Genomic DNA, 112,828 nt, shown 5'->3' with positions numbered 1-112,828 from the left:
CAGCCCCATCGTCTCGACACCCCAGCCATCGAGGCAGGCCTTGCGGCCGACGGCGACGAGGACCTTGTCGGCTTCGATGCGCTGCAGTGCGCCCTTGGCGTCCTCGTATTCGAGGAAGGTCTGGCCGCCCTCTTCGACAACGCCCCTGGCCTTGCAGGACAGGTTGACATCGACCTTGTGCTTCTTCAGCCACATGGTGATCGGACGGGTGATCTCCTTGTCATAGATCGGCAGGATCGCGGGAGCGGCTTCGATGAAAGTGACCTTCGAGCCGAGCTTGCGCATCGCAATGCCGAGCTCCAGCCCGATATAGCCGGCCCCGACAACGACGAGTTTTTCCGGCAGCTCGGTCAGATCGAGCGCCTGGGTCGAACCGATCACGGTGTCGCCAAACGGCAGGAAGGGCAGTTCCACCTCGACCGAGCCGGTGGCGATGACGACATTCTCGGCCTGGATCTCGATCTGGCTGCCATCGTCGCAATCGACGACGCAGGTCTTGGCACCGGTGAATTTGGCCCAGCCGGAGATGTGTTCGGCGCCGGCCGCCTTGAGCAATTGCGCGACGCCGCCGGTCAGCTTGGTGACGATGCCGTCCTTCCAGCCTTTCAGCTTGCCCATGTCGAGTGTGGGAGCCGAAGCGAGGGAAATCCCCAGAGCATCGCCGCCGGCGTGTTCGCCCATATCCTCGAACTTGCTCGCCGCATGGATGATGGCTTTCGACGGGATGCAGCCGCGATTGAGGCAGGTACCGCCGAGCCCGTCCCGGTCAACGATCACGACATCCAGGCCGAGCTGGCCGGCGCGGATCGCGGCGGGATAGCCGCCCGGGCCACCGCCGACAATGAGAAGCTGGCAATTGCGTTGTTTCATCGGAAGGGCTCCATCACGGCGGCACAAATCATGGGCGGGATTTAACCGCTCGCAGGTCAAAGGGAAAGGCCCGGCACTGAGGCCTCAGCGCTCACGCCCCAGCGGCACGCGCTCAACCAGCTTCACACCCTCGCCCTTGCGCCGCACAATCTGCACCGCGCTCACCAGACAGCGGATGCAAAGCTCCGCCTTGTTGAGTTCGCGCATGCGAGCCTGCGAGGCTGCGGCATCGCTGTCACGTCCGATGGTGATGTGGGGCACCGGCGCCGGCCCGGCGGGGCGCTCGGCGGCCAGTGTGCCGGAATAGAGCCGGCCCTGCAGCGCAGCCAGCGCCTCGCGGCCGGGGCCAGGGACCAGCCAGTCCATCACCTCGCCGCTGCCGTCATCACGCTGCGACACGGCGTGGTCCAGCACGATCTCGAACGGCTTGATGCCAAGCAGGCGCGCCTCGACCTCACGGGCAAACTCACCGGGACTCCAGCCGCTCACCGGCCCGACCAGGGTAAAGTGTGGCAGCAGCTGATCGGCCTGCTCCGCATCATGCTCACGGCGCCAGAGCTGGATCTGCTCATAATCGGTCAGCGCAAATTCCGGGCAGACCAGGGCGAGAAGGGTTTCGGTTGGCATGGGGCATCCCTGCAATGAGGACAGCTATGATTGACGCGCAGGCGCCGGGGCAGTCCGGGACCCGAACGGCGACGGCGCCGCGCCCGGTATACCGGTCCCTCATTGCTGTGTCCTGCGTTACTCCGGTGCCGGACATTCGACGCGCACGGCATCGAGCAGGAGTGAATTGACCCACTCGCCGGTTTCCGGATCGCGGACGCGGTTGATGCGGCCCCAATGATCGGGGCTGAATGTCTCGAAATACACATTCTGCTCGGGGATTTCGGGGTAGACCTGCCACAGCCACAGCAAGCCATCCTCGCGCACCTCCTGATAAAGCTCACGCACCCCGGGCGTGCCGGCATGCTGCCAGGCCGTCTTCCAGAGGCCGGCGTCCTCGTCATAGATGCGCACATTGATGCCGACGCCCGATTGCTCGCGATAGCCGAAGCCGGGATCGAACCACTCGTCGATAATGGCGCGGCCGCCCATGCCGTAATAGCCATTCCAGCGCCCATAATAAGGCGCTTCGCCCCACGCTTCCGCCTCGGCATCCCAGATCCGGAGCCCGACGTTGAAATCACCGATGATGAAGGCGAACTGGCTGAATTCCTCGGGCATGTCAGCGGCTGGCTGACCATAATCGCCGCATCGTGTCGTGCCCTCGCCCGTGACCTGGGCGGCAGATGGCGCCGCGATCACCGCCGCGGCCAGAAATGTGACAGTGAGATGTTTCATCGCTCATTTCCCCTTTGCTGGTTGCAGTATAACCGCGCTGCCGCCCCGGGCCTCAAACAATCGCGTGAACAGGCGACGCACCAAAATCTCCACGCGGCTCGCCGCTGGAGGTTTGAGTGGTTCCCCCCGTTTGGGAGGTGTGCGGGACGCGGCGAATGCCGTTTAGCGCAATAGTTAAGTGAGACATTCGAAACGTCCCGCACGTGGAGATTTGCTCGGACGCCTTACGGCCCCCGTCTCGAAACCGGAGTGGAGTAAACGGTCGAGCTTTGTGCCGCCTTCCTCTCCGGTGGCCACGCCGGGGCTTAAGGATGTCACCCCTCTGCCCGGACGAGCTCCACGCTCCCGATTGCCGCAAGTGACTGAGCTCACGCCTCCCGTGCAACCGGAACGCTGCAAGCATACGCGCAGCTGGACGGGGTGGGGATAAGTTTCACTCCGCAATCCGCCACAGATCGTCATTCCAGCGCAGGCTGGAACCCAGCTCATCGAGCACAAGCGGTTGATGCAGGGGCGCTATCTTGATCCACGACGGCGCGTGAATCTGGGTTCCAGCCTGCGCTGGAATGACGCTGATTTGGGCGTTTGGTGGGGGATAAGACGCCATCTGCCGACCGCCGCGCCCGTCATCCTCACCAGCTCCGACCGCTTCGCGGCCACCTCTTCCATCAAGGAAGAGGAGGGTGACTATCCCTGCCGCATCGCCTGTCTCCTCCTCTTCCTTGATGGAAGAGGTGCGCCGGACGTAGTCCGGGGCGGAGCTGGTGACAGCCTCGTGATTTCGGTCCGGAACTAACCCGCATCCACCTTCACAGCCGGCGGCAGCAGCAGCGCCCGCACCGTCTGCACCAGCACCACGATGCCAAACCCGCCGAAAATGATCGGCGGCAGATCATGCGCGGCGATGCCGAGGTCATTGCGGCAGAACATCAGTGCGAAAACGACGACGCCCCAGGCGGCGATGCCATTGCGCAGCATGGAAGCGAGGCGGGCAAGACGGGTGGTCATGGAGCAGTCCTTCAGAGCCTGCCCGCAATCAAGCCCCACAATGAGGGAGTCGGTCAAGCGGGCGGGTCGGCAGGTGATGTCAGTCGATCATGACGGCTTTCGGCCCAGATAGCGCAACCCGGCAATGATCAGCCCCACAAAGCTCAGACCGAACAGGCCCAGCGCCCATGGGAGTCCGTTCGGTGCGGCCCAGAAAAGAAGCAGGAGGAAACCCGCGACCAGCAGCAGGCAAAGCACGTGCGCCAATATGACCATGATCGCGGCCCGCTCGGCACGGACAAGATCCGGCGTGATGTGCGAGCGATGCCTGTCCGGCTCTTCCGGAATACTGATCGGTTTTCGTCTCATGAACTAGCATTAGCGCGATCTGCGCTTGCCGGCATCAGGGATTGTCCCGGGCTGTATCCCGCCAGGACCAATGGGGACACACCAAGGTGTGCCCCCGTCGCTCATCACATGAACAGCGTCGCCGGGTTCTCCAGCAGGCCCTTGACCCGCTGGATCAGCATGGCGGCGTCATAGCCATCGACGATGCGGTGGTCGAAGCAGGAGGAGAGATTCATCAGCTTGCGCGGGACGACCGAGCCTTCGGCATTATAGCGCGGCAGGGTCTGCATCTTGTTGACGCCGATGATCGCGACTTCCGGGGCATTGAGGATCGGCGTGGTGACCAGACCGCCAATCGCGCCGAGCGAGGTGATGGTGATGGTCGAACCCGAGAGCTCGTCCTTGGCCGCCTTGCCGGCCTTGGCGGCAGCGCCGAGGCGGGCCAGTTCGGCGGCGATCTGCCAGATGTCGAGCGCCTCGGCGTGCTTGATCACCGGCACCATCAGACCATTGGGCGTCGCCGCAGCGATACCGCAATGCACACCCTGGTATTTGGTCAGCAGCATCGCCTCGCCATCGAAATGGGCATTGGCCTGCGGCGTCTCCGGCAGGGCCTTGGTCAGGGCCATGACGAGGAAGGGAATGAAGGTCAACTTGGTCTGGTCGTCGCTCTTCTTCGCATTGAGATGGGCACGCAATTCTTCCAGCGCCGTGACATCAATCTCCTCGACATAGGCGATGGAGGGGATGGTGCGCTGGGCGTGCGACATATTCTCGGAAATGCGCCGGCGCAGGCCGATCAGCTTTTCCTCGGTGATGCCGGTGCGCGGAGACCGCAGGGCCGAGCCACCGCCGGAATGGGCAACGAGACGCCCGCCCGAGGCGATGAAATCATCGAGATCATCATGGGTGATGCGGCCAGCGGGGCCGGTGCCGGGCACGGCGGCGAGATCGATTTCCGCCTCCAGGGCGCGCTTGCGCACGGCCGGGCTGGCCAGGGGACGTTCACCGACCGGGCGCGAGGCGACGGCCGGTGCCGGCGTCGGCTTGGCGGTCTCGACCACGGGGGCGACGGCCGGTTCGGCTTCCTCGACCTTCGGCGCAGCGTCTTCGGCCGGAACGGCGCCATCGACGGCGATGAACATGATCTCGGTGCCGACCGCGACGACATCGCCCGGCGCGCCGACCAGCTTGGTGACGGTGCCATTGACGGCGCAGGGGATCTCGACGGTGGCCTTGTCGGTCATCACGTCGAGCACGTGCTGGTCCTCGGTGACGGTGTCGCCGACCTTCACATGCCATTCAACGATTTCGGCCTCGACAATACCTTCGCCGACATCGGGCATCTTGTAGCGGTATTCGCTCATGATCAGGCCTCCAGAACTTCGCGCATCGCGTTGATGAAACGCTGCGGACCGGGGAAATAGGACCATTCATGCGCGTGCGGATAGGGGGTGTCCCAACCGGTAACGCGCTTGATCGGCGCCTCGAGGGCGTAAAAACAGTCTTCCTGGATCTGGGCCGCCAGCTCGGCGCCAAAGCCGGAGGTGCGCGGCGCTTCCTGGGCGACGATGCAGCGGCCGGTCTTGTTGACCGAAGCGGCAATGGTCTCGATGTCATAGGGCACCAGGGTGCGCAGATCGATGATCTCGGCATCAATGCCCGACTGCTCCGCCGCCGCCAGCGCGACATGGACCAGCGTGCCATAGGTGACAATCGTCATCGCCGCGCCTTCGCGCACGACATCGGCCTTGCCGATCGGCAGGCTGTAATGCCCCTCGGGTACCTCGCCCTTGGGATGCTTGCCCCAGGCTTCCAGCGCCTTGCCGGCACCGCCATCGAAGGGGCCGTTATACAGGCGTTTCGGCTCGAAGAAGATGATCGGATCCGGGCTCTCTATTGCCGAGATCAACAGGCCCTTGGCGTCATAGGGATTGGACGGCATCACGACCTGGATGCCCGGGATCTGGGTGAAGAAGGCTTCCGGGCTCATCGAATGGGTCTGGCCGCCACGGATACCGCCGCCGCAAGGCGTGCGGATCACCACTGGCGCGGTGATGGTACCGGCGGTGCGGTAGCGCAGGCGCGACAATTCGGAGACGATCTGGTCAAGGCCGGGGAAGATATAGTCGGCGAACTGGATCTCGGCGACGGGCTTGAGGCCATTGGCCGCCATGCCGATCGCCATCGCGACGATCGCGGCCTCATTGATCGGTGCGTCGAAACAGCGATCGAGACCGTATTTCTCCTGCAGCCCGGCGGTGACGCGGAAGACGCCGCCGAAATAGCCGGCATCCTCACCGAAGGCGAGCACATTGGCGTCGCGTTCCATCATGGTGTCCATGGCCGAATTGAGGGCCTGGATCATGTTCATCTTGCTCATGACCTAAACTCCCAGATCGCGGCGCTGACGGCGCAGGCGCCAGTCGGGCTCGGCATAGACATCCTCGAACATGGACTGCACGGGCGAGAGCGGGCCGTCATGCAGCGTGCCGAAGCTTTCGGCCTCCTTGTAGGAGGCGATCACGAGCTGATCGAGTTCCTTCTCCAGCGCAACATGGCGTTCCTCATCCCACTCACCCAGGCCGATGAGGTGATTTTTCAGACGCTCGACCGGATCACCCAGTGGCCAGGAATCCCCCTCGCCCTTGGGCCGGTAGCCGGACGGGTCGTCGGAGGTGGAGTGCGCGTCGGCGCGATAGGTATAGCTCTCGATCACGGTGGCACCATGACCGGCGCGGGCGCGCTCGGCGGCCCATTTGGTGGCGGCATAGACGGCGAGGAAATCATTGCCATCGATGCGCAAGGACGCGAGGCCATAGCCGATGCCCTTGAGCGCGAAGGTCTGGCCCTCGCCGACGGCCATGCCCTGGAAGGTCGAGATCGCCCACTGATTGTTGACGACATTGAGAATGACCGGCGCCTTGTAGGTCGAGGCCAAGGTCAGCGCGCCGTGGAAATCGCCCTCGGCGGTGGAGCCATCACCGATCCAGCTGGCGGTAATACGGCTCTCGCCCTTGTACTGGCTGGCCATGGCATAGCCGACCGCCTGCGGGAATTGCGTCGCGAGATTGCCCGAGATCGAAAAGAAATTGCCTTCGGCCCAGCTGTAATGCACCGGCAATTGCCGGCCCTTGAGATTGTCGCGGCTGTTGGAGATGCAATGGCACATCATGTCGACGATATCGCGGCCACGGGCGAACAAAATCCCCTGCTGGCGATAGGACGGGAAGACCATGTCGGCCTTGTCGAGCGCCATGGCGGCAGCGACGGCGACCGCCTCCTCGCCCATGGATTTCATGTAGAAACTCATCTTGCCCTGGCGCTGCAGTTTCTGCATCCGCTCGTCATAGACGCGGGTCAGCACCATGTGGCGCAGGCCCTGGCGCAGCAGCTCCGGTTCGAGCTTGGGATCCCAGTCACCGACCGCCTGGTGGTTATGGTCAAGCACCCGCACCAGGCCGAGGGCCAGATCAACGGTTTCCTGCCCCGCAATCGAGGGATCGGGACGCCGGGCCGTGCCCGCCGGCGGGATCTCGATATGGGAGAAATCAGGCGTATCGCCGGGGCGCGCATGCGGCGCCGGGACATGAAATCGGGGATCGTTGTGTGCCATGAGCTCTCGCTGAAAACATCGGCATGACCTGCCTGGGAATACACGCGCATGACTGGATGCGTGCGTGGGCGTCTAACGCGGAAGCGCCTACCTTGTCTACTACTGGAACAAGGTGCCATTTCCGGGTTTGTTTTAGCTGAAATGTAGACTAATTTCCTCCAAATATTGAATTTGAGGGAAAAATGCTCGCCAACCTTGATCTGATTGACGTCCGCATTCTCGAAGCGCTGCAGGAAGACGCAGGCCGCTCGGTCGCCGACATCGCCGAAATCGTCGGACTGACCCCGTCGCCGTGCTGGCGCCGGATTCGCCGCCTCGAGACCGAAGGCATTATCAAGCGCCGCTCGGTGCAGCTGGACCGCCGCGCCCTCGGCCTGATGTTCACCGCCTATCTGGAAGTGAAAATCTCGCCGGCCCGCAAGGCCAATTACGTCAAGTTTGAAAAAGCCATCCAGAGCTTCCCGGAAGTCACCGAGGCCTGCATGATGACCGGCCCCTATGACTATCTGGTCAAGGTCGTGATGGCCGATATCGACGCCTATAACGAGTTCATCTCCGAGCGCATGATCCCGCTCGATATCGTCGGCGATTTCCGCACCTCGGTGCAGGTGCGCAATATCAAGGACGGCAAGGGCCTGCCGCTGGGGCATATCCAGGGCTGAGGCCTGCTTGGGGCGGCTCTAGCGCAATCGCTGCATGCCCGGCCCGAAATTCTCGCTCGGTCGGGCTTCAAACCCAAGTCCGGCGTAGAAGCCTTCGCGCCCCTTGGCACACATCAACATCACATGGGCATTCGGGAAATCGGCGTCGATGCGCACGAGCAGACGCTGCATCATCGCTTTCCCGAGGCCGCTGCCGCGTCGCTCAGGGGCGATGATCGCATCCTGGATATAAAGATAGAGCGGATCGCCGATCGCGCGAACAAAGCCGGCAATGCGGCCATCGCCGTCCACAGCCGTGATGGCGAGCAAGGAGGCATCGAGCGCCGGCCCGGCCAGCGCGGGCGAGAGCTCGCCCCAGCCACAATCGGCCCGCATGCGAATGAAATCAGCGACCGGCGGCGGGCGGTCCTCAAACCGGATTCCGTCCACCGCCTGGTCGCTGTCAGTCTTCAAGGCTAGAGCCGTTCAATCGCCACGGCAGTGGCTTCGCCGCCGCCGATGCAGAGCGAGGCGATGCCCTTGGTCTTGCCGTGCTTTTCGAGCGCGGCGATCAGGGTGACGATGACGCGGGCGCCGGAGGCCCCGATCGGGTGACCCAGGGCACAGGCGCCGCCATTGACGTTGACCTTGTCATGGCTGAGGCCGAGCTCTTTCATCGCGATCATCGGCACGACGGCGAAGGCCTCGTTGATTTCCCACAGATCGACATCCTCGATCGCCCAGCCGGCACGCTCGACGGCCTTGCGCATCGCAGGCACGGGCGCGGTGGTGAAATAGGCCGGCTCATGCGCATGGGCTGCCGTGGCAACAATGCGGGCGAGCGGTTTGAGGCCGCGGCGTTCCGCTTCCGACTTGCGCATCAGCACCAGGGCCGCAGCGCCATCGGAAATGCCCGAGGCATTGGCGGCGGTGACGGTGCCGTCCTTGCCGAAGGCGGGGCGCAGCGACGGGATCTTTTCCGGCATCGCCTTGCGCGGCAACTCGTCGGTATCGACCACGACATCGCCCTTGCGGGTCGTCATCGTCACCGGCGTGATCTCGCGCTTGAAATCACCATTCTTGGTCGCGCGCTGGGCGCGGGCCAGGGTTTCCAGCGCATAGGCATCCTGCTGTTCGCGCGTGAACTGGTGTTCCTGCGCGATCATGTCGGCATAGACGCCCATCGGCTTTTTCTCATAGGCATCCTCGAGCCCGTCCTGGGCCATGTGGTCCTTGAGCACGTCATGGCCGTATTTCATGCCGCCGCGATGGGTCGGCAGCAGATGCGGTGCATTGCTCATGGATTCCATACCACCTGCGACGATGATGTCGGCATCGCCGGCCAGCAGGGCCGAACGGCCCATGATCGCGGCCTGCATGCCCGAACCGCACATCTTGTTGAGCGTGGTGGCTTCGACGGATTTCGGCAGCCCGGCCTTGATGCCTGCCTGGCGCGCCGGGGCCTGGCCCTGGCCGGCACCGAGGACATTGCCCATGAAAATCTGGTCGACATCCTCACCGGCGACGCCGGCCTCTTCCATGGCGGCCTTGACCGCAATGGCACCGAGTTCATTGGCCGACAGCGTCGTCAGCTCGCCGAGCAGGCCACCCATCGGGGTGCGCGCCATACCGACAATGACGATTGGATCATCAACTGCACTCATCTGAAGTCTCCTCAGGGAAGGGATGGTGTGTAATTCTGGCGCGCATGATGAAAACATGCGGCACCGCGTCAAGTCTTTTCGCAGATGCAATATATTCGCTGCGAACACGGCCAGCCTGGCACGACTGGCGGGAAGCCCTGTACTTGCTCGCTGTTTTGACGATTTTCGCCACTGTGCTTGGCACGAGTGCCGGGCTCTTCACATTTGCACCCCGCCCTGATCATGGCGTCGTGTAGATGCGGCTGGCGCCTGTTTAGGCCGGCTCCCGGGCCGGTGATCGCTGCAGGAGCAGCCGCAGGCAGAAGGCCGTCTCGGCCAGGATCGTCACGCCATAGGCCGGGGCGAAGTCCGCCGACCATTCAGGCGCAAAGAAGCGCAGCCCGCTGCCGGTGAGATAGACCAGACCGGCCATCGCCAGCCCCAGGCCAAACAGCTTTCCGAACACACCCGAGCGCCAGACCAGCACGCCCATCATCACGCTGTTGACGCCGAAGAAGACCAGCCCGAGATCATAGCCATGGCCATGCAGGTCAAGGAAAACCAGCGCCAGCGCGGGCGCATCGGCGAGGCCATTGCTTGCCGACAGGATCAGCCACGCCGCCTGCAGCGCCATGAGATTGGCGGCAATCAGCACGGTCTGGATCAGCCGGAACACCATCGCCGAAAGCGCCAGCCCCGGTGCAACGGCCCGGAAGACCAGATAGAGCAGGATCGCCAGCGCCGCATCGCTGAGCGCCATGACAATGTCGGCCGCAATCGCCAGCCGGAACTGGCCCGGTGCCGCGAGGATCGCTGCCGCCGTGCCGCCGGCATCGGCAAGATCGACCAGCGGCCCGCGAAGCCCGAGCTCGGCGCCGAGACCGGCGATGATGATGACGAGATAAAACAGGCCGGCGAGCCGGGCCCGGCGCGCGAGATCAGGGGTCAGCGTCAGTTTGGCCATCCGGATTTCCTTTCGTGAGCCCGTATCAGGCCGCCCTAGCCGGCGCCGCGGCAGGGCGAGCTGGAACCGGGCGGTTCGCGCGCTGGCCCGCCCAGACCGAGCCCAGCACGACGACAGCGCCGATTAACTGCAACCAGGACAGGGATTGTCCCAGCACAACCCAGCCCAGGATCACCGCCATCACCGGGCTCATCATTCCGAGCATGGAGACCGCCGCGGGGTCAAGCCGGGCGATGCCGCGGAACCAGATCGCATAGGTCGCAGCCGCTCCGATCAGGCCCAGCCAGGCCAGGCCGGCGATATTGGGGAGTGTGAGCGTCGGCAGTGACGGCTCGAGGAACAGGGCCAGCGGCAGCAGGACCAGACCCCCGGCTGTCAATTGCCAGGCGGTGAAGCTGAGCGCCGAGACCCGCGGCTGCCATTTGCGGCTGAGCACAGTGCCGGCCGCCATCGAGGCGGCGCCGCCCAGGCCCGCTGCGACACCGACGGGATCGAGCGCCGCATCGGGGCCGATGAGCAGTAAGGCCACGCCAAGTATGCCGCCTGCCGCCGCGAGGACCGCCCCAGCCCTCACCGGCGTGCCCAGCCAGCCGCGTGCCATGACGATGACCATCATCGCCTGCAGCGTGCCCAATGTTGCGGCGACCCCGCCGGGCAGCCGGTAGGCGGCCACAAACAGCAGCACCCAGAACAGCGCGAAATTGAAACTGCCGAGCAGAAAGACACGGCCGAGCCAGGCGCGCGGCGGCAGGCTGCGCGTCAGGGCGAGCAGCAACAGCCCCGCCGGCAAGGCGCGCAGCGCTGCCACGGTCACCGGATAGCCTGCGGGCAAAAGCTCGGTCGTCACGAGGTAACTGCTGCCCCAGATCGCAGGGGCGAGGGCTGTCAAGAGAATGTCGGTGGTGCGGGACATGGGCAAATCTCCGGGTCAGGGGTTCAGCCGAGTGCCTGAAGCAGCTGCGCGGCCAGGTCCTCGCGTGGTCCGTTGGCCAGGCGCGCGCCTGTATCGCGGACGATGAGTGTCGGAACGGAGCGGACCTGCAATGAGCGGGCAAGCGCCCGGTCGGCCTCAACGGCGCGGGCGGTCGCCGGATCACCGAAGCTCCGGGCGAAGGTCGCGGCGTCGTGACCGCTATCGCGGGCAAGCTGGAGCACGGTTTCGGGGTCCGCGATATTGCGGGCCTCGGCGAGGTGGGCCAGCTGGAGCCGGCCGAACATGTCCCAATGGGCGCTCTGCCCGCCGAGCTGTTCGGCCGCCTTGCACGCCAGCGCGGCGGTCATCCCGTGGGGATAGTCGAAAGGTGCGGCCCGCATCGCTTCGATATCGACAAGCTCTGGCCGGTCGCTGGCCTGGCGGCAGGCCGACCAGTGACCGAGAATGGTCTCTCGCGCCTTGGCCGGCCGGCCCCAGCGCACCGCCATCTCGGCCCGGCTCGCCTGCAGGACGAAGGTGCGGTGCCGGATATCAAGGTCGAACTCGGCCGCAAGGCTGCGCATCCGCGACGAGATGTTGAAGCACCAGCAGCAGACCACATCGTGGAAGAAATCGAGCGTGAGGGACGCCGTCACGCCGCATCCTCCGTCAAATTGGCACCGGCGAGCCGCGCAGCGATCCGGGCCACATGCGCGCCCTGGAAGCGCGCGCCGGCGAGATCGGTCCGCGATGGCGCGCGTGATCCGTCGGCACCGGCGATGGTGCCGGCACCATAGGGCGCGCCACCGATGATCCCGTCCGCCGTGGTCTGGCCGGCGAACGTGTAGGGCATGCCCGCGATCAGCATGCCGAAATGCTGGAGCGGGATCTGTGTCGACAGCAGCGTCGCCTCGTGACCGCCGTGCTGCGAGCCGGTCGAGGCGAAGACCGCCGCGACCTTGCCGACCAGGGCGTTGCGCGCCCAGAGGCTGCCGGTCTGGTCGAAGAAGGACTTCATCTGACCCGCCATCATGCCGAACATGGTCGGGGTGCCGAAAATGATACCGTCATAGGTTTCGAGATCGGCAGGCGTAGCGAGCAGCGTGTCGTCGGCGATGAAGCCGGCCTTGCGCCGGATCTCCTCGGGCACCGTTTCGGGCACACGGCGCAAGTCGACATGGGTGCCCGGCACACTGCGGGCGCCATCAACCTCGGCCTGCGCGAGGGTGCGCACATGGCCATAACTGGAATAATAGAGGACAAGAATCCGGGTCATCGGAGTGAACCTTTTTGTTTCGGGGATCAGTCGATCGGAAGTGCGATGGGCCGCAGCGGCGCGGCATCGGCGCCGCGCAGCTTCAGCGAGCCTGCGATAAAGGCGAATTCGTAGAGACCCGCCTGGGCGAGGCCTTCGAGGTTGACGAGTTCGATGATCGGAACGCCCATCTGCGCCAGCAGATAGGTGTGAACGGGCACGTAATTGCCCTCAATCTCGGACGGGAATGCCTCGAAGCTCAGATTGTCGGCCCCGACGATCATGGCGCGCGACTCTTCAGCGAGAAACCGCGCGGCCTCGAGCCCGAGGCCCGGCGGGTTGTCCATGTACTGGCGGGCGTCTTCATAGAGCGCCATGCGCCCGGTGCGGATCAGCACGGCATCACCGGCCTGCAGCTCGACACCCTGGCGCGCCAGGGCACCCTCGAGATCTGCGCGGGTCACGCGGTAGCCAGCGGGCAGCATGTCGGCACCTTTGAAGGCGGCGACATCAACCATCACGCCCCGGGCCACGATTGGCGGGATGGTTTCGGCACCGGTCACGTGCCAGCCCGCATCGCCGAGATGCGCGTCGGCGCTGAAATGATTGTAGATCTCGCCATCGAGGCCGAAATGGTTCAGCGCGTCGATATGGGTTCCGGTGTGGGTGTACATCGAGACGGCCGAGCCGGTGTAGCTGACATGGCCATTGGCCGCCGCGCCCACCTGCAACGGGTCGTCATTCACCGTCCCGCGCGGCGTGTGGGTCATCCAGATCTGGTAGCGGGGATCGCCGGCGGCATGCCAGCCAGGCATGCCGATGAAATACTCCACCGACAGGTCGAAGACTGCGCCCCCGCTGATGCGGGACAGGATGGCGGCGCGCGATGTGTCCGTCATCAGATTGAGGGCGCCGAGCTCATCGTCCGGCCCCCAGGGGCTGGTGCCGACAGTGGCCGGAGTTTCGGCGATGGCGGCGGGAAGCGACAGGGCAAGGCCCAGAACAAGGGGCAAGAGGGATGGGGTCTGCATCGGGATCTCCCTGGCAGGTTTGACATGCCCGGGAGGATGCAGCGGCAGCGGATCGGCAATAAGCGGCCCGCTCTGACTTCATTCTTTACGCTGGTTGAATAATCTCAGGGATGCAGCGCCGCGCGCAGATGCTCGAGAAACGCCGTGACCCTGGCATCCATTCCAAGCCGCGAGGACGTCACCGCGAAGATCTCCGGCGCGGGCAGCTCCCAGTCCGGGAGTACGCGGACAAGCTCGCCGCGCGCCTCGGGCTCTTTCGACAGGAAGTCAGGCAGGGTGCCAATCCCCTGCCCCGCGATCAGAAGATCGCGCAGCACCAGGCTGTTGCCGACCCGCACCCGCGGATCAAGTTCGATGGCGCTGGTGCCCGGCGGGCCATTCAGCGTCCAGGCGGTAAGATGGTCAGCGAGCAGGAAACCGATCACCGCGTGCTGCGGGATGTCCTGCGGTGTCTCGGGAATCCCGGCCCGTTCCAGATAGGCCGGCGCCGCGAAAATCCTTTGCCGCACCGTGCCGATCTTGCGCGCGACGAGTGCCGAGTCCGGCATGACCGCCCGGATCCGGATCGAGACATCAAATCCGCCCTCGACCATATCAACCACCCGGTCATCGAGTGAGAGCGTGAGCCGAAGATCAGGACAGGCGTCGAGGAATGCCGGCAGGATGGGCGCGATCACCGTCTGTCCGAATGAATTGGAGGCGTTGACCTTGAGATGCCCCCGCACCGCGCCGGCGCCATCGCGAATACGCGTCTCGACCTTGCTCACAGCGTCGAGAATGCCGATCGTCTCGTCATAATAGAGCCGGCCGGCATCGGTCAGCGACATGGAACGGGTGGTGCGCGTCAGCAAGACACTGCCGAGGCTTTCCTCGAGCAGCTTGATTTCGCGGCTCAGAAGCGCGGGCGAAACGCCGAGATCCTCCGCCGCGCGGGCGAAACTGCCGCGCTCGACGATGCGGCGAAAGGCGTGCATGACGGAAAGCTTGTCCATCGCGGGCAGACACTCGGTCAGATTGATAGCCGATCCCGCCGGGGCAGGACTTCGACCGGGTAGCACAAATCCCGATGCTCCGCGAATGGGTTGGCCACAGCGCGAGTGACACCTACCCGATCAACCGGTGACCATTGCCGGGCTGGCGGGGTCAGGGATCGGGGGGCTCGTCGAACAGGTGCGCCAGAGCGCGATGACCTTCGACATAGCGCAGCACTAGAAGTACATCGCCCTGATACCGCGTCATGATGAGATAATTGCCCACAACGGTGCTGCGGATACCCGGCCCGAGCTCTTCGCGAGGGCGTCCGAGTTCAAAGGGCGAAGCCGCCATCGACCGTGTGCGGGCCAAGAGCTTTTCGAGAAAGCCCTGCGCGGTGGAAATGCTGCCTGTCTCAGTATGGATATATTCGGCAATATGATCGAGATCGTCGAGCGCCGGGCCTGTCAGCACCAGGCGGAACACTTCACTGCGCTCCGGATTTCAACTGCTCGAAGGTGGCGGCGAGGTGAGCTTCCGCCTCCTGGATCGTATAGCGTCGCTCATCATTGATTGCGGCCTGTAGGGAGGCCCGCAGCTCCGCCAGCTTGGCCTCGCGCTCCTCGACCAGGCGCAGACCCTCGCGCACGACCTCGCTTTGCGAGGTATAGCGGCCCTGCTTGACCTGTTCCTCGACGAACAACTCCCAGCGCTTTCCGATTGAGACATTCATGGGCACCTCCGATCAGTAGCAGTCTGGCGCATGATAACACAAATTGCGCTATTTTCGCTATTATCCGATCAGCCGATACCCGCCGCTCTTCGCCGCCGCTGTCGCACTCGTCTTCGCGATCCAGCCGCCGCCGAGCACGCGGCCATCATCCTCGGCCGAGTAGAAGACGCAGGCCTGGCCGGGCGCGACGCCTTCTTCGCCGCCGGGCAGGACGACACCGATTTCATCGCCATCGACCGAGAAGGCGGCATCGACGGGCGGGCGGGTCGAGCGGACCTTGACGCGCACAGGCACGCCGTCTGCCAGGGCCTCATCGCCGAGCCAGTTGATGTCCTTCAGCGTGATGCGGTCAACGGCGAGCGCTTCGCGCGGACCGACCACAACCTGCGCCGTGGCAGCATCCAGCCTGACCACATAGAGCGGATCGCCGATCGCGATCTTGAGGCCGCGGCGCTGGCCGACGGTGTAGTTGATCACACCGTCGTGCGTGCCCAGCACCGTGCCGTCGACATGGACGATCTCGCCCGGGCGCGAGACGCCGGGGCGCACCTTTTCGACGATATCGACATAGCGGCCCTGGGGCACGAAGCAGATGTCCTGGCTGTCCGGCTTGTCGGCGACGATCAGGCCGAAGGCCTCGGCGAGCTGGCGCGTCTGGTCCTTGTCGAGATGGCCGAGCGGGAAGCGCAGAAAATCGAGCTGCTCGTGCGTCGTCGCGAACAGGAAATAGGACTGGTCCTTGCCGGCATCCGCGGCGCGGCGCAATTGCGCGCCCTTCGGTCCGGCGACGCGCTGGATATAATGCCCCGTCGCCATGCAGACCGCACCGAGCTCGCGCGCCGTCGTCAGGAGGTCGGCGAATTTGACGGTCTGGTTGCAGCGCACGCAAGGGATCGGGGTGAAGCCGGCCAGATAGGTATCGGCAAACTCCTCGATCACCGCTTCGCGAAAGCGGCTCTCATAATCGAGCACGTAATGGGGAAAGCCGCATTCTTCGGCAACGCGCTTGGCGTCGTAGATATCCTGGCCGGCGCAGCAGGCGCCCTTCTTCTGGATCGCGGCGCCATGATCATAGAGCTGCAGCGTCACGCCGACGACATCATAGCCGGCCCGGTGCAGCACGGCGGCTGTGACGGAACTGTCGACCCCGCCCGACATCGCGACAACAACGCGATGATCGGCGGGATTGCCGCCAAGGGCGAGCGGATCGCCGGCGAGGCCAAAATCGGAAAGGAGTGCATCGGCGCGCGCCATCGCGCGGCCGGAATTGGTCGTCGTCATATTCGCCTCCAGCGGGGTCAAGGCCCGCAGCAAACGGTTGAAGTTGGGGAAGGCTTACCTCAAAAAGTTCAGCAGTGAAACCTGTGTCAGCGAGGCGAAGGTCTTTGCCGAGACATCAAGGGCGTTCTGGGCCGACTGAAACCGCGTCGCGGCCTCGGCCATGTCGACATCCTCGATATCGCTGATCATGCCGGTGAGGAAATCCTGCTGGTCGCGCTGGCCCTGCAGCGAACTCTCGATCTGGGCCTGGGCAACACCATTCATCCCGACCACGGCAATAATCCCGTCCTGGGCCGCGACGATATTCTGCAATTCGCCAACCACGAAGGCCTGCTGCACATCGGTCATCGGATCGACGAAGGGGCCGTTCGGTCCGGCCTCGAATTCGGCGATGCGCTTGAACGAGGCCATGATATCGGTCGCGATATCGCTGGCGAGACGCCCGACCGTGATCGTCGTATTCTCGTCAACCTGGACCGTCGGGGCGAGCGAATTGTTCTGAAACGCATCGGCCGCCGCCGGCAGCGCCGCGAGATCGGACAGCGAACTGACCGTCATCGGAATGGTGTCATCGCGAGTGCCGCCAAACAGATAGGCACCCAGATGCTGGCTGTTCAGCGCATTGATGGCACCGTAGAAGGCGTCGGAGATCTCCTGCATCATGAAGGTGCCATCCTTGGAGGTCATCGCCGAACGCAAGTCGCCCACGGCACCGGACAGGCGTTCCAGCGCGACATCCTGGGCCTCGAGCCGTGTCGCCGAACGCACCGCCGCCTCTTCAAAGGCGGCTGACCGGGCCAGAGCTCCGCGACTGGCAGCGATGGTCTCGGCCTGATAGCCAACGCCCTTGAGGTCCGTCGCCTTCTTGCCGGTGCTGAGCTCCTGCTGCGCCTGGAACAGGGATTGCTGCGCGCGCATCAAGTCCAGCAGAGCCGATTGTGAAGCGCCAAATGTCGATATTCGCGTCATGATTCAATCACTTCCTAGACAATACCCATCAGGGTCTCGGTCATTTCCTTGGCCGCCTGCAGCATTCTCGCCGAGGCGTTATAGGACTGCTGATACAGCGTCATCGAGGCGAGTTCCTCGTCAAGGCTGACCCCCTCGACATTCGACCGCTTGGTCTGTGCCGTCGATCGCAGGACTTCAGCCGAGGCCGCCTCGCTCTCGGCCCGTGCAGCGCGGGACCCGACACTGCCGGCCAGCCGTGCCGAATAGTCCTGCAGGCTGGAACTGGTCGCATTGATCGCCCCCGCCGCATCGAAACTGCGCGTGCTGGTCATGGCGTCCTGGAGCAGCTGGCCGCCGCGGCCATCGCCCGACGACAGCACGATATCGCCGGCCACTGTCGCTGCATCGATATCGAGCTGCCCCAGCGACAGGCGCGAGGAATCCGAGCGCACGGCGTCATTCACGGAAAAGATTTCCGAACGCCCGGCCGTGGTTTGCAGCCCGAGCCCGAAAATATTGGAGAATGACAGGCCCGTGCTGCCGCGAAGCGTGTCGTCCGATGCGATGTCGATCTCGAAATCGCCATAACCGGTTTTCGGAACCGAGACGAGCTGGCCGTCACTGTCGAGGGAATAGGTGGCATAGCGACCCAGCCCGGTCGCCGGATCGTTCAGGGCGGTGACGACGTCGGCGAAAGTTTCGCCGGTCACCATCGGGATATTGACCGTTCCGGCCGAGCGGCCATCCGGAGTCGTGACCTCGAAGGTCAGCGAGGTTCCCGTCGTGAACTGGTGCGTGTCGGTGCCCGACAGGCCGGTTTCAAAAAAGCCCGGCCGGGTCGACGTGACCAGATCATTGAGCCCGAAGAAATGGGCGAAGCCGCGCCCGGCGCGGTCGCTCGGCGTTGTCGCATCCTGCAGCGTCGCCAGTCCGTTGCTGGCAGAGCTTGCCTCCAGGGTCAGCGCGCCATCCACGAAACTCGCCGTCCCGTCAGCGCCCAGCGCAGCATTGATCGCCGTCGTCAGGCTGCCAACCGTCGTGCCAAGCGCGACAGCAGCGCCGCCATCAACACTGAGCGTGCCGGCGTCGAAATCGATATCGATGCGCTTGACCAGGCCGCCCGCAGTATTGGTGACCGCCAGGGTGGTGGCGCCGGTGAAGCCGTGCTGATCCGTCGCGACCAGCCCGGTATTGCGCCCGGCCAGGGTCTGGGGCGCGGGATAGGCGACGGAGTCGTTATGCGCCTTGTTAAGGGCGTCGGCAGCGCCGGCGGTGAGTTCTGCCAGCTCATCGGCAATGTTCGGCAGGGTCTCGTCGCGCAATTCCAGCAGGCCGGCGAGCTTGCCGCTATCGATATGACCGCTCAGCGAGATGGGCTGACCATTATTGGCCGGCTGCACATAGATCTCGCCATAGGCAACGCCATAGGCACCACTGCCCGCAGCGACATATTCCAGTTGAGCGATACCGGTTTCGACCAAGGCGACCCCGTCGCCGGTCCGGACCACCAGACGCCCGTCGGACTTGGTTTCGGTGCGGATGTCGACATAGCTGGCCAGTTCGTCGAGCAGTTCCGACTGCCGGTTGGCAATGCCGGACGTATCACCGCCGGCAACGCTGACGCTTTGCATGCTGCCATTGAGCTCGCTGAGCTCGGCGAGGATCTCGTTCGTCCGGTGCACGGCAGCCTGGATCTGGGTATCGGCGTCCTTGCGTTGGCCCGTCAGCATTTCCGACAGTCGCTCGGCTTCATTGAAGAAGGCTTCCAGATCGGCTGCGGCTGAAAGCCGTGCCACCGATTGCGACGGATCGACCGTCGCCTGTGACAGGCTGGAAAAGGCACGGCTCAACCGTGCAAACAGCGAACCTTCGTCATCGAGCTGGCCAAATTGCGACTGCACCTGGTTGAGGCCGTCAGCCTGGACCGTGGCGCTGGCCGAGGCACTGATCGCGCCAATCGATGCGGCCTGGAGATAAACGTCGGCGATGCGCGCAATGCCCACGACCTCGACGCCCATGGCAACGCCACCGACATTCGCCGCCTGCAGCACGGGCTGGGTGCGCGCATATCCGGGCGTGTTGACGTTGGCGACATTGTTGGAGGCCGCATTCAGGGCCGCCTGGCTCGCTGTCAAACCCGACAGGGCATTCCCGATAATTCCGTTCAGCGACATCTTGCCATCCTCATACGATTGCCGATTGTGAAGCCCAGCCGGTCAATTCTGCCGGGATCGCGGCAAGCCTTGCCGGGCGCAACGGGTGTATGCGCGCCCCGTCCATGACGGAGACCCGATGCACAACAACCTGTTTTCGCTCCAATAATCATGCAGTTCCGCGTCTTTCTGACATCCGGAGCCCCAGGAGGCCCTGCAAGGTTAATCGCAAGCGGCGGGCCAAGTCGGCGGATCGCCATCCCGAGGGGGTATCCAGCCGTTTTCCGGCTCGCATCCGCCTGTGCACCCCGCCCGGCAGCTTCCGCCCACCACCGGGCACAAATCGCCGGGCCGAATGCGTCATTTACCTGTCTTACCCAGAAATTAACTCGTAATTTCAAAGCAATAACCTGCATAGCCAATGGCATGAAGCTTGCGGACCAATCCACCGACAAGGCACGCATTCAGCGCCGACCGAGTGGATAGAGTTCAACATGTCACCCAATGTTCCAGGCACAGACGTCAGCATGACGGCCAACCGGACCGAGGCGCAAAAGCCGGCCTCGCGCTCGGCGGCGGAGTCTGGTGAGCCGGCGTTCGACGCGCTGGTTGGACTCGCGGTGGCTGCCACCACCCCGTCCCAGCCGCGGCCTTCAGCGCCGCCGGGTGGCAGCCAGACAGCCGACCGCGGCGCGACCGACGGTCTTGCCGGCGCCAGCCAGCCTGTTGCGGAAGCCAGCCCTCCAGCGACGCCCGTGCCGGATGCAGCCGCCACACCTGAAGCAGCAACACCGGCACCGACACCGGCACCGGGAATGACGGCCAATACGGCCTCCCCCGGCACAGCGGCTCCGGCGATGGACCCCCGGGGGCCGGCGACTGTCCCCGCTGCCATGGCAGCGAGCGCGGAATCGGCACCGGCCACCGAACCGGGCCTGGCCCATACGGCGCCCGCCGCGCCCGCGGCCCAGACGGCCGAGCCCGATACCAAGCCTGCCAGCGCCAAGGCCCTGGCAGATCCCGCTGTCAGCAAGGCCGAGGCGGCAATGCCGGCAACGACCGCCGGCGCCACGTCCACCGCTGCGCCGGTAGCGGCGGCGTCCGGCCAGGCAGCCACACGCGATAGCTTGACGCCAGGCCTGGACCAGGCCGAACCGGCCACGGCGAGCCTTGCGACGGGCACCGGCGGCGCGGCCGTGTCACAGTCCCGCGAGGCGGCAGCCCCCGACCCGCGCCCTGCGGCGGCCCTCCCCCAGGCACAGGCTCAGGCTCAGGCTCAGGCTCAGGCCCAAGCTCAGGCTCCGGCCCAGGAACAGTCTCAGGCACAGTCTCAGACCCCGAACTCGGCGCAGCCCGGCATCCAGGCCCAGCCCGAGGCCGGACCTGTCGAGCAGGCCATGCCCGAGCCGGCCAGCCTTGCCGGAGTCAAAGGTGAGCAGCCGCCGGTGATGGTGACGCTTTCGAACACAAATCCGGCGCAGCAACCGGTCGCAGCGGCGAGCACCGCTGCCGCCGCCGTCCCGCCCGCCAATCCGGAAACCGCCGGCCGGCCTGCCCAGGCACGCCACAACGTGGACGAACGCGAGAGCGCCGCTCCGGCTGCGCGCTCGAAGGGAAAATCGCCGGCAGGCCAGGCCGGCGCGGCCAGCGCCCAGGCCAGCGGCGACAAGCCACAGCCACAATCCGCAGCCACCGGCTCCAGCCCTGCCGCGCCGGCCCCGGATGCCGCCGTGAAGACCGGCGAGCCGGCGCTGCCGCAGACCGCCCCCCTGCCCGCGCTTGCGGCGGGCTCGGTCCGGCTTCCACTCGCCTCCGCCGACCCGGTGATGACAGTCAGCACGGACGCCGCCGCGACCTCGGTCAAAAGCGGGCAATCCACGCCGGCAGACGCCGCCAACACCAATACGCCGCGCTTCACGCCGGCCGCTGCGGCCCAGCTGGCGGCGCAGATATCGCAGCGCTTCAGCAATGGCTCGCGCGTGTTCGGCATCCGGCTTGATCCAGCCGAGCTTGGCCGTGTCGATATCCGCATGGAACTCACTCAGAACAACCGGGTTCACGCCACCCTGACGGTCGAGCGCGGCGACACGCTGGCCGAGCTGCAACGCTCGACCCGCGACCTCGAACGCGCGCTCAACGAGGCCGGACTGGAACTCGCCGAGGACGGACTGAGCTTCGAGCTCGGCGCCGGCAATGGTGAACAGGACCCGGCAGAGGGTCATTCAGGCCAGTCATTCAATATCTACGGGCCGGACGATGGCGACGAGCAGGCGCTCGCGGCCGAGCTCGCGGCCGCACCGGCCGATACTTACGGATTCCGACTGTCGCGGCGCGATAGCGTCGATGTCAGGGTTTAGGAGGAAAGCGCATGCCCAGTGAAATCAGTGCCATCACGGATTCGAGTCCGCAGCTGGCGAGCAGCCAGGCCAGCCTGGCGAACAATTATGAGATGTTTCTCTCCCTGCTGACATCGCAGATGAAGAACCAGGACCCGCTCGACCCGCTGGATTCAACCCAGTTCGTGGACCAGCTAGTGTCGTTTTCCGGCGTCGAACAGCAAATTGCCCAGAACCAGAATCTGGAAAGCCTGCTGATTCTCCAGTCGGCCACCGCGCAGACCTCGTCGGTGAGCTATATCGGACGCGTCGCGACCGCCGAAACGCCGGAAAGCCGGCTGCAGGGCGGCGCCGCCAGCTGGCAGTACGAATTGCCGGAAAGCGGCAAGACCACCAGTCTGGTCATCAAGGATTCCAGTGATCGCGTCGTCTACCGGGGCACCGGCGAGACGACAACCGGCGTGCATGATTTCACCTGGGATGGAAAGACCTCGTCGGGCACCGATGCGCCTGAGGGAATCTACACCCTGGAAATCAATACCGTGGATGATGACGGCGGCACGATCGCCGCCGAGATCCGTGCCTCGGCACGGGTGACGGGAATCGACCTGTCCGGCTCGGAAGTCATGGTGGAAATGGGCGGCGTCGAAGTTCCGCTCTCCTCCATCCTCGCCCTGCAGGAATATCAACAAGCCAGCTAAGCGGTCCTCTGACTCGCACCGGATCACCAGAATGGCGGACCGGCCTCACAAACCAGCAGAACGCTCCGGGACTAATCACAACAAGGAGCCTATCGTGAGCATCAATTCAGCCATGATCGCCGGCGCATCCGGCCTGATCGCAAATTCCAGCGCCCTCGCGGCCATTTCCGACAATATCGCCAATGTGAATACCGTCGGATACAAGCGCGCCAGCGCCGTTTTCACGCCGCTCTACCGCTCCCAGGGCAGCGGTGAGCAATTCGCCGCGGGCGGCATCATGGGTTCGACCAAGCTGGAGATCAGCGAATCCGGCCTGCTCGCCCCCGGCTCCTCGGCAACCGATCTCGCCGTCTCCGGTGACGGCTTCTTTGTCGTCAGCGAAAACACCCGCGGCTTCACGACCACCGATCCGGTCGCCTTCACCCGTGCCGGCAGCTTCCACCCGGACTCCAACGGCTATCTGCAGAATTCCGCCGGCCTCTATCTTGCCGGCTGGCCGGTCCAGGCGGACGGCACGATTGATGCCGATCCATCCGATCTGAGCTCGCTGGAAATCATCAATCCGGTATCCGTCGGCGGTGCCGCGGAGGCCACCACCGAAGTCGGCCTCAGCGCCAACCTGCAATCCAGCCAGGCGATCTCTGCCTCGGAGGCGACCTATTCTGCAGCCACCTCGGCGACGAATATGTCATCGGGCGCCATTCCGGCCGATGTCGAATTCGGCATTCCGATCTATGACTCGCAGGGTTCAGTGCACACCATCACCCTGTCGATGCTGAAATCCTCGACACCGAACCAGTGGCATGCCGAACTGCATGTCACACCGGCCAGTGAAGTCACCACCGGTGCAGGCCTGGTCGACGGCCAGATCGCGACCGGCATCATTGCCTTCGATTCGAACGGTAATTTTGACGCCGCCAACAGCACCATCCCGAGTTCGCTCAGCTTCCTTGCATCCAGCAACACCGCAGCTCTGGGCGCAACCAGCGTTCAGTGGGCAGCGGCAGAGGGTATCAGCGCGCAGACCATCGACCTGGAACTGGGCGGACCGTCCAGCGCCGGCGGCCTGACCCAGTTCGACAGCCAGAGCGCCCTGGCGGCAACCTCGGTCAACGGGACGCCCTTCGGCGATTTCTCCGGCGTCGACATCGATGCCAGCGGCATGGTCTACGCCAAGTTCACCAATGGTATCGTCAAGAAGATCTACCAGATCCCGGTTGCCACCTTCGCCAATGCCGACGGCCTGGAAGCCCTTGGTGGCGGTGCTTACGGCGTCACCCGCGATTCCGGTTCGTACACGCTGAACACCGCAGGCATCGGTTCGGCGGGCAATCTCGCCTCGGCGACCCTGGAAAGCTCGAACGTGGACCTGGCGACCGAGTTCACCAATCTGATCATTACCCAGCGGGCCTATTCGGCCTCGTCGAAGATCATCACCACCGCCGACGAGATGCTGAATGAAGCGATCAACATGAAGCGATAAACCGCTCCACAACGCCGGACCAATAGCGGGTCCTGCCATGATGGCAGGGCCCGTTTTTGTATGACCGAAGCGCTCAAATTATATGAGCGCATTTTAGCCCGATGGTTAAAGCTAAATTTACCCAGTGGCTTAGGCTGATGTTAAAGCCCGTCCCCTATCTTGATCCTACAAACAAGCAACGGGGATCGGACATGCAGCCGCGCCTTCAAAAAAAAGAAAACTACGTAATCGGGCCGGATGGTAGCCCTCTTACTCTGGCAGACCTCCCGAATCCCGGCGCACAGCGCTGGGTGGTTCGGCGCAAGGCGGAGGTCGTCGCAGCAGTTCGCGGCGGCTTGCTCTCGCTGGAAGAGGCCTGTGAGCGATACACGCTCACCGTCGAGGAATTCCTCGGCTGGCAAAGATCGATCGACAAGCACGGCCTTGCCGGTCTGCGCACGACTCGACTTCAGCACTACAGATAGCGCACGCGCTTACCCAGACGTGCAAGAATGGCGGCTCCATCCCCCCGGAGCCGCCGTTTTGCTGTGCGCGCAGGGAAAACACACCTGTCACAACTGCCCTGCCCGGCCGGATGCATGAAGGATGCGCCGGCATTAAGGCCTCGTTTACGAGGTCGGTAGGAAAATTCTGCCCAGTGGTTCGCGCATGATGCGTGCAATTGAATCGGCAGGATAACTTGTGAACGCGCTTCTCGATCAGCTCAGGGCCTTTGGCATTGGCCGCCTGGCCGCCATCTTCGGTCTCGCGGCCGGCGTTGCCGCTGCGCTCGTCTATTTCTCCGGCAATGTCGGCGCCGGCTCGCAATCATTGCTCTATTCCGGCCTCGACCCGGCCGCCGCAGCCTCGGCGGCACAATTGCTCGACCAGGCCAATGTCGAGTACGAGATCAGGGAGGGCGGCACGGCGATCTATGTGCCGCGCGACCAGGTCGATGAAGCGCGGGTCCGCGTCGCCTCGGGCGGCCCGTTGAGCGGCGCCTCGGTCGGCTATGAGATCTTCGATCGCGAAGACAGTTTCGGCCAGACCAGCTTTGTGCAGAACCTCAATGCCAAGCGCGCCCTCGAGGGTGAACTGGCACGAACCATCCAGTCGATGGCCTTCGTTTCCAACGCCCGGGTCCACCTGAACCTGCCGGAGCGGCGCCTGTTTGCCCGCGACCAGCAGGCCCCCACCGCCGCAGTCACCATCAGCACCAATGCGACGCTGAACGCGGAACAGGTCCGCGTCATCCGCAATATCGTCGCCAGCGGCGCCGGGCTGGAAGCCAATCATGTCTCGCTCGCCGATGATCGCGGCCGCCAGCTGGCCGGTGCCGGCGGCGAGGGGTCCGCTGTCAGCATGATGATGGACGAACGCCAGAGCGGGATTGAAACCCAGCTGCGCCAGAATATTCTCGATCTGGTCGAGGGCGTCGTCGGTGCCGGCGCTGCCCGCGTCCAGGTCACGGCGCAACTCAACCGCCAGAGCGTCACCGAAAGTTCCGAGATCTACGATCCCGATGGCGCCGTCGTGCAGTCACGCGACCGCCGCACCGAGACCAGCACCGATATCGACGGCAACAATGTCAATCGCGTCTCCGCCTCGGAGAACCTGCCCGAAGCCGAATCCGGCGATGGCGCGGCGGCCGGAGCCAGTTCCAACCGTGAAATCTCGAACGATGTCGTCAACTACGCGATGTCGAGCACCACCCGCACCCAGATCACGGAAGCCGGCGCCATCGACCGGCTCTCGGTCGCGGTGGCGGTCGACGGCGTTCTCGAGACCCAGGAAGATGGCAGTGTCGTCTGGCGCGAGCGGCCACAGGCCGAGATCGACCGGATCGAAGCCCTGGTCCGTTCGGCAATGGGCTATGTCAACGAGGTTGGCGGCCGTCAGGACTCCGTGACGGTCTCGCAGATCGAATTCGCCCGGACAGACCCGCTGCTCGGCACACCGGCAAGCTCGGGCCTGAGCTTCAGCAAAAGCGATTTCATGCGGATCGCCGAAATCGCCGTGATGTTCATTACCGCCCTGCTGGTGATTTTCCTGGTCGCCCGGCCGCTGGTCAAAGGCGCCGGTGGCGCCGCAATGCCCGCCGGACTGGCCCTGGCCGGCGCTGGTGGCGGTGCCGCCCCGGCCCGCGTTGAAGGCGGAGCCGCGCCGATGGCGCTGCCCGGCGCCAGCCCGGCCGCAGCCGCGGTGCCGGACGCCAGCGATGGCATCGACATTTCCAAGATTGACGGCCAGGTGAAGGCCTCTTCGGTGAAGAAGGTCGCCGGCATTGTTGAGTCCCACCCCGAGGAATCGATCTCGATTCTGCGGACTTGGCTGCATGAGGGTTGATGATGGCCATTGATCGCACCAGAGCCATAGAAGACCCCACCAAGATGAGCGGCCCGGAAAAGGCTGCCGTGATCCTGCTCGCCCTGGGCGAAGAGGATCACGGCCTGTGGAGCCATCTCGATGAGGAGGAAATCCGCGAGGTTTCCTCGGCCATGTCCAATCTCGGCACGGTCACGGCCGCCGCCGTCGAGAAACTGATCGTCGATTTCGTCGGCCAGATGTCCTCGACCGGATCCCTGATGGGCTCGTTCGAAGCGACCCAGCGCCTGCTCGGCTCATTCCTGCCGGGCGACAAGGTCGACACCATCATGGAAGAGCTGCGCGGCCCGGCCGGACGCACCATGTGGGACAAGCTGGGCAATGTGAACGAGGTGGTGCTCGCCAATTATCTCAAGAATGAGTACCCGCAGACCGTCTCCGTCGTGCTCTCCAAGGTAAAAGCCGAACATGCCGCGCGCGTGCTCGGCTCGCTGCCGGAGGATTTCGCCCTGGAAGTCGTCACCCGCATGCTGCGGATGGAACCGGTCCAGCGCGAGATTCTCGACAAGATCGAGGAGACGCTGCGCAATGAATTCATGTCCAATCTGGCGCGCACCTCCAAGCATGACAGCCATGAGATGATGGCCAGCATCTTCAACAATTTCGACCGCCAGACCGAGAACCGTTTCCTCGCCGCGCTGGAAGAGCGCAATCGCGACAGCGCCGAGAAGATCCGGTCCTTGATGTTCGTGTTCGAGGATCTGTCCAAGCTCGATCCGGGCGGCATCCAGACGCTGATGCGCGCCATCGACAAGGACCAGATGGGCCTGGCCATGAAGGGCGCGTCCGACAGCCTGCGCGACCTCTTCTTCTCCAACATGTCCGAGCGCGCCGCCAAGATCATGCGCGAGGACATGGCCGCACTCGGCCCCGTCCGCCTGAAGGATGTCGACACCGCCCAGCAGGGCATTGTCGCGATGGCCAAGGACCTGGCCGCCAAGGGCGAGATCCTGCTCGCCGATGGCGGCGCCGACGATGAACTGATTTATTGAGGATGGCCGAGACCATGAGCCCGACGAAATTCGATTTCGATACCGAGTTCGATCACGACGGCCAGATCCTGCGTGACGGGGAGAGCTATAAGCGCTTCTTCACCCAGGATGATATCGATTCCGCGCGCATGTGGGGCGTCGAGGAAGGCCGCGAGCTCGAAGAGGGCCGCTGTGCCGACTCGCTGCAGGCGATCAGCGCCCAGATGCAGATCATCCTGTCGCGGCTCGCCGCCGAGTCGGCCTCGTTGCGCGCCGGCGCCGCCCAGCTGGCACTCGCCGCCGCTCGCAAGATTGCCGGCGAGGCACTGAGCGCCTATCCGCTCGAGACCATCGAGCAGCTCACAGCCGAAGCCGTCCAGGATCTGCGCGACGAGCCCCGCCTGTCGGTGCGTTGCGCGCCGGAACTGGTGGAAATGCTCGCGGAGCGGCTGGAACGCACGGCGCGCGATCTCGGTTTCGAGGGTGCGATCCGGGTGCGTGGTCATGCCGAGATGAGCGGTGCCGATGTCCGCCTTGAATGGGGCACGGGCGCGATCGAACGCTCGGCCGATGAAATCGACGCCCGGCTGGGCGAAGTCGTGGCGCGCTGGCTCGCCGCCGCATCCGAAGACGAATCCGCAACCCGCGCCACGGCCGATCCCGCCGTCGGCGCGTCTGCGGCATAAGGAGGCTGACCATGGCTGACAATACGAATTTCGACCTGCCGGAGCTCGACCAGGACTCCACCCCGGTGCCGGTGGACAACGCCAAGCCTGGCGAAGGCATGATCGACGAGGCGGCCAAGAGCGCCGCCGATCTGGCGCCGGTGTTTGATGTTCCGGTCAATATTTCAGCCGTGCTGGGCAAGGCGCAGATTGACGTCAACTCCCTGCTCAAGCTGACCGCCGGATCGGTGGTCGAACTCGACCGCAAGATCGGCGAGGCCATCGATATCTACGTCAATAACCGCCTGGTGGCGCGCGGGGAGGTGGTCGTCGTCGATGACCGTCTCGGCGTCACCATGACTGAAATCATCAAGGACGGGGACGCTGCGTAAGCGGCGCCTTGAGACAATGAACACAATGGAGCGGACATCATGCGAGTCCTGATCGTCGGAAGCCTGGGTGGGCAATTGCACACCGCCACCAAAATCGCGATAGACCGCGGCGCATCCGTGTCGCAGGTCGATACGATCCAGCAAGCGACGTCGCATCTGCGCGCCGGGCGCGGGGCCGACCTGATCATGGTCGATCTCTCGCTCGATGTTCAGGCGCTGATCGCCGCCAATGAATCCGAGCGGATCATCGTTCCGGTCGTGGTCTGCGGCGTCAATGTTCGCCCCGAAGCGGCCGCTGCCGCGATCCGGGCCGGGGCGAAGGAATTCATTCCGCTGCCACCGGACGCCGAGCTGATCGCCGCCATCCTCGAAGCCATTTCCGATGACGAACGCCCGATGATCGCCCGCGATCCCTCGATGCAGACCGTCATCACCCTGGCGGATCGCATTGCCGGCTCCGACGCTTCGGTGCTGATCACCGGCGAAAGCGGCTCGGGTAAAGAGGTCATGGCGCGCCATGTCCACGCCAAGTCGAAACGCGCCGCCGCTCCCTTCATCTCGGTCAATTGCGCCGCGATCCCGGAAAACCTGCTCGAATCCGAACTGTTCGGCCATGAAAAGGGAGCCTTCACCGGCGCCGTTGCCCGGCGGATCGGTAAATTCGAGGAAGCCGATGGCGGCACGCTCCTGCTCGACGAAATCTCCGAAATGGACACGCGCCTGCAGGCCAAGCTGCTGCGCGCCATCCAGGAACGCGAGATCGACCGGGTCGGTGGCACCAAGCCGGTCAAGGTCAATATCCGCATCCTGGCGACCTCGAACCGCGACCTGCGCAAGGCCGTCGCCGAGGGCACATTCCGCGAGGATCTGCTGTTCCGCCTCAATGTCGTCAATCTGGCGCTGCCGCCCCTGCGCGAGCGCCCGGCCGATATTCTCGCCCTGTCCGAGCACTTCATCCGCAAATATGCCGCCGCCAACCAGGTCGAGGCCCTGCCATTGTCGGAAGCGGCCAAGGCGCATCTCGTCGCCCGCGAATGGACCGGCAATGTGCGCGAACTGGAAAACGCGATGCACCGCGCCGTGCTGCTGGCCAATGGCCGCGAGATCACGCCGGACGCGATCCGCATGCCCGACGGCTCGGTCTTTTCCGGCGCCGGCAATACCGCCGTGCGCCAGGCCTCCGATGCCGCCAATGCCGCCCAGCGCGTCATGGTCGGCATGACGGTGGCGGAAGTGGAACAGGATCTGATCCTCGACACGCTCGACCATTGCCTCGGCAACCGGACCCATGCCGCCAATATCCTCGGCATCTCGATCCGGACCCTGCGCAACAAGCTCAAACTCTATACCGAGCAGGGCGTCAATGTTCCCCAGCCCAACCAGAGCGCCATGGGCGTCTCTGCCGCGTGATTGGATAAGTCTTGGTCGACACATCAGCCTCCGGCTCGCTGAGCGCCAATAGCGGCGCCTTCAATCCACAGGCCTTCCTGAACCGTGTGCTCAAGGGCGATGTCGCCCTGGCCGTCGGCATTCTCGGCATCCTGGTGATGCTGATCCTGCCGATGCCGAGCATTCTGCTCGACCTGGCGCTGGCGATCTCGATCTCGATCGCGGTGCTGGTGCTGATGACCGCGCTTTTCATCAAGCGGCCGCTTGAATTCTCCGCCTTCCCGGCGGTGCTGCTGATCACGACCCTGCTGCGGCTGGGCCTGAACATCGCCTCGACCCGGCTGATCCTGTCGAAGGGCGCGGAAGGCACCGACGCCGCCGGCGAGGTCATCCAGGCCTTCGGCGCCTTCGTGATGCAGGGCAATGTCGTGATCGGCGTCATCGTGTTCGCCATCCTGGTGATCGTGAATTTCGTCGTTATCACCAAGGGTTCCGGCCGGATCGCCGAAGTCGCGGCGCGCTTCACCCTCGACGCCATGCCCGGCAAGCAAATGGCGATCGATGCCGACCTGTCTTCCGGACTGATCACCGAGAACGAGGCCCGCCAGCGCCGCAAGGACCTTGAAGGCGAAAGCAATTTCTTCGGCGCCATGGACGGTGCCTCGAAATTCGTCCGCGGCGACGCGATGGCCGGGCTGATGATTACCGGCATCAATCTGATCGGCGGCATCATTATCGGCGTCGTGCAGTCGGGCATGCCGTTTGCCGAAGCGGCCGGCACCTATTCCGGCCTGACGATCGGCGATGGCCTCGTCTCGCAAATCCCGGCCCTGATCATCTCGGTCGCCGCCGGTCTGCTGGTCTCCAAGGCCGGTGTCGATGGCCAGGCCGACAAGGCCCTGTTCGGCCAGATGGTCGCCAATCCGGCCGGTCTCGGCCTGGTGTCCGCCGTCACCTTCATCGTCGGCGTCCTGCCCGGCATGCCCTTCATTCCCTTCGCCCTGATGGGACTGGGAACCGGTGCGCTGGCCTGGTTCAACCGCGACATTGTCGAACGCAAGGCGGCAGAGAAAGAGGCGGAGACCGCGGCCGAGGTCCAGGCCCAGGCGCCCAAGGGCGGTGAAGCCCCGATCGAGGACAGCCTGGCGATGGATGAGCTCAAGATCGAGCTCGGCTATGGTCTGCTGCCGCTGATCAATGATGTCGATGGCCGCAAGCTGACCGACCAGATCAAGGCGCTGCGCCGCTCGCTGGCCGAGGAGATGGGCTTCATCACGCCCGCCGTGCGCATCGTCGACAACATGCAGCTGGGCAATATGGAATACGCGATCCGGATCAAGGAACTCGAAGCCGGCCGCGGCCTGTTGCAGCTCCACAAGCTGCTGGTCATGGATCCGGCCGGCATGCAGATCGAACTGCCCGGCGATCATGTCAAAGAACCGGCCTTCGGCCTGCCCGCGACCTGGATCGACGAGAATTTGCGCGAGGAAGCCTCCTTCCGCGGCTATACGATTGTCGAGCCCGCCGCTGTCCTGGTTACGCATCTGACCGAGCTGCTGCGCGACAACATGTCGGACCTCCTCTCCTATGCCGAAGTCGAGAAGCTGATCGAAAAACTGTCCAAGGAACACCGCAAGCTGGTCGAGGACATCGCGCCGTCGCAGATCAGCCGCGCCGGGATCCAGCGCGTGCTGCAATCCCTGATTCGCGAGCGCGTCTCGATTCGCGATCTGGCGACGATTGTCGAGGGCATCGCCGAAGCCAGCGCCTCGACCAACCGTATCGAGCCGATTGTTGAACACGTCCGCAGCCGGCTGGCGCGCCAGATCTGTCACAGTAACAGGGCGCCGAACGGCAATCTGCCGGTGCTCGCCCTTACCCCGCAATGGGAACAGGCCTTCCTGGAAGCCCTGATCGGCGAAGGCGAGCGCAAACAGCTGGCGCTGGCGCCGTCGAAACTTCATGAGTTTGTGGCTGCAGTTAGAAACTCTTTTGAAACCGCATCGGCACAGGGTCATGTACCTGTACTGCTGACGAGCCCCGTGATTCGTCCGTATGTGCGTTCGCTGGTGGAGCGTTTCCGCCCGCAAACGGTGGTAATGTCGCAGAACGAGATCCACCCGAGCGCACGCCTGAAGACCTTGGGGCATGTCGGCTGACCGACCAACAACTGACCCGGTAGTGATCCTCGATGCGTTTGAAAACCTTTGCAGCCCAGACCCTGACCCAGGCCATGGCGGATGTGCGCCGGGAAATGGGGGCGGAAGCCGTGATCATTGCCACCTCGGACGGTCCCGATGGCGGCGTCCAGGTCAGGGCGGCGAGCGAGATGGCCTATCATCCCGACCCCGTCGAGCCGGTGCGCGAGCGGACCCAGCGCCTCAATGATGCGGCGGAGATCGCCCGCGGCGACCGCGAAGACGAACATCTCGACCAGGTCATTCGTGCTCTCGGCTTTCATCGCGCGCCCGGTGTCGCGGCCCAGTCGCTGATCAAGGCGGCCCAGGATTTCGCCGATGGCCATGCCGTCGGTCGCCTCGCCCACGCCATCGAGGCGCGCTACGCCTTCCAGCCCCTGCCCGCCATTCCCGAACACGCCGTGCTGTTTGCCGGCACGCCGGGCGTCGGCAAGACCTCGGCCCTGGCCAAGACCGCAGCGCGCTCGATCTCGGCCGGATCGGTCCCGACGCTGATTTCCTGCGATGGCGAGCGCGCCGGAGCGGATGCGCGCCTGCACGCCCTGGCGCAGAAGATGGGCGCCCATTTCATGGCCGTCGACGATCCGCGCGAGCTGGCCGACGCCATGCGTGAATTCGACGGGCCGGCGCTGATCGACAGTCCGGCGGTCAATCCGTTCGAGCTCGACGATCTCGACATGACCCTCGCCTTCGCCGATTCCAGCGATGCGGAAATCGTCTATGTCTTCGATGCCGGCCTGACGCCGGAAGATGCCGAGGATGCCGCCTCCCTGTTCGCCTCGATCGGGGCGAGCCGCTGCATTCCCGTCAAGCTCGACTGCGCCCGCCGGCTCGGCGCCCTGCTGGGCGTCGGCGAGACCGGCCTCGCCTTCGCGCAGATATCCTCCACCCCGTTTATCGGCGGCGGCCTGGCCCCGGCAACGCCTTTGCGGCTGGCCCGGGCGCTGATCGAAAACCGTGCTCACCCCTATGAGGAATCCGATTGATCATGAAACTCGCCTCGGCTCCCGATAATCGCGCCGCCGGGCGCGTCCTCGCTATCGCGTCCGGCAAGGGCGGCGTCGGCAAGACGGCCCTGTCGATCGGTATGGCGCGCGCGCTGTCGCTGATGGATGAGCGCGTCCTGCTGATGGATGGCGATCTCGGCATGGCCAATATCGACGTTCAGCTCGGGCTGCAACCACGCGCGGACATCGTCAATGTGCTCAGCGGCAAGACCTCACTGGAGTCCGCGGTCTGCCCGGCCATTGGCGGCGCGGCGGAGCGCGGCGGGTTTGATGTCATTTCCGGCCGGTCCGGCTCGGGCACGCTGGCCAATCTATCGGGCCCCGGCCTGACCAAGCTGGCCACCGGCGTCGCGGCGCTGGCGCTGTCCTATGACCGCGCCATTCTCGACCTCGCCGCCGGTGCCGACCGCGCCACGGTCCGCCTGGCTCTGACGGCCGATGACGTGCTGATCGTCATCAATGACGAGCCGACCTCGCTTACCGACGCCTACGCCTTCGTGAAGACACTGCGCCTCCATGATGAAGGCGCCTCACCGCTGGTCGTGGTCAATAACGCACCGAATGCGAACGCCGCCCGCGAGGCCTTCGGGGCCTTCCGCAAGACCTGCGAATCCTTCCTCAGCTTCACGCCGGTGCTGGCCGGGATCGTGCGGCGCGATGCGACCGTCCCCGCCGCAATCCGTACCCAGACCTGTGTTGCCGTGCGGGCGCCCGATTGCGATGCGGCCAAGGATTACCAGGCGCTCGCGGGAATCCTCGCGCGCGGGCGCGAAGCCGCGTAGACTGCACAATCTGGCAATCGGGGGGAGCTGAGACGCCATGTATGATTCATTTTACGACCGCCTCGTCAGCGGCTTTACCGGCTATGATTGGTGGCTGATCATCGTGCTGTCGCTGGTCGCGGCATTGATCATGCGCAAATGGCCGCAATGGCCTGCCGCCGCCGCCATCATGTTCATTGTCGATGCGGTGGCGCCCTTCTTCTATCGCTGGGCGATCGGCATTCCACCCAATTTCGCCTTTGATTTCGCCTTTTCGCGTCTTGATGAGCGCGGCGGTGTTGTGGTGTTGCTGCGGCTGGCGATCTATTTCGTGGCGATCGGCGCCATCTTCTTTTCCAAGCGCCGGATCGGCCAGCGCTAGCGTGCGCTGGCGCCGGCCGGATCCGTAGGGCCTGGTTATTCGAGCACGACTTACTCAAGCACCGTGATCTGGCTGTCGAGATAGGTCTGCGCATCGGCCCAGGCTTCGGCGACATCATCCATCCCGAACAGGACGCGCTGTCCGGCATCGAGCACCGGGCCGTAGAGCTGTGTGCCCTCGGCATCATCCTCGATGTGGAAGCGGCGCGCACTGGCCTCGAGCGTGTTGAAGCGTTCGCGCACCAGCGCCCAGTAATCCTCGGTCGCGTCCCAATAGGCCAGCGCTGCCGGAGCGCCCTCAAGATCGGTGCGGCGATAGGTATTCACACCGATCTCGCGCACCAGTTCGCGGGTCTCGCCATCGCGGATCGCCAGTTTTGAATTGTCCTGCTCATGGGTCCAGCCCCAGGCGGTCACCGTGTGACGGTTGACAGCGGCGATCGCGTCGTAATCGGTGCGGGTGGTATCGTCGCGGCGTGGCAGCGGACGCAGCGAGACCGGCGGTTCCCAGGTCGAGGCGTCCGCCGTGTGAACCCAGCTTCCAACCGCAGCATAACGCGGGCTGTCATCAACCTGGTAGACCGTCTGTGACCAGGCGCCGGTGCGTTCGGCGGCGCTGACACCCTCGACGCTCCAGTCATCATGGCCCTGGAAGGCGAGCAGGCGTGCCGGCTCGTATTGCCAGTCCTGGCGCCAATGCTTGACGATGAACGGGTCGGTGCCATCGCCGGCGAGCAGCAGGTGCTGCAGCATGATAAAGTCACCGCGATCCTCGACCACGATCACGACTTCGCGCGCCGGGGTCAGTTTCGGTTCGGCCAGCTCATAGCCGTCCGCGATCGGCACGGTTTCACGGAAGTCGAACGTCACCGCATAATCGCCCTGCATCGCCAGGATCGCGGCGCGATCGCGCTCGAAAGCCTGACTGTCAGCGGCGATGGTCTGGCGGACCGGGTCGGCGCTCGCGGCGAGATCGGTTGTCGTGGCGCACCCGGTCAGGGCGAAGGCCGCGAGGGCAAGAGCGAGAATTTTCATCGGCGTCTCATCAGGTCAGGAGTGGATCATGCGTCAGACTCCTATTGCGAACGATTCTGACTTGCAATCTCTATCTACTCACGGCACAAGGTCGCCAGTTGCAAATCGTTCGCAGAAAGGCGCGTCATGAAAACAGCATTCCTCCTCGGTGCCGCCGGCATCGCTCTCGCTGCCCCGGCCTTCGGCCAGGTCACCAACACGCCGACGGCAGCCGAGGTCGAGGTGATCGTTGTCGAGGCGACCCACACCAGGCTGAACGCGTTTGAATATCCCGGCATGACCTCGACGATCTCGACCGAAACGCTCGATCTGGCCCGGCCGTCCGATCTCGACGACCTGCTGCGCCAGCTTCCGGGCCTGGAAATTGCCGGTGGCCCGCGCCGCACCGGCCAGACGCCGTCCCTGCGCGGTCAGGGCCGCGAGAACACCACCCTGCTGCTCGACGGTGCGCGCCAGAATTTCGGCTCCGCCCATGATGGCGCCCTGTTCGTTGACCCGTCCCTGCTGGTCGGCGTGGAAAGCGTGCGCGGCTCGGCCTCGGCGCTGTACGGCTCGGGCGCGTCCGGCGGCGTGATTTCCCTGCGCACGGCCAGTGCCCGTGACCTGCTGACGCCGGACGAGCGCTGGGGCTACAGCCTCGGCGCCGGCACGCGCTCGGTCGACGGCGAGACACGCGGCTCGGCCAGCGTGTTTGGCCAGTCGGAGCGTATCGACATCCTCGCCTCGGTCTCGCATCGCACGTCCGGCGATATCACCCTTGGTTCGGGCGATGACCTGCCCGCCGATGACAGCGCCACCTCCGGCCTCATCAAGCTCGGCGTTGAACCGGCCGACGGCGTGCGCCTGGAGCTGAGCTGGCAGGGCATGGACAGCGAAGCCGTCGAGCCGAATAACGCCCAGGGGGTTGCCGGCGTCGACTCGCTCAATGCCCTGGTGGAGAAGGATATTGCCAGTGATAATCTCACCTTCAATCTGAGTGCCGCGCCGGCCGGGCTGGACTGGATGGATCTCGACCTGACCGTTTATCGTAACACGACCGGCGTCGACGAGGATGAGTTGGTCTCCGGGCGGCAACTGCGCCGTGACCTGGAGACGACCGGGATCCGCGCCGATCAGAGATTCGCCTTCCAGATCGGCCAGTTCGATGCCGGGCTGACGGTCGGCGGTGAGTATTACGAAGACACGCAGGACGGCTATGACAGCGCGGAAACCGGCGGCGTTCGCGGCGGCGCACCCGATGCGTCGAGCCAGTTCACCGCCGGCTATACCCAGCTGGAACTGACCGGCCCGGCGCCGTTCGGCCTGCCCGGGCAGATCATCCTGCTACCCGGCATCCGCCATGACAGCTTCGAGACCAGTTCCAGCCTCGCTGCCGACACCTCAAGCAGCGCCACCTCCAGCCGCTTCGCGGCGACCTGGGCACCGACACAGAGCTTCAATGTTTTCGCCAGCTGGGGCGAAGGCTTCCGGGCGCCATCCATCAATGAGCTCTATCTCGACGGGACGCATTTCTCCCTGCCGCACATCATTCTGGGCGCCCCGGTCTTCATCACCAACCGCTTCATTGCCAACCCGGATCTGAAACCCGAACAGACCGAGACCCTCGAGGCCGGCTTCAGCCTCGATCTCGCTGACCGGTTTGACGGCGTCGACCGGCTGCAATTGCGCGCCGCCTGGTTTGAGACCGAGGCGACCGACCTGATCGATCTGAGTGTGGATTTCGCGTTTGATGCCACCTGTTTTGCCCCGCCTTTCCTGCCCTGTTCAGCGGGAACGACGCGCAGCGCCAATGTCAGCTCGGCCGAGCTGTCGGGCTATGAGGCAGAGCTGAAATTCGCCGCCGGCAATTTCGCGCTCGATGCCAGCCTGAGCGATGTCGACGGCGAGGACAGTGCGACCGGCGATCCGGTCGGCGCGGCGACGCCGGTGCGGCTCTATCTCGACGGACGCTGGACGCTGGAACCGCAGCGCCTGACCCTCGGGGCCCGCGCCGAACTGGCCGGCGATTTCGACGAGACGACCGATCCGGCCGCCTTGCGCGATGGCTATGGCGTGCTTGATCTCTACACGCGCTGGCAGCCCTTCGCCGACCGCGGACTGAGCCTCAATGCCGGGGTCGAGAACGTGTTCGACACCGACTATGAGCGCGTCTTCGCAGGCGTCAGCGAGCCGGGCCGTTCGCTGCGGTTCGACCTGACCTGGTCACAGACCTTCTGAAGCGGTCAATTGGCCCGGTGATGCCGGATCTGGGCGATCTCGTCGAGTTCGTCCTGCTCGGCGGCACGCAGGGCCTTTTCGACCCGCGCCAGGCGGCGTTCTTCCAGCACCTCGAACTTCTTGAGTTCCTGGAAGGCGTCGCCGAGGCGCTCGCGCAGGGCGTCGGCCTGCACCTCGACCTCATCGAGCGAAGAGCGGATATTCTCTTTTCGCTTGATGACGGCCTGGGCGTAGGAGCCATAGGCGAGATAGCCGTCACGCGACTGGGTGGCCACCGCCTGTTCTTCCGGGACCGAGGCCTCGAGCCGCTCGATCTGGTTGATCAGGGCGGATTTCGAGCGGTCCAGCTCGGCCATCTGTTTCTGCAATTCCTCGACCTTGAACCGGGCCAGCCGGATCAGGGGTTCGTGAGAACGTGTCATGGGGTTATTCCTTCACCATCCAAAATCCCGGCCAGGGTCGCGAATGTCGACGGGATATCCGCCGCTTCGTCTTTTCCCTGACCCAGGAATGCTTCCAACGGATCGTTGAGAGCAATTGCCCGGTCGAGCGCCGGGTTCGATCCGGGGGAGTAGGCTCCCAGGCGGATCAATTCTTCCATATCGGCATAGGCCGACAACATCTTGCGCGCCTCGGCGACCAAGGGCCGCTCGGCTTGCGCGAAAACTTCCGGCGCCGTGCGGCTGACCGATTTGAGCACGTCGATCGCCGGGAAGCGGCCGCGCTCGGCAATCGCCCGGCTCATCACGACATGGCCGTCGAGAATCCCGCGCACCGCATCGGCGATCGGCTCATTATGATCATCGCCATCGACCAGCACCGTAAACAGGCCGGAAATCGTGCCGGTCTTGCCGCCATCACTGCGCTCGGGGCCGGGGCCGGCGCGCTCGAGCAGGCGCGGCAATTCGGCAAACACCGACGGCGTATAGCCGCGCGTCGTTGGCGGTTCGCCGGCCGCCAGGCCGATCTCGCGCTGGGCGAGGGCGAAACGGGTGACGCTGTCCATCAGGCACAACACGTCCTTGCCCTGGTCGCGGAAATATTCGGCAACGGTCAGGGTCAGATGCGCCGCCTGGCGGCGGGCCAGGGCCGGCGCGTCGGAGGTTTCGGTGACCACGACCGAGCGTGCCCGGCCCGATGGCCCCAGCACATCATCAACGAATTCACGCGCTTCACGGCCCCGCTCGCCGATCAGACCAATCACGATCACATCGGCATCGCAGGCGCGCGCCAGCATCGACATCAACACCGATTTGCCAACGCCGGAGCCGGCAAAGATGCCGAGCCGTTGACCGCGGCGCATCGGTACGAAGGCATTGAGGACGCGCACGCCCATATCCATGCGATTGCCGAGCCGGGCGCGGCCATGCGCCATCGGCGGTTCGCCCTTGAGCGGATAGGCATGGGCACCTTCGCTGAGCGGGCCGGCTCCATCGAGCGGGCGGGCAAAGCCGTCGATCACGCGGCCGAGCCAGCTGGCCGACGGGCGTACCCGCGCCGCTTCCGGCTGCAGGATCACCTTGGCGCCGGGGCGGATACCCTCGAGCGGACCAAAGGGCATCATCAGCGCCGTCTGGCCACGAAAGCCGACAATCTCGCATTCCGAGGTGCCGCGCCCGGTGACGATGGTGGCATGCGCCCCGAGCGACAGTCCGGAGACCGGTCCCTCGGCCTCGACCAACAGACCGTTGAGCGCCGTGACGCGTCCTTCCAGGACACGCGCATCGAGCCGTTCAATCCGATCTGTCAAAGTCTGCATCATGCGGATGTCATGCCTTTCAGGCGGGGCCGGTGAGCCGATTCGGTTTCACCCTACGCCATTGCGGTTGCTTCCACGTAAACGCGGCGGTGCAAATGCGGCGGATGCTGCTCGGCGCGGAACAGGGCTTTGGCTCTGGTGTGCCCGTATTGATGCCGGATGCCCCTCTGATGATACGCCCTTGTGGCCTTGCCCATACCCTGGTGTGCGCTTCAGCGAAGGTTGGTTTGGAAGTGCAATTCCAAAAATTGACGTCAAATCCGTAGCTTGCCGGATCACCACCGATATCCGCCTCAGTTTTTCGCGTTTCGCCACCTCCTGCATCGCGTCTGATGCCCACAATATAAGGGCGCAAGCGAGGGGGCGGACAGGCAGGCGGCGATTGAGTGAGGTGTGCCGCCGCATGAGGGGACGGTATCGGCCAGCGTACGGGCCAGCCTGGAATGGGGCCCCGCGAGAACAGTGAGGGTCCCGGTTTTGGCGCTGGCGTGAAAACCGGAACTTGCCCGCATCTTGCATTGGGCCACCGGAGACGATGGGGGCTTGATTGACCGGGGATAGCGCATGGGACATACCGCTTGAGGCAGGAACGGAGCGCATCCCATTGACATCTTCAGCGGATTCCGTGGGCGCCGCATCAAACCGCTTCGCCCTGATCGAAGCGGTGCGAGGCCTGGCCGCCCTGCTGGTTGTATTCTCCCACACCATGCCGAAAGAGGGCTGGTTCTATACCTATGTGTTTGATCCCGGGAAAATCGGGGTCGTCGTCTTCTTCTTCATATCCGGCTATCTGGTCATCCCGAGCGCGGCCCGGGACCGGTCCGCAAAGCGCTTTTTGACCAAGCGATTATTCCGGCTATACCCGCTCTACTGGGTTTCCCTGGTGCTGGCCTTCGCGGTCTGGCCATCCGAACTGGCACCTCTGGACTGGATGGCCAATATCACCATGGCGCAGCAATTGTTCGGGTTTGAAAACGCGATCGACGTCTATTGGACCCTGACCATTGAGGTCGTGTTGTATCTGGTCATCACCGCATTTCTGGTTCTCGCTCCATCCATGCTGACACAACGCTTCCCGCTGGTGCTCGGAAGCCTGGGCGCGGTGTGCCTCGCCGCCGCGGTGGCGCGATGGGGCCTGCAGACCAAAATCCCGGTCGCCGTGCCCCTGGGCCTGTTCTGCATGTTCACCGGCGCGCAGATGCGCTTTCTGCGCAATGCAGGCCGGAGCATCATCCGCCCGGTGCTCTTCTACCTGGCGATCGCCATCCCGACCTGCTGGATCGCCTATTCGTTCTCCACCGGCTTCGACGAGACATCCAGCCGCTATATCATCACCTATATCGTCGGGGGGCTGATCTTCCTGGCCATCCTGCAAAAGCCGGACATTGATCTTGGCCGGCCCGTTCGCGCGCTGGGCGATTGGAGCTTCGGCGTTTATCTCCTCCACATGCTGTTCGCCACCACGCTCGTGAGCTGGATCGACAAGGGCTGGACCCTGTTCGCGGTTACGCTCGTGCTCTCTATCGCGATCTCCGCACCACTCTACTATCTGCTCGAGCGCCCGGCCGCTGCCTTCGGCCGCTCCCTGTTCAGAAAGCACCCGGCGTGACGTCACCAATCCCCACATCCGCGACCCGGCCCCCGGACTGGCACCTGCCGGCGGCGCTGATGGTCTTTATCGGCAATATCATCCTTTGCCTCTGCTTCTTCAGTCCGGAAGTGCAGGGCTATGGCGATGCCGTGAAGGGCTGGGGCCAGTTCAACCACCTGCTCGCCGGCGGTGAGCCCTATTTCTCGGACCACAACCAGATCTCGCTCAGACTGGGCATGGCGGCGACAACGCTGGTCCTGGTCTTCGGCCTGTCGGCCCTCGGGCTGATCGAACGCCGGGTGCTTGTCACCTATCTGGCGCTTCCCTTCGCGGCTTATCTGGCGACCAAGATCAAGCTGGAATTCCTTTTCTTCCCGTTCGCGCTGATCTCGACGCGGCTCAGCGGGAAGCGGGAAGCCTTCGTCCTGTTCATGATCTGCTTCATGTCGATCTATTTTGAGGAGAACAATGGGCTGGTGCTGATCTGTTTCCGGTTGCTGATCCTCGGCTTCCGGAAAATCAGATTGAGCTGGTACTGGATCCTCGCCATCGTCGCGACGATTGTCCTGATCGACGCGAACATCGAAATGCTGTTCTCGATCTTCCCCAGGCTGTCCGTTTACAGCTGGACACGGGATATCGTGAACCCCGAATTCTCCCATCTGGAGACCGTCATTGTCTTTGCATCCTCGATGATTATCGGCATCCAGCCCCAGATCGATTATGTTCTCGCCTTCCCCTACACGCTGCTGATTTTGGGTCTGACCGTCGGACCGCGATTATTGTCGTGGCGCTTCTACCGCGAGACCTTCAACACACCGGAATTCCGCGCCGGCTTCCTGACGATCATGCTGGTGACCTCGCTCACCCACGTGTTTCAGAATGCCCGCTATTATTTCTATTTTGTGCCCGGGATCACGGCCATCGGCGGGGATCGCATCAACACGGTGATGATCCTGACCTCCTGGCCGATGACGCTGGGACTGGTGATCTTTTACGGCTTCGCACTGGGAATATAGCGGCGGGCGCGGGAGCGAGCGGGCTGGGTATCGAGGTCCGCCCCGGCGACTATACCCGGCCCGACCAGCTCGAGGCCTCGCTGGCCGGCGTCGATACGCTGTTGCTGGTCTCCGGCATGGACGCGCCGGAGGCCCGCATCGGGCAGCACCGCAATGTGATCGAGGCGGCCAGGGCTGCCGGTGTGAGCAAGATCGTTTATACCAGTATCCAGGGGCCGGAGACCGGCACCACGTTTTCGCCCGTGGTGCAGAGCAATCGCCAGACCGAGGCCGATATCCGCGCCAGCGGCCTGGCCTGGGCCATCGGGCGCAATGGCATCTATATCGAGCCGGATATCGAATATATCGACAGCTACAGGGCGCGCGGCGAAATCGCCAACAGCGCCGGTGATGGCCGTTGCGGCTACACGACCCGCGCCGAGCTGGGCCAGGCCTATGCCAGCCTGCTGACCGGCACACGGCATGACGGCCAGACCGTCAACCTGCACGGCGACCCCATCACCCAGACCCGGCTCGCCGACCTCATGAACACGGCCTTTGGGACCGATCTGGTGTATCGCGCCCTGACACCGGCCGAATATCCCGCCGACCGCAGCGCCGAGCTGGGTGATTTCCTCGGGGGCATCATCGCCGGCATCTATGATGGCATCCGCCTTGGGGCCTATGACAATCCGAGCGATTTCGAAGCTGTGACCGGCCGGGCGCACCAGGACTGGGACTCCTGTTTCCGCTCACTACAGGCCTGACCACCGTCTCGCCGCCGGCCAAGCCCGCGCCGAGCCCGCGGTCCGGGACGGGGCGGGCCGTTTGCCGCCGCCCCGCACGGACTCAAAACAGGATTTTTCGCCAGTGCCCAAAAAAATCGTCTGTGGATAAGAAGACGACCCGGCTCTCGAGCCGCCGGCGGCCGGATTTTCAATGCTGGCAGGCCAATCCGGCGTTCATCGCCGCATACTTTATGCCTGACAATAATCGCAGTTGCTCAAATTTTTCAGAGTCATGGTGGTCGCGCGCATCGGCTAACCCCCCATTCGTCAACGTTAAATGCGAATCAAGCTTAAGCGGCAAAGAATCGCCAGGCTGACGATTCTGGAACCCGGTCAAGCGGCAGTTAACTTTCGTTAAGGGTTTCCTCGTAGCGTCAGAATAAGGTTAATCAGACTACACACCGGGCGGGATTGATTCGTTCGGGTACCAGACCGGAGGCGAACCATGCGGGTTCTTCTAATTGAGGACGACCGGGCAACCGCGCAGTCCATCGAACTGATGCTGAAGTCTGATGGCTTCAATATCTATACGACGGATCTTGGCGAGGAAGGTGTCGATCTCGGCAAGCTGTATGATTACGATATCATCCTGCTCGATCTGAACCTGCCCGACATGACCGGTTTTGACGTTCTCAAGACCCTTCGCGTCTCCAAGATCGATACCCCGATCCTGATCCTCACCGGCAATGCCGATATCGACAACAAGGTCCGTGGCCTGGGTTGCGGCGCCGATGACTATATGACCAAGCCTTTCCACAAGGACGAGATGATCGCGCGTATTCACGCCATCGTTCGTCGCTCGAAGGGGCATTCGCAATCGATCATCAAGACGGGTTCGATCGCCGTCAATCTCGACGCCAAGACGGTCGAAGTGGACAGCCAGCGCGTTCACCTGACCGGCAAGGAATACCAGATGCTCGAGCTGCTCTCGCTGCGCAAGGGCACGACGCTGACCAAGGAGATGTTCCTCAATCATCTCTATGGCGGCATGGACGAGCCCGAACTGAAGATCATCGACGTGTTTATCTGCAAGCTGCGCAAGAAGCTCGCCGCCGCCACCCATGGCGAACACCATATCGAAACCGTCTGGGGCCGTGGCTATGTGCTGCGTGACCCGATGGAAGAAAAAGTCGCTGTCTGATCTGCCCATCTGATCCGATAGCCACGGTCTGATTGAAGAGCCCGGTCCTCGCGACCGGGCTTTTTCATGCCCGCCTCCCCTGTTCAGGGGCTTTCCGGCGGGTGGCGTCCCGCTAGTCTGGCTTGCAAACAGCGAGGCGCCCTATGAAACACCATCGATTGAGCCTGACCGCCCTTACCCTTGCCATTGTGACAGCCGGGCAGGCCGTGGCGGTCCAGGACGTATCCGCCGCATCGGCGGCCCCGGAGGGCTCGCTGGACTGGCTCGGCCAGGTACAGAACCTGACCGAGCCTGAGGCCGGCCTGATCCACATTGACGCGCCGGATGCGCTGGCCCGCGAACTCGAGACCCTGTCCACGGACATGCAGGCCGCTGTCGCGCTGCATGAGGCCCGCTGGGGAATGAGTATCGGAGTTGAAGGCGCGGAAGCCCTCGCCCGCAATGGCACGTATGATTTCGACCGGATCGATGAAATCGCCCGGCCGGCAACCCCGGAATGGTGCAACAGGGACGCACCCTATGTCGCGATCGATGCGGCCGGAAACCGGCGGATCTGGCAGCAGTGCTCCGGCACCCCCACCGGAGAGAATGCCGACGCCATATCGGTGCGGCGGTTCTGGATCGAGGACACTGTGGCTGGAGATTATCGCTGGCTGGAATTCATTGCCGTCAGCTCAACCGACACCGGGAGCGTACTGGCAGAACTCGACACGTTTTCCCGCGAAGCCCTCGGAGCCATCGCCCGAAGCATTGTCATCTTCCCGGCTGGCGGCGAATAGAAAAGTCCCGGCCCGGCTGCAATGAAAAACCCCGGAACCAAATGGGTCCGGGGCTTTTCATTTCTTGCGCCGGGCTACCAGCCGGAGCTCAGGCAGCCGCCGTGCGCGCCGCCGCATTACCGGCCTGGGTATAGAGGCCGCGCCGGCCCTCGACAGGCGTGTAGTCGCTCGACAGGCCAACCACTGTCTCGGCGGCACCCATCACCAGATAGCCATCGCTGGCGGTCTGCTGCGACAGGCGCGCGAGCACCTTCTTCTTGGAGTCGGCGTCGAAATAGATCAGCACATTGCGGCAGAAGATGACGTCGAACTTGCCCATCGGGCCGAAGCTGTCGAGCAGGTTCTGTTTCTGGAAGGTCACCATCTGGCGGATATTCGGCTTGATGCGCCATTGATCGCCGGTCTGGTCGAAATGCGTCACCAGCCGCTGGATCGCGAGGCCGCGCTGGACCTCGAACTGGCTGTAGAGCCCGGCCTTGGCCTTTTCCAGCACGCGCGGCGCCATATCCGTTGCCACGATCTCGACACGCAGGCCGCCCAGGCGCGCACGCTCCTCCTCGAGGATCATCGCCAGCGAATAGGGTTCCTGGCCCGATGAACAGGCCGCACACCAGATCCGGATCACGCCATTATTGCCGCGCGCCCGCGAGAGCACTGGCAGGATGTCCTGCTTGAACAGATCAAAGGGCGTGTTGTCGCGGAAGAAAAAGGTCTCGTGCGTGGCGAGCGCTTCGGTGATCGCCCACAACAGCCGGTCACTGCTTTCACGCCGCGCGGCCGAGATCAGGGCCTCGATCGAGCCATAGCCTTCAGCGCGGGCCAGCGGTGCCAGCCGACTTTCGAGCAGATAGCCCTTGTCGGCCGACAGCACGAGGCCGGAACGCTTGTACGCTTCGGCTGCGACGTAGAGAATTTCCTGCTTTTCCAACATTCGCCTACATTCCACCCTTGGCGCGCCGGACGATGTCCGACCCGATTTCCGATAGCGGCAGTATCTGATCTGCCAGTCCGGCCTCGGCGACTGCGCCAGGCATTCCCCAGACGATGCTTGTCGCCTCGTCCTGGGCGATAATGGTTCCGCCCGCCGCACGCAGGGCGCGAACGCCCTCGCGGCCATCATGCCCCATCCCGGTCAGGATGACGCCCAGCGCCTTGCCACCGGTCGCTTCCGCGACGGAATGGAAGAGCGGGTCGACAGCGGGGCGGCAGAAATTGATCGGCGGCGACTGATCGAGCGCGGCGTAATAGCCGGCCGCATCGCGCCGCACGGTAAAGTGAAAATCGCCCGGTGCGACATAGACATGTCCGGCCAGCAGGCGCTCGCCATGCTCGGCTTCCTTGCACGGCAGATTGCTCGCCTTGCTCAGGTGCTCGGCCAGGATCTTGGTGAACAGGGCCGGCATGTGCTGGGCAATGACAACCGGCGCAGCCAGGCCTGCCGCACACTTGCTGATCACCAGACGCAGGGCTTCCGGACCGCCGGTGCTGGAACCGATGGCGATGATCGCCGGGGGCTGGGTCGAACGCGGGGTCGTGCCGCGCGAGATCGGGGCGGCGGCCACGGGCCGGAAGGCGCGCGGTGGCGACGCCGGTGCGGGCGCTCCGGGAGCGGCGCGAAGTTGCGGGGCCGGCGCCGCCGAAGGGCGCGCGGTTTTCGGTCGCGGAGACAGGGCTTTCAGCTTCGCCAGCAGGTCGCGGCGGAATTCCTCGGCGCCGGCCAGGCGCCCGGCCTGCGGTTTCGGCGCATAGTCGGCAGCGCCCATGGAGAGCGCGCGGATCGTCACCTCACCGCCGCGGCGGGTGAGGGTCGATGCCATCACAATGCGGCAGGAGGGCACGGTCTTCAGCAGGACCGGCAGCGCGGCAAGCCCGTCCATTTTCGGCATCTCGACGTCGAGAACGATCAGGTCGGGGCGCAATTCCTCGGCCTTGCGGATGCCCTGCTCACCATCGGTGGCGGCACCGGCGAGGACGAGGTCGGGATCTTCCTCGATCCAGCGCGTCATCAGCCCGCGGGCGACCGCGGAATCGTCGATCACCAGCACGCGCGCCATGGCGTGGGCGGAGTCCGGCTGTGGGGCGAGCTCTGTCATCGGCTTCCCCTACGAGGCCCGCAGCAGGCCGGTTTGCTGGAATTTGGATGCGATGATGTCGCCATCGAACGGCTTCATCACATACTCGTCCGCGCCGGCGCGCAGCGCCTCGGTGATATGGGCCATGTCGTTCTCGGTGGTGCAGAACACCACGATCGGCCGGTCGCCGGTTTCCTCGCGGCGCAGCGCCTTGACGAAATCGAGCCCGTTCATAATCGGCATATTCCAGTCGAGCAAAATGGCGTCCGGCATTTGCTCCCGGCACTTTTCGAGCGCCTCGGCACCGTCACCGGCTTCGACACAGGCAAATTCGAGCTCTTCCAGAATCCGGCGGGCGACCTTGCGTATCACACGCGAGTCGTCGACAACGAGACAGGTCTTCATTCGCTTGCCCTTCCCTAGGCCGCTTCGCTTTTGACTGTGGTGCCGATTACGGCCGACACATCCAGCACTGCGAGCAATTCTTTTTCCAGCCGGTGAACGCCCTTGACCATGGAACGCCAGCGCGCGTCGACATGCGCCGGAACAGGTTCCAGCTCCGCGCGCGGGCGCCGCAAGACCTCACCGACCGAGTCGACGATAAGCCCGAAAATCTCGCTGCCACGTTCAACACCCAGGGCCATGCCGGCATCAGCGGCATCGCGTGGCGGCAGGCCGAGACGGCGGCGCGCATCGATTGCCGTGACAATACGGCCGCGCAGATTGAGCAGTCCGGCCACTTCAGCGGGCGCCAGCGGAACGGCCGTCACAGACTGGGGCGCAAAGACTTCGCGAATGGCGTTGACCGGTGCACCGAACAACTGGTCGCCGATACGCACGGAGACGTATTCGATCATGGCGTCGGCACTGAGTTCGGATGAATCGTCGTATTGATCGGTCATGCGACCTTCTCCTCATGGGATACTTCATCCAGCGCGGCGATCAGGGCGCCGCGGTCCGAGCGTGGCAGTACGACAGTGAGGCCTTCGGCCTGTGTATCTTCCGGCCAGTCGGTGACAGCGAGGGCCGGCAAATTGCCCCACAGGCCTTGGGCGCGAATTTTTTCCAGCGCGGCCGGATCACCGACCAGGGCATCGAATTGTTCACCCGCCTCGGCGATGGCCTGGACTTCATGCATGCCGCCCGTCGGGGTGACATCATAACCGGCAGCGGCGAGCAATGGCGCGATCATGCGGCGCGCAAAGGCGTCGGCATCGACGAGCAGGACCCGGCGGCGGCGCTTGGTGGCACGTCGCTGGATATTGCCGGCCTGGGCCTGTTCGAGGTGCCAGGCGATATCGACGACGTCGGTCGCCTTGCCCTTGATGATGGCGGAGCCGATGATGCCGGGCTTGTCGGAGCGCATCTGCAGATCGACCCGTTCCTCGACGACATCGACGATCTGGTCGACGGCGAGACCGATGGCACCATGACCCTCGGAGAAGACCAGTACCGGCTGGCGGCCTGCCGTGCCGCTGCCGATTTCACCGCCCAGGGCCACGATCGGCATCAGACGGCCGCGATACTGCACCACGAGCCGGCCATTGGTGGTCTCGATTGCGTCGGACTGGAATTCCTCCAGCCGCGTGACCAGGGCCAGCGGCACCGCTTTCGCCTCACTGCCACCGGCGCGGACGAGCAGCAGGCGCTGCGTGTTCTGCATTTCCGAAGCAGCGCTTGCGGCGGCATCGAAGCGGACCTCGTCTTCCATGCTGGAGACGATCTCTCCGGCAAGACCATTGGGATCGAGGATCATGATCACCGTACCGTCGCCGAGAATGGTGGCGCCGGAATAGGCCCCGACACCGCGCAGGGCATCGGAAAGCGGTTTGACGACGATTTCCTCGGTATCGAGGACATTGTCGACAATCAGGCCGACATTGCGGCCACCGGCATCAAGCACAACAACGAAGCCAGTGTCGTCGCGGGCCTCATCGCCCGCCTGGCTGACGCCGAGTACTTCCTGCAGGTCCACCAGCGGCATCAGACGGTCGCGCAGACGCATGACACGGGCGCCGCTGAGCGACTCGATCGCATGTTCCGAACCGGCGCCGACACGCACCAGTTCGCGCACGGCGAGCTGGGGAATGGCAAAACGCTGTTGATGGCTGCCGACGATCAGGGCCGAGACGATGGCCAGGGTCAGCGGGATCTTGATCTTGAAATGACTGCCCTTGCCGGCCGTCGAGGTGACATCGACGACGCCGCCGATCTGTTCGATATTATTGCGGACCACATCCATGCCGACACCGCGGCCGGACAGATTGGTGACTTTTGCCGCCGTCGAAAAACCCGGCGCGAAGATGAAGCGGTGGATCTGCTGCTCGGTCATCGAGGCGAGCTCTTCATGGGTCGTCAGACCCTTTTCGAGCGCCTTTTCACCGATACGGGCAGTGTTGAGACCCATGCCGTCATCGGCGATGGAAATGATGATGTGGCCGCCTTCATGGAAGGCTTTCAGCGTGATCGTGCCCTTTTCCGACTTGCCGACCTTGATGCGGTCAGCCGGCATTTCCAGGCCGTGATCGGCGGAATTGCGCACCATGTGGGTGAGCGGATCCTTGATCAGTTCCAGCACCTGGCGGTCCAGCTCGGTATCGCTGCCATCCATCACCAGCTCGATCTTCTTGCCAAGATCGGTGGAGACGTCGCGAATGATGCGCGGCAGCTTGCGCCACGCGTCACCAATCGGCTGCATTCGGGTCTTCATGACCCCGTCCTGCAGCTCGCCAGTGACGGCGGACAGGCGTTGCAGCGGAACCTTGAGATCCTCGTCTTCCAGCCCGCGAACGGTCTGCATCAGCTGGTTCCGGGTCAGGACCAGTTCGGAAACCGTGGTCATCAGCGCGTCGAGCACATCGACGCCGACCCGCACCGTCTGCTGCATGCGCGGGGCGCCGTCACCACCCATGGGGTGATCATCGGACCCCTTGAGTTCGGCAACCGCCGACTGCAGGGCCTCGACAGGGCTCATATCTGCGGAAATCGCTGCCGGTGCGACGCCAGGCTCCGGTTCGGCAGAATTGAATGCGGCTTCCAGCTCGGCGACCGAGACTTCACCCGGGCGCAGTTCGCGTCCCAGTTCCGGATCAAAATCGCCGACACCGATATGCGGGGCAGCCGGGGCCTCGGCTTCAGCCGCCTCCGGTGTCTCGACATCCGCCGGCGTGTCGCGAAACGCCGCTTCCAGATCGGCGAGCGAGACTTCGCCCGGGCGCAATTCGCGGCCCAGGTCGGCGTCCCAGCCCTCGGGAACAGCCTCGGCTTCCGGCTCGGCGGGAGCTTCGGGCTCGACTACACGACCCATGGCGGCGTCTTCCAGCCGGCCAATCAGCTCAAGATCCTCACCGGCCGGTTCATTGCCGGTCTCTTCAATATTGCGCAGGATGACCTTGATCTGGTCGATCGACTGCAGGACCAGCGTCACCATCGGGGGCGTTACGGCGAGATCGCCATCGCGGAACTTGCCCAACAGGGTCTCGCCGGCGTGCGCCACCGCTTCCAGGCGCGGCAGGCCAAGGAAACCGCAAGTGCCCTTCACGGTGTGGAGGAGACGGAAAATATTGTCGAGAATGGCCCGGTCTTCCGGATTGTTCTCGAACCGGACCAGCTCCGCATCGATGACGTCCAGGCTTTCACCCGTCTCTGTCAGGAATTCGCTGATCAGATCGTCCATGTCAGTCCTCTTACCATCATTTTGCCTGTCAGGGCTTCATTAGACGGTAAGTTGACACGGGCTTGGTTAACGGACTGTTGGTGCCGCGCCAAGCAAAACCAGCTTTCAATTCATCGGTTATGAGCGAACCGGAAGCTAGCCTGCTGCGGCCGGCGGCTGGATCAGCGCGACGAACTCGACCCGCTCCTCGCCGGCATGGGCGCTGACGCGTCCGCCGGCATTGCGGGCGATCAGGCCGGCAAAATAGGGCTGGATCGAACGGCCGTCATATCCACCCTCGGGCGGCTGGCCTTCCAGGGCGGTGACAGCGTCGGCATTGAGCCATGCGCGCGGACCTTCCGCGACAATGCGGATACGGGTGCCGCCACCGCTCTCGGTCGCCTCGATCGTCACCTTGCCGCCCCGCGGAACAGATTCAACGGCCAGAACGCAGAGATTCAGCAACAGGCGCGATGGCTGTTTTTCCAGCCCGGGCGTCTCGACCTTCCAGACGATTTCCGGCTTGGTGGACGCAAACATCGCCTCGGTCAGGCGCCGCAATTCGCGGGTATCGAGCGTCGCCGGAGCCGAACCGCCGGCGCCATAGGCGAGGCGGGCAAATTCCAGCTTGGCCTGGGCCTGGCGCGAACTGTCGCGAACCAGCTCCATCGCATCCTCGTGCATGTCGGCGGAGCTCTCATCATCGAGCACGCTCAGCGCCGCGCTCAGCGCGGACACGGGGCTGACGAGGTCATGACACAGCCGCGCGCAGAGCAGAGCGGCAAGTTGGTCGGCGGCCATTTCGGCGGGGCGTTGATCTTGCATGGAGCAATCGATACACGATTCTCTGGCAAGCCGACCGCGTTTCGCAGCAGAATTACGCAAGAAGCGTGGAAAGGACTTGGCAACCGTATTGGTCCAAGACATGCTTCTAGCGGGCTATCGGGGTGCCCCTGCAGGGAAAGCGGCTTAGCTGCCGTCCGGTGCGGGATTTGCTTGAGATGACGCGTCATGGAACGAAGCATCGGAGTAACAAGATAGCCATGCCTGGATTCGACGTAACCCGAGCCGACCAGCGCCGCGCCCGCGGCCTCGTAGTCTGTGCCAGCCTGGTGCTGTCTGCCGGCCTGCTGACCGCGCTGATGACCTCGCGCGATACCCGTAGCGATGCCGCCGGTCTGGCCCTGCCGGCCGCCGCCGTGGCGGTGATGGACGTCAATGCCGCTGCGCTTGAAATCGGAAGCGATGCCACCGAGCCGGCGCCGCCCTCCGAGACCACGACGCTGGCCATGCCACTAAACCCGGCCCGTCTTGATGCCACGGCCTTCAGCGCCTGCACCCATTGCCCGGTCACCATCCAGGTCGAACGTGAAGTGCCCCGCGGTGGCACACTCGCCGGCCTGCTCGAGGATGCCGGTGTCGACCCGGCCGATTCCGTCAAGGCAATCCGCGCACTCAACCAGGTGTTTGACCTGCGTTACCTGCGCGCTGGCCAGAACCTCAATCTCTATCTGGAGACCGAGCCCGACACTTCTGTCGAGGCCGACGAGGAAACCGAGAGCCGCCTGCGGCTGACCGGCATCTCCTTCCGTCCCGATGTTGACCGCTCGATCACCGTCGCCCGCATCTGGGGTGATGAATACCGCGCCCGCGAAACCATTGCCGAATTCGAGCGCCAGGTCGTGCGCTCCTCGGGAAGCATCACATCCTCGCTCTATGTCGACGCCCTCAATGCCGGCGCGACCGACCGCATCGTGGTCGAGCTTGCCGGCGTGCTGGCCTATGCGATCGACTTCCAGCGCTCGATCCAGCCCGGCGACGGCTTCGACATCCTGTTCGAGCGCTTCGTGAATGAAGAGGGCAATACGGCGCGGACCGGCGATATTCTCTATGCCCGCTATGAAGGCCGCGGCGAGCCCAAGGAGTTCTTCCGCTTCGAGACCTCCGATGGCGGTATCGGCTATTACAGCGCCGAAGGTGCCAGCGCCCAGCGTCTGCTGATGCTGACCCCGATCAATGGCGCCCGCCTCTCCTCCTCCTTCGGCCGCCGGCGCCACCCGATCCTGGGCTATACCCGCGCCCATAACGGCACCGATTTCGCCGCCCCGACCGGCACGCCGATCTTCGCCGCCGGCAATGGCGTCGTCGAGCGCGCCAACCGCTTCGGCAGTTTCGGCAATTACGTCAAGATCCGCCACGCCAACGGCTTCGAGACGGCCTATGCCCATCTCAACGGCTTTGCCCGCGGCATTCGCGCCGGCACCCGCGTCACCCAGGGCCAGGTGATCGCCTATGTCGGCACCACCGGCCGTTCGACCGGACCGCACCTGCACTACGAGGTTCATCAGAACGGCCGTCCGGTCAATCCGATGACGCTCGACCTGCCGACCGGCCGTCAGCTGACCGATGCCGACATGCCGGCCTTCATCGCCGAACGTGATCGCATCATCACCATCCGCGACGGCGCCCGGCCGGCCAATGACACCGAGACGCCGATGATGGCGGATTCGAGCAACGGCGCGCGCTAAGCCGTCTCTTGACTTGGGCCCGGCGGGACGGCATATGCCGCCTCACGGGTCTGGAGATGCCCGCCGCTCGCAGGCGCAAGCCATGGTGAAATCTCCGAACTGATCTGATCCGTCGACCCCAGTGTCATGCGGTGTGATGGCAAGGCGAGCCCCGTCCGAACTACGCATGCAGTCACTGAGACAGGCGACGACATGTCCAATATCCAGACCCTCCCCGCGCTTGAGGTTCTCAAGGCACAGGCCAAACGCCTGCGCCAGAGTCTGACGGCCGAGGGCAATTTCATCACCCATAGCGAAGCCCTGGAATTGCTGGCTCACCAGCATGGCTTTCGCGACTGGAACACGCTGCACGCAGCTGCCGGCAATCGCCCGGCCAGCCCGCTGGCGCTCGGGGCCCGTATCTCCGGCCTCTATCTCGGCCAGCCCTTCACCGGCGAGATCATCGCCCTGGCCAGCCTCAATCATGGCAGCCATTACCGGCTCACCGTCGAGTTCGACGAACCGGTCGATGTCGTGACATTCGACAGCTTCTCGGCGTTTCGCAAACGGGTGAATTGTACGGTTGCGGCTGATGGCAAGTCGCCGGCACTGACCGGCGATGGCAAGCCGCAAATGGTGATTGCGGTTTAGGGCGGCGGGCTCGCTCACACTTCGCGTCATCCCGACGAAAGTCGGGACCTCGACAGACCGGGCTCCGCACTTGCCGACTCGAGGTCCTGGCTGGAGTTCACCCCAGCGCAGGCGGGGGCCAGAATGACGGAGAATTGTGGCAATGCGGCGTGAAAAAACGGCCGGAAAGCGCATTGCTCTCCGGCCGTTCCTTATTCAAGCTTCCGAAACGGAGCCCTTAATTCACCACAGCCTTCAATGGCCGCTTCTCGCCAATCGCGACGCCATTGATGGTCAGCACACCCGCCTCGCTCGAGACGACGATATTCTCGCCATCCTTGATGGCGCCTTCCAGCAGCATGCGGGCGAGCGGGTCCTGGAGGTCTTTCTGGATCACGCGCTTGAGCGGGCGGGCCCCGTAGGCGGGGTCATAGCCCTTGGCAGCGATCCAGTCGCGGGCACCGGCGTCGAGCTCGATCGTCATGCGGCGATCGGCCAAGAGTTTTTCCAGACGCTTCATCTGGATATCGACGATGGCGCCCATATCCTCGCGAGCGAGCTTGTTGAACAGGATGATCTCGTCGACCCGGTTGAGGAATTCCGGACGGAAATGGGCGCGCACGGCCTCCATCACCATTTCGCGGGCATCCTCGGCATTGGCGACGGCCTGCAGATGTTCGGCCCCGAGATTGGAGGTCATGATGATGATCGTATTGCGGAAATCGACCGTGCGGCCCTGCCCGTCGGTGAGACGGCCATCATCGAGAACCTGCAGCAGCACGTTGAACACATCCGGGTGCGCCTTCTCGATCTCGTCGAGCAGGATCACCTGGTAGGGCCGGCGGCGTACCGCTTCGGTCAGGGCTCCACCCTCCTCATAACCGACATAGCCCGGAGGCGCGCCGATCATGCGGGAGACGGAGTGTTTCTCCATGTATTCCGACATGTCCATGCGGGTGACCGCGTGTTCGTCGTCGAACAGGAAGGCGGCCAGCGCCTTGGTCAGCTCGGTCTTGCCGACGCCCGTGGGGCCGAGGAACATGAAGGAGCCGATCGGACGCGCCGGATCCTTGAGGCCGGCACGGGCACGGCGCACGGCATCGGAGACGGCTTCCAGCGCCGTTTCCTGGCCGACAACGCGGCCGTGCAGGGCTTCTTCCATGCGCAGCAGCTTGTCGCGTTCGCCTTCGAGCATTTTGTCGACAGGCACACCGGTCCAGCGCGAGACGATCTGGGCGATCTGCTCGTCATCGACGACTTCCTGCATCGTCTGCTCACCGTCATCACTGGTGGTTTCGGCCAGCGCCAGACGGCTCTCGAGATCAGGCAATTGGCCGTATTTGATCTCCGAGGCACGGGCCAGATCGCCGCGCCGTTCGGCATCGGCCAGTTCGGCCCGGGCCAGCTCGATCGATTCCTTCAGCGTGGTCGCGCCGGCGAGCTTCGCCTTCTCGGCGCGCCAGGTCGCGGTCAGCTCGGCCGAGCGCGATTCCAGCTCGGCCACTTCCTTGGTGATCGCGGCGAGGCGTTCCTTGGAGGCCTCGTCGGACTCCTTCTTCATCGCTTCCGCCTCGATCTTGAGCTGGATCGCGCGGCGATCAATCTCATCGAGCTCTTCCGGCTTGCTGTCGATCTGCATGCGCAGGCGCGCCGAGGCCTCGTCCATCAGATCGATGGCCTTGTCGGGCAGGAAGCGGTTGGTGATATAGCGGTTGGACAGGTTGGCGGCCGCGACAATGGCGCTGTCGGCGATGCGCACGCCGTGGTGCACCTCGTATTTTTCCTTCAGCCCGCGCAGGATGGAGACCGTGTCTTCCACGGTCGGCTCCTCAACCATGACCGGCTGGAAACGCCGCGCCAGGGCCGCGTCCTTTTCGACATGCTTGCGGTATTCGTCCAGCGTCGTGGCGCCGATACAGTGCAGCTCGCCGCGCGCAAGGGCCGGCTTGAGGAGATTGGACGCATCCATGGCGCCATCGCCCTTGCCGGCACCGACCAGGGTGTGCATCTCGTCGATGAACAGAATGATCTGGCCATTGGCGGCGGTGACTTCATTGAGCACGGATTTGAGGCGTTCCTCGAACTCACCACGGAATTTCGCACCCGCGATCAGCGCGCCCATATCGAGCGCCAGCAGGCGTTTTTCCTTCAGGCTTTCGGGCACATCGCCATTGACGATGCGCAGCGCCAGGCCTTCGGCGATGGCGGTCTTGCCGACGCCGGGCTCACCGATCAGGACCGGGTTGTTCTTGGTCCGGCGCGACAGCACCTGAATGGCACGGCGGATTTCCTCGTCGCGACCGATCACCGGGTCGAGCTTGCCTTCGCGCGCCACCTCGGTCAGGTCGCGGGCATATTTCTTCAGCGCTTCATAGGTATCTTCTGCCGACTGGCTGTCAGCGGTGCGGCCCTGGCGCAGATCATTGATCGCGGCATTGAGCCCCTGCGGCGTGACGCCGGCGGCTTTGAGAATATCGAAGGCCTTGGTGCCCGATTGCAGGCTCAGCGCCTGCAGCAGACGTTCGGCGGTGACATATTCATCGCCGGCCTTGGTCGCGGCCTCCTGGGCCGCATCAAACAGCTTGGCCGTCGGCGGTGCCATATAGAGTTTGCCCTCGCCGCCCTCGACCTTGGGCAGGCTGGCGAGTGCTGCGGTGGCGCCATCGACAACCTGGTGCGCGCTGCCGCCGGCCGACTTGATCAGATTGGTCGCGAGGCCTGCCGTGTCATCAAGCAGCGCCTTGAGTACGTGCTCGGGCGTGAATTGCTGGTGGCCGGCCTTGAGGGCCAGCGTCTGGGCGCCCTGGACAATGGTCTTGGCGCGGTCTGTGTATTTATCGAATTCCATGTCGATCCCCCAAAAAAGGCGAGATAAGGTGCGGCCCGGCGCCTTGGGAAAGCACGCCGGAACCGCGGGTTGCTCTCGATGTAGGTGTTGCACTTGCATCACACAAGGGATCGGTCCGCGACAGATTGCCCCCAATTCGTGAAAGGTTACTCCCGGCCATGCCGCAGCTCACCGCCATCACCCGCTTTCCGGTCAAGGGCTTTGGCCCCGACCGGCTGGAGCGGGTCGAACTCGCCGCCGGTCAGACCCTGCCCCTTGATCGTGCCTGGGCGATCGAGAATGGGCCCGGCCCGTTTGATCCGGCCCATCCGGCACATGTGAAGAAGAAGCATTTCCTGATGCTCGCCGGCCAGAGAGAATTGGCGCAGGTGCAGACCCGCTGCGATCCCGCCGGGCACAGCTTCACCACCCATTGGCCCGATGGCGAGACCCTCACCACCGCGCTGAATGATACCGCCAGCCACGCCCCTCTCTTTGCCCGGCTCGAGGCCCTGCTCGGCGACCAGGTACGCGGCGCGCTCAGATTCGTTCAGATCCCCGGCCGGTCCCTGACCGACATTCCCCACCCCCATGTCTCGCTGATCAATGCCGCCTCGCTGCGCGATCTCAAAGCCCGTACCGGCCAGACCATCGAGCCGATCCGGTTTCGCGGCAATCTCCTGATCGACGGGCTCGAACCCTGGGCCGAGTTCGACTGGCTCGGGCGCGACGTGATGATCGGCCATGCCAGACTACGCGGCCAGAGCCGCATCCGCCGCTGTATCGTCACCAGCATCAACCCCGCGACAGCGCAGTGTGATATCGATCTGCCGGCGGCGCTGATGGCGCATTACGGCCACGCCGATTGCGGGATTTACATGAGCGTTGAGGCGGGGGGCGATGTCGCCGTCGGGGATCGGGTCGAACCGCCCGGCCTCTCCCGGCCTTGACGCCCCCTGCCCGGCGCAGTATCCAGCGCGCCGGTCCCCGGTTGCCCGCCGCTCGCAGACTTCGGTCTTGGTGAATTTCCGGACATTGATTTTGTCTCCTCCCGGCGCAATCGCTGCGGTGGCAATGCGAGCCCCATCCTCCAAGCTTCGCGTCCTGGAGTTGATGACATGAGCAACACCTATACCCACGGCCCCCTCGGGCCGCTTTTTACGCGCACGGCCCTGCCGATCATCTTCCTGATGGCGATGAATGGTCTGCTGACCGTGGTCGATGCGATCTTTCTCGGCGTCTTCGTCGGCGCAGACGCGCTGAGCGCGGTGACGCTGATGTTCCCGCTCTTCATGCTGATCGTCGCCCTGTCCTCGCTGGTCGCCAATGGCATGGCCTCTGTGCTGGCGCGGCATCTCGGCGCCAATGATATCGCCCGCGCCCGGGCCGAATTTGTCGGCGCGCACGGACTGTCGCTGATCGTCTGCCTGATCCTGGTGGCACTGTTTCTCGCAGGAGCGCGGCCCCTGACCCTGGCGGCCGCGAACGGGTCACAAACGCTGACCGATATGGGCCATGTCTATCTGAGCATTGCCGTGTTCAGCTCGCCGATCACCTTTGCGCTCACTGTCCAGTCGACCGCCTTGCGGGTCGAGGGCAAGGTCGGGCTGATGGCGATGACCGGGCTGCTGGTGACGCTGGCCAATCTGGCGCTCAATTATGTGCTGATCGCAGTGATGGGGCTCGGCGTGGCCGGCTCTGCCCTCGGTACCGCCTTCGCCCAGGCAATTGCGCTGGTGGTGATCCTGGTGTTCCGTATGGGCAAGACATCGCCCTTGCGCCTGGCCGGCCTCGACTGGTCCCGGCTCGGCACCGGCTGGCCGGGTTTTCTGGCGCTGGGCGCACCGCAAAGCCTGTCATTTGTCGGCCTGTCGCTCGGATCCGGCGCGGTGATCTTCATGTTGCAGATCGTCGATACCGGTCACTATGACACCACCGTCGCGGCCTATGGCATCGTGATGCGGATCCTGTCCTTCGCCTTCCTGGTTCTGATGGGGATGAGCCAGGCCTTGCAGGCCATTGTCGGCAATAATTTCGGCGCCGGACTGTGGCAGCGCTCGGACCGGATCCTGCTGATCGCCATCGTCTGCGGCCTGGTCTACACGGCCGGGGCCGAGGTCCTGCTGATCAGCCTGCGCAATCACTGGGGCTCGCTGTTCGTCGATGACCCGGCGGTGATCGCGGACGTGGCGCGCATCATGCCGATGATGGTCGCGCTCTACGCCCTCGCCGGGCCGCAAACCATGATCTCGACCTATTTCCAGGCGATCGGCGATGCCCCGCGCGCCGCCATTCTCGGGCTTGGCCGGACCTATCTCTTCGTCCTGCCCCTGACGCTGACCCTGCCATTGGTGCTGGGCGAGAGCGGTATCTGGATGGTCAATGCCACGGCGGAATGCCTGATGCTCGGTCTCACCGCCACCGTCCTGTCCCACAATGCCCGCCGCACCGGTGCCATCTGGGGCCTGTTTCACGGCCACAAGGCTCCACCGCAGGTGGCAAGCCTGGCCGAATAGAAAAAGGGACCCGCAGCGCCAGGCTGCGGGTCCCTTTCATGTCAAGCTGTCACGTCGCGATCAGGCCGCGTCGCTCTCCGATCCGCCATCACCGGAGGCATCAGCCTTCGGCTTGGCGCGTGAGGCGCGCGGTGCGCGTGGAGCCTTGGCGGGCTTGGTCTCTTCGGTTGCCGCTGCGGCAGGTGCGGAACCGGCGTCGCCCTCGTCATTGCGCGGGCGGCGCGGACGGCGGGCCCGGCGCGGCGCCTCGTCGGATGCAGCGGCTTCCGGCGCATCTGCGCGCGGTTCCGACGGTGCAACGCTCGACGGCGTCACCGGCGCGTGAATCGGGTGGTGATTGCTGGCCTGCGGCTGGGCCTCGCCCTCCGGCGTCACGACATTGAGCGGATCGCCGCCCTGTTGTTGTTCGTTACGCGGCTGGCGCGGCTGGCGGCCACGGCGCGGCTCGCGATTACGGCTCTGGTTGCCATCGCGATTGCCGTTATTGCCATTGTTATTGTTGTTGCCGCTATTGCCGTCGCGCTCCTCGACCCGATCACTGAAGCGCTCGTAGCCGTCGTCTGCAACATCATCTTCTTCATTCTCGGCCGACTCGTCAGGACCGGCATCGCGGCGCGGCTGGCTGGCCTGGATGAGACGGAAATAATGTTCGGCGTGCTGGTAGAGATTCTCGGCCCGCACCCGGTCTCCCGCCAGCGACGCGTCGCGTGCCAGCTGGACGTATTTGTCAAAAATCTGGGGAGCATTGCCGCGGATTTTGACTTCCGGCCCATTGCTCTCATAACTGCGATTGGAAGGATTGCTCGACTTCCGTCCACGGCCGCGTTGGCGCTTGTTATCGCCCGCCCCTGTTTTCCAGCGATTCATATCTGACAATGTGACCTTGCTGTTCAGTTGCAGGGGCGTGATCTTGCACCCTGATGAAACGATTGATCTTGATGGGTCGGAACAAAACAGGCGGTCGATCCGACCGCGCTAGGCCCCAAAAAGTGGCGCGCCCCGCCTGTTGTCGTAAAACCTAGCCCGCTGCGAAGCGCTTTCCAAGCGATTTTAACCGTTGCCCGGAGCCGACCGTCCGAGCACGACGCGATCATGCCCTGCAAGGTCGGGCAGGCATTCCAGCGCGGTCAGACCGGCGGCCCCGGCCAGGGCGCGGACGGCGCCGGCCTGGTCGAAACCGATCTCGAGCGCGAACCAGCCGCCCGGCCGCAACAGCCGAGGCAAATCGGCGAGAATCGCCCGGTAGGCGTCGAGCCCGTCATCGCCGCCATCAAGCGCCAGGGCCGGTTCATGCTCGCGCACTTCCGGCTCCAGACCGGCAAGCACATCGCGCACGATATAGGGCGGATTGGAGACCACGAGGTCAAAACCCCGATCGCCCAACGCCTCGCCCCAGCGGCCCTGCACCAGCCGCGCCCGGCCCGCCAGACCGCAGGCCTCGAGATTGTGTTGCGCCACCGCCAGCGCGGCCGGCGAGAGATCGACGCCCTGGCCGGTCCAGTCCGCACGCTCGCTCAGCAGGGCCAGCAGGATGGCGCCCGAGCCGGTCCCGAGATCGAGCACATGCCGCGGCGCGCCATCGCAACGCGCCAGCACCGCCTCGACCAGCGCCTCGGTATCGGCGCGCGGGGTGAGGACGTCGGCGGTAACCTTGAGGTCCAGCGTCCAGAAAGGCTGGCTGCCGAGCACTTGGGACAGGGGGATGCGCTGCAGGCGTTGCCAGGCCAGGTCGGCCAGGCCACTGATCTGCTGCCAGGAAACCAGTTCACGTCCGGCCAGGGCGGCTTCAAGCGACATCGGCGCGAGGGCGTGCTGGATCAGGAAACGGGCCTCGACGACCGCATCATCAATCCCGGCGGCCAGCAGGCGGGCGACCAGGTCCGCGCGCACGGCGATGAGGTCGAGGTCCTGCCAGGCTTCCCGCAAGGGTTGGCTGGGACGGGCGTCGAAATCGGCACGGGCCTGATCGACCATCCTGTCGAACGGACCCGCCATCCCTAGTCCTCAAGCGCCGCCAGCCGGGCGGCCTGGTCTTCGGCGATCAGGGCCGAGATCACTTCATCGAGCCCGTCACCGGCGACGATCTCGTCGAGCTTGTAGAGGGTGAGATTGATGCGGTGGTCCGAGACGCGGCCCTGGGGATAATTATAGGTGCGGATGCGCTCGGAGCGATCGCCGGAGCCGATCTGGCCCTTGCGCTCGGCGGCGCGCTCGGCATTGGCTGCCTCGCGCTGCATGTCGTAGAGCTTGGCCTTGAGCAATTCGATCGCCTTGGCGCGGTTCTGGTGCTGGGATTTTTCCTGGCAGACGACGGCAATCCCGGTCGGCAAATGCGTCATGCGCACGGCGGAATCGGTCTTGTTGACGTGCTGGCCGCCGGCGCCCGAGGCACGCATGGTGTCGACGCGGATCTCGCTCATATTGAGCTCGATATCGATATCTTCCGGCTGCGGCATGATCGCCACCGTCGCGGCTGAGGTGTGGATGCGGCCCTGGCTTTCCGTCGCCGGCACACGCTGGACCCGGTGGACGCCGCTCTCGAATTTCAGCCGCCCGAACACGCCATTGCCCGAGATCGAGGCGATCACTTCCTTGTAGCCGCCATGATCGCCTTCCGAGGCCGAGGCGAGCTCCCAGGTCCAGCCCTGCAGCTGGGCGTAGCGCTCATACATGCGATAGAGATCGCCGGCGAACAGGGCCGCCTCGTCACCGCCGGTGCCGGCACGGATTTCGATCAGCGCATTGGCCGCGTCATCCTTGTCCTTGGGCAGCAGCGCCAGGCTCATCTCCAGCTCGAGCGCCGGCAGGGTTTCCTTCAGCTCGTAGAATTCCTCTCGCGCCAGATCGGCCATCTCGGCATCGCCGCTTTCCATCATCTCGGCGAGCTCGTCGAGTTCGGTCCGCGCGGCGCGCAGGGCCCTGGCCTTTTCGGCGACGGGCCGCAATTCGGCATGTTCCTTGGAGAGCTTGACGATTTCTGCTGAGTCAGAGGCAGCACCAAGGCGTGCCTCGACCTGGTCGAAGCGATCAATGACTTGCGCGAGTCTGGAAGCGGGCGTGTGCATCACGCTCGGTTAGCACCTGACGCTGTTCTTGCAAATGCCGCGCGGCTGTTTGCCGCCGCTAGAAAAGCGCCAGAACGGCGATCACCGACATCACGACCAGCACGATGGTCGAGCTGACAAAGACCAGAAAGCGGACCGGAATGAAATTCCACAAGGCCTGGATCAGGCTGTGCAGCACGCGCAGGGCGACATAGCCCCAGGCGAGGCCAATCATCAGCGGATCAGTCAGACCGACCAGATGGCAATAAACCGCGAGGGCATAGAAGACGGTCGGCTGTTCATGCAGGTGATTGTAATTGTCGGCGATGCGGCGGACCTCGATCGGGAGGACATCCATCTCGCTCTTGGCCTTCATCTTCGCGGCATTGATGCCGGCCTTCTGCATCGCCGGGATGCGGGTGGCATACATCCACAGCCACATCACAAGCGTCCACACGATCAGCGCCAGAACCGGCGTCAGAATGGTTTCATACATGATGGTCTCCCCGCATTGCCTGCCGGAAGGCTAAACGCATTTGCCGCCGCAAGGCGACAAATTTCTCTCGCCGGCCGCGCTCAGGTCTGAAGGGTCTTGAGCCGCACGTCTGCCGGCGGCGCCTCATAACCATCGAACGCCTGCAGCAGTGCGTCGATATCGTCGGACACCATCAGCGAGCCGCGATGATCGTCGGCGAGGAAGTCCTGCGCCGTCATCTTGTCGAGAAAGGCCACCAGGTCATCGTAATAGCCGTTGACATTGAGCAGGCCGACCGGCTTGCGATGTTGGCCCAACTGGCCCCAGGTCCAGATCTCGAACAATTCCTCCATCGTGCCGATACCGCCCGGCAGGGCGATGAAAGCATCGGAGAGATGCGCCATCTTGGCCTTGCGCGCATGCATCGACTGGACAACATAAAGCGCGCTCAGATCGAGATGGGCGATTTCCTTCAGGGCGAGGAATTCCGGGATCACGCCGACAACCCGGCCACCGGCCTGCATCGCCGCATTCGCCAGCTCCCCCATCAACCCGACCTGGCCACCGCCATAAACGATCTCGACCCCGGCCCCGGCGAGACGAGCGCCGACATCCTGCGCTGCGGCAACAAAGGCCGGGTCGCGGCCCGGATTTGACCCGCAATAGACGCAAATCGATTTCATCGGCAGTATTTCCCCTTGGCGGGCCGAGCCAGCTGGATAAGCTGGCCGGCAGGCTTGGAGCTCAGTCCATTGATCCAACACGCATTGCTGGCCATCGCAAGTTTGCTCAGCATTGGCCGCGCCGCTCTGGCCGCCGAACCCGTTATCGTACCCACAGAAATCTGTCGCGGGTATTTCCTGATCCCGATCACCCTGCCTTCCCGCGAGGGCTACCCCCAGGACCGCACACTCTGGTTCCTGCACGACACCGGCGCCTCTTCCTCCTATGTCGACCCGGACAGCATCGAGCGCGTCAGCGGCATACGGCTGGGACCACGGGACCGCGCCAATATCCGCGATGCCCAGGCCGGCCCGGTCTCGATCAATCATCTGCAGGCGCGGGTTGGCGAGCTTGATCACCTCGCCCGCGCGCTCGGCCATCCGATCGACGGCATTCTTTCCTTCGGCGCCTTCAGCGATTTCCTGCTGACGCTCGATTACGAGCGCGGCGAGATGCGCCTGGAAGAGGGGCGATTGCCCCGGCCCGACGGGATCACTGTTTTCGACGCCGATGGACCGGACTACCGCCCGTGGATGGTGGTGGAATTCCCTGATCGCCGCCGGCGCATGCTGATCGATAGCGGCGCCGCCATGACCAGCCTCGCCGTGCGCCGGATCGATCTTTACGACACCCTCGCGCCGCCGCGCCCGACCGGAGCCTCGATGCGTCTGCGCGAAGTGGAAGAACGCTCCGGCGCCCGCTCACGCCTTGATGCCCATATCGGCCCCCACCGTCTGATTGCCCCGACGCTGCAATCCACTCCGGGCACCGAGCTGATCGGCGGCGAGGTGATGCGGCATTTCATCTGGACATTTGACCAGGCGACAGAACGCGTACGCCTCGTGCGCCATCAGCCCGAGGTCCCGATCACCTTCGAGCCGGATTTCGACCATGGCATGGTTTTCGAGCCGATTCCGCAAGGCTATCGCGTCGGCAGCGTCATCGCCGATACCCCGGCCAGCCAGGCCGGTATCCAGCCCGGTGATATTGTCACAGCCTTCAATGGCCAGCCGCTTGACCGGCGTGGCTGTGACGGACCGGGGGCGAGCCATACGCTGGATGTCAGCCTGATCCGCAATGGCCAGCCCATGACCGTCAGGCTTCAGCTGTTTGCCCTGGTCGAATAGCCGCCCCGGCGACATGGCGGGCCAGCACCGAGACCGCCTCGGCCAGGCGCGTATCGGAAATGTCGAGCAGGGCCTCACCGGCGGTGATCTCCAGCGAACACACCGCGCCGCCCTCCAGATCCCAGAAGCGATTGCCGAGCCAGACGCCGGTCTGCCGCGCAGCTTCATCGCGGGCGCGCCCGGCGGTCGCCGCATCGCACGGCACCCGTAGATGCAGCATGTTGACGTGCGGCGGGTCGGGCGTGACCGCGACACCGTCAATGCCCGACAGAGCAGCCGCCAGCGCACGGGCCCGCTGGACGAAGGCCGGCATCAGCTCGAGCCGGCGGTCGATCAGACGCAGCGCGTCGGGCACCATCGGCACGGGCGAGACAATGCAGCCGCCCAGACGCGCCATCCACAGCCGCGCCTCGGCGATGAAGTCCGCCTCGCCGGCCAACACCGCGCCACCCAGCGCGCCGATATCCTTGTAGAGCGAGACATAGACCGAGGCGAAACCATCGCAAATCCCGGCATAGCTGCGGTCGTCATAGAAAGGCCGGGTCGACCACAGCCGGGCACCGTCCAGGTGCAAGGGCAGGTCCAGCGCCCGGGCGCGGGCCTTGATCGCCTGCAAGGCCTCCCAGGACGGCAGGGCGCCGCCATTATGGCGTTGCGGCATTTCGATGAAGGCACAGGCGGCAGCGGGCTGAAGGTCATCGGCGCCGAGCGGCGATGACCACTCGCCGATCAGCGTCGCATCAAGCCCGTGCGCGAAATGATAGCCGCGCTCCTCATGCAGTTCGAGATGCGAGGTCGGATGCAGCTGGATGGTCTTGCGCCCGGTAGCGCCGGCATGGATCCGCGCGGCGATCCCCTGGGCCATGGTCCCGGTGGGGCACCACATCGCGGCGGGCTTGCCGAGCAGGCCGGCGATTTTAGCCTCCAGCGCCGCAACCATCGGTCCGCCGAGATACATCTCGGCGTCCAGCCCCTCGGAATCCATGTAATCGGCCACAGCGCGCAAATGGTCGGACGCTGTTTCCACGCCATGATGCGGGAAGCCGAGATGGGTCTCGCAACTGGCCCGCAATCCGGCATCAATCGTCATGCCGAAGCACCCAGCACGGCCTCGCGCACCGCCGGCGTCCAGCCGACATGAAGCCTGTCGCCAACCGTGATCACCGGCCGCTTGACCAGGGTCGGGTTGGCGATCAGTACCGCTGCCGGCTCGCTATCGGCCAATTGCCGGTCCTGGATCGACAGGCCACGCCAGGTGGTCGAGCGCGTGTTGAGCAGTGCCTTGGCGCCGGCCAGTTTCAGCCATACCGGGATCAGGGCCATCAGATCGGCATCGCTGCGGATATCGATGAAGCGGTGCTCAAGCCCCGCTGCAGCGATTTCCCGGAGCGCGAGCTTGCAGGTGTCGCAGTTTTTGAGGCCGTAGAGTGTAATCATTGTGCTGCCGCCTCTGTCGCTTCGCGTTCGGCCCGCAACAATTCGGCGCGCGCCTCGACCATTTCAACGATGTGTTCGACCATGTCCTCGTTGGAGGTGTTGTGATCGGGCTTGCCGGATACATACATCTTGCCGCGTCCGGCGCCGCCACCGGTAAAGCCGAGATCGGTCATCAGCGCCTCGCCCGGCCCGTTGACGACGCAGCCAATGATCGACAGCGAAATCGGTTCGGCGATATGGGCCAGGCGCGCTTCCAGGGTTTCCACCGTACGGATGACGTCGAAGCCCTGCCGCGCACAGGAGGGGCAGGCGATGATATTGACGCCGCGCGTGCGCAGCCCCAGCGATTTGAGAATGTCGAAACCGACCTTCACCTCCTCCTCGGGCTCGGCGGAGAGCGAGACGCGGATGGTATCGCCAATCCCGGCCCAGAGCAGCGAGCCGATCCCGATCGAGGATTTCACCGTGCCGATGCGGGTGCCGCCCGCCTCGGTGACGCCCAGATGCAGCGGCGCATCGGTCGCTTCCGAGAGTTGCTGATAGGCCGCGACCGTCATGAAGGTGTCGGAGGATTTGACCGAAATCTTGTAGTCGTGGAAATCGAGATCATCGAGGATGCGGGCATGTTCCAGCGCGCTCTCGACCATCGCGTCGGGACAAGGCTCGCCGTATTTTTCCAGCAAGTGCTTTTCCAGCGAACCGGCATTGACGCCGATGCGGATGGCGCAGCCATGATCGCGCGCCGCCTGGACGACATCACGCACCCGGTCCATCGAGCCGATATTGCCCGGATTGATGCGCAGGCAGGCCGCACCCGCCTCGGCCGCCTCGATGCCGCGCTTGTAGTGGAAATGGATGTCCGCGATCAGCGGCACACTCGAGGCCCGGACGATCGATTTCAACGCCGCCGTCGAGGCCTCATCGGGACAGGACACCCGAACGATATCGACACCCGCTTCCTCGCAGCGCCGGATCTGGCCGATCGTGGCGCTGGCGTCCGAGGTCAGGGTATTGGTCATGGTCTGGACGCTGATCGGGGCGTCGCCACCGATTTCCAGCTTGCCGATGCGGATGGTGCGGCTCTTGCGCCGCTCGATCATCCGCCAGGGGCGGACGGAACGGGGATCATGGGCAGGATCGGACATGGCGGACTCCCTCGGCGCAGCGCGCGTCAGCTTTCGTCCACGATATAGAGCGATTGCGGCAGGCTTGCGAGCGGGCGCGGTGAATTATTCCGGCTGCACCGCAGCGGTGTCGGCCACAGCAACGGTGATGTTCTCGACCGGAATACCGGCCGCACCGAGCGTGCCATGATCAATACCGTCGCGCTCGAGTTGAATGGCACCGGCATTGGAGGCGGAAAATGTGAGGCCGTCTTCACGCGCTTCGTAGACATCACCGGCTTCAAGCGTGCGCGAATACAGGATGCGGCCGGAGGCGTCCTGGACCTCCAGCGTGGTCGGCGCCGTGGCGCGCAGGGTCAGCCCTGTCTCGTTGGCAGCATCGCCCAGCGGAACGCCGTTCCAGATCGTGTCGATATCAGCGGGCTGATGAACGGGTGCGAAATCGGCCCGGGCCCATTCCGGCGCCGCGTCCGGCGGCGATGGCAGGTTGGAAATCGTGCCGAAGGAGGCCGATTGCTCGGAATACCACCAGGCGACCGAGGCGACGCAGACCAGGATCAGCACGGCACCGAAGGCGCCGCGCGGCAGTTTGATCGGTTCGCGGGTCCGCGCCGAGGCTGTCGGCACGGCACGACCGGTCTCGGTGTCGACCTCGAGCTTGAATTGCTCCACCAGGCCGGCCGGTTCGATGGCAAGGAAGCTGGCATAGGTACGCAGATAGCCGATGGCATAGGCCCGCGCCGGCAGGCCGCGTGTGTCCATGGTTTCAAGGGCTTCAAGATAATCGCGGCGGATACGGGTCCGGGCGGCAGCGGAATCGAGTGTCAGGCCGGCCTTGGTGCGGGCCTCACGCAGACGCTCTCCGGCCGAGTGCTGCACATAGCTGGCACCACTCTCCGAAAACACAGCATCCACCGGCACGAAACCCGCCATCGTTGTTTGACTCGACATGACCCTAAAACCCCTCCCCAATCGGGGTCAGAACACTCACTCAGGGCAGACGATCGAGGCTGCCCCCAACCACTCTTAACCATAAGATCAAATTCTGCGCCCGTTTTCAACAGCCTCGCCGGGCAAACCGGCGTCGGTCCCGGCTTTGAGCAAGAGCGGTCTCAAGCTGTCGGCCGGGCTATCCATACGGCTAGCAAGCCAGGTGCCAAGCTTGGCGGTGTCGAGTCCGGACACCATTTTGCGGATCGGGCCGAGATTGGCCGCCGCCATGGAAAGACTTCGGTAACCAAGCCCCAACAGGACTGCCGCCTCCAGCGGCTTGGCCGCGATCTCGCCACAGACCGAGACCGGGACATTGTGGGCGGCGCAGGCATCGCGGATCTGTTTGAACAATCCCAGCGCCGCCGGACTGAGGACATCGTACCGATCCGACACACGCGCATTTTGCCGGTCGGCGGCGAAGAAATATTGCATCAGGTCATTGGCACCGACCGAAACGAAGTCGACAGCGTCAATCACATGCTCGATCGCCCAGGCAATACCGGGGGTTTCCAGCATCAGGCCGATTTTGACCTCTGACGGCATCGGGTGGCCATTATGGGCCGCATGCTGCAGCTCGCGCTCGAGCATGGACCGCGCGGCCCGCATTTCCCACGGCGTCGAGATCATCGGGAACATCACGTGCAGGGGACGGCCCGCCGCCGCCAGGATCAGGGCCCGCAGCTGGTAGCGCAGCAGGCCGGGCCGATCGAGGCCCATGCGGATGGCGCGCCAGCCCAGGGCGGGATTGGGTTCGACCATGGACGGTGCGAAGGGCGCCACCTTGTCGCCGCCCAGATCAAGGGTGCGGAAGACGACCGGCTTGCCATCGGCCGCATCGAGCACGGCCCGGTAGACGGCGGCCTGCGCGTCGAGCCGCGGCAGGGTGTCGGCGACCATGAACTGGAATTCGGTCCGGAACAGCCCGACACCGTCGGCACCGGCATCGGAGAGATGGCTCAGCTCCACCAGCAGGCCGGCATTGATATGCAGGCCAATGCGTTCGCCATCGCGCGTCATTGCCGGACCGCGCATCTCCGCATAGGAGAGCCGTCGGATCGACAAAGCCTGCAGGCGCTCGTCATAGGCCTCGACTACGTCGGCGGCCGGGCGGATATGCAACACGCCGAATTCGGCATCAAGGATCACCGGGTCGCCGTTCTCGGCCCGGTCGAGTGCGCCTTCCAGCCGCCCGATCAGGGGGATGCCGAGCGCCTTGGCAACAATCGCCGCGTGCGAGGAGGCCGAGCCTTCCTCCAGCGCAATCCCGCGCAGTTTCGAACGGTCGAAATCGAGCAGTTCGGCCGGGCCGATATTGCGCGCGATCAGGATCGCATTGTCGGGCAGTTCAATCTGCGGCATCGCGGCGCCATCGAGATGGCGAAGCAGCCGGTTGGCTAGATCTTCCAGATCATGCAGCCGCTCGCGGAAGGTCAGGTCGGCCGCCTTCATCAGGCGGGCGCGGTTTTCATTGCGAACGCGTTCGATCGCCGCTTCCGCCGTCAGCCCCAACCGCACGGCTTCGCGCAGACGCTCGAGCCAGCCGCGGTCATGGGCGAACATGCGATAGGCCTGCAGCACGTCGCGCGTCGGGCCGCCAAAGGGCACACGGCCGCCTTCGAGCATGTCGTCAATCGAGGATCGGAGCCCGTCAATCGCCGCGTCGAGCCGGACCTCCTCGCCGGAGGCATCTTCGGAGATCAGGCGGTCGGAGCCGACATGCGGCTCGAACAGGACCGCGACACCTTTCACCAACCCGCCGGAAAACGCCCCGCCCTGCAGCCGTTCCGGCTTGGACTGGCGGACATCGAGACCGGCCATTTCCTCGGAATCGGCGATATCGCCGGAGGCGACGATCTCGGCCAGCACCATGGCGACGGTCTGCAGCGAGTCGATTTCCTCCTCGCCGACCTGGCGTTCCGCTGTCGACTGCGCCGTCAGGACGCCGACCAGGCGTCCACCGCGCAGGATCGGCACACCGACAAAAGTATTGAACGGCTCCTCGCCGGTTTCCGGCTTGTAGGAAAAGGCCGGATGCGAGCGGGCATCGAACGTCGCAAACGGACGGGCCCGCCGTGCCACCAGGCCGACAAGGCCCTCGCCCGGCTGCAGCCGGGTATGGTGGACGGCTTCAGCCTTCAATCCGTGCGTGGCGCATAATTCCAGCGCGCTCGAACGCCGCGCCAGATAGATCGAACACACGTCCCAGCCGGCTTCCTCGGCGATCAGGGTCGTGAGGTGATCGAGCCGGTCCTGGGCGTTCTCGCGCGTCGCCATGAGCTCGCGCATCCGCCTGAGCAGGCGGCGCGGGTCGCGGGTATTGGGCGTTTCCACTTCCATCAATTTCCTACCCGATCCAGGCCATAGGCCGCATGCAGGGCGCGCACGGCGCGCTCGACCGCATCATTGTCAATCAGTGCCGAGATCTTGATCTCGGACGTGGCGAGCACCTTCACGGCGATTCCGCTTTTGCCCAGGACACCGAACAGCGACCGGGCGACATCGGCCCGCTGTCGCAGGCCGGCGCCGACGACCGAGACCTTGGCCAACCCGGTTTCCGAGCGGATCCGAAGGCCGGGCAATCCGCGCTCCAGCACTGATTGGGCACGATCGAGGTCACGATGCGCAACTGAAAATTCCAGATTGACCGTCTCTGGCTCGCGTCCATGGGCCTGGACGATCATGTCGACGCCGATCCCGGCCTCCGAGAGAATGGAAAATGTCTCGCCGGCAAAACCCGATTGCGGCGCGGCGCCCAGCACGGCAATCCGGGCCTGGTCGCGCGCATAGGCAACGCCTGAGACGACGCGGCGTTCGGCGATATCGCGGTCGGCCAGAATGTCGGTGCCGCGGCTCTCGCCAGCCGCGAGAAAGCTCGACAGCACCCGCATCGGCACATGGCGCGACTTGGCAAACTCGACCGAACGCGCCTGCAGGACCTTGGCGCCCTGGGCGGCCAGTTCGAGCATTTCGTCATGGCTGATGGCATCCAGCCGGCGCGCACCCGGCTCGATCCGCGGGTCGGTGGTGTAGACGCCGTCGACATCGGTATAGATATCACAGCGCGCGCCAAGCGCGGCCGCCAGCGCCGCGGCCGACAGATCGGTGCCGCCACGGCCCAGCGTGCGCAGGCTGCCATCCGCGGCGATGCCCTGATAGCCGGCCAGCACCGGCACGATGCCCGCCTCCATCGCCGCTTCAAAGGCGGAGGCCTCCATGCCGGCAATCCGCGCCGCGCCCGGCGGACCATCAGTGAAGACCGGGGCCTGCCAGCCGAGGAAGGAGCGGGCCTGGAGTCCGCGCTCGCGCAGCGCCAGCGCCATCAGCGCCGCCGAGACCTGCTCGCCGGCGGCCAGGGCAACATCGGTCTCGACATCACCCAGCCCGGCCTGAAACTCCCCGGCCAGCCCCAGCAGGCGGTCCGTCTCGCCGGCCATGGCCGAGACCACCACGGCCAGGGTCTCACCGCGCGCAACCGCCTCAGCGACAAGGCCGGCAGCATGGCGGATACGCTCGATCGTGCCGACCGAGGTTCCGCCAAATTTTGCGACCACGCGTGTCATTCCGCCTGTCCCTTGCTCTGCGCTGGAGCCGCGACTGTTCAAATCGTCGCACCCGGCTCGATTAGCCCGCCCGGTGGGGCCATAATATGGCTGTCAGGATATCGTTGATGGTCAAGGCCGTGCTATCGCGGTTTCCTACTTGGGCGAAGCCTTGTACGCAACGCTCGAACGCAATATTGCGAGAATTCGCCCGTCGGGAGAACAGGCATGTCGACAGCAACTGCGCCGGAAACCCTGTCGCGTCCCTCGGTCGATCCGGCCGAGGTCGAGAAATTCTCGCGCATTGCCGCGGACTGGTGGGACCCGGATTCCAAGTTCAAACCCCTGCACAAGTTCAATCCGGTGCGGCTGGCCTTCATCCGCGAGACGATCTGCAATCATTTCGGCCGTTCCGGGGAGCGCCCGTTCGAGGGGCTGCGCATTCTCGATATCGGTTGCGGCGGCGGCCTCGCCTCGGAACCCATGGCGCGGCTCGGCGCCAGCGTCACCGGCGTGGATGCAGCCGAGGCCAATGTGAAGACCGCCTCGGTCCATGCCGCCGAACAGGGGCTGGAGATTGATTACCGGCACGGCGTCGCCGAGCAATTGATCGAGGCCGGCGAGCCGCCCTTCGATGTCGTGCTCAACTTGGAAGTGATGGAGCATGTCGCCAATCCCCACACATTCCTGGTCGATTGTGCCCAGCTGGTGAAGCCGGGCGGGCTGATGATCTGTGCCACGATCAACCGGACCTCGAAAGCCTTCGCGCTCGCCATTGTCGGCGCCGAATGGGTGATGGGCTGGCTGCCGCGCGGTACGCACCGCTTTCACAAACTGGTGCAGCCGACCGAACTCACCGCCGCCCTGCGTGCCGGCGGCATGACCCCGGATGCACCGGTTGGCGTGAGCTATAATCCACTCAATGACCAGTGGACACTGGGCTCGGATACCAGCGTCAATTACATGATGGTGGCGCACAAGACTCCAGACTGACGCCGCTCAATTCGCCTTTTTCGGCGGCGTCGGTGCCAGCGCGTCGGGCAGGGGCGCCACCGGCACGCCCTCATCACGCAGGGCCTCGCTCTCTTCCGCTGAAGTCTCGCCATATATCAAGCGTTCCGGCTTGTCGCCGGCATGGATGGCGCGCGCCTCACTGGCGAAATCCTCACCGACATAGTCGTAATTGCTGCGGATATGCGCCTTCACCTGCGCCGCCATCGCCTTGAGTTTCGATTCCGGCGTTGCCTCGCGTTTGCGCGAGGTCGAGACCGCCGGTGACATGACGTCCTTGCGCACCGCGTGCGAGCCGCACTGCGGGCACTCGACCAGGCCATGTTCATTCTGGTCATCAAAGGCAGCCGAGCTGGAGAACCAGGCTTCGAACCGGTGCTCGGCGCCGCAAACGAGCGCATAGCGGATCATCGCAGGATCATCTCGTCCGGCCCGCCCAGTTCACGATCATGCAGCAGGGCGGGAATGCGCGCGCGGGCATCGTCGGCCTTTGCCGTGTCGAGCTGTGCCAGCAGGATGCCAGGCTCGTCATGGTCGAGCAGCGCCACCACCTTGCCCCAGGGATCGATGACCATGGAGTGGCCCCAGGTGCGGCGGCCATCCTCGTGCAGGCCGGCCTGGGCCGGTGCGATCACCCAGGACCCGGTCTCGATCGCCCGGGCGCGCAGCAGCACCTCCCAGTGCGCCCGCCCGGTCGGACGGGTGAAGGCGGCCGGCACGGCGAGGATATGGGCGCCCGCCTGGGCCAGGCGGCGATAGAGATAGGCGAAGCGGACATCATAGCAGATCGACAGGCCCAGCCGCGCGCCACCGATATCGGCCAGCACCAGCCGGTCGCCGGCGCGGTAATTGGCGGATTCGCGATAGGTCTCGCCCTGGCCAAGCCCGACATCGAACATGTGGGCCTTGTCATAGGTGGCGAGCAACTCACCGGTGGGCCCGAACAGGAAGGATCGGTTGGCGGCGCGCCGTTCGCCCAGCTTGATGGCGAGCGAGCCGATCAACAGGGTGATACCGAGCTCCTGTGCCAGCGCTGCGAAAACCGGGATCGCCGGATCGTCCCCGGCAGTCCGCATCACGGCGAAGGCCTGATCGGCATCCTTCTGCACCAGGTGCGTCGTCTCGGGCGTGGCAACCAGCGTCGCGCCCTGGGCGGCGGCCTGGCGGATCAGATCGCTGGCCATGGCCAGATTGGCAGCCGGATCGATACCGGACCGCATCTGGACCAGGGCTGTCGCGATCGTGCTCATTTCAGGCCGAGCATCCCGTCAAGCTTGCCGGAACGTTCCAGAGCCATAAGCTGATCGCAGCCGCCGACATGGTCCTTGCCGATGAAAATCTGCGGAAAGGTGCGCCCGCCGTGGGAACGCTGCACCATTTCCTCGCGCTTTTTCTGGTCGAAGCCGGCATCGATTTCCTCGAAATCGATCTTCTTCTGCTTCAGCAATGAGACCGCGCGGGCGCAATAGCCGCACATCGGTCGGGTGTAGATCGTCACTTTGGCCATAAACAAACTCCTTCACGCCTTACATAGTGGCATCGCTGGCGCGTACAACACGGCAAAGCGTCACGACAGTCACAAGGGCAGCGCCGGCACGCCGGAGCTGGCGGGCGCAGGCCGAGGCGGTCGCGCCCGTTGTGAACACGTCATCCACCAACACAACATGCCTGCCGTCAAGTCCGTGCCCCGGCGCGATCCGGAATGCGCCCGCCATATTGCGCCGCCGTGACAGCACACTCTTGCCCGCCTGGCTCGGCGTTGCGCGGGAACGGAGCAACCAGCCCGCGCGCATCGGGATCCCGGTCTGGCGAGACAAGGCCTGGCCGAGCAGCGCCGACTGGTTATAGCGCCGCGTCAGCAAACGCCGCCAATGCAGCGGCACCGGCAGGATATAATCGGCGCCCGACAGACAACTCGCCCCGGCGCGCGCCATCCAGGCGCCGAACTGGTCGATCATCTCGCGGCGGCCGCCATTCTTGAAGCCGAGCACCAATTGCCGCGAGACATCGCCATAGACCAGCGGCGCCCGGGCGCGATCGAATTTGGGCGGACGGGCGAGACACAGCGCGCACAACAGGCCGCCCGTCTCGATCCCCGTTCCATAGGGGAAGGGCACGCCGCAGCAATCGCACCAGGGCGCATCGATGAACTCCAGCCCCTGCCAGGCGGCCGCATCGAGGCGCCCGCTGGCATCAACCGGCACGCTGCGCACCGGACAAACCGGCGGCCAGACGGCATCGGCCAGGGCGGTCAGGACAGACTTGCTCATCACACCCCTTCCCTTCGGCGGGCGCAAAAGGCATATCGGCGGCATGTCATCCGCCCTGCCCCCGCAATTGTTTAATCGCGACCTGCTGCGCCAGCGCCGCAACCGCGCGGCGGGCAGCATACAATCATACAATTTTCTCGTGCAACGGGCGTTCGACGATATTTGCGACCGGGTCGAGGGCGTGATGCGCGATTTCGACACCACGCTGATCCTTGGCGGCGGGCCGGGCCTGCCGGGCGAATTGCGCCAGCGCCATGCCGGCAGCAAGACCGGCCATGTCATCCAGAGCGATCTCGCCCCGGCCGTCGCGGCCCGGCTGGACGGCCCCGCCCTGGCACTCGACGAGGAGCGCCTGCCCTTCAGCGATGCCAGTCTCGATCTCATTCTGGCGCCGCTCGGACTTCACTGGACCAATGACCTGCCCGGCGTGCTGGTGCAGCTGCGCCGGGCCCTCAAACCCGACGGGTTCCTTGCCGCGGCACTGCTTGGCGGCAACAGCCTGACCGAATTGCGCCAGTCCCTGATGGCGGCCGAGGCCGAGCTGAGCGGCGGGGCGCATGCGCGCGTCTCGCCGCTAGCCGGCACGTTCGACATTGCCGCCCTGCTGCAGCGCGCCGGCTTCACCATGCCGGTCGCCGATATCGACCGCGTCACCGTGCGCTATGACAATGCCTTCGCCCTGATGGCCGATCTGCGCGGCATGGCCGAGACCAGCATTCTCGCTGACCGGCCCCGCAGCCCGGCGACACGGGCGCTATTCGTGCGGATGGCGGAAATCTATGCCGAGCGTTTCTCGGACCCCGACGGACGTATCCGCGCCACGTTCGAGATCGTCCACGCTGCCGGCTGGGCGCCGCACCCCGATCAGCCGGTCGCCAAGCGTCCGGGCTCGGCGACGGTCAGGCTGGCCGATGCGCTGGGCGTGACGGAAAAATCGGCGGACGAGAAGGCCGGGCGCTAAAGCGCCCCGGCCACATCCGCGTAGAGCCGGCCCACGGCCGGTCCGAATGTCGTCCACAGGCCGATCACCACCAGCGCCATGGCGGCGGCAATCATGCCGTATTCGATCGCCGTGGCGCCGTTTTCATCGCGGCAGAAGCGTTTGAGGATATCCATCACAGCCGGTCCCTCAGCTCTGCGGCCAGCGGCATGTCGGCGGCCGGCATCTTGAAGTCGCGCAGTTTTTCCTTGCGAACCCAGGCGAGCTCCTGGCCCTCATTGGCCTGTGGGAAACCATCCCAGGTGCGGCACAGGAAGAAGGGCATCACGATGTGAAAATCGGGATAGGCATGGGACACGAAGGCAAAGGGGTGCAGGCACCGTTCACACGGTTCGACACTCAGCTCTTCACGCAATTCGCGAACCACGGCCTGCTCCGGTGTCTCGCCCGGCTCGATCTTGCCGCCGGGGAATTCCCAAAGGCCCGCCATCGGCTTTCCCTCGGGGCGCCGTGCAATCAGGATACGGCCATCCGCATCGAGCAAGGCACAGGCAGCAACATAAAGGACCGGTTTGGGGCCAGGTTCAGCCATTATGAACAAACTCCGTTAAGGGCGGGTGCAGAGACGCGGTTAAGCGGGTGTTAGCCCGGATCCGCCGGCAGATCATCCGTCCCGGGCTCTGCGGCGGCATCGCCCCCGTCCGCCTCGGCCGGCGCGTCGCCATCCTCCGGGGCGAGGCTGAGACCGGAATCCGGTAATGGCAAAGGCAAGCGCTCGATCTCGGCCTGTTCGCGCAGCCCGCCGATCAGCCCCTCCAGCTGGTCGAAGGTGAAGAAACGCACGATATTCGGCCGCAAGGCCTCCAGTGTCGGCGGCGGCTCGCGGCGGCGGTCGACGACCTGAAGGATATGCCAGCCAAATTCAGTCTGGAACGGTTCCGAAGTCTCGCCCTCGCCGGTCCTGAAGGCGACCGCACCGAAGGCGGGCAGCACACCTTCGCGACTGAAATAACCCAGATCGCCGCCTTCCAGCCGCGTCGCCTGGTCCTGGCTCATGCGCACCGCGAGGGCGGCAAAATCCTGCCCGGCATCGATCAGGGCCTTGATCGCATCCGCTTCCTCGCGCGTGTCGACGAGGATATGACGGGCCCGCACTTCCTCACCGAGCGGGATCAGGCGCACCTGTTCCTGGTAAATGCGCTCGATCGTTTCCTCATTGACGGCATCGGCCAGCGCCGTCTCGACCAGCACATTGCCGAGAATGCGCTCCTCAGCCAGTGCCAGCCGGCGCAGCGCCTCTTCGGACTGGTCGAGCCCGCGGCGACGCGCCTCCATCGCCAGCAGGCGCTGATCGATCAATTCGTCCAGAATATGGGCAAAACCCTCACTGCCCGGCCCGACGGGCGGCGAGTCGCCCCCCTCGGCCTGGCTGGCGGCCTCACGCTCCACGTCGGAACGGCGGATGATCGTGCCGTCGACACGCGCCAGGACCGGGTCCCGCTCATCCAATGACAGCGCCGGATTCGCGGCCCGGAAATCATCCGCCGTCCGGCGGGGTTCAGGGCCGCATCCGGCAAGTACGGCAAGCACCAAGCCAGCTGCAAAAAGACGTTTCATCGACACTATCTTCACCTTGCCGGGCCGCAGGAACGCGATGCGTGCCGCGCGGCTTGATTGACACTGAATGCCCCCATCCTTAAGTCAGCCAGACGTTTCAAAGCAATGCCAGCGCCTGCGCCGGTCCATTGATCTGGCCCTTGCAGAGTTGCTAGCCCAACCGTTGTTCGCAAAGCCAGACCCCATGCTCTCACTTGCCCGCAAGATCTTCGGAACCGAAACAAGCCGCAAACTGCGCCGCATGAAACCGGTTGTCGATCAAATCAACGCATACGAGGCCGAATACAAGGCGCTCTCCGACGAAGCTCTCAAGGGCAAGACCGTCGAATTCCGAGCCCGGCTCGAACAGGGTGCCAAGCTCGACGACCTCCTTCCGGAGGCCTTCGCGGCGGTTCGCGAAGCGGCCGACCGGGCGATCGGACTGCGCCCCTATGACGTCCAGCTGATGGGCGGCATCGTGCTCAATGACAGCTCGATCGCGGAAATGAAGACCGGTGAAGGCAAGACCCTGGTTGCCACCCTGCCGAGTTATCTCAACGCCCTGCCCGGCACCGGCGTCCATGTCGTCACCGTCAATGACTATCTGGCGACGCGGGATTCCGAGTGGATGGGCAAGGTCTTCGCGCAACTGGGCATGACGACCGGCGTCATCTCGCACGGCAAGTCCGACCAGGAACGCCGCGAGGCCTATGCCTGCGACATCACCTACGCGACCAATAACGAGCTCGGCTTCGATTATCTGCGCGACAACATGAAGTATTCGATCGAGGAAATGGTCCAGCGCGGTCATGCCTATGCCCTCGTCGATGAAGTCGATTCCATCCTGATCGATGAAGCGCGCACGCCGCTGATCATCTCTGGACGCACCGAGGACCGGACCGAATTCTACAAGACGATCGACGCGCTGATCCCGCAGCTGGGCGATGAGTGTTACGAGATTGACGAGAAGGCCCGCTCGATCCTGCTGACCGAAGAGGGCAATGAAGAGATCGAGCGCCTGCTGCGCGAAAACGATCTCTTGAAGGAGGGCGATCTCTATGATGTCGAGAATGTCTCGATCGTCCACCACGTCAACCAGGCCCTGAAGGCCCACAAGATCTTCCACATCGACAAGGACTACATCGTCAAGGACAGCGAAGTCCTGCTGATCGATGAGTTCACGGGCCGGATGATGCAGGGCCGCCGCCTGTCGGACGGTCTGCACCAGGCCATCGAGGCCAAGGAAGGCGCGAATATCCAGCCGGAAAACCAGACGCTGGCCTCTGTCACCTTCCAGAACTATTTCCGCCTCTACAAGAAGCTCGCCGGCATGACCGGTACGGCTGCCACCGAGGCCGACGAATTCCATTCGATCTACAAGCTGGAAGTGGTCGAGATCCCGACCAACCGGCCGATCGCGCGGATCGACAATGAAGACGAGGTCTTCCGCACCCTGACCGACAAGTATGCGGCCATCGTCGATGATCTGGTCGATTGCCAGGAGCGTGGCCAGCCGGTGCTGGTCGGCACGGTGTCGATCGAGAAATCCGAGCAATTGTCGCAATTGCTCAGCGACAAGAAGACCTTCCGCGAGACGCTCGGCCATCTCTATCCCAAGGATGATGCCGAGATCGAGGCGTTCAAGAAGTCCGGCCGTCCCGATGCGCGTCCGCTCAAGGAGATGCTCAAGCTGATCCCGCTCGAGCACAAGGTGCTCAATGCGCGCTACCACGAACAGGAAGCGATGATCGTCGCCCAGGCCGGCACGCCCGGCGCGATCACCATCGCCACCAATATGGCCGGCCGCGGGACCGATATTCAGCTCGGTGGCAATGCCGAGATGCGCATGACGCAATGGCTCGCGGAACAGACCGCCAAGGGTGTCCAGCCGGACGACGCTGCTATCGAGGCCCAGAAAACCGTAATCGCGGCCGATATCGCCGAAAAGCGCGAAATCGCGCTCGCCGCCGGCGGTCTCTATGTGCTCGGCACCGAACGCCATGAAAGCCGCCGCATCGATAACCAGCTTCGCGGCCGTACCGGCCGCCAGGGCGATCCGGGCCGCTCGAAATTCTACATCTCCGTCCAGGACGACCTGCTGCGCATTTTCGCGCCGGAACGGCTTGACGGCATCATGCGGACGCTGGGTCTGAAAGAGGGCGAGGCGATCACCCACCCCTGGATGTCCAAGGCACTGGAGACCTCGCAGAAGAAGGTCGAGCAGCGCAATTTCGACATCCGCAAGAATGTCCTCAAATACGACGACGTCATGAATGACCAGCGCAAGGCCGTGTTCGAGCAGCGCATTGATTTCATGACCTCCGGCGATGTTGCCGACGTCATCAAGGACATGCGCCACCAGACCGCCGAGGATCTCGTTGTCGCGCACATCCCGCCCAAGGTTTATGCCGACCAGTGGGATGTCGAAGGGCTGGCAAGCGAGCTGCGCGAAGTGTTCGGACTCGACCTGCCGGTTACCGAGTGGGCGCAGGAAGAAGGCATTGCCGACGAGGAAATCCTCGAACGCGTCACCGAGGCCGCCGACCGGGCCTTCGCCGAGAAGGCCGCCAATGGCGGGCCCGACCTGATGCGCCGGATCGAAAAATCCTTCCTGCTGCAGGCCATTGACCAGAACTGGCGCGAGCACCTGCAGAATCTCGATGCCATGCGCTCAATGATCGGCCTGCGCAGCTATGCCCAGCGCGATCCGCTCAACGAGTTCAAGACCGAAGCCTTCGAGCTGTTCGAGAAAATGATGGACAATTTGCGGGTCGAAGTGACCAAGCAGTTGATGCTGATCCGCTTCGAGCGCGCACCGGCGGCACCGGCCGCACCGCAGGCACCCGAGGGGCTGACCGCAACCCATATCGACCCGCGCACCGGCCGCAATGAAATGGGCGATCCCGATGCCGGCCCTGTCGCCGCACGGGTTGCGCCAACCCTGCGCCGCACTTCAACCCCTGTCGATCCGAACCGGCCCGAGACCTGGGGCCGGGTGGCGCGCAATGCCGCCTGCCCATGCGGTTCCGGCAAGAAGTACAAGCAGTGCCATGGCGCGATCGACAGCCAAGACGCCCAGGCCTGATATCCGGCTTCGTCCCGCCCGCCCGGGCGAGGAAGCGGCACTGTCAGCGCTCTGTCTGCGCTCCAAGGCTTATTGGGGCTATGACGCGGCGTTCATGGACGCGGTTGCGCCCTATCTGCGTGTCACCGGTGATGCCATCCGCGAGGGTCATGCGACCGTCGCTGAATCGGCGGACGGCGTTGTGCTGGGCGTCTGCCAGATCGACCCTGCTGGCCATGGCGGCGCACTCGATTTGCTGTTCATTGAACCCGAGGCGATCGGGACGGGCGCTGGCCGGGCGCTGTTTGAGCACGCCAAGGCACAATTGAAGGCGCTGGGCTTGCCGGTCATGACGATCCTGTCCGACCCCTATGCGGAAGCCGCCTACCTGCACATGGGCGCCCGCCGCGTCGAGATGCGCGCCTCGGACGTGTTCAAGGGACGGGAACTGCCCTGGCTGGAAGTGACGCTTTAAAACGGGCTCGGGCAGGCGTGCGGCAGTGTCCGGACCGGACTGCCTAGAACGCACCGCCGCCGGCACGGCCGATCGCCAGGAAGCGTTCGCGGCGTTGCTGGCGCAATTCCTTGTCCGACAGGCCATCAAGCTTGGCGAGATGGGCCTCGATGGCATTGCCGACCGAACGCATGGTCTCGACCGGGTGACGGTGAGCGCCGCCGATCGGTTCGGGAATGATCTCGTCAATGATCTTGAAGCCGAGGAGGTCGGGCGCCGTGATCTTCATCGCCACGGCGGCGTCCTTGGCCTTGGCCTGGTCCTTCCACAGGATCGAGGCACAGCCTTCCGGCGAGATCACCGAATAGATCGAATGCTCCAGCATCATCACGGTATTGGCGCTGGCCAGCGCCACCGCGCCGCCGGAACCACCCTCGCCGGTGATGACCGAAATCAGCGGCGTGCCGAGCGTCAGGCAGCGCTCGGTCGAACGTGCAATCGCTTCCGCCTGGCCGCGCTCTTCAGCACCAAGGCCAGGATAGGCACCAGCGGTATCGACGAAGGTGAGAACGGGCAGATTGAATTTCTCGGCCAGATCCATCAGCCGGATCGCCTTGCGATAACCCTCGGGCCGCGCCATGCCGAAATTATGGTGCAGACGGCTTTCGGTATCATGGCCCTTCTCATGGCCGATCACGACCACGGAACGCCCGCGAAAACGGCCGAGTCCGCCGACAATGGCGGCATCCTCGGAGAAACGGCGGTCACCGCACAACTCCTCGAAATCCTCGATCAGCGCCTTGCGATAATCGCGGAAATGCGGCCGCTCGGGATGGCGCGCGACCAGCGTCTTGCGCCAGGGGTCGAGCTTGCCATAGAGGGTGGCGAGCTGTTCCGACGCCTTCTGGCGCAGTCTCGCCGTCTCTTCAGCCATGTCGGGCGCGTCATCGCCGCCCGCAGCGGAGAGCGTTTCAAGCTCTTCGATCTTGGCTTCCAGCTCGGCCAGCGGCCGTTCGAAATCGAGATAGGTACGCGTAGGATCGGACATGCCGGTTTAACGCCTGTGGACGTTTCAGAAGGCGCTGAACCTAACCAGCCGAGCCGGGCGTCACAAGCCCGCAATACTGTCAGCCGGCAGCGGCCGAACCGGGCAGGCCTCAGCGCTTGCGTGCCAGCGGATGCGCGGTCTCGACCAGGGATTTCAGACGCTCGTCGAGCACATGGGTATAGATCTGCGTCGTCGAGACATCGGCATGGCCCAGCAAGAGCTGGACCGAGCGCAGATCGGCACCGCGCGCCAGCAGATGCGTCGCGAAGGCATGGCGCAGCACGTGCGGCGAGACGCGGGCCGGATCAAGGCCGGCGGCCAGGGCGACCTCCTGCAGGATCTGGGCGAAGCGCTCGCGGGTGAGATGACCGGACTTGGCCGTGCGCGAGGGAAACAGGAAGCGTTGCGCCTTTTGCGCGCCGGATCTGGCGGGCGGCAGATGCGCGGCACGGACCTCGCGATAGGCCGCCATCGCCTCAAGCGCCGAAGCCGTCAGCGGCACCAGCCGCTCGCGCCCGCCCTTGCCGGTGACGAAAATGCAGCGCTCGCTCTGGATGAAAGCGCTCAGCGGCAGCGACACCAGTTCGGTGACGCGCAAGCCGCCGGCATAGAGGATTTCCAGCAGAGCCCGGGTGCGCAGGCCCGACGGGCCCGGCAGTCCGGCAGTGGCGGCAAACAGGGCATCGACATCGGCTTCGCTGAGAATCTTCGGCAGGCTGCGGCCCTGTTTCGGTCCGTGCAGCGGCGTGCAGGGATCATCGCTGCGGCGCCCCTCGGAGAGCAGGAAGCGATAGAAGCGCTTCATCGCCGACAGGCGACGCGCCGCCGTCGCCGCTGACAGCCCATCGGATTCAATCTCCGCCAGCACTCCTTCCAGATCCGGCGTCGTCGCCTGCGCCAGCTGGACGCCACGCGCGGCGAGCCGGGCCGAGACATCGTTCAGGTCGCGGGCATAGGCGTCGAGTGTATTCTTGGCAGCACCGCGCTCGGCGGCCATCATGTCGAGGAAGAGGTCGATCTCCGGACCGCTGCTCACACCGCCCTCGCCACCAGCCGTTCCAGCAGGATCTCAAGCGCCGCACGGCGCAGGCCGAGCGAATCGAGCACCGCAACGCAGCGGCTCAATGTCGCTGCATTCGGCTGTGCCCCGCCCCGGGCCAGACCGGCGATGGCCAGCAGGGCCGCCTCGGCACCGGCATTGGCGCGTTCGGCCGCCTCCATCGCCAGGACTTCGGGCCCCACCGAGACCGGTGCCAGCTGCAGCAGAGCCGGGCGCACCCCGCTGATCGCACTGGCACCCAACCGCTGCAGCGCCAGCAAATCGGGCAGTGCACCATTGCCATAGGCTTCGAAATGCGCAGCCAGCAGGGCGGCGGCCTGATCGCCGGCGACACGATCGCGGGCAATCGCCAGCGCCAGGTCGAGATTGACCATGCGGCGTGGTGATGGTGGCACCCAGGCCGGCGGCACCGGGGCAGACAGGGTCGCGGCGATCGGATCGAGCGGCTTGCCGGTTTCATCGAACTGCGGCACCGGCGGCAGTGGCGGCCCGTCCATCAGGGCATTGCGCCAGTGGGAGGCCGTCGGCACATCGCCGGCCAGCAGCGCGGCCAGCGCAAAGCGATAGCCATCGCCGAGGGTTTCGCGTGTCAGCGGCAGGGTGTGAACCTCGCGGCCATAACGGCGCGCCGCAGCGGCAAACTCGCCGCCGGAGACGGCATCGTCGAGCAGGCCCGACAGGGCGCTCGCTGCGATGGCACGGTCGGCGCCCTGCACGAGCACCGCCTCGAGAGCGGCCGTACGTTCGACGCCGGACAGGGCCAGGGCTGCAGCCAGGGCTTCCGCCGGCTCGCTGGCCGGCACCGGTGTCGGTGCGGCGCGGCCATGCACGAAGCGCTGCAGCCAGCCCGGCGCGCCCGCCAGGTCGAGGGCCTCCAGTTCGGTATCGGCGTCGAGCTGGAAGGCCATGGCCAGCTTGAGACCGGAATCGATCACCGGCAGAGGTTGCGGCGCTGCGCCCTCAAGCGTGAGCGCAAACAACAGCGCGTCATAGCCGGCATCCTCGCCGGCATTGCGCGCCAGTTCCGCCGTCAGCTCGGCAGCGCTGTCCTGACCGTCCAGGGCGAGACAGAAGGCCCGCGCCCGCAGCCAGTAGGCCTGCTCACGGCCGCGCAGCAGGGCATCGGCCGTATGGCAGGCATTGCGGGCATTGCCGGTCGCAAAGGCGAGCTCGGCATGCAGGCGGGACAAGGCTTCATTCTGGTTGAGATTGGGGGTGCGCTCGAGCAGGTCATAGGCCTCGAACACGCCGCCCGCTGCAAGCAGACGGTCAGCGCGCACCACCGGCAGGCCGGGATCGCCGCGCCCGCCTGCAGGCGGATAGCCGCCCGAACTCAGCACGGAGCGTGACAGCTCGGCCAGGGCAGGCGAGGCATAGCCGGCGCCGTCAGCCCCGGGCAGCAGGGTCAGGACCCGACTGGCCATGTCGGCATCGCTGCCATCCCACAACGAGATCCCCAATGCCGCGTCGGGCAGGCCCACTTCGAGCGGGTCAAGCGCGTCGAGGCTTTGAACTTCGATCGGTCCCTGGGCGAGGGCGGTGCCCCCCAGCATCAGGGCCAGACCGCTAGCGCGGAAAATTATCGTCCAGCTCGACACGTACTTCCTCCTGCGACGGCTCAAGACCGTTCGCGATAACAACCAGCGTGCCAAAGCCCGCCGCGACAATGCCGACGATAATCACCAGGCCGACCAGAAATCCCCGCATGAATTCACCTTCCCATGTGCAATTGGTGCGCCACCAGCATGGCAAACATCCGCGCGACAAGGGTAACCCCGATTGCGGCGATTTCCAGACGCTTTATACCGAAGGCATGACCCGTACTGCTTTACAAGATCATTCCATTGTCCTGATCGGGCTGATGGGCGCCGGCAAGACCACGGTCGGCCGCCGTCTGGCGACGGCGATGGAACGTCCCTTTGCCGATGCCGACCATGAAATCGAACGCGCCGCCGGCCGGACGGTCAGCGATATTTTCGAGGATTTCGGCGAGGCCGCCTTCCGCGATGGCGAACGCCGGGTGATCGCGCGCCTGCTCGATGAACCGCCCATGGTGCTGGCGCTGGGCGGCGGCGCCTTTGTCGATCCGCAGACGCGGGCGCTGGTCAAGGAGCGCGCCATCTCGATCTGGCTGCAGGCCGATGTCGCGACCCTGGCGGCGCGGGTCGGCCGGCGTGATACCCGGCCGCTGCTGCGCGAGGGCGATCCGGCCGTCATCCTTGAACGCCTGCTCGAAACCCGCCAGCCTGCCTATGCCGAGGCCGATATCCATATCGATGCCTCGGCGGGCACACATCAGGCAACGGCCGAGGCCATTCTCGCCGCCCTGCAAGCCCGGGAGACGGACGCGTGAGTTCAGTTCTGACAGTTCCGGTCGGCCTTGGGTCGCGGGCCTATGATGTGCTGGTCGGCGATGGCGCCCTGGATGCCGCCGCAGACCGCCTGGCCGGCTTCTTTCCGCGCAAACGCGCCATCCTCGTCACCGACAGCCATATCGCGCCGCTGCATCTCGAGCGCGTCATCACACTGCTGGCCGCCGCCGGCCTCGCCTGCGACCCGATCGTGATGGAGCCCGGTGAGCGCGCCAAGAGCTTTGCCGGGCTGGAACAGCTGGTCGATGCCTTGCTGGAACGCAATATCGAACGCTCCGAGGCAGTGATCGCGCTGGGCGGCGGCGTGATCGGCGACCTGACCGGTTTTGCCGCAGCGGTGACCAAGCGCGGCGTCGACTTCATCCAGATCCCGACGACGCTGCTGGCCCAGGTCGACAGCTCGGTCGGCGGCAAGACCGGGATCAATACCCGCCAGGGCAAGAATTTCGCCGGCGCCTTCCACCAGCCGCGCCTGGTGATCGCCGACACCGGCCTGCTCGCCACCCTGCCCGAGCGCGAACGCCGCGCCGGCTATGCCGAGATCGTCAAGGCGGCTTTGATCGGCGATGAGCCTATGTTCGAACGCCTCGACGCGGCTGGAGCCGGCGTGCTGCAGGGCGCGCCGCTGGCCCGCGCCATCGCCGATGCGGTCGCCTTCAAGGCCCGCATTGTCGCCGAGGACGAGCTGGAACATGGCAATCGCGCCCTGCTCAATCTCGGCCACACCTTCGCCCATGCCTTCGAGGCGGAGGCGCCCAAGGACGCCATTCGCCACGGCGAGGCCGTCGCGGCCGGTATTGCCCTGGCCTTTCGCTATTCGGTTGCCCGCGGCGAATGCCCGGCCAGCGATGCCGATCGCGTTGAGGCGCATTTGCGCACGGTCGGCCTGCCGTGGAATGCCGCCAGCCTGGCGCACAAGGACTGGGACGCTGCCCGTCTGGTGGCGCGGATGCGCGATGACAAGAAGAACCAGGCCGGGGAAATCACCTTGATTCTGGCCCGGGGGATTGGCAAAGCCTGGATAGACCCTAGGATTGACGCGACGCATCTCGTCGCATTTTTGGAGACTTCGCTCTCATGAGCCTCGACTGGAGCCTGATTGGCCCCGCCCTGCTGATTCTCGGCCTGCTTTGTCTGTCGGCCTTTTTCTCGGGTTCGGAAACCTCGCTGACCGCGACATCACGCGCCCGCATCCTGCAGCTTGAGCGCGACAAGAACCCGGCCGCAGCCCGGGTCAATCGCCTGATCAGCGATGGCGAAGGCCTGCTGGGATCGCTGCTGCTCGGCAATAATCTGGTCAATATCGCCGCCTCGATGCTGACAGGGCAATTGTTTGCCCGCCTGCTCGGCGGCGAGCACAGCGTCTGGATCGCGACGGCAGTGATGACGGTGCTGGTACTGGTCTTCGCCGAGGTGATGCCCAAGACCTATGCCCTGTCCAATCCCGAGCGTTTCGCCCTGGCCGTGTCGCGCCCGGTGCTGGTCATCGTGCGCGTCTTCGCACCGATCGTCGGCGCGGTGCAGGCGATCGTGCGCGGCGTGCTGCGCCTGTTCGGCGCCACCGTTGAAGGCCCGGTCCTGTCGGCCCATGACGAATTGCGCGGCACCATCGCGCTGCATCACGAGGAAGGCGGCGTGGTCAAAAATGACCGCGACATGCTCGGCGGCGTGCTCGATCTGCGCGACCTGACCGTTGACGACATCATGGTGCATCGCAAGTCCATCCACATGATCGATATCGAGCTTCCGGCGTCGGAAATCGCCCAGGACGCCCTGCACAGCCCGCATACGCGTCTGCCGCTCTACCAGGGCGATCCCGACAATATCGTCGGCGTGCTGCATGCCCGCGATCTGGCCCGGGCCATGCACGATAATGATGGCGACCCGTCGACGATCGATATCAAGGCGATCCTGCGCGAGCCCTGGTTCGTGCCGGAGACCACCGAAGTGCTCGACCAGCTCAATGCCTTCCGTGAAAAGCGCGAGCATTTCGCCCTCGTCGTCGACGAGTATGGTGCGCTGATGGGTCTGGTGACGCTCGAGGATATCCTCGAGGAAATCGTCGGCGCGATCGAGGACGAGCACGACATCACCGTCGAGGGCATCCGGCCCGAGGCGGAGGGGATCTGGCTGGTCGACGGTGTGGTGCCGATCCGCGATCTCAACCGGGCACTCGACTGGCAATTGCCCGACGAGGAAGCCGTGACGCTGGCAGGCCTGGTGATTCACGAGGCCCAGACCATTCCCGAGCGCGGCCAGGTCTTCCAGTTCCATGGCGTGCGCTTTGAAGTCGTCGAACGCCGCCGCAACCAGATCACCCAGCTCCGCGTCAGCGCCAGCCCCGACTGACATCACGTCAGTCGGCCGGACCACCCGCCTCAGTCGCGGCATCGAACATGTCATTGCACACGCCGCGCTCTGTCGACTGGCGGGTCTCGCTGACGGTGTTGCGGGCCTCGACGATGAGGTCGCCGAAACTGTCAGCGAACACCTGGGCCAGGGCATAGCCGTCGCCGATCTCGGAAAAGCCGCCGCTCGAGGCGAGGTGATTGCGCGAGGACCATTCCAGCGCCGCAACCTGGCGATTGTCGCCATCAAGCATTTCGCCCTCGACCGCCAGGGCGCCGATACCGATCGGGATACGCGGGCTGAGCGGGCCGGGAATGGCGAAACCGATCAGCCGCGAGGCGCCGGCGCTGACCCGATTGGTGGTTTCGAACCCGGTGATGTTCAGCCGCACCTGGTGGCTCGCCAGCGCCGGGTCCGCGGTGATCTCGAACCCGCCCCGCGCCAGGCGGCGGCAGACGGTCTGGGTCAGCTTGCCGACAACGCGATTGAAGCGTTCCGGAGCAACGCCGCTGTTTTCGACCACGCCCGGCACCACACCGGCCTGTTCGATATAGATGGCCTCAACCGAACGCATCGCCTGCGGATCGGCCCATTCGCGCACCTGCAGCAGACGCCGCTCGGCCGGCTGCATGTTCTGATAATCGCTCAGCGTACTGGCCTGTTGCAGCCCGTTGGCCGCACAGCCCGCCATGGTGGCGGCGATGAGCGGGACCAGGCAAAGCGAGGCGAGAGATTTCGGCATGGGGGCTCCAGGGCAGCAGGGTCGACCATGGGTCTACGCAGCGCCGGGGCGATTGGACCACCGCCGCGGCGAAATCGAATGAACTATTCGCCGGGCGCCCGCGCCTTGATCACCAGCGCGTGGATCGGCCCGGCCAGCTCCCCGGCCAGCGCCGCATTGACCAGGCGGTGACGGTCGATGCGGCTCAGCCCCGCAAACCGGCCGGACACGATATCGACCGTGAAATGGCTCTCACCGCCCGGCCGCGCACCTGCATGTCCCGCGTGCAAATGACTGTCATCGCTGACATGCAATAGTTCCGGTGCCAGCGCCTCGCGCAGGCGGGTTTCGATCGTCTCTCTGACAGTCATCATTAATTTCACCTTTTTTGGCACCCGTTTCATTGCCGCTTTACCTGCGCATGACCATAATTGGACGCTATGACCGACGCCTTCGAATATACACCGCGGTTCAAAGACATCCGCATCAAGCCGCCCAAGGACAAGCCTTCGGCCGAAGAGCGTGTGTGTGAATGGCCCGGTTGCCGCAGCCATGGCAATAGCCGGGCGCCGAAATCGAGCGACCAGCTGAGCGAATTCTACTGGTTCTGCCAGAGCCATGCCTCGGAATACAACAAGTCGTGGAATTTCTTCGAAGGCATGAGCGAGAGCGCGGCGCAGGCCTATCGCGAATCCTCCGCCTATGGCCATCGCCCGACCTGGGGCTGGCGCAATTCGACCAGCTCGCGCCACAAGGCCCAGCGCGCCAGCCGCGATTTCGCCGACGGCTTCTCCGACCCGATGGGCACATTCGGCGACAACACCAAGGCGCATGAGGACGGCCCGCGCGAGAAGACCATGGGCCGGCTGCAATCGAAGGCCCTGGAAACCATGGGCCTCAAGCCCGATGTCGACCCGTCGACGGTCCGCCGCCGCTATGCCGAACTCGTCAAACGCTTCCACCCCGACGCCAATGGCGGCGACCGCTCGAGCGAGGAACAGCTCGGCCGCGTGATCGCCTCGTACCAGATCCTCAAGGGTGTGGGGATGGCGTGAGCCTTCGCGCCGATGGCCTGCGATAGCTGCCCTCATCAAAACTCCCCTTTCCCGGACGCCAACAGCCCCTGCACGAAAATCTCCACGCGGCGAGCCGCTGGAGGTTTGAGTGGTTCCCCCCGTTTGGGAGGTGTGCGGGACGCGGCGAATGCCGTTTAGCGCAATAGTTAAGTGAGACATCCGTGACGTCCCGCACGTGGAGATTTGCTCGGACGCCTTACGGCCCCCGTCTCGAAACCGGAGTGGACTGTGCGGTCGAGCTTTGTGCCGCCTTTCCTCTCCGGTGGCCACGCCGGGGCTCGGGTTGTCAAACCTCCGCCCGGACGAGCTCCACGCTCCCGATCGCCGCCAGTGACTGAGCTCACGCCTCCCGTGCAACCGGAACGCTGCAAGCATACGCGCAGCTGGAGGGGGTGGGGATAACATCGCCAAAGAATCGTCATCCGGACGAAGGTCCGGACCCAGTTTCAAACCCGACGCAGATAGAAATAAGCACCATATTCCAGGCCGTTGCCGCCTCATGAACTGGGCCCTGACCTTCGTCAGGGTGACGGAGATTAGCGGGCCAAAGGCGGGGATAGACGGGCGATGTCGAGGGACTGGTACCTCCGGTGCCTGTCCCGGGGAGGACTCACTTTTCCCGTGGGACGCGTACCAGAGGTACACGTCCCTCTGCACCGGGATAAGTTGGCTCAATTTTCGTCATCCCGACCCTGCGCGGGGGGCGGGATGACGTCGGATAATTTTTGACGTTGGGGGATAGCGGCGCGAAAGCATTCCGCGCGCACTGATCCAGGCTCGCTTCCCCGGCGTATACCTTGCAAACAAAGGATATCGCCATGCACCCGATACTGAAAACCGCCGCCCTTGCCCTCGGCCTGCTCGCCCTGCCCGCCGCAGCCCATGCCGCCGAGGAACCACCGCACACGCTGGTGCTGGAGGACGGCGCCATCCAGATCCGCGACTATGCGCCCATGATCCTGGCCGAGGTCGAGGTCAGCGGTGATATGGGCGATGCCGGCAATGCCGGCTTCCGGCCGCTGGCCGGTTATATCTTCGGCGACAACCAGACCCGCAGCGGTGGCAGCGACGCGATCGCCATGACCGCTCCGGTGATCCAGACCCGCTCGGAGACCATCGCCATGACGGCGCCTGTGACCCAGTCGATGACCACTGATGGCAGCTGGCGTGTGGCCTTCGTCATGCCGCCGGAATGGACGATGGACACCCTGCCCGTCCCCGAAAACGCGAATATCACCCTGACGGAAATCCCGGCGCGGCGGATGGCCACGATCCGCTTCAGTGGCGGCCCCGATGATGCCCGCTTCGCCGCGAAGACAGAAGAATTGCGCGCCTGGCTCTCGGAACAGGGTCATGACGTGATCGGCGAACCGGTCTATGCCCGCTATGATCCACCCTGGATCCCGACGTTCTTCCGCCGCAATGAGGTGATGCTGGAGATCGCGCGGTAGGGCGGGGCCCACCTTCCTAACCTTTAGAAAAAAAACAACTTGTCACGTCGAGGTCCTGACTTGGGTCAAGCCGACGTGGGGTAATTGTGGGCGGTGGGGACAAGGTGCGAAAACGCCCACCATCGCGCCCGTCACCCTCACCAGCTCCGCCCCCTTCGGGGGCACCTCTTCCATCAAGGAAGAGGTGGAGCGCGGGTCAGTGCCGGGGGGACAATTGTAGACCCCTCCTCTTCCTTGATGGAAGAGGTGCCCCGGACTTGTTCCGGGGCGGAGCTGGTGACGGCCTCGCAACGCCGTCTCTACCTCCCACTCAGCTCAGCGCCTCGATAATCGCGCAGTCTGGCGTGCTGCCGCGATGGCATTGCTCGGTCATACGCATCAATGTCTGTTCGAGCCGGCGCAAATCCCCGATCTTGCGGCGGATTTCGGCGAGCTGGTGTTCGACGATGTCCGCGATATCGGCGCAGGCATAATCGCCGGTCTCGACGGTTGCCAGCAAGGCGCGGACATCCTCCAGCGGGAAGCCGAGATCGCGCAGGCGCAGCACGAAGCGCAGGCGCGCAACATCATCGCCGTCATAGACCCGATGACCGCTTTGCGTGCGCTGCGGCGGCTCGATCAGGCCGATGCCTTCATAGTAGCGCACGGTTTCGATGTGGCAGTCGAGCTGGCGGGCGACGTCGCCGCGTTTTAGCATGGCTCTCATCCTTGTGATCGTGGTCGCGACATTCGCGCTTGAACCTGTAGTGACTACAGAGCTTAGGCTGCCACCATGACAAAGACCAATCCTCCCTCGGCCGGTCTGCAGACTTGGCTCTCCGGCAGCGGCGCGCTCGGCGGCATCGCGGCCTTCATCGGCGCCTCGTGCTGCGTCCTGCCGCTGGTACTGGTCCAGCTCGGAATCGCCACCGGCCTCGTCGCCCATCTGGCCTGGTTCGCCCGCTGGCACCCCTATCTGTTCTGGGCCGCCGCCGCGATATTGGCGCTGTCAGCAACGCTGGCGTTATGGCGGGGCCGGCCCTCATTGAGCTTCTGGGTCTGGTGGGGAATTGGCGCGATCTTCCTGGCCGCCGCGTTCGTCCTGCCGAACTACGAGCTACAAATTCTGCACCAGATGCGAGGCTGAAATGAGCGAAACAATCCAACCCACATCCACCCTCACCTGCCCGCAATGCGGCGCCGTGCATCGAGATATGATGATGCCAACCGATGCCTGCCAGTTCTTCTGGGACTGCCCGACCTGCGCCGCCATCATCAAGCCGCAGCCGGGTGATTGCTGCGTGTTTTGCTCCTACGGGACGGTCGCGTGTCCGCCGATCCAGGCGCAAGGCGGTTGTTGCGCAGGGTGAGGCGCCCCCTACCCCAACACCTCAGTCCGGAACAACCGCACCTTCAACCCGCCATGATCGATATAGGGGCCGGGCGCGCCAAAGGGCAGGCGGGTCGCCTTGGCGAGCGAGACCTCGGTCGTCACCAGGCCAACGCGCCAGCCGGCAAAGCGCGTCATCAGCGTCTTGCCGAGGCCGCGATAGAGGCCCTGGAGGGCGGTTTTGTTGCCGATACGGGTGCCGTAGGGCGGGTTGATCATCACCAGGCCGGGCTTGCAGTCGGGCGCTTCGAGCTCGGAGACGGGGCATTGCTGGAATTGCGTCAGGTGGGAGACGCCGGCGCGTTCGGCATTCTCGCGCGCGACGCGGATGGCGCCGGCATCGCGGTCGGAGCCGAAAAAGCGCAGATCCGTCTCGCGCGGGGCGCGGGGGGCTCGCATCTTGTCCCAGGCGGCGCGGTCAAAGCCGACCAATTGCTCGAAAGCAAACTCGCGCGCCCGGCCCGGTGCGAGGCCGGCAGCGATCTCGGCGGCTTCGATGACGAAGGTGCCCGAACCGCACATCGGGTCGAGCACCGGCTCGCTGCCGTCATAGCCGCACTGGCGCAGGAAGAGCGCGGCGAGGGTCTCGCGCATCGGCGCCTTGGCGATAGCGGGTTTATAGCCGCGCTTGTGCAAGAGCTCGCCGGAGCTGTCGATGCTGAGCGTACAGAGGTTATCCTCCAGCCGCGCCCTCACCTGCACCGCCGCATCGCTGGAGACCGGCGCGCCAAGCTCTTCGCGGATCGCGGTCTCGATGCGCTGGGTGGCGGCACCGGCATGATAGATTTTCGAGCGCTTCGAGCTCGCATCGACGCGCACCGGCACGTCCGCGCGCAGCACCTCGCCCCAGGGGAAGCGACGCGCCAGCTTGTCGAGCTGGGAGAGATGCACGGCATGGAAGGCGCCAATGCGCGCAAGCACGCGGCTGGCACCGCGGATCTCCAGATTGGCGCGCCAGACGTCCGGCCAGCCACCCTTGATGGTGACACCGCCGGATTCGGCGACCGGATCGGCAAAACCCTTCTCGATCAGCTCGGCGCATAGCATGGCTTCGAGGCCGGGCGCGGTGACGAGGAAAATGTCGAATTGCTGGGTCGCGGTCATGGCGCTGGCATAGCGGAGATTGCCGGCCGGATCGACGGCGCTGTGCTGTCGGGGCAGATCGCCGCATGACCGGATCGTTAATTTGACGCAAGGCGGACAAACGCGTTCTATTCGCGGCGACTTTGCCCGGCATGTGATTCAACGGGTGTTATTGGGGAAGCCATCACGATGAAACTGAAAGCCTGGATGCCAGCGACGGCGCTTGCCGCTGTCTTTGCCCTGGCGGCCTGCAGCGGCGAGACCGGAACGGCCGGCGACGATGCAGCGACCGCGAGCAGCGAGAGCGGCGATGTCGTCCGCTACAGCCTCGATCCCTATCCCTCGACCTATGCTCCGCGCGAGAGCGGCGTCACCCTGATCCAGCACGCCACCGTGTTCGACGGGATTGGCGGCCGGATCGAGAATGGTGATGTGCTGGTCGAGAATGGCCGCATCACTGCGGTCGGGACCGGTCTGGAAGCCCCCGAGGGCGCGACCGTGATCGATGCCGCGGGACGCTATGTCACGCCGGGCATCGTCGATATCCACTCGCACCTTGGCGACTACCCCTCGCCTGGCGTCAATGCCCATAATGACGGCAATGAAATGACCTCGCCGGTGACGGCCGAAGTCTGGGCCGAGCATTCGGTCTGGCCACAGGATGTCGGCTTTGAGGCCGCCCTCGCCGGCGGTGTGACGACGCTGAATATTCTGCCCGGATCGGCCAATCTGTTTGGCGGCCGCGGTATCACCCTGCGCAATGTGCCCGGACGCACCGTGCAGGAGATGAAGTTCCCTGACGCGCCCTACACGCTGAAAATGGCCTGTGGCGAGAACCCGTCGCGCGTCTATGGCAGCCGTGGCCAGTCGCCCGCCACCGATATGGGCAATATGGCCGGCTATCGCGCCGCCTGGCAGAGCGCGGTGGAATACCGCCGCAGCTGGAATGATTACTGGGAAAGCGCCGAAGCCGGCGAAGACGCTTCGCCGCCGAGCCGAAATCTGGAACTGGACACGCTGATGGGCGTGCTCGATGGCGAAATCCTCGTCCAGATGCATTGCTATCGTGCCGACCAGATGGCGCAGATCATCGATCTGTCGCACGAGTTCGGCTATCAGGTGACCGCCTTCCACCATGCCGTGGAAGCCTACAAGATCCCCGACCTGCTGGAAGAAAACGGCACCTGTGCCGCGGTCTGGGCCGATTGGGGTGGCTTCAAGATGGAAGCCTATGATTCCATCCGTGAAAACCTGCCAATGGTTCACGCCGGCGGCGCCTGCGCCATGATCCATTCCGACAGCGATATGGGTATTCAGCGCCTCAATCAGGAAGTCGCCAAGGCGCTGGCCGATGGCCGCCGTGCCGGGATTGATATTTCCGACGCCGACGCCTGGCGCTGGCTGACCTCCAACCCGGCCACCGCGCTGGGCATTGCCGACCAGACCGGCTCGCTCGAGCCCGGCAAGCGCGCCGACATCGTGTTGTGGTCCGCCGATCCGTTCAGCAGCTATGCCCGTGCCGACCGCGTCTGGATCGACGGCGCCCTGAGCTATGACCGCAGTGACGAGGCGATGCAGCCCGTTCGCGACTTCATGCTCGGCCAACCTGGTGAGGGAGACCAGTAATGCAACGCTTCATTTCCGCTCTTGCGCTTGGCATGGTCCTGGCTGCGCCGGGCTTTGCCCAGTCCTATGCCGTCACCAATGGCCGCGTCGTCACCAATACCGATGCCGGCATTGTTGAAAACGGCACCGTGCTGGTCCGCGACGGTGATATTGTCGCCGTCGGCAGCGATGTCACCATTCCCGTCGGCACCACGGTGATCGACGCCGATGGCGGCTGGATCACGCCGGGCATTTTCGCCCCGGTGACGCAGCTGGGCCTGATCGAGGTCGCGCTGGAAGGCTCGACCAATGATGCCAGCGCCGATGAATCGCCCTACTCGGTCGCCCTCGACGTGGCCGACAGCTTCAATCCGGCCGGGATGCATATCGCGTCCAACCGGCTTGGCGGCATCACGCGTGCGGCGCTCTACCCGTCAACCGGCTGGAATATCTTTGCCGGCCAGGGCGCCCTGATCGACACCTCCGGCTCCAGCTCCTCCCTGTTTGAGGAAGGCAGTTTCGTATTTGCCGATCTCAGCCAGTCCGGAGCGGCCACCGCAGGCGGCTCGCGCTCGGCAGCCTGGACCTATCTCGACGCCGCCTTCGCCGATGCCCGCGGTTATCCGAGCCGGTTCAGTGGCGATCATGAGGGCGATGCCCTCAATCGCTATGACGCCGCGGCGCTGGTGCCGGTGGTGCGCGGACGCATTCCGCTGGTGATGAATCTCGACCGGGCCGCCGATATCCGCCGCGCCCTGCGTTTTCGGGCCGAACACGCCCCGATGCAATTGATCATCCAGGGCGGGGCCGAAGCCTGGATCGTGGCCGACGAGCTGGCTGCGGCCGGTGTGCCGGTCCTGATCGATCCGATCCGCAACCTGCCCAGCTCGTTTGATGCCCTCGGCTCGACGCTGGAAGGCGCCGCACGCCTGCAACAGGCCGGCGTCACCGTCGCCTACACCACCGAGTCCGCTGACGGGTATTTCAATGCCCGCCTGCTGACCCAGCACGCCGGCAATGCCGTCGGGCATGGTGTGCCCTGGGATGCAGCCTTCCGCGCCATCACGCTGACACCGGCGGAAGTCTATGGTGTCGGGGACCGTTTCGGTGCCCTCGCCGCAGGCTATACCGGTGATGTCGTGGTCTGGGACGGCGACCCGCTCGAAGTGATGAGCGCGCCGGTGGCGATGCTGATCAATGGCGAACCGACCGACATGACGTCGCGCGAAACCCAGCTGCGCGACCGTTACATGAATATCACTGACGAGACGCCCTTCGCCTATCGTCGTTGAGGAATCTCCGCCTGTGCGTTGACAGGACGCACAGGAAACGTATTTTGCCCCTGCATTCGTGGCCGCGCCGTTTCGGCGCGGCCACGTCATTTTTGCTCCAGCCTGATGCTGCTTCAGATTTAAAAGGACGCCATGACGTTCGAAGACCTCGGGTTAAGCCCGAAACTGCTCACCGCGATCACTGCGGCGGGCTATACAGAACCCACTCCGATCCAGGCCGGCGCCATCCTGCCCGCATTGACCGGTCGCGACGTGCTGGGCATTGCCCAGACCGGCACCGGCAAGACTGCGGCCTTTGTGCTGCCCCTGATCGAAATGCTGTCGCGCGGCCGGGCCAAGGCCCGCATGCCCCGCTCCCTGATTATCGCACCAACCCGTGAACTCGCCGCCCAGTGCGCCGAGAATTTCGAAGCCTATGCCAAGGGTCAGCGCCTCTCGATGGCCCTGCTGATCGGCGGCGTCGCCTTCGGTCCACAACAGGCCATTCTCGACCGCGGCGCCGATGTGCTGATCGCGACCCCGGGCCGGCTGCTCGACCATTTCGGCCGCGGCAAGCTGTTGCTCAATGGCGTCCAGATCCTCGTCGTCGATGAAGCCGATCGCATGCTCGACATGGGTTTCATCCCCGATCTCGAGAAAATCTTCTCGCTGACACCGCCGCGCCGCCAGACCCTGTTTTTCTCGGCCACCATGCCGAATGAAATCAAGAGCCTGATTGACCGCTTCCTCAACGACCCTGTGCGGGTTGAAGTCGGGCGCCCGGCGACGACCGGGGTCAATATCGAGCAGTATCTGGCGCGCGTTCACGACGCCCAGCCCAAGACCAAGCGCGCAGCCCTGCGCGATGCCATGACCCGCGAAGGCGTCAAGAACGGCATCATCTTCTGCAACCGCAAGCGTGATGTCGACATGGTGGCGCGCGAGCTGACGAAATACGGCATCCCCGCCTCGCCGATCCATGGCGATCTCGACCAGTCGGTGCGCACTGCCACCCTGGCCGGGTTCAAGGATGACAGCATCCGCTTTCTTGTGGCCAGTGATGTCGCCGCGCGCGGTCTCGACATTCCCGATGTCAGCCATGTCTTCAATTATGACATGCCGCACCACGCCGATGATTATGTCCACCGTATCGGCCGCACCGGCCGGGCCGGCAAGACCGGCACGGCCGTGACGATCTTCGCACCGGGCGATGAGAAGAACCTCGCCGCCATCCTCAAGCTGACGCGCCAGGACATTCCCGATCTGCCGGCAGCTGGTGCTGCGCCTGCGGCCCCGGCCGCCAAGACTACCGCACCGGCCGAGAATGCTGCAGCAGCCAGCGAAGCGCCCGCCGCCGCCTCCGAAGCTGCGGACGAAGCCGCGACACCACGCACGCCGCGCGGCCGCCGCTCGACCCGCAAACCCCGCACGCCAAAGACGGACGCCGCTGCGGCCCCCGTCAACGCACCTGCGCCGGCACCTGCCCCGGCACCGGCACCGCAAGCCGCTGCCCCGGCAGCGGCTGCGCCGAAGGCCGAACCCGCCATGGCGGCCGAGCCTGGACCGGTGACCCCGGGGGAGCCGCATGCAGCGCGCCCGGCCAAGGCCGCACCGGCCCGCAACAGCCGTTCGGGCGAACGCAAGTCCGGCTCGCGCCGTGGCCAGGGCGATGGCCCGGACCGCGATGTCGTCGGCTTCGGCGAACACGTGCCCAGCTTCATGCAGACAGAGCGGTAACACGACCGTATGGCGTGATCGGGCCGGTGATTTGCGGCCTGATCAATTCGTTAATCATACGATATGAGCGATTTTTACCTCTTCTTTTCCTTTCGCGGCTAGCTTGCTTGAAAGGCCCCCGGGACGCTCGGGGACCTCGACAGGGAAGGGTCTCTCGTGAACGGACGTTTATTGGGTAAGGACGGCAGGGAGTTCGCGCTGAAGGCGCTGGACCTCATGGAACAATTTGATGTTCCGCCGACCCCAGAAAATTACGCCGTCTGGATCAGTTTCGCCAGCGACACCAATCCCGAGCTGTGTGAGTCGGTCCGCAGCCAGATTGAATCCGGCACCGCGTTCACAGACGACATCAATTCAGACCTGTTCGATCAATATTTTCAGTGGCGGGCCATTCAGGATGCCATCCTGGAGAGCGGCGGCATGATGAGCCGCGAGCTCGGCAATGTGCAGGAAAGCCTGCGCGCCGCCGAAGCCGACACGCTGGCCTATGGCAAGACCCTCGCCGGTGCGACCTCTCAACTGGGCGAAGCCGTCAGCGATCCGGGCATCAAGAAGCTCGTCGAATCGCTGGTCTCGGCAACGGCAAAAATGCAGCGCCGCAGCCATGATCTCGAAAGCAAGCTGCAGGCAACCTCGAAAGAGGTCACCCAGTTGCGTGATAATCTCGAGCGGGTGCGCGAGGAAGCGATGACCGATGCCCTCACCGGCATCGCCAATCGCAAACGCTTCGATGAGAGCCTGCGCAAGGCGCGGCGCGAAGCCGATACCAGCGGTACGCCCCTGAGCCTGGTCTTGTGCGATATCGATTTCTTCAAACGCTTCAATGACACCTGGGGCCACCAGACCGGTGACCAGATCATCCGCTTTGTCGCCGGCTGCCTGACGCGCCATGCGCCGGAATCACACATCGTCGCACGCTATGGCGGCGAGGAATTCGGCATCGTGATGCCGGGCGCGACACCGGAGGAAGCCCTTGCTATCGCGGAGAAAATCCGCCGCACGGTCGAATCCAAGAAGCTGCTGCGCAAATCCACCAATGAGGATCTGGGCAATATCACCATTTCGATGGGGATCGCGACCTACCAGGGTAGCGAGTCGATCGAGACGCTGATCGAACGGGCCGATACGCATCTCTACCGCTCCAAGACCGAAGGCCGCAATCGCACGACCACCGATGGCGCGACCAGCCAGCTCGGACGTGATGCGGCCTGATCAGGCCCGAAGCGGGATACAGCTTGATTGAAGACGCCGCCCCGAAACGGGCGGCGTTTTCGTGTCAGAGCGGCGGGGCTGTCGCGATGAAGCTGTCGCGCCCGAACCAGGCGGCATGCAGGGCTTCCAGCCGCGGCCCTTGTGTGCGCCACTGGCTCTCCGGATAGCGGAAATCCAGATAATCCAGCGCCAGGGCGATCGTCAGGGCGCCAAGGCTGAGCGGCTCGATTGCCACCGCACACTCGCGCTCCAGCGCGTCCAGCGTTCGCGCGATGCCGCGTTCGCGCCGGCCGAGCCAATGGGCGCTGTAGATCGCCTCATCGCGCACCATCTCGACCCGCCGCGCGACGGCGAGGTCGAGCAGGCCGCCGCCCAGCGCCTCCAGGCGGCGATCATCCCAGTCCGACGGCCATGGCGCTGCAGCCTGCTCATTGAGCCAGGCAGCGATCACGGCGCTCTCGGTCAGCGCGCGGCCATCATCGAGCACCAGACAGGGCACGCGCCCGAGCGGATTGGCCTGCAACAGGGTGTCGGTATCGTCGAACGGGTTGTCGGCAATTTCGCTGACCCTGCCCTGCAGCCCCAGCTCGCGCACCAGGATCCGGCATTTGCGGGCATAGGGCGAGGTCGGCGAATAGATCAGCTGCAGCATGGTCAGTGCTCGCGCACCGGCACGATGGTAACGCTCTCGCCACAGCCGCAGGCATCGGTCTGGTTGGGATTGCGGAACACGAATTTGGAATGCAGCGCCGTGGTCTCGTAATCGAGCTCGGTACCGAGCAGGAAGAGCAAGGCCTTGGATTCCAGTACGATTTCCACGCCCTTGTCCTCGACGCGCTCGTCGAGCGCCTCCGGCGCCTCGACATAATCCATCACATATTCCATGCCGGCACAGCCGCCATTCTTGACCCCGACACGCAGAAATCCGGCGCCGCGCTGGGCCATGATCGCCTTGACTCGCGCCGCTGCCGCTTCGGACAGGGTGACGGCCTTGGGTCTTTCACGTCGTGCCATAATGGGTTTTCCGTCCGTCAAAACATGTTCAGGGAAAGCCGCGCCTCGTCGGACATCCGGTCCGGTGTCCAGGGCGGATCGAAGGTCAGTTCGACCTCGGCCTTGTTGACGCCCTCGACGCGCTCGACCGCTTCCTGCACCCAGCCCGGCATCTCGCCGGCCACAGGACAGCCCGGCGCGGTCAGCGACATCACGACTTTCAGCGTGCGGTCGTCTTCCAGATCGACCTTGTAGATCAGGCCGAGCTCATAGATGTCGACCGGGATTTCCGGGTCATAGACGGTCTTGAGCTGGACGATGACCTCGTCGGTGATCTTCGCCAGTTCCTCGACCGGGATCGGCTCCGGCTTCACGGCATCGGCCACAGGCTCGCTCGCAGCCGCAGGCGCCTGGGTTGTCATGGCGGGCGATCCGGAAAGATCGATCACGTCTCGTGTGGTGTTATCGGTCATGGTCATACCTAGATGAGGAATTCGCGGGCCTTTTTCAATGCGTCGACAAACGCATCGGCCTCTTCGATCGTGTTGTAGATGGCAAAACTCGCACGCGCCGTGGCGCTGACGCCCATATGGCGCATCAAGGGCTGGGCGCAATGATGCCCGGCCCGCACGGCAATGCCGTATTTGTCGAGGATTTGCGCGATGTCGTGGGGATGGGCCCCGTCCATGGCAAAGCTGATGATGGCGCCCTTCTCCTGGGCGGTGCCGATCATGCGCACACCCTCGATTTGCGCCATGCCGGTGACGGCGCGGTCCATCAGCGCGCGCTCATGTTCCATGATGGCAGCGCGGTCATGGCGCTCGAGCCAGCGGATCGCAGCGCCAAGCCCGATCGCATCGGCGATGGGCGGCGTGCCGGCTTCAAACTTGTGCGGCGGATCGGCAAAGGTCAGCCGGTCCTCATAGACATCGGCAATCATCTCGCCGCCGCCCATGAAGGGTGGCAGACGATCAAGCCAGTCCCCCTTGGCGTAGAGCACGCCAATGCCCGACGGCCCGTAGAGCTTGTGGCCGGTGAAGACGAAGAAATCGCAGCCCAGTTCCTGCACATCGACCGGGATATGGACGGCTGATTGCGAGCCGTCGAACAGGACGGGCACGCCGCTCGCGCGGGCAATTTCCATGATGCGGGCGGCATTGTTGATGGTGCCGAGCACATTGGACATATGGCTGATCGCGATCAGTTTTGTCTTCGCGTTAACCATGTCTGCCAACTGTGGATAATCCAGCTCGCCGGCCGGCGTCACGTCCGCCCACCTCAGGGTCAAGCCCTTGGCATCGGCCAGCATTCTCCACGGCACGATATTGGAGTGATGCTCCATCCGGCTGACGATTATCTCGTCGCCAGCGACCAGGCCCTGGCCGAAAGAGTGGGCGAGAAGATTGATCGCCTCGGTCGATCCGCGGGTGAAGACGATCTCTTCCGTGCGCTGCGCATTGAGGAAACGGCGCACATCATCGCGCGCCAGTTCAAACGCCTCGGTCGATTCATTGGCCAGTGTATGCAGCCCGCGATGCACATTGGCGTAGAAGCTGCGATAGACGCCGGCGACGCTCTCGATGACGAATTCGGGCTTTTGCGCCGAGGCTGCACTGTCGAGATAGACCAGCGGCTGGCCATTGATCTCGCGCTGCAGGATCGGGAATTCATTGCGGATCGCCGGGATATTGAGCGGCGCGGTCACGGTTTCGGGCTGAGCCGTCATGAGATCGCCCTCAATCGCTTTTGCAGCCGTGCCCGCAGAGCATCGCGCAGGGCTTCATCACTGACGAAATCGAGCGGCTCGGCGAGATAGCTCTCGATCAGCAGGGCCCGCGCCTGCACCAGCGGAATGCCGCGCTGGCGCATATAGAACAGCGCCGTCTCGTCGAGGGTACCGATGGCATTGCCATGGGCGCACTGGACATTGTCGGCATAGATTTCCAGCTCCGGCTTGGCGTCGATCTCGGCACGGTCATCGAGCATCAGGGCGCGATGGGTCATCTTCGCATCGGTGAGCTGGGCGGCGCGGTCGACCTTGAACTTGCCCTGGAAGACACCGCGGGCATGGGCCGCAACGGCGCCCTTCACCAGCTGGCGCGTGATACCGCCGGGGCCGGTATGGTGGACCGAGCTCGTGTAATCGAAATGGCGGCCTTCATCGAGCAGATACACCCCGTGCAGATGCGCCTCGGAGTGCTCGCCGGCATGGGCGATATGGGTTTCATTGCGCACCAGCTTGCCGCCAAAGGCGAGCGCGATCTGGCTCAGATGCGCGTGGGTGGCGAGACCAATGCTGGCCGAAGCGATCAGGACGCCCGCTTCCGTCTCGTCATGAATACAGATCCGTTCCAGCCGCGCGCCGTCCTCGACCGTGATGTCGAGGTGGAAATTGCCCAGCGAGCCGGCCTCGCCTTCATAACGTTCGACCAGGGTGACCGAGCGCCCCGATTTCACTTTGAGGCTCAGGGCTGCGGCACTGGCACCGGCGCTGGCCGACACACCCAGCTCGACGGTTTCGCCATCTGCGGGCTCCAGCACGTCGCCAGCGGCACCGGTCACCGTCATGGTGCCGGCCGTGGAGATCTCGCCGGCGGCGCGGCGCAGGTCCGACCATTTCCACATCTCGTTGCGGCGCGTCGGCAGGCCCTGGATGCGGGTCGCTTCACGCAATTGCGCCAGCCAGCCGGTGGCGCCGTCGAGCGCCTCGATCAGGGCGGTTTCGGCCGCGACGGGTTTGATCGCGCCCATGCTCACGCCGCCTCGCCGATATATTTGTCATAGCCTTCGGCTTCGAGCTCGTGCGCGAGCTCCGGGCCACCGGATTTGACGATACGGCCGGCGGCGAGGATGTGGACGACATCGGGTTTGATATAGTCGAGCAGGCGCTGATAGTGGGTGATGACCAGCATGCCCCGGTCCGGCGAGCGCAGCGTGTTGACGCCATCGGCGACGACTTTGAGCGCATCGATATCGAGCCCGCTATCGGTCTCGTCGAGGATGAGGAATTTCGGCTCCAGGATCAGCGCCTGCAGGATTTCCAGCCGCTTCTTCTCGCCGCCGGAAAAGCCGACATTGACCGGGCGTTTGAGCATGTCCATCGAGATGGAGAGCTGTTTGGCCTTTTCCCGCGCCAGCTTCATGAAGTCCGGCGCCGAGATCTCGGCCTCGCCACGCGCCACGCGCTGGGCGTTGAGCGCTTCCTTCAGGAAGATCAAAGTCGGCACGCCGGGGATTTCGACCGGATACTGGAAGGAGAGGTACAGGCCCCGCGCGGCGCGTTCCTCCGGCGCCATCTCGCCGATCTCCTCGCCGTTGAACTCGATCGAGCCCTCGGTGATCTCATAGCCATCGCGGCCGGTGACCGCGTAGGAGAGCGTCGATTTGCCCGACCCGTTCGGACCCATGATCGCGTGCACTTCGCCAGCGGGAACGTCCAGCGTGATGCCGTTGAGGATGATTTTCTCAACTCCATCCTGAGCTTCAACTTTGCAGTGCAGATCGTTGATTTTAAGCATTTTTACTCTCTTGCAATCATCAGTTTCGGTTGGCGAAATCCGCCAGGATTCAAGTCTTGGCCAGGCTCACCAGTCCCGGCTTTCACAGGCCGCGACAATGGCCTCTGCCGACATCCGCACAGCCGCCAGACCGCTCTGGTCGAGCAGGCGGCAATCGCGGGCGGCATAGTCGATCAGCATCTCATAGACGGTGCCGAGCCCGTCGGGCGTCAGGCGGCTGCCGGTCTCGTAGGAGGTTGCCGCGTCGCCGCGTGAATGGGTGATCACCAGGCCATTGCGCAGTTCGAAACCGTCAATATCAAAGCCCGATAATTCGCCGGCGCGGTGGAACAGGCCTTCATCATCCTGCTGCCAGACGGAATAGAGCGTGTTCACATTGCCGGTCAGCAGCGGGATGAACAATTCCTCGCGCTCGTCATCATTGATGTCGCGCAGGGCCGGGCTGGCCATGGTGCCCTCGATGGTGATCGGGCCGAAGCTTTGCACTTCCTGGCCCTCGAGCGTGTTGAGATTGACCATCAGGCGTGAGCCCTGGCTGGACGGTGCGTACTGGAAGAAGATGAGGTGGTCCTCGCCAAGCACGAGCGCGCAATCGGTCGAACCGCGGCCCGCCTCCAGCTCGTCGCACCAGGGCTGACCTTCGTCATGGACAAAGTCCGGCTGGTCAAAACCCTGGGTACAGCCCGCGCCGCCGATCAGGGCACAGCTCGCAAGCGCCAGTAAAATGCGGTTCTTCAGGCTCATTTTCCCCTCCCTGGGGATCTTCTGGTCGATGGCAGACATCGATCCTACCACTCACGGTCTTCGCAAGCGGTGACCAGTGCGTCACCGTCAATGCCGGCGTCTTCCAGACCGGCCGTATAGGTCAGCTGGCAGGCGCGCTGGCTATAGTCCATCTCAAGCTCATAGACCGTCTCGAGCCCGTCAGGACCGAAGCGCGAGGCAGTCTCGTAATAGGTGACAGCGCTGCCGCGCGACGGGGCGATAACCAGTCCGTCACGCGCTTCCAGGCTGTCGATGCCATAGCTGGAGAGCTCCCCGGCCGGCGCAAAAAGGCCGGTCGCATCCTCGCGCCAGACCGCGAACACCGTGTTCACATTGCCGGCGAAGAGCGGGATCACCAGTTCGACCGCGCCATCGCCGTCAAGGTCGCGCAAGGCTGCCACACCATAAACCGGCTCGACATCGATCGCCTCGGACGTCGCCAGCAAGTCGCCGGCAAAGCTGTGCTGCGTCAACACCAGTTGCGAGGCATAGCCATCCTCATCGGTCAGATAATCGAGATAGACAAAGCGCCGATCATCGACACGCAGGGCGCAATCGGTCGAGGCGCCCTCGCCGTCCGCGAATTCATCGCACCAGGCATCGCCGCCGCGCTCGGAGGCTTCCGCCTGAGGCGTTTTTTCAGCATGCGCCGCAGGCATCACCGCATCGCGCGCTGTATCGCAGGCACCCAGAGCCAGCACCGCTGCAACCAGCAGTGTCAGTTTCCCGAACGTATTCATCCCACACTCCCCTCAAGGCTGACCGCGAGGAGCTTTTGCGCCTCGACGGCAAATTCCATCGGCAATTGCTGCAACACGTCGCGCACGAAACCATTGACCAGCAGCGCCGTCGCCTGCTCCTCGGAAAGGCCGCGCTGGCGGGCGTAGAAGAGCTGGTCTTCGGAGAGGCGCGTTGTCGTCGCCTCGTGCTCGAGAATGGCTTTCGGCGTCTTGCATTCGATATAGGGCACGGTGTGGGCACCGCATGTGTCGCCGATCAACAGGCTGTCGCACTGGGTGAAATTGCGCGCGCCTTCCGCTTTCGCATGCACCGAGACCAGACCGCGATAGGTCTGGTCGGACTTGCCCGCCGATATGCCCTTGGAAATGATGCGGCTGGTCGAGCCCTTGCCGAGATGGATCATCTTGGTGCCGGTATCGGCCTGTTGATGCCCGTTTGTGACGGCGATGGAATAGAATTCGCCACGCGAATTCTCGCCGCGCAGGATGCAGGACGGGTATTTCCAGGTGATCGCCGAGCCGGTTTCGACCTGGGTCCAGGAGATCTTGGCATTCTTGCCGCGGCAATCGCCGCGCTTGGTGACGAAATTATAGACACCGCCCTTGCCGTCGGCATCGCCGGGCCACCAGTTCTGCACGGTGGAGTATTTGATCTCGGCATCGTCGAGCGCCACCAGTTCGACCACGGCAGCGTGGAGCTGGTTCTCGTCGCGCATCGGCGCGGTGCAGCCTTCCAGATAGGAGACGTAAGCGCCCTTGTCGGCAATGATCAGGGTGCGCTCGAACTGGCCGGTGCCTTCGGCATTCATGCGGAAATAGGTCGAGAGCTCCATCGGGCAGCGCACGCCGGGCGGCACATAGACGAAGGAACCGTCGGAAAAGACCGCCGAATTGAGCGTCGCGAAGAAATTGTCGGAAGCCGGAACCACCGAGCCGAGATATTTCTTCACCAGCTCGGGATGATCGCGCAGGGCCTCAGAGATCGGGCAGAAGATGACGCCGGCCTTGGCCAGTTCGGCCTTGAAGGTGGTGACGACGGAGACGCTGTCGAACACGGCATCAACCGCCACCTTGTTCTCCGAACCCTTCACCCCGAGCAGGACTTCCTGCTCGCGCAGCGGAATGCCCAGCTTGGCGAAATCGGCGAGGATCTCCTCGGGCACATCATCGATCGAGTCGTATTTCACGCCCGCCTTGGCGCCGGCATAATAGCGGATATTCTGGTAGTCGATCTCGGGGAAACGGACATTGGCCCATTGCGGGCTTTCCATCTCCTGGAAGCGCTCATAGGCGGCCAGGCGCCAGTCGAGCATCCATTCGGGTTCGTCCTTGGAAGCCGAGATATAGCGGATGATGTCGGTGTTCAGGCCCTTGGGCGCGATGTCCTGTTCGACATCGGTCGTGAAGCCATACTTGTACTTGCCGGATTCCAGCTCGCGGACATCATCGATGGTCTGTTTGATCGCTGCCATGTTTCTCTTCGCCTTCAGGCGTTCACGTCAAGTTTCGGGGCAATGCGGGCGTGCGCGGCCGTCCAGGCGCGCGCGAACGCATCGATGTCGGATTCATTGGAGGTCCAGCCAAGGCTGATCCGGACCACGCCTTCGGCGGGTCCTGTCTCGAGGCCCAGCGCCAGGCCCGCCTTGGAGCCGCGCGCCTTGCCGGAGGAACAGGCCGAGCCGGCGCTGATCGAGATATGCGCCAGATCCATCGCCATCACCTGCGTCTCGCCCTTCCAGGACGGATGCGCGATGGACAGCGTATTGGGCAGGCGCGGCGCGCCCTCACCGAGGATTTCAATCTCCGGCGCTGCCGCCTTCAGCTTGGCGGCCAGCCCATCACGCCAGTTTGCCAGACCGGCGAAATTGTCGAGATCGGCAACAGCCAGTTCCAGCGCCCGGCCGAGGCCGGTGATGCCGGCCACATTGAGCGTGCCGCCGCGGCGGCCCTTCTCCTGGCCACCGCCATGATGATGGCGCGAGAGCGGGGCATTGCAGGCGGCAATCAGGGCGCCACTGCCCTGCGGCCCGCCAAACTTGTGCGCCGAGATCGCCATATAGTCCGCACCGAGCGCGGCAAAATCGACCGCGATCTTGCCGACGGCCTGGATGGCATCAACGATCATCAACCCGTCATGCGCATGGATCAGAGCCGCGGCCTCGGCGACCGGCTGGATGGTGCCGATCTCGTTATTGGCCAGCATCAGGGCGAGGACGGGGCGTCCGTCCTGCTCGACATTCCAGTTCGCCAGCCGCTTTTCCAGCCAGGCCAGATCGGCCAGCCCGTCGCGCGTCACCGGCAGGGTCTCGACCGGCAGGCCGGAGGCGCGCGCCGTCGCGGCAATCGCCTCATGCTCGAGCGCCGAAACGATCAGACGCCGGGCATTGCCGGCATCGATCGCGGAATGGAGTGCCAGATTTGTCGCTTCGGTGCCGCCGGAGGTGAAAATCACATCCTCGGCCCGCGCGCACAGCTGCCGCCCGACCAGGCGGCGCACTTCCTCGACGGCGCGCGCGGCGATCTGGCCGTCGCGGTGCACCGAGGAGGGATTGGCAGTCCGGCTCATGGCGTCCGCCATCGCCGCGACCACTTCCGGCCGGATCGCCGTACTCGCATTATGATCGAGATAGACCCGCATGGCGCTATTCAGCCGCCTCGTGATTCATCAACAGGCTGACGGCGCGATCAAGCCGGCCGCTGGCACCGCTGGCCGAGCCCTGGACGCGGCGCTGGGTAACGTCTTCCAGGGTCACCGAACTGAGGAAGAGGAAGATATGCCGGCTCAGCTCATCCCAGAGATCATGGGTGACACAGCGGCGGCCATCGGCCAGACAGCCCTTGGCGTTGGAGCAGCGCGTTGCACGCAGCGGCTCGTCAACGGCGACAATGATATCGGAAATACGAATCTCGCCGGCCTGACGGCTGAGGCGATATCCACCGCCCGGCCCGCGCACACTGGTGACGACATCGGCCCGGCGCAGCTTGGCAAACAGTTGTTCCAGATAGGATAATGAGATCGACTGGCGCGAGGCAATTTCCGCCAGCGTCACCGGCCCGCCGCCGCTCGCAGCGGCAAGGTCGGCCATCGCCATCACGGCGTAACGTCCCTTGGTGCTTAGCTTCATGCGTTTGCCTCCTTAAACACTCGCATCTGGCATCCCGATCATGCTAAGACCCGCCCCTTCGGAAGGGCGAGCGCTCGCTTGTGAGCATGCGAGTCCAATATCCGAGTAGGTTAGTCAAGTATATGGCCCCGGTTCCGTGCTGTTACAAGGCGCGATTTGCCGCATGGCTGCACGAAATCATTGGTACCACCCAGGAAGGCGAGACTGAATGCCTGACGTAATCATTCCCGGCCCGGCCGGCCGGCTTGAAGGGCGTTACAGCCCGAGCGAAGACCCGACAGCCCCCGTCGCGCTGATTCTCCACGCCCATCCGCTTGGTGGCGGGCACATGGAAAACCCGCTCGTCGAGATGATGTATGACTCGTTCCGCAAGCGGAATTTCGCGACCCTGCGCTTCAATTTCCGCGGCGTCGGCCGCAGCCAGGGCAGCTATGACCAGGGTCTGGGCGAATTGTCCGATGCCGCCACCGTGCTCGACTGGGTGCAGGGCTATAATGCCACGGCGCGCTATTGCTGGGTCGCCGGCCACTCCTTTGGCGCCTGGGTCGGTATGCAGCTTTTGATGCGGCGCCCGGAAATCGCCGGCTTCGTCTCGGTCGCCCCGCCGACCAATATGTATGACTTCACCTTCCTCGCCCCCTGCCCGGCCTCGGGCATTATCGTCCATGGCGGCGCCGACAAGATCGTGCCGGCCGAAGATGTCGAGCGCGTGATGTCCAAGGTGCGCGTGCAGAAGGGGATCGAGATCCAGCGCGATATCATCCCCGACGCCAACCACCTGTTCACCGAACATCTCCCCGAGCTGGAGCGCCGGATCAATACCTATCTCGATGATCGCATCCCGCTGGTCGAGAAGGAACGCTCCGAACGGCAGATCACCGGCAAGCGCTGACGCGTCTGCTGTTGCAGGACCGGGATGAAGACGCCGCCGGCTTTCGAGCTGGCGGCGCTTTCATGTCGGCCATCAGGCCTTGGGGTGCGCGAGGCGGCCGCCACTGACGGGCCGAGCGACGCCGGTCGTCGAGGGCAGGCTGGTCGGCAGCCCCGCCGCGACGCGTGCCGCCAGCCAGGCAAAGGCCTCGGCCTCGAGCAGATCGCCGCGCCAGCCCACCGCCTCGACCGGTTCCGGCTGCACCCCCATCGCCTCGCCCATCATGCGCATCAGCACCGGGTTATGCCGGCCGCCCCCCGTCGCCAGGATGCGGCCGGGCTGGCCGAGCGCGTCGATCGCCGCCGCCACTGTCCGCGCCGTGAAGGCTGTCAGCGTCGCGGCGCCATCGGCATCGCCGAGATGTCGGACCGGATCGAGGGAAAAATCCCAGCGGTCGAGCGATTTCGGCGGGGCCTTGGCGAAGAAGGGATGTTTCATCAATTGCTTCAGGGCAGCCGGATCAATCCGGCCCTGCGCCGCCAGCTCACCGTTGAAATCATGGCTTGTGCCGAGCCGCTGCTGGCACCAGGCATCGATCAGACCATTGGCCGGGCCGGTGTCGAAAGCGACCGGATCGCTGTCGGGACCCAGCCAGGTGACATTGGCGACGCCGCCAAGATTGACCACGGCCAGCGGCAATTCCAGGCCACCCTGGGCGACCAGCGCGGCATGATAGAGCGGCGCCAGCGGGGCGCCCTGCCCGCCGGCCGCGACATCGGCGCTGCGAAAATCAAACACGACATCAATGCCGAGCCGCTCGGCCAGCGCCGGCCCGTCGCCGATCTGCAAGGTCTGGCCCTTGCGCCGGCCCGACGGCGCGCGGTGCAGGACGGTCTGGCCGTGAAATCCCACAAGACTGATCTGAGCGGCAGCCAGCCCGGCCTTGGCCATCACCGCCTCGACCAGCTCGGAATGGCTGGCCGTGAGGACGGCCTCGGCGGCAGCAAAATCCGGCGCGTCCCCCTGGAAGCCCCAGGCCAGCGCCGCATCGACCGCGGCCTGCAGCACGGCCCGCTCGGCGGCGGTGTATTCGCGGGTCTCGCCGGCGCCAAATTCGGCGATGCGCTCGCCATCGGTCCGGATCAACGCCGCATCGACGCCGTCCAGCGAAGTGCCGCTCATCAATCCGATCACGTATTTCATGCGCGGGCCCTCTTTTCTCGCGTGGCTAGTCGACCTAGAAGCCCATGTAGCAGGAGAGACGTCATGAGCGAATACAAATCCGATCTGGTCAATGCGCTGGTCGAGCGCGGCTACCACTTCCAGTCCACCAATCTCGACGGCCTCGACGAGGCGGCGATGAAGGGGATTGTGACCGGCTATATCGGGTTCGACGCCACCGGCGCGAGCCTGCATGTCGGCTCCCTGGTGCAGATCATGATGCTGCGGCGGATGCAACAGGCCGGCCACAAGCCGATCATCCTGATGGGCGGCGGCACGACCAAGATCGGCGACCCGTCCGGCAAGGACAAGACACGCTCGATGCTCACCCATGAGCAGATCCAGGCCAACAAGACCTCGATCCTGACCGCCTTCGATGCGCTGGTGAAAATCGGCGACGGGCCGACCGATGCCATCGTGGTCGATAATGACGATTGGCTGTCGCAATACGGCTATATCGAATTCCTGCGCCTGTTCGGGCCGCATTTCACCATCAACCGCATGCTGACCTTCGATTCCGTCAAGCTGCGGCTGGAGCGCGAACAGCCGCTGACCTTCCTCGAATTCAACTACATGCTGCTGCAGGCGGTCGATTTCCTCGAACTGTTGCGCCGCCATGGCTGCACGCTGCAACTGGGCGGCGGCGACCAGTGGGGCAATATCGTCAATGGCGTCGAGCTGTGCCGCCGCGTCGACCAGGCCGAAGTGTTCGGTTTCACCACGCCGCTGATCACCACCGCCTCGGGCGCCAAGATGGGCAAGACCGCCGAGGGCGCCGTCTGGCTCAATGCCGATCAGCTGAGCCCCTATGAATACTGGCAGTTCTGGCGCAATACCGAAGACGCCGATGTCGGCAAATTCCTGCGCCTCTTCACCGATCTGCCGTTGGACGAGATCGCCGCCTTGGAAGCACTCGAGGGCGCCGACATCAATACGGCCAAGGTCCGTCTCGCCAATGAGGCCACGACGCTGCTGCATGGCGCCGAGGCCGCGCGCGAAGCCGAAAAGACCGCCAAACAGACCTTCGCCGAAGGCGGCGCCGGTGCCGGCCTGCCGACGATCGAGTTTGCGGGCCTGGAGAGCGGCGAGATTTCCCTGGTCCAGTTGTTCGTCGAATGCGGGCTGGCGGCGTCAAACGGCGAAGTGCGTCGCCATATCAAGGCCGGCGCGGCCAAGCTCAATGGCGAGACCATTACCGATCCGATGCTGATGGCCAGCGCTGACATGGTGCTCGATGGCGCGATCAAGCTGTCGATCGGCAAGAAGCGTCACGCCCTGGCCAGGCCGGTCGCCGGTTAATCCGGCGGCGGCAGGGCTGCCGCTGCCGGGTCGGTTTCGGTGACCGCCGGCGGTTCGGCTTCACCGGCCGGCGCTGGCAGGTCGCGCAGGACCTCCTCGGGCAAGATTTCGGGGATAGTGATCGTCGCTGGCTCGTCCCGCGACTCGGCACGGTCACGCGCCGCACGGTCAGCGGCGCTGCCCTCGAAGATGCGGCGCAGAAAGCCCGGGGCCAATGCCGAGAGCGGATTGGCGAACACGGTGAGGCTGTCGAACGGGCCTTCGACGGAATAGACAATCCCGATAATCCCCTCGCCCGGCCTGGAGACCAGCATGTCACCGATCACGGGCAGGTCCCCCAGGAAGGAATTGAGCACATAGGACGGGGCCAGATTGCCATCGATCGCGGCGCGCTGATTGGTGAAGTCCACCGTCCCGCTCGCGGTGACACCGAGCGCACTGCCGCGGGCCCTCGCCTCCCCGATCGTCAGCAGGCCGTCCTCGAACATCACGCTGGCATCAATGGCGTCAAACTCGATACCCTCGCCATTGAGCAGGGCGGAAAGCCCCTCGAAGGAGCCCGCCGCAAGAATGCGGGCCAGGATCGGCACCTGCACCAGCGTCAGGTCACGTATCTCAACCCGCGCTGTCAGCGGTCCTTCCGTGCCCAGCGGCGGGGCTTCGCCGAGAACCGAGACCTGGCCGCCCCGCGCATAGCCTTCACCGCCAAGCAGTGCCGCCAGCCGCCCGGCTGACTGTGCCTCAAGCCGCAATTCGCGCGCGCCACCGTCTTCTTCGGCACCAAAACTGGCCTGGAAGGGACCGTCTGTAGCGGTGCCCGCGATCGAAAAGGCCCGGATGCCGGCGGCCTCGCTGCGCCAGATCAGGCTGAAATCATCAAGCTGGCTGCGATCCGACACGATCAGCCGGCCGACATCCAGCGATGCCGAGAGCGGCATCATCTCGCCGCCGCCACTGCCGAGATCGCGCAGATGGGGCCGCAATTCGCGAATGTCGAGATAGCGCCCGGCGAAGCGGGCGCCAAAGGCGCCGCCGGCCTCCTGCGGACCGGTCAGACTGCCGGTCAGGTCAACCAGTTCCTCCAGCTGCAACTGCCCGATATCAGCGCGCACCAGACGTCCGCTCGACGAGAACTCGGCCGTCGCGGCGATCGAGAGGCCCGTGGCCTGCGCGCGAAAATCCTCGAGGTGAAAACTGCCCGTTTCACCCAGACGCAGGGTGAAGCCCGCCTGTCCCGGTTCGCCGGCCGGCTTGGCCCAGACCCCGCCCGGCGCGTCCAG

Annotated in this window: 111 protein-coding genes and 1 pseudogene (2 of these 112 cut by a window edge); 42 read left to right on the top strand and 70 right to left on the bottom strand. The window is 64.6% G+C overall.

Annotation, left to right across the window (positions count from 1 at the left end):
• The 8 genes from lpdA to ACN0YL_RS01605 form a co-directional block, all read right to left on the bottom strand.
• Positions 1-870, bottom strand: partial view of a dihydrolipoyl dehydrogenase gene (gene lpdA / locus ACN0YL_RS01640; RefSeq protein WP_417496805.1) — the 5' portion only. It extends 561 nt beyond the left edge of the window; 870 of the gene's 1,431 nt are visible here — the first part of the coding sequence; it begins with the start codon at positions 868-870; the stop codon falls past the left edge of the window.
• 84 nt (positions 871-954) lie between these two features.
• Entirely contained in the window at positions 955-1,497 is a 543-nt protein-coding gene (locus tag ACN0YL_RS01635) for a 2'-5' RNA ligase family protein (protein ID WP_417496804.1), read from the bottom strand.
• Between the two features lie 117 nt (positions 1,498-1,614).
• The gene (locus ACN0YL_RS01630) at positions 1,615-2,214 is read right to left on the bottom strand and encodes a hypothetical protein (protein WP_417496803.1); all 600 of its coding nucleotides are present in this window, start codon (positions 2,212-2,214) and stop codon (positions 1,615-1,617) included.
• A gap of 792 nt (positions 2,215-3,006) precedes the next feature.
• Positions 3,007-3,222, bottom strand: coding sequence for a hypothetical protein (locus ACN0YL_RS01625; RefSeq protein WP_417496802.1), 216 nt, complete (start codon positions 3,220-3,222; stop codon positions 3,007-3,009).
• An 87-nt stretch (positions 3,223-3,309) separates the two neighbouring features.
• Positions 3,310-3,570, bottom strand: a complete 261-nt coding sequence (locus ACN0YL_RS01620) for a hypothetical protein (RefSeq protein ID WP_417496801.1) — start codon at positions 3,568-3,570, stop codon at positions 3,310-3,312.
• 104 nt (positions 3,571-3,674) lie between these two features.
• The gene (locus ACN0YL_RS01615) at positions 3,675-4,916 is read right to left on the bottom strand and encodes a dihydrolipoamide acetyltransferase family protein (protein ID WP_417496800.1); all 1,242 of its coding nucleotides are present in this window, start codon (positions 4,914-4,916) and stop codon (positions 3,675-3,677) included.
• A 2-nt stretch (positions 4,917-4,918) separates the two neighbouring features.
• A complete protein-coding gene (locus ACN0YL_RS01610; RefSeq protein WP_417496799.1) occupies positions 4,919-5,932 on the bottom strand; it encodes an alpha-ketoacid dehydrogenase subunit beta in 1,014 nt (337 codons plus the stop codon).
• 3 nt (positions 5,933-5,935) lie between these two features.
• On the bottom strand, positions 5,936-7,165 hold the full coding sequence (locus tag ACN0YL_RS01605; RefSeq protein WP_417496798.1) for a 3-methyl-2-oxobutanoate dehydrogenase (2-methylpropanoyl-transferring) subunit alpha: 1,230 nt from the start codon (positions 7,163-7,165) through the stop codon (positions 5,936-5,938).
• 182 nt (positions 7,166-7,347) lie between these two features.
• Between ACN0YL_RS01605 and ACN0YL_RS01600 the strand changes: the two genes are divergently transcribed.
• Positions 7,348-7,827, top strand: coding sequence for an Lrp/AsnC family transcriptional regulator (locus ACN0YL_RS01600; RefSeq protein WP_417483392.1), 480 nt, complete (start codon positions 7,348-7,350; stop codon positions 7,825-7,827).
• A gap of 18 nt (positions 7,828-7,845) precedes the next feature.
• Here the strand turns inward: ACN0YL_RS01600 and ACN0YL_RS01595 are convergent, their stop codons facing one another.
• From ACN0YL_RS01595 to flgK, 13 genes are all read right to left on the bottom strand, one after another.
• The gene (locus tag ACN0YL_RS01595) at positions 7,846-8,280 is read right to left on the bottom strand and encodes a GNAT family N-acetyltransferase (protein WP_417496797.1); all 435 of its coding nucleotides are present in this window, start codon (positions 8,278-8,280) and stop codon (positions 7,846-7,848) included.
• A 2-nt stretch (positions 8,281-8,282) separates the two neighbouring features.
• Complete coding sequence (locus ACN0YL_RS01590) at positions 8,283-9,470, bottom strand: thiolase family protein (protein ID WP_417496796.1); 1,188 nt, start codon at positions 9,468-9,470, stop codon at positions 8,283-8,285.
• Between the two features lie 253 nt (positions 9,471-9,723).
• Positions 9,724-10,413: a DUF4386 domain-containing protein gene (locus ACN0YL_RS01585; protein WP_417496795.1), complete on the bottom strand. Its 690-nt coding sequence runs from the start codon at positions 10,411-10,413 to the stop codon at positions 9,724-9,726.
• 25 nt (positions 10,414-10,438) lie between these two features.
• Entirely contained in the window at positions 10,439-11,326 is an 888-nt protein-coding gene (locus tag ACN0YL_RS01580; protein ID WP_417496794.1) for an EamA family transporter, read from the bottom strand.
• A 23-nt stretch (positions 11,327-11,349) separates the two neighbouring features.
• Positions 11,350-11,982 carry a DsbA family oxidoreductase gene (locus ACN0YL_RS01575; protein ID WP_417496793.1) on the bottom strand — a complete coding sequence of 211 codons (633 nt, stop codon included), beginning with the start codon at positions 11,980-11,982 and terminating at the stop codon, positions 11,350-11,352.
• Complete coding sequence (gene wrbA, locus ACN0YL_RS01570) at positions 11,979-12,602, bottom strand: NAD(P)H:quinone oxidoreductase (protein ID WP_417496792.1); 624 nt, start codon at positions 12,600-12,602, stop codon at positions 11,979-11,981. The genes ACN0YL_RS01575 and wrbA overlap by 4 nt, the downstream gene beginning before the upstream one ends.
• A gap of 26 nt (positions 12,603-12,628) precedes the next feature.
• Positions 12,629-13,612, bottom strand: coding sequence for a cyclase family protein (locus ACN0YL_RS01565; RefSeq protein WP_417496791.1), 984 nt, complete (start codon positions 13,610-13,612; stop codon positions 12,629-12,631).
• A gap of 104 nt (positions 13,613-13,716) precedes the next feature.
• Entirely contained in the window at positions 13,717-14,604 is an 888-nt protein-coding gene (locus tag ACN0YL_RS01560; protein ID WP_417496790.1) for a LysR family transcriptional regulator, read from the bottom strand.
• A gap of 151 nt (positions 14,605-14,755) precedes the next feature.
• A complete protein-coding gene (locus ACN0YL_RS01555; RefSeq protein ID WP_417491093.1) occupies positions 14,756-15,070 on the bottom strand; it encodes a type II toxin-antitoxin system RelE/ParE family toxin in 315 nt (104 codons plus the stop codon).
• 1 nt (position 15,071) lies between these two features.
• Complete coding sequence (locus tag ACN0YL_RS01550; RefSeq protein ID WP_417496789.1) at positions 15,072-15,317, bottom strand: type II toxin-antitoxin system ParD family antitoxin; 246 nt, start codon at positions 15,315-15,317, stop codon at positions 15,072-15,074.
• Positions 15,318-15,377: 60 nt separating this feature from the next.
• Positions 15,378-16,598, bottom strand: coding sequence for a tRNA 2-thiouridine(34) synthase MnmA (mnmA, locus tag ACN0YL_RS01545; protein ID WP_417496788.1), 1,221 nt, complete (start codon positions 16,596-16,598; stop codon positions 15,378-15,380).
• Between the two features lie 54 nt (positions 16,599-16,652).
• Positions 16,653-17,516 (bottom strand): flagellin, encoded by an 864-nt coding sequence (locus tag ACN0YL_RS01540; protein ID WP_417491090.1) that lies wholly within the window; start codon positions 17,514-17,516, stop codon positions 16,653-16,655.
• A gap of 65 nt (positions 17,517-17,581) precedes the next feature.
• Complete coding sequence (gene flgK, locus ACN0YL_RS01535) at positions 17,582-19,723, bottom strand: flagellar hook-associated protein FlgK (protein WP_417491089.1); 2,142 nt, start codon at positions 19,721-19,723, stop codon at positions 17,582-17,584.
• 473 nt (positions 19,724-20,196) lie between these two features.
• Here flgK and ACN0YL_RS01530 point away from each other — a divergent pair, with 473 nt between their 5' ends.
• The 13 genes from ACN0YL_RS01530 (at position 20,197) to ACN0YL_RS01470 (ending at position 34,351) form a co-directional block, all read left to right on the top strand.
• Positions 20,197-22,059, top strand: a complete 1,863-nt coding sequence (locus ACN0YL_RS01530) for a flagellar hook-length control protein FliK (RefSeq protein WP_417496787.1) — start codon at positions 20,197-20,199, stop codon at positions 22,057-22,059.
• An 11-nt stretch (positions 22,060-22,070) separates the two neighbouring features.
• A complete protein-coding gene (locus tag ACN0YL_RS01525; protein WP_417468667.1) occupies positions 22,071-22,739 on the top strand; it encodes a flagellar hook assembly protein FlgD in 669 nt (222 codons plus the stop codon).
• Positions 22,740-22,833: 94 nt separating this feature from the next.
• Positions 22,834-24,222, top strand: coding sequence for a flagellar hook protein FlgE (locus ACN0YL_RS01520; protein ID WP_417491087.1), 1,389 nt, complete (start codon positions 22,834-22,836; stop codon positions 24,220-24,222).
• Between the two features lie 191 nt (positions 24,223-24,413).
• A complete protein-coding gene (locus ACN0YL_RS01515) occupies positions 24,414-24,686 on the top strand; it encodes a DUF1153 domain-containing protein (RefSeq protein WP_417469044.1) in 273 nt (90 codons plus the stop codon).
• 217 nt (positions 24,687-24,903) lie between these two features.
• Positions 24,904-26,547: a flagellar basal-body MS-ring/collar protein FliF gene (gene fliF / locus ACN0YL_RS01510; RefSeq protein WP_417491086.1), complete on the top strand. Its 1,644-nt coding sequence runs from the start codon at positions 24,904-24,906 to the stop codon at positions 26,545-26,547.
• A gap of 2 nt (positions 26,548-26,549) precedes the next feature.
• Positions 26,550-27,578: a flagellar motor switch protein FliG gene (gene fliG / locus ACN0YL_RS01505; protein ID WP_417469043.1), complete on the top strand. Its 1,029-nt coding sequence runs from the start codon at positions 26,550-26,552 to the stop codon at positions 27,576-27,578.
• A gap of 14 nt (positions 27,579-27,592) precedes the next feature.
• Complete coding sequence (locus ACN0YL_RS01500) at positions 27,593-28,243, top strand: hypothetical protein (RefSeq protein ID WP_417491085.1); 651 nt, start codon at positions 27,593-27,595, stop codon at positions 28,241-28,243.
• A 98-nt stretch (positions 28,244-28,341) separates the two neighbouring features.
• Positions 28,342-28,614, top strand: a complete 273-nt coding sequence (fliN, locus tag ACN0YL_RS01495; protein ID WP_417469042.1) for a flagellar motor switch protein FliN — start codon at positions 28,342-28,344, stop codon at positions 28,612-28,614.
• A gap of 39 nt (positions 28,615-28,653) precedes the next feature.
• Positions 28,654-30,024, top strand: coding sequence for a sigma-54 interaction domain-containing protein (locus tag ACN0YL_RS01490; protein WP_417491084.1), 1,371 nt, complete (start codon positions 28,654-28,656; stop codon positions 30,022-30,024).
• Positions 30,025-30,035: 11 nt separating this feature from the next.
• Positions 30,036-32,162, top strand: coding sequence for a flagellar biosynthesis protein FlhA (flhA, locus tag ACN0YL_RS01485; RefSeq protein ID WP_417491083.1), 2,127 nt, complete (start codon positions 30,036-30,038; stop codon positions 32,160-32,162).
• 32 nt (positions 32,163-32,194) lie between these two features.
• Positions 32,195-33,187 carry a flagellar biosynthesis-like protein (FlhF) gene (locus ACN0YL_RS01480; RefSeq protein WP_417468661.1) on the top strand — a complete coding sequence of 331 codons (993 nt, stop codon included), beginning with the start codon at positions 32,195-32,197 and terminating at the stop codon, positions 33,185-33,187.
• A 2-nt stretch (positions 33,188-33,189) separates the two neighbouring features.
• On the top strand, positions 33,190-33,990 hold the full coding sequence (locus tag ACN0YL_RS01475; protein WP_417496786.1) for an AAA family ATPase: 801 nt from the start codon (positions 33,190-33,192) through the stop codon (positions 33,988-33,990).
• A 37-nt stretch (positions 33,991-34,027) separates the two neighbouring features.
• Positions 34,028-34,351 carry a hypothetical protein gene (locus ACN0YL_RS01470; protein WP_417468659.1) on the top strand — a complete coding sequence of 108 codons (324 nt, stop codon included), beginning with the start codon at positions 34,028-34,030 and terminating at the stop codon, positions 34,349-34,351.
• Positions 34,352-34,401: 50 nt separating this feature from the next.
• Here ACN0YL_RS01470 and ACN0YL_RS01465 read toward each other — a convergent pair whose 3' ends face one another.
• The gene (locus ACN0YL_RS01465) at positions 34,402-35,385 is read right to left on the bottom strand and encodes a DUF6607 family protein (protein WP_417491081.1); all 984 of its coding nucleotides are present in this window, start codon (positions 35,383-35,385) and stop codon (positions 34,402-34,404) included.
• Positions 35,386-35,511: 126 nt separating this feature from the next.
• On the opposite strand from ACN0YL_RS01465, the gene ACN0YL_RS01460 reads away from it, so the two are divergent.
• Positions 35,512-37,602, top strand: coding sequence for a TonB-dependent receptor domain-containing protein (locus ACN0YL_RS01460; RefSeq protein WP_417496785.1), 2,091 nt, complete (start codon positions 35,512-35,514; stop codon positions 37,600-37,602).
• A gap of 5 nt (positions 37,603-37,607) precedes the next feature.
• Here the strand turns inward: ACN0YL_RS01460 and fliJ are convergent, their stop codons facing one another.
• Together fliJ and fliI are read right to left on the bottom strand one after the other, a co-directional pair.
• Complete coding sequence (gene fliJ, locus ACN0YL_RS01455; protein ID WP_417496784.1) at positions 37,608-38,024, bottom strand: flagellar export protein FliJ; 417 nt, start codon at positions 38,022-38,024, stop codon at positions 37,608-37,610.
• Positions 38,021-39,361, bottom strand: a complete 1,341-nt coding sequence (fliI, locus tag ACN0YL_RS01450; protein WP_417497050.1) for a flagellar protein export ATPase FliI — start codon at positions 39,359-39,361, stop codon at positions 38,021-38,023. The genes fliJ and fliI overlap by 4 nt, the downstream gene beginning before the upstream one ends.
• A 625-nt stretch (positions 39,362-39,986) precedes the next feature.
• On the opposite strand from fliI, the gene ACN0YL_RS01445 reads away from it, so the two are divergent.
• The 5 genes and pseudogenes from ACN0YL_RS01445 to ACN0YL_RS01425 all read left to right on the top strand — a co-directional run bounded on the left by ACN0YL_RS01445 (position 39,987) and on the right by ACN0YL_RS01425 (position 44,658).
• Complete coding sequence (locus ACN0YL_RS01445) at positions 39,987-40,970, top strand: acyltransferase family protein (RefSeq protein ID WP_417491078.1); 984 nt, start codon at positions 39,987-39,989, stop codon at positions 40,968-40,970.
• On the top strand, positions 40,967-41,971 hold the full coding sequence (locus ACN0YL_RS01440; RefSeq protein WP_417468654.1) for a hypothetical protein: 1,005 nt from the start codon (positions 40,967-40,969) through the stop codon (positions 41,969-41,971). Before ACN0YL_RS01445 ends, ACN0YL_RS01440 begins: the two co-directional genes overlap by 4 nt.
• Positions 41,972-41,985: 14 nt before the next feature.
• Positions 41,986-42,717, top strand: a pseudogene (locus tag ACN0YL_RS01435) (NAD(P)H-binding protein); the annotation flags it as partial.
• A 466-nt stretch (positions 42,718-43,183) separates the two neighbouring features.
• Positions 43,184-43,879: a response regulator transcription factor CtrA gene (gene ctrA, locus ACN0YL_RS01430; RefSeq protein WP_417468651.1), complete on the top strand. Its 696-nt coding sequence runs from the start codon at positions 43,184-43,186 to the stop codon at positions 43,877-43,879.
• A gap of 158 nt (positions 43,880-44,037) precedes the next feature.
• Positions 44,038-44,658, top strand: coding sequence for a hypothetical protein (locus ACN0YL_RS01425; protein WP_417491077.1), 621 nt, complete (start codon positions 44,038-44,040; stop codon positions 44,656-44,658).
• An 88-nt stretch (positions 44,659-44,746) separates the two neighbouring features.
• Here ACN0YL_RS01425 and ACN0YL_RS01420 read toward each other — a convergent pair whose 3' ends face one another.
• From ACN0YL_RS01420 to chpT, 6 genes are all read right to left on the bottom strand, one after another.
• Positions 44,747-45,589, bottom strand: coding sequence for a CheR family methyltransferase (locus ACN0YL_RS01420; RefSeq protein WP_417496783.1), 843 nt, complete (start codon positions 45,587-45,589; stop codon positions 44,747-44,749).
• Between the two features lie 4 nt (positions 45,590-45,593).
• A complete protein-coding gene (locus ACN0YL_RS01415) occupies positions 45,594-46,751 on the bottom strand; it encodes a protein-glutamate methylesterase/protein-glutamine glutaminase (RefSeq protein WP_417468648.1) in 1,158 nt (385 codons plus the stop codon).
• A 9-nt stretch (positions 46,752-46,760) separates the two neighbouring features.
• The gene (locus ACN0YL_RS01410; protein ID WP_091766385.1) at positions 46,761-47,135 is read right to left on the bottom strand and encodes a response regulator; all 375 of its coding nucleotides are present in this window, start codon (positions 47,133-47,135) and stop codon (positions 46,761-46,763) included.
• Positions 47,136-47,149: 14 nt separating this feature from the next.
• Positions 47,150-47,632 carry a chemotaxis protein CheW gene (locus tag ACN0YL_RS01405; RefSeq protein ID WP_417468647.1) on the bottom strand — a complete coding sequence of 161 codons (483 nt, stop codon included), beginning with the start codon at positions 47,630-47,632 and terminating at the stop codon, positions 47,150-47,152.
• Entirely contained in the window at positions 47,629-50,406 is a 2,778-nt protein-coding gene (locus ACN0YL_RS01400) for a chemotaxis protein CheW (RefSeq protein WP_417496782.1), read from the bottom strand. The genes ACN0YL_RS01405 and ACN0YL_RS01400 overlap by 4 nt, the downstream gene beginning before the upstream one ends.
• 135 nt (positions 50,407-50,541) lie before the next feature.
• Complete coding sequence (gene chpT / locus ACN0YL_RS01395; protein ID WP_417496781.1) at positions 50,542-51,210, bottom strand: histidine phosphotransferase ChpT; 669 nt, start codon at positions 51,208-51,210, stop codon at positions 50,542-50,544.
• A 218-nt stretch (positions 51,211-51,428) separates the two neighbouring features.
• On the opposite strand from chpT, the gene ACN0YL_RS01390 reads away from it, so the two are divergent.
• On the top strand, positions 51,429-52,913 hold the full coding sequence (locus ACN0YL_RS01390) for a peptidoglycan DD-metalloendopeptidase family protein (RefSeq protein WP_417496780.1): 1,485 nt from the start codon (positions 51,429-51,431) through the stop codon (positions 52,911-52,913).
• Positions 52,914-53,105: 192 nt separating this feature from the next.
• Entirely contained in the window at positions 53,106-53,543 is a 438-nt protein-coding gene (locus ACN0YL_RS01385) for a glyoxalase superfamily protein (protein ID WP_417496779.1), read from the top strand.
• A gap of 217 nt (positions 53,544-53,760) precedes the next feature.
• Here ACN0YL_RS01385 and clpB read toward each other — a convergent pair whose 3' ends face one another.
• Positions 53,761-56,370, bottom strand: a complete 2,610-nt coding sequence (gene clpB, locus ACN0YL_RS01380; RefSeq protein ID WP_417496778.1) for an ATP-dependent chaperone ClpB — start codon at positions 56,368-56,370, stop codon at positions 53,761-53,763.
• A gap of 158 nt (positions 56,371-56,528) precedes the next feature.
• Here clpB and ACN0YL_RS01375 point away from each other — a divergent pair, with 158 nt between their 5' ends.
• Positions 56,529-57,299, top strand: a complete 771-nt coding sequence (locus ACN0YL_RS01375; protein ID WP_417491070.1) for an MOSC domain-containing protein — start codon at positions 56,529-56,531, stop codon at positions 57,297-57,299.
• A gap of 168 nt (positions 57,300-57,467) precedes the next feature.
• On the top strand, positions 57,468-58,865 hold the full coding sequence (locus ACN0YL_RS01370; RefSeq protein ID WP_417491069.1) for an MATE family efflux transporter: 1,398 nt from the start codon (positions 57,468-57,470) through the stop codon (positions 58,863-58,865).
• Between the two features lie 60 nt (positions 58,866-58,925).
• On the opposite strand, the gene ACN0YL_RS01365 is transcribed toward ACN0YL_RS01370, so the two are convergent.
• The 5 genes from ACN0YL_RS01365 to ACN0YL_RS01345 all read right to left on the bottom strand — a co-directional run bounded on the left by ACN0YL_RS01365 (position 58,926) and on the right by ACN0YL_RS01345 (position 63,067).
• Positions 58,926-59,732 carry a DUF4167 domain-containing protein gene (locus tag ACN0YL_RS01365; protein ID WP_417491068.1) on the bottom strand — a complete coding sequence of 269 codons (807 nt, stop codon included), beginning with the start codon at positions 59,730-59,732 and terminating at the stop codon, positions 58,926-58,928.
• 183 nt (positions 59,733-59,915) lie between these two features.
• A complete protein-coding gene (gene prmC, locus ACN0YL_RS01360) occupies positions 59,916-60,860 on the bottom strand; it encodes a peptide chain release factor N(5)-glutamine methyltransferase (RefSeq protein ID WP_417491067.1) in 945 nt (314 codons plus the stop codon).
• A 2-nt stretch (positions 60,861-60,862) separates the two neighbouring features.
• Positions 60,863-61,930, bottom strand: a complete 1,068-nt coding sequence (prfA, locus tag ACN0YL_RS01355) for a peptide chain release factor 1 (protein ID WP_417491066.1) — start codon at positions 61,928-61,930, stop codon at positions 60,863-60,865.
• A 58-nt stretch (positions 61,931-61,988) separates the two neighbouring features.
• Positions 61,989-62,405 carry an MAPEG family protein gene (locus ACN0YL_RS01350; protein ID WP_417491065.1) on the bottom strand — a complete coding sequence of 139 codons (417 nt, stop codon included), beginning with the start codon at positions 62,403-62,405 and terminating at the stop codon, positions 61,989-61,991.
• A gap of 80 nt (positions 62,406-62,485) precedes the next feature.
• Positions 62,486-63,067, bottom strand: a complete 582-nt coding sequence (locus tag ACN0YL_RS01345) for a TIGR00730 family Rossman fold protein (RefSeq protein WP_417491064.1) — start codon at positions 63,065-63,067, stop codon at positions 62,486-62,488.
• A gap of 69 nt (positions 63,068-63,136) precedes the next feature.
• Between ACN0YL_RS01345 and ACN0YL_RS01340 the strand changes: the two genes are divergently transcribed.
• Positions 63,137-64,234, top strand: coding sequence for a PDZ domain-containing protein (locus tag ACN0YL_RS01340; RefSeq protein ID WP_417496777.1), 1,098 nt, complete (start codon positions 63,137-63,139; stop codon positions 64,232-64,234).
• Here ACN0YL_RS01340 and ACN0YL_RS01335 read toward each other — a convergent pair.
• The 6 genes from ACN0YL_RS01335 to ACN0YL_RS01310 all read right to left on the bottom strand — a co-directional run bounded on the left by ACN0YL_RS01335 (position 64,203) and on the right by ACN0YL_RS01310 (position 71,348).
• Positions 64,203-65,324, bottom strand: coding sequence for a threonine aldolase family protein (locus tag ACN0YL_RS01335; RefSeq protein WP_417496776.1), 1,122 nt, complete (start codon positions 65,322-65,324; stop codon positions 64,203-64,205). The genes ACN0YL_RS01340 and ACN0YL_RS01335 overlap by 32 nt on opposite strands.
• Complete coding sequence (locus tag ACN0YL_RS01330; protein WP_417491061.1) at positions 65,321-65,671, bottom strand: arsenate reductase family protein; 351 nt, start codon at positions 65,669-65,671, stop codon at positions 65,321-65,323. Before ACN0YL_RS01330 ends, ACN0YL_RS01335 begins: the two co-directional genes overlap by 4 nt.
• Positions 65,668-66,816, bottom strand: a complete 1,149-nt coding sequence (gene ispG / locus ACN0YL_RS01325; protein ID WP_417491060.1) for a flavodoxin-dependent (E)-4-hydroxy-3-methylbut-2-enyl-diphosphate synthase — start codon at positions 66,814-66,816, stop codon at positions 65,668-65,670. Before ispG ends, ACN0YL_RS01330 begins: the two co-directional genes overlap by 4 nt.
• A gap of 84 nt (positions 66,817-66,900) precedes the next feature.
• Positions 66,901-67,746: a helix-turn-helix domain-containing protein gene (locus tag ACN0YL_RS01320; RefSeq protein WP_417491059.1), complete on the bottom strand. Its 846-nt coding sequence runs from the start codon at positions 67,744-67,746 to the stop codon at positions 66,901-66,903.
• Between the two features lie 87 nt (positions 67,747-67,833).
• Positions 67,834-70,125, bottom strand: coding sequence for a phosphoenolpyruvate--protein phosphotransferase (gene ptsP / locus ACN0YL_RS01315; RefSeq protein WP_417497049.1), 2,292 nt, complete (start codon positions 70,123-70,125; stop codon positions 67,834-67,836).
• Positions 70,125-71,348, bottom strand: a complete 1,224-nt coding sequence (locus ACN0YL_RS01310) for an aspartate kinase (RefSeq protein ID WP_417496775.1) — start codon at positions 71,346-71,348, stop codon at positions 70,125-70,127. The genes ptsP and ACN0YL_RS01310 overlap by 1 nt, the downstream gene beginning before the upstream one ends.
• Positions 71,349-71,555: 207 nt before the next feature.
• Between ACN0YL_RS01310 and ubiG the strand changes: the two genes are divergently transcribed.
• On the top strand, positions 71,556-72,320 hold the full coding sequence (ubiG, locus tag ACN0YL_RS01305) for a bifunctional 2-polyprenyl-6-hydroxyphenol methylase/3-demethylubiquinol 3-O-methyltransferase UbiG (protein ID WP_417496774.1): 765 nt from the start codon (positions 71,556-71,558) through the stop codon (positions 72,318-72,320).
• Positions 72,321-72,326: 6 nt separating this feature from the next.
• Here ubiG and ACN0YL_RS01300 read toward each other — a convergent pair whose 3' ends face one another.
• The 4 genes from ACN0YL_RS01300 to ACN0YL_RS01285 are packed head-to-tail and all read right to left on the bottom strand — an operon-like array spanning position 72,327 to position 74,608.
• Positions 72,327-72,749, bottom strand: coding sequence for a DUF1178 family protein (locus ACN0YL_RS01300; RefSeq protein WP_417491056.1), 423 nt, complete (start codon positions 72,747-72,749; stop codon positions 72,327-72,329).
• A complete protein-coding gene (locus ACN0YL_RS01295; RefSeq protein ID WP_417496773.1) occupies positions 72,746-73,588 on the bottom strand; it encodes a carbon-nitrogen hydrolase family protein in 843 nt (280 codons plus the stop codon). Before ACN0YL_RS01295 ends, ACN0YL_RS01300 begins: the two co-directional genes overlap by 4 nt.
• The gene (gene grxC / locus ACN0YL_RS01290) at positions 73,585-73,845 is read right to left on the bottom strand and encodes a glutaredoxin 3 (RefSeq protein ID WP_417491054.1); all 261 of its coding nucleotides are present in this window, start codon (positions 73,843-73,845) and stop codon (positions 73,585-73,587) included. Before grxC ends, ACN0YL_RS01295 begins: the two co-directional genes overlap by 4 nt.
• A 19-nt stretch (positions 73,846-73,864) precedes the next feature.
• On the bottom strand, positions 73,865-74,608 hold the full coding sequence (locus tag ACN0YL_RS01285) for a ComF family protein (RefSeq protein WP_417496772.1): 744 nt from the start codon (positions 74,606-74,608) through the stop codon (positions 73,865-73,867).
• 43 nt (positions 74,609-74,651) lie between these two features.
• Here ACN0YL_RS01285 and ACN0YL_RS01280 point away from each other — a divergent pair, with 43 nt between their 5' ends.
• Positions 74,652-75,569: a methyltransferase domain-containing protein gene (locus ACN0YL_RS01280; RefSeq protein WP_417496771.1), complete on the top strand. Its 918-nt coding sequence runs from the start codon at positions 74,652-74,654 to the stop codon at positions 75,567-75,569.
• Here the strand turns inward: ACN0YL_RS01280 and ACN0YL_RS01275 are convergent.
• Genes ACN0YL_RS01275 through ACN0YL_RS01265 form a run of 3 tightly spaced genes read right to left on the bottom strand, consistent with a single transcriptional unit; the run spans position 75,566 to position 77,057 of the window.
• A complete protein-coding gene (locus ACN0YL_RS01275; protein WP_417468621.1) occupies positions 75,566-75,724 on the bottom strand; it encodes a Flp family type IVb pilin in 159 nt (52 codons plus the stop codon). The two genes, ACN0YL_RS01280 and ACN0YL_RS01275, sit on opposite strands and share 4 nt — an antisense overlap.
• Entirely contained in the window at positions 75,724-76,140 is a 417-nt protein-coding gene (gene mutT / locus ACN0YL_RS01270) for an 8-oxo-dGTP diphosphatase MutT (RefSeq protein ID WP_417468620.1), read from the bottom strand. The genes ACN0YL_RS01275 and mutT overlap by 1 nt, the downstream gene beginning before the upstream one ends.
• Positions 76,141-76,190: 50 nt before the next feature.
• Positions 76,191-77,057 carry a peptidylprolyl isomerase gene (locus ACN0YL_RS01265; protein ID WP_417496770.1) on the bottom strand — a complete coding sequence of 289 codons (867 nt, stop codon included), beginning with the start codon at positions 77,055-77,057 and terminating at the stop codon, positions 76,191-76,193.
• A 292-nt stretch (positions 77,058-77,349) separates the two neighbouring features.
• On the opposite strand from ACN0YL_RS01265, the gene secA reads away from it, so the two are divergent.
• Both secA and ACN0YL_RS01255 read left to right on the top strand, forming a co-directional pair.
• Positions 77,350-80,229: a preprotein translocase subunit SecA gene (secA, locus tag ACN0YL_RS01260; RefSeq protein WP_417496769.1), complete on the top strand. Its 2,880-nt coding sequence runs from the start codon at positions 77,350-77,352 to the stop codon at positions 80,227-80,229.
• Positions 80,195-80,683, top strand: coding sequence for a GNAT family N-acetyltransferase (locus tag ACN0YL_RS01255; RefSeq protein WP_417496768.1), 489 nt, complete (start codon positions 80,195-80,197; stop codon positions 80,681-80,683). The genes secA and ACN0YL_RS01255 overlap by 35 nt, the downstream gene beginning before the upstream one ends.
• Positions 80,684-80,726: 43 nt before the next feature.
• Here the strand turns inward: ACN0YL_RS01255 and ACN0YL_RS01250 are convergent, their stop codons facing one another.
• The 4 genes from ACN0YL_RS01250 to ACN0YL_RS01235 all read right to left on the bottom strand — a co-directional run bounded on the left by ACN0YL_RS01250 (position 80,727) and on the right by ACN0YL_RS01235 (position 84,477).
• Positions 80,727-81,710: an acetyl-CoA carboxylase carboxyltransferase subunit alpha gene (locus tag ACN0YL_RS01250; RefSeq protein ID WP_417496767.1), complete on the bottom strand. Its 984-nt coding sequence runs from the start codon at positions 81,708-81,710 to the stop codon at positions 80,727-80,729.
• Between the two features lie 109 nt (positions 81,711-81,819).
• Positions 81,820-82,746 (bottom strand): site-specific tyrosine recombinase XerD, encoded by a 927-nt coding sequence (locus ACN0YL_RS01245; RefSeq protein ID WP_417496766.1) that lies wholly within the window; start codon positions 82,744-82,746, stop codon positions 81,820-81,822.
• A complete protein-coding gene (locus ACN0YL_RS01240) occupies positions 82,743-84,323 on the bottom strand; it encodes a hypothetical protein (protein WP_417496765.1) in 1,581 nt (526 codons plus the stop codon). The genes ACN0YL_RS01245 and ACN0YL_RS01240 overlap by 4 nt, the downstream gene beginning before the upstream one ends.
• A 13-nt stretch (positions 84,324-84,336) precedes the next feature.
• Complete coding sequence (locus ACN0YL_RS01235) at positions 84,337-84,477, bottom strand: hypothetical protein (RefSeq protein WP_417468612.1); 141 nt, start codon at positions 84,475-84,477, stop codon at positions 84,337-84,339.
• Between the two features lie 106 nt (positions 84,478-84,583).
• Here ACN0YL_RS01235 and ACN0YL_RS01230 point away from each other — a divergent pair, with 106 nt between their 5' ends.
• Genes ACN0YL_RS01230 through ACN0YL_RS01220 form a run of 3 tightly spaced genes read left to right on the top strand, consistent with a single transcriptional unit; the run spans position 84,584 to position 87,491 of the window.
• Positions 84,584-85,123, top strand: coding sequence for a shikimate kinase (locus tag ACN0YL_RS01230; protein ID WP_417497048.1), 540 nt, complete (start codon positions 84,584-84,586; stop codon positions 85,121-85,123).
• Positions 85,120-86,223, top strand: a complete 1,104-nt coding sequence (gene aroB, locus ACN0YL_RS01225; protein ID WP_417496764.1) for a 3-dehydroquinate synthase — start codon at positions 85,120-85,122, stop codon at positions 86,221-86,223. The genes ACN0YL_RS01230 and aroB overlap by 4 nt, the downstream gene beginning before the upstream one ends.
• Positions 86,220-87,491 (top strand): HlyC/CorC family transporter, encoded by a 1,272-nt coding sequence (locus ACN0YL_RS01220; protein WP_417468609.1) that lies wholly within the window; start codon positions 86,220-86,222, stop codon positions 87,489-87,491. The genes aroB and ACN0YL_RS01220 overlap by 4 nt, the downstream gene beginning before the upstream one ends.
• Positions 87,492-87,498: 7 nt before the next feature.
• Here ACN0YL_RS01220 and ACN0YL_RS01215 read toward each other — a convergent pair whose 3' ends face one another.
• Positions 87,499-88,233: a DUF3313 family protein gene (locus tag ACN0YL_RS01215; protein ID WP_417496763.1), complete on the bottom strand. Its 735-nt coding sequence runs from the start codon at positions 88,231-88,233 to the stop codon at positions 87,499-87,501.
• A gap of 83 nt (positions 88,234-88,316) precedes the next feature.
• Positions 88,317-88,583 (bottom strand): BolA family protein, encoded by a 267-nt coding sequence (locus ACN0YL_RS01210; RefSeq protein ID WP_417491116.1) that lies wholly within the window; start codon positions 88,581-88,583, stop codon positions 88,317-88,319.
• Between the two features lie 69 nt (positions 88,584-88,652).
• Between ACN0YL_RS01210 and ACN0YL_RS01205 the strand changes: the two genes are divergently transcribed.
• Positions 88,653-89,267: a J domain-containing protein gene (locus ACN0YL_RS01205; protein ID WP_417491041.1), complete on the top strand. Its 615-nt coding sequence runs from the start codon at positions 88,653-88,655 to the stop codon at positions 89,265-89,267.
• An 839-nt stretch (positions 89,268-90,106) separates the two neighbouring features.
• Positions 90,107-90,739, top strand: a complete 633-nt coding sequence (locus ACN0YL_RS01200; protein ID WP_417496762.1) for an SOUL family heme-binding protein — start codon at positions 90,107-90,109, stop codon at positions 90,737-90,739.
• A 310-nt stretch (positions 90,740-91,049) separates the two neighbouring features.
• On the opposite strand, the gene ACN0YL_RS01195 is transcribed toward ACN0YL_RS01200, so the two are convergent.
• Positions 91,050-91,436, bottom strand: a complete 387-nt coding sequence (locus ACN0YL_RS01195; protein ID WP_417492413.1) for a MerR family transcriptional regulator — start codon at positions 91,434-91,436, stop codon at positions 91,050-91,052.
• 75 nt (positions 91,437-91,511) lie between these two features.
• Here ACN0YL_RS01195 and ACN0YL_RS01190 point away from each other — a divergent pair, with 75 nt between their 5' ends.
• Complete coding sequence (locus ACN0YL_RS01190) at positions 91,512-91,865, top strand: hypothetical protein (RefSeq protein ID WP_417492412.1); 354 nt, start codon at positions 91,512-91,514, stop codon at positions 91,863-91,865.
• Between the two features lies 1 nt (position 91,866).
• Positions 91,867-92,088, top strand: a complete 222-nt coding sequence (locus tag ACN0YL_RS01185) for a GDCCVxC domain-containing (seleno)protein (protein ID WP_417470083.1) — start codon at positions 91,867-91,869, stop codon at positions 92,086-92,088.
• A gap of 8 nt (positions 92,089-92,096) precedes the next feature.
• On the opposite strand, the gene ACN0YL_RS01180 is transcribed toward ACN0YL_RS01185, so the two are convergent.
• Entirely contained in the window at positions 92,097-93,212 is a 1,116-nt protein-coding gene (locus tag ACN0YL_RS01180) for a THUMP domain-containing class I SAM-dependent RNA methyltransferase (RefSeq protein WP_417496761.1), read from the bottom strand.
• A gap of 168 nt (positions 93,213-93,380) precedes the next feature.
• Here ACN0YL_RS01180 and ACN0YL_RS01175 point away from each other — a divergent pair, with 168 nt between their 5' ends.
• From ACN0YL_RS01175 to ACN0YL_RS01160, 4 genes are all read left to right on the top strand, one after another.
• Positions 93,381-94,817, top strand: coding sequence for an amidohydrolase (locus ACN0YL_RS01175; RefSeq protein WP_417496760.1), 1,437 nt, complete (start codon positions 93,381-93,383; stop codon positions 94,815-94,817).
• Positions 94,817-96,088, top strand: coding sequence for an amidohydrolase family protein (locus ACN0YL_RS01170; protein ID WP_417496759.1), 1,272 nt, complete (start codon positions 94,817-94,819; stop codon positions 96,086-96,088). Before ACN0YL_RS01175 ends, ACN0YL_RS01170 begins: the two co-directional genes overlap by 1 nt.
• 132 nt (positions 96,089-96,220) lie before the next feature.
• Positions 96,221-97,804, top strand: coding sequence for a DEAD/DEAH box helicase (locus ACN0YL_RS01165; RefSeq protein WP_417496758.1), 1,584 nt, complete (start codon positions 96,221-96,223; stop codon positions 97,802-97,804).
• A 216-nt stretch (positions 97,805-98,020) separates the two neighbouring features.
• Positions 98,021-99,016: a GGDEF domain-containing protein gene (locus tag ACN0YL_RS01160; RefSeq protein ID WP_417492407.1), complete on the top strand. Its 996-nt coding sequence runs from the start codon at positions 98,021-98,023 to the stop codon at positions 99,014-99,016.
• Positions 99,017-99,080: 64 nt separating this feature from the next.
• Here the strand turns inward: ACN0YL_RS01160 and ACN0YL_RS01155 are convergent, their stop codons facing one another.
• The 11 genes from ACN0YL_RS01155 to ACN0YL_RS01105 form a co-directional block, all read right to left on the bottom strand.
• Positions 99,081-99,668 carry a glutathione S-transferase N-terminal domain-containing protein gene (locus ACN0YL_RS01155; protein ID WP_417496757.1) on the bottom strand — a complete coding sequence of 196 codons (588 nt, stop codon included), beginning with the start codon at positions 99,666-99,668 and terminating at the stop codon, positions 99,081-99,083.
• Positions 99,669-99,670: 2 nt separating this feature from the next.
• A complete protein-coding gene (locus ACN0YL_RS01150) occupies positions 99,671-100,030 on the bottom strand; it encodes a HesB/IscA family protein (RefSeq protein WP_417470096.1) in 360 nt (119 codons plus the stop codon).
• Between the two features lie 17 nt (positions 100,031-100,047).
• Positions 100,048-100,431 carry an SUF system Fe-S cluster assembly protein gene (locus ACN0YL_RS01145; protein ID WP_417470247.1) on the bottom strand — a complete coding sequence of 128 codons (384 nt, stop codon included), beginning with the start codon at positions 100,429-100,431 and terminating at the stop codon, positions 100,048-100,050.
• Positions 100,432-100,490: 59 nt separating this feature from the next.
• Positions 100,491-101,735, bottom strand: a complete 1,245-nt coding sequence (locus ACN0YL_RS01140; protein WP_417496756.1) for a cysteine desulfurase — start codon at positions 101,733-101,735, stop codon at positions 100,491-100,493.
• Entirely contained in the window at positions 101,732-102,760 is a 1,029-nt protein-coding gene (sufD, locus tag ACN0YL_RS01135) for a Fe-S cluster assembly protein SufD (protein WP_417496755.1), read from the bottom strand. Before sufD ends, ACN0YL_RS01140 begins: the two co-directional genes overlap by 4 nt.
• Before the next feature lie 2 nt (positions 102,761-102,762).
• Complete coding sequence (gene sufC / locus ACN0YL_RS01130; protein ID WP_417496754.1) at positions 102,763-103,527, bottom strand: Fe-S cluster assembly ATPase SufC; 765 nt, start codon at positions 103,525-103,527, stop codon at positions 102,763-102,765.
• 66 nt (positions 103,528-103,593) lie between these two features.
• Positions 103,594-104,271 carry a hypothetical protein gene (locus ACN0YL_RS01125; RefSeq protein ID WP_417496753.1) on the bottom strand — a complete coding sequence of 226 codons (678 nt, stop codon included), beginning with the start codon at positions 104,269-104,271 and terminating at the stop codon, positions 103,594-103,596.
• A 44-nt stretch (positions 104,272-104,315) separates the two neighbouring features.
• A complete protein-coding gene (locus ACN0YL_RS01120; protein WP_417496752.1) occupies positions 104,316-105,032 on the bottom strand; it encodes a hypothetical protein in 717 nt (238 codons plus the stop codon).
• On the bottom strand, positions 105,029-106,504 hold the full coding sequence (gene sufB, locus ACN0YL_RS01115) for a Fe-S cluster assembly protein SufB (RefSeq protein WP_417492400.1): 1,476 nt from the start codon (positions 106,502-106,504) through the stop codon (positions 105,029-105,031). The genes ACN0YL_RS01120 and sufB overlap by 4 nt, the downstream gene beginning before the upstream one ends.
• Before the next feature lie 14 nt (positions 106,505-106,518).
• Complete coding sequence (locus ACN0YL_RS01110; RefSeq protein WP_417492399.1) at positions 106,519-107,670, bottom strand: cysteine desulfurase family protein; 1,152 nt, start codon at positions 107,668-107,670, stop codon at positions 106,519-106,521.
• A gap of 4 nt (positions 107,671-107,674) precedes the next feature.
• Complete coding sequence (locus ACN0YL_RS01105) at positions 107,675-108,157, bottom strand: Rrf2 family transcriptional regulator (RefSeq protein ID WP_417470109.1); 483 nt, start codon at positions 108,155-108,157, stop codon at positions 107,675-107,677.
• Positions 108,158-108,365: 208 nt separating this feature from the next.
• On the opposite strand from ACN0YL_RS01105, the gene ACN0YL_RS01100 reads away from it, so the two are divergent.
• Positions 108,366-109,049, top strand: coding sequence for an alpha/beta hydrolase (locus ACN0YL_RS01100; protein WP_417481447.1), 684 nt, complete (start codon positions 108,366-108,368; stop codon positions 109,047-109,049).
• Between the two features lie 72 nt (positions 109,050-109,121).
• Here ACN0YL_RS01100 and ACN0YL_RS01095 read toward each other — a convergent pair whose 3' ends face one another.
• On the bottom strand, positions 109,122-110,231 hold the full coding sequence (locus tag ACN0YL_RS01095) for an anhydro-N-acetylmuramic acid kinase (RefSeq protein WP_417496751.1): 1,110 nt from the start codon (positions 110,229-110,231) through the stop codon (positions 109,122-109,124).
• Between the two features lie 63 nt (positions 110,232-110,294).
• Between ACN0YL_RS01095 and tyrS the strand changes: the two genes are divergently transcribed.
• Positions 110,295-111,548, top strand: coding sequence for a tyrosine--tRNA ligase (gene tyrS, locus ACN0YL_RS01090; RefSeq protein ID WP_417496750.1), 1,254 nt, complete (start codon positions 110,295-110,297; stop codon positions 111,546-111,548).
• Here the strand turns inward: tyrS and ACN0YL_RS01085 are convergent.
• A protein-coding gene (locus ACN0YL_RS01085; RefSeq protein WP_417496749.1) for an AsmA-like C-terminal region-containing protein crosses the window boundary here: on the bottom strand, positions 111,545-112,828 show its final stretch. Its footprint extends 2,238 nt past the window's final position; the window shows 1,284 of its 3,522 coding nt (coding positions 2,239-3,522); its start codon lies off the right edge, out of view — the gene reads right to left on this strand; it ends in the stop codon at positions 111,545-111,547. The two genes, tyrS and ACN0YL_RS01085, sit on opposite strands and share 4 nt — an antisense overlap.

It is taken from the genome of Maricaulis sp. (assembly GCF_048269565.1).
In the GTDB taxonomy this organism is placed as follows: Bacteria; Pseudomonadota; Alphaproteobacteria; order Caulobacterales; family Maricaulaceae; genus Maricaulis.
Note: the sequence above shows the minus strand (reverse complement) of the source record. Positions and strands in the feature narration are given on the sequence as shown.

Coding starts and splice junctions, on each gene's coding strand:
- ACN0YL_RS01635 (WP_417496804.1), bottom strand. CDS start 1,497: ATGCCAACCGAAACCCTTCTCGCCCTGGTCTGCCCGGAATTTGCGCTG.
- ACN0YL_RS01630 (WP_417496803.1), bottom strand. CDS start 2,214: ATGAAACATCTCACTGTCACATTTCTGGCCGCGGCGGTGATCGCGGCG.
- ACN0YL_RS01625 (WP_417496802.1), bottom strand. CDS start 3,222: ATGACCACCCGTCTTGCCCGCCTCGCTTCCATGCTGCGCAATGGCATC.
- ACN0YL_RS01620 (WP_417496801.1), bottom strand. CDS start 3,570: ATGAGACGAAAACCGATCAGTATTCCGGAAGAGCCGGACAGGCATCGC.
- ACN0YL_RS01615 (WP_417496800.1), bottom strand. CDS start 4,916: ATGAGCGAATACCGCTACAAGATGCCCGATGTCGGCGAAGGTATTGTC.
- ACN0YL_RS01610 (WP_417496799.1), bottom strand. CDS start 5,932: ATGAGCAAGATGAACATGATCCAGGCCCTCAATTCGGCCATGGACACC.
- ACN0YL_RS01605 (WP_417496798.1), bottom strand. CDS start 7,165: ATGGCACACAACGATCCCCGATTTCATGTCCCGGCGCCGCATGCGCGC.
- ACN0YL_RS01600 (WP_417483392.1), top strand. CDS start 7,348: ATGCTCGCCAACCTTGATCTGATTGACGTCCGCATTCTCGAAGCGCTG.
- ACN0YL_RS01590 (WP_417496796.1), bottom strand. CDS start 9,470: ATGAGTGCAGTTGATGATCCAATCGTCATTGTCGGTATGGCGCGCACC.
- ACN0YL_RS01585 (WP_417496795.1), bottom strand. CDS start 10,413: ATGGCCAAACTGACGCTGACCCCTGATCTCGCGCGCCGGGCCCGGCTC.
- ACN0YL_RS01580 (WP_417496794.1), bottom strand. CDS start 11,326: ATGTCCCGCACCACCGACATTCTCTTGACAGCCCTCGCCCCTGCGATC.
- wrbA (WP_417496792.1), bottom strand. CDS start 12,602: ATGACCCGGATTCTTGTCCTCTATTATTCCAGTTATGGCCATGTGCGC.
- ACN0YL_RS01565 (WP_417496791.1), bottom strand. CDS start 13,612: ATGCAGACCCCATCCCTCTTGCCCCTTGTTCTGGGCCTTGCCCTGTCG.
- ACN0YL_RS01560 (WP_417496790.1), bottom strand. CDS start 14,604: ATGGACAAGCTTTCCGTCATGCACGCCTTTCGCCGCATCGTCGAGCGC.
- ACN0YL_RS01550 (WP_417496789.1), bottom strand. CDS start 15,317: ATGAATGTCTCAATCGGAAAGCGCTGGGAGTTGTTCGTCGAGGAACAG.
- mnmA (WP_417496788.1), bottom strand. CDS start 16,598: ATGACGACGACCAATTCCGGCCGCGCGATGGCGCGCGCCGATGCACTC.
- ACN0YL_RS01540 (WP_417491090.1), bottom strand. CDS start 17,516: ATGCGCGCGCAGCAATCCCTGTTCCAGGCGCAGCAGGAGCTCAGCACC.
- flgK (WP_417491089.1), bottom strand. CDS start 19,723: ATGTCGCTGAACGGAATTATCGGGAATGCCCTGTCGGGTTTGACAGCG.
- ACN0YL_RS01530 (WP_417496787.1), top strand. CDS start 20,197: ATGTCACCCAATGTTCCAGGCACAGACGTCAGCATGACGGCCAACCGG.
- ACN0YL_RS01525 (WP_417468667.1), top strand. CDS start 22,071: ATGCCCAGTGAAATCAGTGCCATCACGGATTCGAGTCCGCAGCTGGCG.
- ACN0YL_RS01515 (WP_417469044.1), top strand. CDS start 24,414: ATGCAGCCGCGCCTTCAAAAAAAAGAAAACTACGTAATCGGGCCGGAT.
- fliG (WP_417469043.1), top strand. CDS start 26,550: ATGGCCATTGATCGCACCAGAGCCATAGAAGACCCCACCAAGATGAGC.
- ACN0YL_RS01500 (WP_417491085.1), top strand. CDS start 27,593: ATGAGCCCGACGAAATTCGATTTCGATACCGAGTTCGATCACGACGGC.
- fliN (WP_417469042.1), top strand. CDS start 28,342: ATGATCGACGAGGCGGCCAAGAGCGCCGCCGATCTGGCGCCGGTGTTT.
- ACN0YL_RS01490 (WP_417491084.1), top strand. CDS start 28,654: ATGCGAGTCCTGATCGTCGGAAGCCTGGGTGGGCAATTGCACACCGCC.
- ACN0YL_RS01480 (WP_417468661.1), top strand. CDS start 32,195: ATGCGTTTGAAAACCTTTGCAGCCCAGACCCTGACCCAGGCCATGGCG.
- ACN0YL_RS01475 (WP_417496786.1), top strand. CDS start 33,190: ATGAAACTCGCCTCGGCTCCCGATAATCGCGCCGCCGGGCGCGTCCTC.
- ACN0YL_RS01470 (WP_417468659.1), top strand. CDS start 34,028: ATGTATGATTCATTTTACGACCGCCTCGTCAGCGGCTTTACCGGCTAT.
- ACN0YL_RS01465 (WP_417491081.1), bottom strand. CDS start 35,385: ATGAAAATTCTCGCTCTTGCCCTCGCGGCCTTCGCCCTGACCGGGTGC.
- ACN0YL_RS01460 (WP_417496785.1), top strand. CDS start 35,512: ATGAAAACAGCATTCCTCCTCGGTGCCGCCGGCATCGCTCTCGCTGCC.
- fliJ (WP_417496784.1), bottom strand. CDS start 38,024: ATGACACGTTCTCACGAACCCCTGATCCGGCTGGCCCGGTTCAAGGTC.
- fliI (WP_417497050.1), bottom strand. CDS start 39,361: ATGCAGACTTTGACAGATCGGATTGAACGGCTCGATGCGCGTGTCCTG.
- ctrA (WP_417468651.1), top strand. CDS start 43,184: ATGCGGGTTCTTCTAATTGAGGACGACCGGGCAACCGCGCAGTCCATC.
- ACN0YL_RS01420 (WP_417496783.1), bottom strand. CDS start 45,589: ATGTTGGAAAAGCAGGAAATTCTCTACGTCGCAGCCGAAGCGTACAAG.
- ACN0YL_RS01415 (WP_417468648.1), bottom strand. CDS start 46,751: ATGACAGAGCTCGCCCCACAGCCGGACTCCGCCCACGCCATGGCGCGC.
- ACN0YL_RS01410 (WP_091766385.1), bottom strand. CDS start 47,135: ATGAAGACCTGTCTCGTTGTCGACGACTCGCGTGTGATACGCAAGGTC.
- ACN0YL_RS01405 (WP_417468647.1), bottom strand. CDS start 47,632: ATGACCGATCAATACGACGATTCATCCGAACTCAGTGCCGACGCCATG.
- ACN0YL_RS01400 (WP_417496782.1), bottom strand. CDS start 50,406: ATGGACGATCTGATCAGCGAATTCCTGACAGAGACGGGTGAAAGCCTG.
- chpT (WP_417496781.1), bottom strand. CDS start 51,210: ATGCAAGATCAACGCCCCGCCGAAATGGCCGCCGACCAACTTGCCGCT.
- ACN0YL_RS01390 (WP_417496780.1), top strand. CDS start 51,429: ATGCCTGGATTCGACGTAACCCGAGCCGACCAGCGCCGCGCCCGCGGC.
- ACN0YL_RS01385 (WP_417496779.1), top strand. CDS start 53,106: ATGTCCAATATCCAGACCCTCCCCGCGCTTGAGGTTCTCAAGGCACAG.
- clpB (WP_417496778.1), bottom strand. CDS start 56,370: ATGGAATTCGATAAATACACAGACCGCGCCAAGACCATTGTCCAGGGC.
- ACN0YL_RS01375 (WP_417491070.1), top strand. CDS start 56,529: ATGCCGCAGCTCACCGCCATCACCCGCTTTCCGGTCAAGGGCTTTGGC.
- ACN0YL_RS01370 (WP_417491069.1), top strand. CDS start 57,468: ATGAGCAACACCTATACCCACGGCCCCCTCGGGCCGCTTTTTACGCGC.
- ACN0YL_RS01365 (WP_417491068.1), bottom strand. CDS start 59,732: ATGAATCGCTGGAAAACAGGGGCGGGCGATAACAAGCGCCAACGCGGC.
- prmC (WP_417491067.1), bottom strand. CDS start 60,860: ATGGCGGGTCCGTTCGACAGGATGGTCGATCAGGCCCGTGCCGATTTC.
- prfA (WP_417491066.1), bottom strand. CDS start 61,930: ATGCACACGCCCGCTTCCAGACTCGCGCAAGTCATTGATCGCTTCGAC.
- ACN0YL_RS01350 (WP_417491065.1), bottom strand. CDS start 62,405: ATGTATGAAACCATTCTGACGCCGGTTCTGGCGCTGATCGTGTGGACG.
- ACN0YL_RS01345 (WP_417491064.1), bottom strand. CDS start 63,067: ATGAAATCGATTTGCGTCTATTGCGGGTCAAATCCGGGCCGCGACCCG.
- ACN0YL_RS01335 (WP_417496776.1), bottom strand. CDS start 65,324: ATGACGATTGATGCCGGATTGCGGGCCAGTTGCGAGACCCATCTCGGC.
- ACN0YL_RS01330 (WP_417491061.1), bottom strand. CDS start 65,671: ATGATTACACTCTACGGCCTCAAAAACTGCGACACCTGCAAGCTCGCG.
- ispG (WP_417491060.1), bottom strand. CDS start 66,816: ATGTCCGATCCTGCCCATGATCCCCGTTCCGTCCGCCCCTGGCGGATG.
- ACN0YL_RS01320 (WP_417491059.1), bottom strand. CDS start 67,746: ATGTCGAGTCAAACAACGATGGCGGGTTTCGTGCCGGTGGATGCTGTG.
- ptsP (WP_417497049.1), bottom strand. CDS start 70,125: ATGGAAGTGGAAACGCCCAATACCCGCGACCCGCGCCGCCTGCTCAGG.
- ACN0YL_RS01310 (WP_417496775.1), bottom strand. CDS start 71,348: ATGACACGCGTGGTCGCAAAATTTGGCGGAACCTCGGTCGGCACGATC.
- ubiG (WP_417496774.1), top strand. CDS start 71,556: ATGTCGACAGCAACTGCGCCGGAAACCCTGTCGCGTCCCTCGGTCGAT.
- ACN0YL_RS01300 (WP_417491056.1), bottom strand. CDS start 72,749: ATGATCCGCTATGCGCTCGTTTGCGGCGCCGAGCACCGGTTCGAAGCC.
- ACN0YL_RS01295 (WP_417496773.1), bottom strand. CDS start 73,588: ATGAGCACGATCGCGACAGCCCTGGTCCAGATGCGGTCCGGTATCGAT.
- grxC (WP_417491054.1), bottom strand. CDS start 73,845: ATGGCCAAAGTGACGATCTACACCCGACCGATGTGCGGCTATTGCGCC.
- ACN0YL_RS01285 (WP_417496772.1), bottom strand. CDS start 74,608: ATGAGCAAGTCTGTCCTGACCGCCCTGGCCGATGCCGTCTGGCCGCCG.
- ACN0YL_RS01280 (WP_417496771.1), top strand. CDS start 74,652: ATGTCATCCGCCCTGCCCCCGCAATTGTTTAATCGCGACCTGCTGCGC.
- ACN0YL_RS01275 (WP_417468621.1), bottom strand. CDS start 75,724: ATGGATATCCTCAAACGCTTCTGCCGCGATGAAAACGGCGCCACGGCG.
- mutT (WP_417468620.1), bottom strand. CDS start 76,140: ATGGCTGAACCTGGCCCCAAACCGGTCCTTTATGTTGCTGCCTGTGCC.
- secA (WP_417496769.1), top strand. CDS start 77,350: ATGCTCTCACTTGCCCGCAAGATCTTCGGAACCGAAACAAGCCGCAAA.
- ACN0YL_RS01255 (WP_417496768.1), top strand. CDS start 80,195: ATGGCGCGATCGACAGCCAAGACGCCCAGGCCTGATATCCGGCTTCGT.
- ACN0YL_RS01250 (WP_417496767.1), bottom strand. CDS start 81,710: ATGTCCGATCCTACGCGTACCTATCTCGATTTCGAACGGCCGCTGGCC.
- ACN0YL_RS01240 (WP_417496765.1), bottom strand. CDS start 84,323: ATGCTGGGGGGCACCGCCCTCGCCCAGGGACCGATCGAAGTTCAAAGC.
- ACN0YL_RS01235 (WP_417468612.1), bottom strand. CDS start 84,477: ATGCGGGGATTTCTGGTCGGCCTGGTGATTATCGTCGGCATTGTCGCG.
- ACN0YL_RS01230 (WP_417497048.1), top strand. CDS start 84,584: ATGACCCGTACTGCTTTACAAGATCATTCCATTGTCCTGATCGGGCTG.
- ACN0YL_RS01220 (WP_417468609.1), top strand. CDS start 86,220: ATGAGCCTCGACTGGAGCCTGATTGGCCCCGCCCTGCTGATTCTCGGC.
- ACN0YL_RS01215 (WP_417496763.1), bottom strand. CDS start 88,233: ATGCCGAAATCTCTCGCCTCGCTTTGCCTGGTCCCGCTCATCGCCGCC.
- ACN0YL_RS01210 (WP_417491116.1), bottom strand. CDS start 88,583: ATGACTGTCAGAGAGACGATCGAAACCCGCCTGCGCGAGGCGCTGGCA.
- ACN0YL_RS01205 (WP_417491041.1), top strand. CDS start 88,653: ATGACCGACGCCTTCGAATATACACCGCGGTTCAAAGACATCCGCATC.
- ACN0YL_RS01200 (WP_417496762.1), top strand. CDS start 90,107: ATGCACCCGATACTGAAAACCGCCGCCCTTGCCCTCGGCCTGCTCGCC.
- ACN0YL_RS01195 (WP_417492413.1), bottom strand. CDS start 91,436: ATGCTAAAACGCGGCGACGTCGCCCGCCAGCTCGACTGCCACATCGAA.
- ACN0YL_RS01190 (WP_417492412.1), top strand. CDS start 91,512: ATGACAAAGACCAATCCTCCCTCGGCCGGTCTGCAGACTTGGCTCTCC.
- ACN0YL_RS01185 (WP_417470083.1), top strand. CDS start 91,867: ATGAGCGAAACAATCCAACCCACATCCACCCTCACCTGCCCGCAATGC.
- ACN0YL_RS01180 (WP_417496761.1), bottom strand. CDS start 93,212: ATGACCGCGACCCAGCAATTCGACATTTTCCTCGTCACCGCGCCCGGC.
- ACN0YL_RS01175 (WP_417496760.1), top strand. CDS start 93,381: ATGAAACTGAAAGCCTGGATGCCAGCGACGGCGCTTGCCGCTGTCTTT.
- ACN0YL_RS01170 (WP_417496759.1), top strand. CDS start 94,817: ATGCAACGCTTCATTTCCGCTCTTGCGCTTGGCATGGTCCTGGCTGCG.
- ACN0YL_RS01165 (WP_417496758.1), top strand. CDS start 96,221: ATGACGTTCGAAGACCTCGGGTTAAGCCCGAAACTGCTCACCGCGATC.
- ACN0YL_RS01160 (WP_417492407.1), top strand. CDS start 98,021: ATGGAACAATTTGATGTTCCGCCGACCCCAGAAAATTACGCCGTCTGG.
- ACN0YL_RS01155 (WP_417496757.1), bottom strand. CDS start 99,668: ATGCTGCAGCTGATCTATTCGCCGACCTCGCCCTATGCCCGCAAATGC.
- ACN0YL_RS01150 (WP_417470096.1), bottom strand. CDS start 100,030: ATGGCACGACGTGAAAGACCCAAGGCCGTCACCCTGTCCGAAGCGGCA.
- ACN0YL_RS01145 (WP_417470247.1), bottom strand. CDS start 100,431: ATGACAACCCAGGCGCCTGCGGCTGCGAGCGAGCCTGTGGCCGATGCC.
- ACN0YL_RS01140 (WP_417496756.1), bottom strand. CDS start 101,735: ATGACGGCTCAGCCCGAAACCGTGACCGCGCCGCTCAATATCCCGGCG.
- sufD (WP_417496755.1), bottom strand. CDS start 102,760: ATGGGCGCGATCAAACCCGTCGCGGCCGAAACCGCCCTGATCGAGGCG.
- sufC (WP_417496754.1), bottom strand. CDS start 103,527: ATGCTTAAAATCAACGATCTGCACTGCAAAGTTGAAGCTCAGGATGGA.
- ACN0YL_RS01125 (WP_417496753.1), bottom strand. CDS start 104,271: ATGAGCCTGAAGAACCGCATTTTACTGGCGCTTGCGAGCTGTGCCCTG.
- ACN0YL_RS01120 (WP_417496752.1), bottom strand. CDS start 105,032: ATGAATACGTTCGGGAAACTGACACTGCTGGTTGCAGCGGTGCTGGCT.
- sufB (WP_417492400.1), bottom strand. CDS start 106,504: ATGGCAGCGATCAAACAGACCATCGATGATGTCCGCGAGCTGGAATCC.
- ACN0YL_RS01110 (WP_417492399.1), bottom strand. CDS start 107,670: ATGCGGGTCTATCTCGATCATAATGCGAGTACGGCGATCCGGCCGGAA.
- ACN0YL_RS01105 (WP_417470109.1), bottom strand. CDS start 108,157: ATGAAGCTAAGCACCAAGGGACGTTACGCCGTGATGGCGATGGCCGAC.
- ACN0YL_RS01100 (WP_417481447.1), top strand. CDS start 108,366: ATGCCTGACGTAATCATTCCCGGCCCGGCCGGCCGGCTTGAAGGGCGT.
- ACN0YL_RS01095 (WP_417496751.1), bottom strand. CDS start 110,231: ATGAAATACGTGATCGGATTGATGAGCGGCACTTCGCTGGACGGCGTC.
- tyrS (WP_417496750.1), top strand. CDS start 110,295: ATGAGCGAATACAAATCCGATCTGGTCAATGCGCTGGTCGAGCGCGGC.